Origin of the sequence: Tateyamaria sp. Alg231-49, assembly GCF_900143535.1 — a bacterium.
Lineage (GTDB): Bacteria > Pseudomonadota > Alphaproteobacteria > Rhodobacterales > Rhodobacteraceae > Tateyamaria.
In genome coordinates this window covers 1-89,614 of sequence record NZ_FRFA01000018.1, presented here as the reverse complement: position 1 = coordinate 89,614, position 89,614 = coordinate 1, and the positions used below count along the sequence as shown (strand labels likewise).

General features: G+C 58.4%; 90 protein-coding genes and 1 tRNA gene. 39 read left to right on the top strand and 52 right to left on the bottom strand.

The genetic code is table 11. The annotated features are described in order from the left end of the window. The coding region (locus DHN60_RS19310) for a transposase (RefSeq protein ID WP_159089298.1) at window positions 1-355 on the top strand (355 nt) is incomplete at its 5' end. Between the two features lie 246 nt (window positions 356-601). Here DHN60_RS19310 and DHN60_RS19305 read toward each other — a convergent pair. The 3 genes from DHN60_RS19305 to DHN60_RS19295 form a co-directional block, all read right to left on the bottom strand. Continuing rightward, a complete protein-coding gene (locus DHN60_RS19305) occupies window positions 602-1,117 on the bottom strand; it encodes a fasciclin domain-containing protein (RefSeq protein ID WP_108838959.1) in 516 nt (171 codons plus the stop codon). Between the two features lie 283 nt (window positions 1,118-1,400). Continuing rightward, the gene (locus DHN60_RS19300; RefSeq protein WP_108838947.1) at window positions 1,401-2,438 is read right to left on the bottom strand and encodes a proline racemase family protein; all 1,038 of its coding nucleotides are present in this window, start codon (window positions 2,436-2,438) and stop codon (window positions 1,401-1,403) included. Window positions 2,439-2,453: 15 nt separating this feature from the next. Next, a complete protein-coding gene (locus tag DHN60_RS19295; protein ID WP_199913704.1) occupies window positions 2,454-3,071 on the bottom strand; it encodes a TetR/AcrR family transcriptional regulator in 618 nt (205 codons plus the stop codon). 92 nt (window positions 3,072-3,163) lie between these two features. On the opposite strand from DHN60_RS19295, the gene DHN60_RS19290 reads away from it, so the two are divergent. Further along, window positions 3,164-5,209, top strand: a complete 2,046-nt coding sequence (locus DHN60_RS19290; RefSeq protein WP_108838945.1) for an NADH:flavin oxidoreductase — start codon at window positions 3,164-3,166, stop codon at window positions 5,207-5,209. A gap of 270 nt (window positions 5,210-5,479) precedes the next feature. Here the strand turns inward: DHN60_RS19290 and DHN60_RS19285 are convergent, their stop codons facing one another. Together DHN60_RS19285 and DHN60_RS19280 are read right to left on the bottom strand one after the other, a co-directional pair. Next, window positions 5,480-5,953, bottom strand: a complete 474-nt coding sequence (locus DHN60_RS19285) for a creatininase family protein (protein ID WP_108838944.1) — start codon at window positions 5,951-5,953, stop codon at window positions 5,480-5,482. A gap of 71 nt (window positions 5,954-6,024) precedes the next feature. Next, a tRNA-Leu gene (locus tag DHN60_RS19280) sits at window positions 6,025-6,108 on the bottom strand. A gap of 148 nt (window positions 6,109-6,256) precedes the next feature. Between DHN60_RS19280 and DHN60_RS19275 the strand changes: the two genes are divergently transcribed. Beyond that, the gene (locus tag DHN60_RS19275) at window positions 6,257-6,757 is read left to right on the top strand and encodes a Hint domain-containing protein (RefSeq protein ID WP_234423715.1); all 501 of its coding nucleotides are present in this window, start codon (window positions 6,257-6,259) and stop codon (window positions 6,755-6,757) included. On the opposite strand, the gene DHN60_RS22940 is transcribed toward DHN60_RS19275, so the two are convergent. Continuing rightward, window positions 6,754-7,596, bottom strand: a complete 843-nt coding sequence (locus tag DHN60_RS22940; protein WP_306416021.1) for an NAD(P)H-hydrate dehydratase — start codon at window positions 7,594-7,596, stop codon at window positions 6,754-6,756. The two genes, DHN60_RS19275 and DHN60_RS22940, sit on opposite strands and share 4 nt — an antisense overlap. Before the next feature lie 75 nt (window positions 7,597-7,671). After that, a complete protein-coding gene (locus tag DHN60_RS22935) occupies window positions 7,672-8,355 on the bottom strand; it encodes an NAD(P)H-hydrate epimerase (protein WP_306416020.1) in 684 nt (227 codons plus the stop codon). Between the two features lie 174 nt (window positions 8,356-8,529). Here DHN60_RS22935 and DHN60_RS19265 point away from each other — a divergent pair, with 174 nt between their 5' ends. From DHN60_RS19265 to DHN60_RS19240, 6 genes are all read left to right on the top strand, one after another. Further along, complete coding sequence (locus DHN60_RS19265; RefSeq protein WP_108838957.1) at window positions 8,530-8,868, top strand: P-II family nitrogen regulator; 339 nt, start codon at window positions 8,530-8,532, stop codon at window positions 8,866-8,868. A 33-nt stretch (window positions 8,869-8,901) separates the two neighbouring features. After that, the gene (gene glnA / locus DHN60_RS19260) at window positions 8,902-10,305 is read left to right on the top strand and encodes a type I glutamate--ammonia ligase (RefSeq protein ID WP_108838943.1); all 1,404 of its coding nucleotides are present in this window, start codon (window positions 8,902-8,904) and stop codon (window positions 10,303-10,305) included. 144 nt (window positions 10,306-10,449) lie between these two features. After that, complete coding sequence (locus tag DHN60_RS19255) at window positions 10,450-10,713, top strand: hypothetical protein (RefSeq protein WP_108838942.1); 264 nt, start codon at window positions 10,450-10,452, stop codon at window positions 10,711-10,713. A gap of 151 nt (window positions 10,714-10,864) precedes the next feature. Continuing rightward, entirely contained in the window at window positions 10,865-11,215 is a 351-nt protein-coding gene (locus DHN60_RS19250) for a hypothetical protein (RefSeq protein ID WP_108838941.1), read from the top strand. A gap of 117 nt (window positions 11,216-11,332) precedes the next feature. Next, window positions 11,333-12,130, top strand: a complete 798-nt coding sequence (locus DHN60_RS19245; RefSeq protein WP_199913703.1) for a lytic transglycosylase domain-containing protein — start codon at window positions 11,333-11,335, stop codon at window positions 12,128-12,130. A gap of 241 nt (window positions 12,131-12,371) precedes the next feature. After that, window positions 12,372-12,815: a glyoxalase superfamily protein gene (locus tag DHN60_RS19240; RefSeq protein ID WP_108838940.1), complete on the top strand. Its 444-nt coding sequence runs from the start codon at window positions 12,372-12,374 to the stop codon at window positions 12,813-12,815. A gap of 5 nt (window positions 12,816-12,820) precedes the next feature. On the opposite strand, the gene DHN60_RS19235 is transcribed toward DHN60_RS19240, so the two are convergent. Together DHN60_RS19235 and DHN60_RS19230 are read right to left on the bottom strand one after the other, a co-directional pair. Next, window positions 12,821-13,570, bottom strand: a complete 750-nt coding sequence (locus tag DHN60_RS19235) for a DUF3445 domain-containing protein (RefSeq protein WP_108838939.1) — start codon at window positions 13,568-13,570, stop codon at window positions 12,821-12,823. Window positions 13,571-13,611: 41 nt separating this feature from the next. After that, window positions 13,612-14,730, bottom strand: coding sequence for a hypothetical protein (locus tag DHN60_RS19230; protein WP_108838938.1), 1,119 nt, complete (start codon window positions 14,728-14,730; stop codon window positions 13,612-13,614). A 128-nt stretch (window positions 14,731-14,858) separates the two neighbouring features. Between DHN60_RS19230 and dddP the strand changes: the two genes are divergently transcribed. Next, the gene (gene dddP, locus DHN60_RS19225; protein ID WP_108838955.1) at window positions 14,859-16,196 is read left to right on the top strand and encodes a dimethylsulfonioproprionate lyase DddP; all 1,338 of its coding nucleotides are present in this window, start codon (window positions 14,859-14,861) and stop codon (window positions 16,194-16,196) included. Window positions 16,197-16,463: 267 nt separating this feature from the next. On the opposite strand, the gene DHN60_RS19220 is transcribed toward dddP, so the two are convergent. The 6 genes from DHN60_RS19220 to DHN60_RS19195 all read right to left on the bottom strand — a co-directional run bounded on the left by DHN60_RS19220 (window position 16,464) and on the right by DHN60_RS19195 (window position 22,492). Beyond that, window positions 16,464-17,879 carry an efflux transporter outer membrane subunit gene (locus tag DHN60_RS19220; protein WP_108838937.1) on the bottom strand — a complete coding sequence of 472 codons (1,416 nt, stop codon included), beginning with the start codon at window positions 17,877-17,879 and terminating at the stop codon, window positions 16,464-16,466. A 166-nt stretch (window positions 17,880-18,045) separates the two neighbouring features. Next, on the bottom strand, window positions 18,046-19,305 hold the full coding sequence (locus DHN60_RS19215) for a TRAP transporter large permease (RefSeq protein ID WP_108838936.1): 1,260 nt from the start codon (window positions 19,303-19,305) through the stop codon (window positions 18,046-18,048). Then, entirely contained in the window at window positions 19,302-19,829 is a 528-nt protein-coding gene (locus DHN60_RS19210; RefSeq protein ID WP_108838935.1) for a TRAP transporter small permease, read from the bottom strand. Before DHN60_RS19210 ends, DHN60_RS19215 begins: the two co-directional genes overlap by 4 nt. A gap of 66 nt (window positions 19,830-19,895) precedes the next feature. Continuing rightward, entirely contained in the window at window positions 19,896-20,870 is a 975-nt protein-coding gene (locus DHN60_RS19205) for a TRAP transporter substrate-binding protein (protein ID WP_108838934.1), read from the bottom strand. 17 nt (window positions 20,871-20,887) lie between these two features. Continuing rightward, window positions 20,888-21,430, bottom strand: a complete 543-nt coding sequence (locus DHN60_RS19200) for a 3-hydroxyanthranilate 3,4-dioxygenase (protein WP_108838933.1) — start codon at window positions 21,428-21,430, stop codon at window positions 20,888-20,890. A 108-nt stretch (window positions 21,431-21,538) separates the two neighbouring features. After that, complete coding sequence (locus tag DHN60_RS19195) at window positions 21,539-22,492, bottom strand: dihydrodipicolinate synthase family protein (RefSeq protein WP_108838932.1); 954 nt, start codon at window positions 22,490-22,492, stop codon at window positions 21,539-21,541. A 144-nt stretch (window positions 22,493-22,636) separates the two neighbouring features. Between DHN60_RS19195 and DHN60_RS19190 the strand changes: the two genes are divergently transcribed. The 5 genes from DHN60_RS19190 (at window position 22,637) to DHN60_RS19170 (ending at window position 29,166) form a co-directional block, all read left to right on the top strand. Further along, the gene (locus DHN60_RS19190; protein WP_108838931.1) at window positions 22,637-23,413 is read left to right on the top strand and encodes an aspartate dehydrogenase; all 777 of its coding nucleotides are present in this window, start codon (window positions 22,637-22,639) and stop codon (window positions 23,411-23,413) included. A gap of 32 nt (window positions 23,414-23,445) precedes the next feature. Then, window positions 23,446-24,354 carry a LysR substrate-binding domain-containing protein gene (locus DHN60_RS19185; protein WP_306416019.1) on the top strand — a complete coding sequence of 303 codons (909 nt, stop codon included), beginning with the start codon at window positions 23,446-23,448 and terminating at the stop codon, window positions 24,352-24,354. 105 nt (window positions 24,355-24,459) lie between these two features. Beyond that, the gene (locus DHN60_RS19180) at window positions 24,460-25,890 is read left to right on the top strand and encodes an NAD-dependent succinate-semialdehyde dehydrogenase (RefSeq protein ID WP_108838929.1); all 1,431 of its coding nucleotides are present in this window, start codon (window positions 24,460-24,462) and stop codon (window positions 25,888-25,890) included. A gap of 239 nt (window positions 25,891-26,129) precedes the next feature. Further along, the gene (locus DHN60_RS19175; protein ID WP_108838928.1) at window positions 26,130-27,785 is read left to right on the top strand and encodes a peptidoglycan-binding protein; all 1,656 of its coding nucleotides are present in this window, start codon (window positions 26,130-26,132) and stop codon (window positions 27,783-27,785) included. A 154-nt stretch (window positions 27,786-27,939) separates the two neighbouring features. Beyond that, window positions 27,940-29,166 (top strand): alpha/beta fold hydrolase, encoded by a 1,227-nt coding sequence (locus DHN60_RS19170; protein ID WP_108838927.1) that lies wholly within the window; start codon window positions 27,940-27,942, stop codon window positions 29,164-29,166. On the opposite strand, the gene DHN60_RS19165 is transcribed toward DHN60_RS19170, so the two are convergent. The 6 genes from DHN60_RS19165 to DHN60_RS19140 form a co-directional block, all read right to left on the bottom strand. After that, window positions 29,163-29,477 (bottom strand): hypothetical protein, encoded by a 315-nt coding sequence (locus tag DHN60_RS19165; RefSeq protein WP_159089296.1) that lies wholly within the window; start codon window positions 29,475-29,477, stop codon window positions 29,163-29,165. The genes DHN60_RS19170 and DHN60_RS19165 overlap by 4 nt on opposite strands. An 11-nt stretch (window positions 29,478-29,488) precedes the next feature. After that, window positions 29,489-30,052, bottom strand: a complete 564-nt coding sequence (locus tag DHN60_RS19160; RefSeq protein ID WP_159089295.1) for a hypothetical protein — start codon at window positions 30,050-30,052, stop codon at window positions 29,489-29,491. A 118-nt stretch (window positions 30,053-30,170) separates the two neighbouring features. Further along, the gene (locus tag DHN60_RS19155; protein ID WP_108838924.1) at window positions 30,171-30,770 is read right to left on the bottom strand and encodes a biotin transporter BioY; all 600 of its coding nucleotides are present in this window, start codon (window positions 30,768-30,770) and stop codon (window positions 30,171-30,173) included. 81 nt (window positions 30,771-30,851) lie between these two features. Beyond that, entirely contained in the window at window positions 30,852-31,265 is a 414-nt protein-coding gene (locus DHN60_RS19150) for a DUF6314 family protein (RefSeq protein WP_108838923.1), read from the bottom strand. Beyond that, on the bottom strand, window positions 31,255-31,623 hold the full coding sequence (locus tag DHN60_RS19145) for a hypothetical protein (RefSeq protein ID WP_108838922.1): 369 nt from the start codon (window positions 31,621-31,623) through the stop codon (window positions 31,255-31,257). The genes DHN60_RS19150 and DHN60_RS19145 overlap by 11 nt, the downstream gene beginning before the upstream one ends. A 108-nt stretch (window positions 31,624-31,731) precedes the next feature. Further along, window positions 31,732-32,991 (bottom strand): hypothetical protein, encoded by a 1,260-nt coding sequence (locus DHN60_RS19140; RefSeq protein ID WP_108838921.1) that lies wholly within the window; start codon window positions 32,989-32,991, stop codon window positions 31,732-31,734. Window positions 32,992-33,158: 167 nt separating this feature from the next. Here DHN60_RS19140 and purB point away from each other — a divergent pair, with 167 nt between their 5' ends. The 6 genes from purB to DHN60_RS19110 all read left to right on the top strand — a co-directional run bounded on the left by purB (window position 33,159) and on the right by DHN60_RS19110 (window position 38,742). Further along, on the top strand, window positions 33,159-34,463 hold the full coding sequence (purB, locus tag DHN60_RS19135) for an adenylosuccinate lyase (RefSeq protein ID WP_108838920.1): 1,305 nt from the start codon (window positions 33,159-33,161) through the stop codon (window positions 34,461-34,463). Window positions 34,464-34,616: 153 nt separating this feature from the next. Further along, on the top strand, window positions 34,617-34,781 hold the full coding sequence (locus tag DHN60_RS19130) for an adenylosuccinate lyase (protein WP_108838919.1): 165 nt from the start codon (window positions 34,617-34,619) through the stop codon (window positions 34,779-34,781). A gap of 105 nt (window positions 34,782-34,886) precedes the next feature. Next, window positions 34,887-35,492: a tetratricopeptide repeat protein gene (locus DHN60_RS19125; RefSeq protein ID WP_108838918.1), complete on the top strand. Its 606-nt coding sequence runs from the start codon at window positions 34,887-34,889 to the stop codon at window positions 35,490-35,492. 75 nt (window positions 35,493-35,567) lie between these two features. Then, complete coding sequence (locus DHN60_RS19120) at window positions 35,568-36,638, top strand: flagellar motor switch protein FliG (protein WP_108838917.1); 1,071 nt, start codon at window positions 35,568-35,570, stop codon at window positions 36,636-36,638. A 319-nt stretch (window positions 36,639-36,957) separates the two neighbouring features. After that, the gene (locus DHN60_RS19115) at window positions 36,958-37,821 is read left to right on the top strand and encodes a DMT family transporter (RefSeq protein WP_108838916.1); all 864 of its coding nucleotides are present in this window, start codon (window positions 36,958-36,960) and stop codon (window positions 37,819-37,821) included. A gap of 27 nt (window positions 37,822-37,848) precedes the next feature. Beyond that, window positions 37,849-38,742, top strand: coding sequence for a lysophospholipid acyltransferase family protein (locus DHN60_RS19110; protein WP_108838915.1), 894 nt, complete (start codon window positions 37,849-37,851; stop codon window positions 38,740-38,742). Window positions 38,743-38,781: 39 nt separating this feature from the next. Here DHN60_RS19110 and DHN60_RS19105 read toward each other — a convergent pair whose 3' ends face one another. Then, window positions 38,782-39,474 carry a thioredoxin family protein gene (locus DHN60_RS19105; RefSeq protein WP_108838954.1) on the bottom strand — a complete coding sequence of 231 codons (693 nt, stop codon included), beginning with the start codon at window positions 39,472-39,474 and terminating at the stop codon, window positions 38,782-38,784. Window positions 39,475-39,724: 250 nt separating this feature from the next. Here DHN60_RS19105 and acnA point away from each other — a divergent pair, with 250 nt between their 5' ends. Both acnA and DHN60_RS19095 read left to right on the top strand, forming a co-directional pair. Further along, complete coding sequence (acnA, locus tag DHN60_RS19100; protein WP_108838914.1) at window positions 39,725-42,412, top strand: aconitate hydratase AcnA; 2,688 nt, start codon at window positions 39,725-39,727, stop codon at window positions 42,410-42,412. 273 nt (window positions 42,413-42,685) lie between these two features. Next, entirely contained in the window at window positions 42,686-43,369 is a 684-nt protein-coding gene (locus DHN60_RS19095) for a VPLPA-CTERM sorting domain-containing protein (RefSeq protein WP_108838913.1), read from the top strand. A 50-nt stretch (window positions 43,370-43,419) separates the two neighbouring features. Here the strand turns inward: DHN60_RS19095 and DHN60_RS19090 are convergent, their stop codons facing one another. The 10 genes from DHN60_RS19090 to yajC all read right to left on the bottom strand — a co-directional run bounded on the left by DHN60_RS19090 (window position 43,420) and on the right by yajC (window position 50,333). Beyond that, window positions 43,420-43,962 carry a DsbE family thiol:disulfide interchange protein gene (locus tag DHN60_RS19090; RefSeq protein WP_108838912.1) on the bottom strand — a complete coding sequence of 181 codons (543 nt, stop codon included), beginning with the start codon at window positions 43,960-43,962 and terminating at the stop codon, window positions 43,420-43,422. Beyond that, window positions 43,955-44,113 (bottom strand): heme exporter protein CcmD, encoded by a 159-nt coding sequence (gene ccmD / locus DHN60_RS19085; RefSeq protein WP_199913702.1) that lies wholly within the window; start codon window positions 44,111-44,113, stop codon window positions 43,955-43,957. The genes DHN60_RS19090 and ccmD overlap by 8 nt, the downstream gene beginning before the upstream one ends. After that, window positions 44,110-44,853 (bottom strand): heme ABC transporter permease, encoded by a 744-nt coding sequence (locus DHN60_RS19080; RefSeq protein ID WP_108838911.1) that lies wholly within the window; start codon window positions 44,851-44,853, stop codon window positions 44,110-44,112. Before DHN60_RS19080 ends, ccmD begins: the two co-directional genes overlap by 4 nt. Before the next feature lie 47 nt (window positions 44,854-44,900). After that, entirely contained in the window at window positions 44,901-45,557 is a 657-nt protein-coding gene (gene ccmB, locus DHN60_RS19075; protein WP_108838910.1) for a heme exporter protein CcmB, read from the bottom strand. Beyond that, window positions 45,554-46,168, bottom strand: coding sequence for a heme ABC exporter ATP-binding protein CcmA (ccmA, locus tag DHN60_RS19070; protein ID WP_108838909.1), 615 nt, complete (start codon window positions 46,166-46,168; stop codon window positions 45,554-45,556). The genes ccmB and ccmA overlap by 4 nt, the downstream gene beginning before the upstream one ends. A gap of 146 nt (window positions 46,169-46,314) precedes the next feature. Further along, a complete protein-coding gene (locus DHN60_RS19065) occupies window positions 46,315-46,668 on the bottom strand; it encodes an Mth938-like domain-containing protein (RefSeq protein ID WP_108838908.1) in 354 nt (117 codons plus the stop codon). 5 nt (window positions 46,669-46,673) lie between these two features. Continuing rightward, entirely contained in the window at window positions 46,674-47,426 is a 753-nt protein-coding gene (locus DHN60_RS19060; RefSeq protein WP_108838907.1) for a TSUP family transporter, read from the bottom strand. Continuing rightward, on the bottom strand, window positions 47,419-48,387 hold the full coding sequence (gene secF, locus DHN60_RS19055; protein WP_108838906.1) for a protein translocase subunit SecF: 969 nt from the start codon (window positions 48,385-48,387) through the stop codon (window positions 47,419-47,421). Before secF ends, DHN60_RS19060 begins: the two co-directional genes overlap by 8 nt. Window positions 48,388-48,390: 3 nt before the next feature. Further along, the gene (gene secD / locus DHN60_RS19050) at window positions 48,391-50,055 is read right to left on the bottom strand and encodes a protein translocase subunit SecD (RefSeq protein ID WP_108838905.1); all 1,665 of its coding nucleotides are present in this window, start codon (window positions 50,053-50,055) and stop codon (window positions 48,391-48,393) included. After that, window positions 50,055-50,333, bottom strand: coding sequence for a preprotein translocase subunit YajC (gene yajC / locus DHN60_RS19045; protein WP_108838952.1), 279 nt, complete (start codon window positions 50,331-50,333; stop codon window positions 50,055-50,057). The genes secD and yajC overlap by 1 nt, the downstream gene beginning before the upstream one ends. Before the next feature lie 231 nt (window positions 50,334-50,564). Here yajC and DHN60_RS19040 point away from each other — a divergent pair, with 231 nt between their 5' ends. Both DHN60_RS19040 and serS read left to right on the top strand, forming a co-directional pair. After that, window positions 50,565-51,260 carry a serine protease gene (locus DHN60_RS19040; protein WP_159089294.1) on the top strand — a complete coding sequence of 232 codons (696 nt, stop codon included), beginning with the start codon at window positions 50,565-50,567 and terminating at the stop codon, window positions 51,258-51,260. A gap of 210 nt (window positions 51,261-51,470) precedes the next feature. Then, complete coding sequence (serS, locus tag DHN60_RS19035; RefSeq protein WP_108838903.1) at window positions 51,471-52,763, top strand: serine--tRNA ligase; 1,293 nt, start codon at window positions 51,471-51,473, stop codon at window positions 52,761-52,763. Here serS and DHN60_RS19030 read toward each other — a convergent pair. Then, window positions 52,760-53,836 carry a DUF2235 domain-containing protein gene (locus DHN60_RS19030; protein WP_108838902.1) on the bottom strand — a complete coding sequence of 359 codons (1,077 nt, stop codon included), beginning with the start codon at window positions 53,834-53,836 and terminating at the stop codon, window positions 52,760-52,762. The two genes, serS and DHN60_RS19030, sit on opposite strands and share 4 nt — an antisense overlap. Before the next feature lie 94 nt (window positions 53,837-53,930). On the opposite strand from DHN60_RS19030, the gene DHN60_RS19025 reads away from it, so the two are divergent. Beyond that, window positions 53,931-54,620, top strand: coding sequence for a tryptophan-rich sensory protein (locus tag DHN60_RS19025; RefSeq protein WP_108838901.1), 690 nt, complete (start codon window positions 53,931-53,933; stop codon window positions 54,618-54,620). Here the strand turns inward: DHN60_RS19025 and der are convergent. The 3 genes from der to DHN60_RS19010 form a co-directional block, all read right to left on the bottom strand. After that, the gene (gene der, locus DHN60_RS19020; RefSeq protein WP_108838900.1) at window positions 54,617-56,074 is read right to left on the bottom strand and encodes a ribosome biogenesis GTPase Der; all 1,458 of its coding nucleotides are present in this window, start codon (window positions 56,072-56,074) and stop codon (window positions 54,617-54,619) included. The genes DHN60_RS19025 and der overlap by 4 nt on opposite strands. A gap of 81 nt (window positions 56,075-56,155) precedes the next feature. Continuing rightward, window positions 56,156-57,517, bottom strand: coding sequence for a PQQ-like beta-propeller repeat protein (locus DHN60_RS19015; protein ID WP_108838951.1), 1,362 nt, complete (start codon window positions 57,515-57,517; stop codon window positions 56,156-56,158). A 10-nt stretch (window positions 57,518-57,527) separates the two neighbouring features. Further along, window positions 57,528-58,202: a hypothetical protein gene (locus tag DHN60_RS19010; protein ID WP_108838899.1), complete on the bottom strand. Its 675-nt coding sequence runs from the start codon at window positions 58,200-58,202 to the stop codon at window positions 57,528-57,530. Window positions 58,203-58,445: 243 nt separating this feature from the next. On the opposite strand from DHN60_RS19010, the gene DHN60_RS19005 reads away from it, so the two are divergent. The 5 genes from DHN60_RS19005 (at window position 58,446) to DHN60_RS18980 (ending at window position 65,916) form a co-directional block, all read left to right on the top strand. After that, window positions 58,446-59,741, top strand: coding sequence for an efflux RND transporter periplasmic adaptor subunit (locus DHN60_RS19005; RefSeq protein WP_108838898.1), 1,296 nt, complete (start codon window positions 58,446-58,448; stop codon window positions 59,739-59,741). Beyond that, window positions 59,738-63,631 carry an efflux RND transporter permease subunit gene (locus DHN60_RS19000; protein ID WP_108838897.1) on the top strand — a complete coding sequence of 1,298 codons (3,894 nt, stop codon included), beginning with the start codon at window positions 59,738-59,740 and terminating at the stop codon, window positions 63,629-63,631. The genes DHN60_RS19005 and DHN60_RS19000 overlap by 4 nt, the downstream gene beginning before the upstream one ends. Before the next feature lie 324 nt (window positions 63,632-63,955). Beyond that, entirely contained in the window at window positions 63,956-64,318 is a 363-nt protein-coding gene (locus DHN60_RS18995) for a hypothetical protein (RefSeq protein WP_108838896.1), read from the top strand. Between the two features lie 448 nt (window positions 64,319-64,766). Next, window positions 64,767-65,249, top strand: a complete 483-nt coding sequence (locus tag DHN60_RS18985; RefSeq protein ID WP_108838894.1) for a hypothetical protein — start codon at window positions 64,767-64,769, stop codon at window positions 65,247-65,249. A 10-nt stretch (window positions 65,250-65,259) separates the two neighbouring features. After that, entirely contained in the window at window positions 65,260-65,916 is a 657-nt protein-coding gene (locus tag DHN60_RS18980; protein WP_108838950.1) for a hypothetical protein, read from the top strand. A gap of 168 nt (window positions 65,917-66,084) precedes the next feature. Here DHN60_RS18980 and DHN60_RS18975 read toward each other — a convergent pair whose 3' ends face one another. Beyond that, window positions 66,085-67,635 carry an arylsulfatase gene (locus tag DHN60_RS18975; protein WP_108838949.1) on the bottom strand — a complete coding sequence of 517 codons (1,551 nt, stop codon included), beginning with the start codon at window positions 67,633-67,635 and terminating at the stop codon, window positions 66,085-66,087. 152 nt (window positions 67,636-67,787) lie between these two features. Between DHN60_RS18975 and DHN60_RS18970 the strand changes: the two genes are divergently transcribed. Beyond that, entirely contained in the window at window positions 67,788-68,783 is a 996-nt protein-coding gene (locus tag DHN60_RS18970; protein ID WP_108838893.1) for an AraC family transcriptional regulator, read from the top strand. A 168-nt stretch (window positions 68,784-68,951) separates the two neighbouring features. Here the strand turns inward: DHN60_RS18970 and DHN60_RS18965 are convergent, their stop codons facing one another. Both DHN60_RS18965 and DHN60_RS22400 read right to left on the bottom strand, forming a co-directional pair. Then, entirely contained in the window at window positions 68,952-70,796 is a 1,845-nt protein-coding gene (locus tag DHN60_RS18965; RefSeq protein WP_108838892.1) for an ABC transporter ATP-binding protein/permease, read from the bottom strand. Window positions 70,797-70,861: 65 nt separating this feature from the next. Continuing rightward, window positions 70,862-72,352, bottom strand: coding sequence for a LysM peptidoglycan-binding domain-containing protein (locus tag DHN60_RS22400; protein WP_159089293.1), 1,491 nt, complete (start codon window positions 72,350-72,352; stop codon window positions 70,862-70,864). 127 nt (window positions 72,353-72,479) lie between these two features. On the opposite strand from DHN60_RS22400, the gene DHN60_RS18955 reads away from it, so the two are divergent. Then, entirely contained in the window at window positions 72,480-73,019 is a 540-nt protein-coding gene (locus DHN60_RS18955; protein ID WP_108838891.1) for a TIGR00730 family Rossman fold protein, read from the top strand. 66 nt (window positions 73,020-73,085) lie between these two features. Here DHN60_RS18955 and DHN60_RS18950 read toward each other — a convergent pair whose 3' ends face one another. From DHN60_RS18950 to DHN60_RS18930, 5 genes are all read right to left on the bottom strand, one after another. Next, window positions 73,086-73,685 (bottom strand): superoxide dismutase, encoded by a 600-nt coding sequence (locus tag DHN60_RS18950; RefSeq protein ID WP_108838890.1) that lies wholly within the window; start codon window positions 73,683-73,685, stop codon window positions 73,086-73,088. 150 nt (window positions 73,686-73,835) lie between these two features. Beyond that, window positions 73,836-74,414: a sarcosine oxidase subunit gamma gene (locus tag DHN60_RS18945; RefSeq protein ID WP_108838889.1), complete on the bottom strand. Its 579-nt coding sequence runs from the start codon at window positions 74,412-74,414 to the stop codon at window positions 73,836-73,838. Next, entirely contained in the window at window positions 74,407-77,421 is a 3,015-nt protein-coding gene (locus DHN60_RS18940; protein ID WP_108838888.1) for a sarcosine oxidase subunit alpha family protein, read from the bottom strand. Before DHN60_RS18940 ends, DHN60_RS18945 begins: the two co-directional genes overlap by 8 nt. Next, window positions 77,418-77,747: a sarcosine oxidase subunit delta gene (locus DHN60_RS18935; protein WP_108838887.1), complete on the bottom strand. Its 330-nt coding sequence runs from the start codon at window positions 77,745-77,747 to the stop codon at window positions 77,418-77,420. Before DHN60_RS18935 ends, DHN60_RS18940 begins: the two co-directional genes overlap by 4 nt. A gap of 87 nt (window positions 77,748-77,834) precedes the next feature. Next, window positions 77,835-78,050: a hypothetical protein gene (locus DHN60_RS18930; RefSeq protein WP_108838886.1), complete on the bottom strand. Its 216-nt coding sequence runs from the start codon at window positions 78,048-78,050 to the stop codon at window positions 77,835-77,837. Between the two features lie 200 nt (window positions 78,051-78,250). On the opposite strand from DHN60_RS18930, the gene DHN60_RS22535 reads away from it, so the two are divergent. Together DHN60_RS22535 and DHN60_RS18925 are read left to right on the top strand one after the other, a co-directional pair. Then, window positions 78,251-78,421: a hypothetical protein gene (locus tag DHN60_RS22535; RefSeq protein WP_199913701.1), complete on the top strand. Its 171-nt coding sequence runs from the start codon at window positions 78,251-78,253 to the stop codon at window positions 78,419-78,421. 3 nt (window positions 78,422-78,424) lie between these two features. After that, window positions 78,425-78,622, top strand: a complete 198-nt coding sequence (locus tag DHN60_RS18925) for a hypothetical protein (RefSeq protein WP_108838885.1) — start codon at window positions 78,425-78,427, stop codon at window positions 78,620-78,622. Here DHN60_RS18925 and DHN60_RS18920 read toward each other — a convergent pair. Further along, window positions 78,616-79,860, bottom strand: coding sequence for a sarcosine oxidase subunit beta family protein (locus DHN60_RS18920; protein WP_108838884.1), 1,245 nt, complete (start codon window positions 79,858-79,860; stop codon window positions 78,616-78,618). The genes DHN60_RS18925 and DHN60_RS18920 overlap by 7 nt on opposite strands. Before the next feature lie 231 nt (window positions 79,861-80,091). On the opposite strand from DHN60_RS18920, the gene ccmI reads away from it, so the two are divergent. From ccmI to DHN60_RS18905, 3 genes are read left to right on the top strand one after another with little or no spacing between them, the layout of a single operon-like run. Beyond that, window positions 80,092-81,309 (top strand): c-type cytochrome biogenesis protein CcmI, encoded by a 1,218-nt coding sequence (ccmI, locus tag DHN60_RS18915; protein WP_108838883.1) that lies wholly within the window; start codon window positions 80,092-80,094, stop codon window positions 81,307-81,309. Further along, window positions 81,306-81,782: a Holliday junction resolvase RuvX gene (ruvX, locus tag DHN60_RS18910; protein WP_108838882.1), complete on the top strand. Its 477-nt coding sequence runs from the start codon at window positions 81,306-81,308 to the stop codon at window positions 81,780-81,782. Before ccmI ends, ruvX begins: the two co-directional genes overlap by 4 nt. After that, a complete protein-coding gene (locus DHN60_RS18905; RefSeq protein ID WP_108838881.1) occupies window positions 81,779-82,042 on the top strand; it encodes a DUF1289 domain-containing protein in 264 nt (87 codons plus the stop codon). The genes ruvX and DHN60_RS18905 overlap by 4 nt, the downstream gene beginning before the upstream one ends. A 102-nt stretch (window positions 82,043-82,144) precedes the next feature. Here the strand turns inward: DHN60_RS18905 and DHN60_RS18900 are convergent, their stop codons facing one another. From DHN60_RS18900 to dusA, 6 genes are all read right to left on the bottom strand, one after another. Beyond that, the gene (locus DHN60_RS18900) at window positions 82,145-83,038 is read right to left on the bottom strand and encodes a fructose bisphosphate aldolase (protein ID WP_108838880.1); all 894 of its coding nucleotides are present in this window, start codon (window positions 83,036-83,038) and stop codon (window positions 82,145-82,147) included. A 78-nt stretch (window positions 83,039-83,116) separates the two neighbouring features. After that, window positions 83,117-84,463 carry a cytochrome P450 gene (locus tag DHN60_RS18895; protein WP_108838879.1) on the bottom strand — a complete coding sequence of 449 codons (1,347 nt, stop codon included), beginning with the start codon at window positions 84,461-84,463 and terminating at the stop codon, window positions 83,117-83,119. Then, entirely contained in the window at window positions 84,460-85,764 is a 1,305-nt protein-coding gene (locus DHN60_RS18890; RefSeq protein WP_108838878.1) for a hypothetical protein, read from the bottom strand. The genes DHN60_RS18895 and DHN60_RS18890 overlap by 4 nt, the downstream gene beginning before the upstream one ends. Before the next feature lie 65 nt (window positions 85,765-85,829). Continuing rightward, window positions 85,830-86,576 (bottom strand): hypothetical protein, encoded by a 747-nt coding sequence (locus DHN60_RS18885; RefSeq protein ID WP_108838877.1) that lies wholly within the window; start codon window positions 86,574-86,576, stop codon window positions 85,830-85,832. After that, entirely contained in the window at window positions 86,573-87,394 is an 822-nt protein-coding gene (locus tag DHN60_RS18880) for a sulfite exporter TauE/SafE family protein (RefSeq protein WP_108838876.1), read from the bottom strand. Before DHN60_RS18880 ends, DHN60_RS18885 begins: the two co-directional genes overlap by 4 nt. Window positions 87,395-87,426: 32 nt before the next feature. Beyond that, window positions 87,427-88,428, bottom strand: a complete 1,002-nt coding sequence (gene dusA / locus DHN60_RS18875; protein ID WP_108838875.1) for a tRNA dihydrouridine(20/20a) synthase DusA — start codon at window positions 88,426-88,428, stop codon at window positions 87,427-87,429. Window positions 88,429-89,038: 610 nt separating this feature from the next. Between dusA and DHN60_RS18870 the strand changes: the two genes are divergently transcribed. Then, window positions 89,039-89,302 carry a transporter substrate-binding protein gene (locus DHN60_RS18870; RefSeq protein WP_234423714.1) on the top strand — a complete coding sequence of 88 codons (264 nt, stop codon included), beginning with the start codon at window positions 89,039-89,041 and terminating at the stop codon, window positions 89,300-89,302. A gap of 35 nt (window positions 89,303-89,337) precedes the next feature. On the opposite strand, the gene DHN60_RS18865 is transcribed toward DHN60_RS18870, so the two are convergent. Further along, window positions 89,338-89,614 (bottom strand): integrase core domain-containing protein (locus DHN60_RS18865; protein WP_159089292.1); only part of this gene is annotated, 277 nt, incomplete at its 5' end.

The following is an 89,614-nucleotide window of genomic DNA, read 5'->3' as shown; positions in this document are numbered from 1 at the left end:
CCCGGGCATAGGCGAAGTGGCCGCAGCAACCATTCTGATTGAGATGCCTGAGGTCGGTACTCTTGATAAGAAGAAAGCTGCAAGCCTGACCGGGCTGGCTCCGATGACCCAACAGTCGGGAAAGTGGCGTGGCAAAGCCAGCATTCAAGGGGGCCGAAAGCAGTTGCGCGACGCGCTCTACATGCCTGCTCTCGTCGCTGTAAAACACAACCCCGATATGTGCAAAAAATACCAGAGAATGATCAAACAGGGAAAACCGCAAAAGGTCGCTCTCACAGCAATCATGCGGAAACTCATTGAGCTCGCCAACACATTGGTCAAAGCAGATCGAGAGTGGGTTCAAAACCACGCTTGACCAAGACGGATACTCGAAGCGGTCACGCGGCGGCGTAGCGGATCGAGCTTAAACCGCACCCCGATAGAGGACACTGTCCAATCGTGAATATTCAAATCTTTTCAAAAACGTGGCTCGATGTCGGGACATTGGGCCTCTCGAAGCGGTCACTTTACTAACTTGCGCCGAACGACGGCTTTGAGCACAAAGCGGAAGTGAAAAAGGCCCCAGTGTCACCGGGGCCTTTATTCCATTTTGGGGCTTTCTTCAGTGGCAGGCTGGGCGGGTGCCGGGCAGCAGAACCTTGTCGATCACATGGATCACACCATTGTCGGCCTCGATATTTGCGATAATCACGTTGGCGCTTTCGCCGGTGCCGTCGGCGATCGACACGCCAGACGAGCCTTTGGTGATGCACAACCGCTCCGAAGCCAAGACCGGCTTGAAGTAGTTCGAACCGTTCGGGATCATTTCGGCGGTCAGTTTGCGGTCATCGACGTGGTAAAGGAGGACATCGGTCAGCTGGCCTTTGTTCTCTGGCTTTAAGAGCGTTTCCACAGTGCCCTCCGGCAGCGCAGCAAAAGCATCGTTCACTGGCGCATAGACAGTGAACGGACCAGCGCCCTGCAGTGTCTCAACCAAGCCTGCAGCGCTGACTGCGGCCACTAGGGTCGAGAAACGCTCGTCGCCCGATGCGATTTCGACGATGTCGGCCGCGCTCGCGGCGGAACCCAGTGTCATTGCGGTTGCCGCTGCTGCGGCGAATTTGCGAATAGTTGTCATGTGAGTGCCTTCCATTTATATTTCCCACGCTCTTTGCATGTGAACGGGTTACGTACTCATGGCCGAACTCAGATTTGCCGATCACGCTATCGTGAGAAATCCACCTTAGATGCACTGATTTGCGCCAATAATCCGCGTATTCTGAAACTTTCTGTGGAAGTGTTACGGACTCGTTCACCGAAGAACCAGTGATATCCAACAGCAGCGAACGGGCATATGTTGCTTTAGAAGTCCAGGTTTTTTGCGTGGTCTAGACCATGTCGCGACAAGTCCAACGGTCCCTTCAGTCGGCTCTATGATCGGGCCAGGTGTCACTTAGCCGGTATCCTTCTGGCCAAGGATCATCGGGATCGAGCATGTGTTGATGGGTGCCCGTGATCCACGCTCGGCCGGTGATTTCTGGGATGATCGCGGGTGTTTCTTCTAACGTCGTTGTCTCAGCGATCTGTCCAGAAAACTCGGAATTAATGATAGAACAGGCGGTTAAGGTTTCACCTTCCTGCATCAAACCATCTGCGTGTAACAAAGCGATACGCGCAGAAAGGGCGGTGCCGGTCGGTGATCTATCAATTTTACCCGGTTGAATTGCTACAGCGGCTCTTGTCTTCAGATCCTTGCCCTCTCGGACAAGTCGACCAGCAAATAGACAGAACGAAAAGTGGTTCCACTCAGGAATGGTGGGGTGCTGAAATTTCATTTGCTCGTTTGCGGCGTTGGTGATTACGACGCCAAGCTTTGCTAACTCATCAGCCTCCGAAGCTATCAATTCAAAACCTAAGGCAGCAGCGTCGACGACGACAAAACTGTCGCCACCAAATGCCGTGTCAACGTTGATCACCCCAAGCCCAGGGACATTCAGTGGCACTGATCGCTCGCCAGCAAACGACGGCAGGTTTCGAACGGAGATCCGTTCCGCCTTGCCATTTTTACAATCGGCCCTGACACGGACCAAACCACCAGGCGCTTCAAGCACCATTTCTGTGACTGGTTCGACCATCGGGATGATCCCGTTGTCCAATAGCACCGTTGCCACGCAGATCGAATTCGACCCGGACATCGGCGGCGTGTATTCGGGTTCCATGATGATCCAACCCATTTGCGCATCGGGGTGTTTGGCCGGGACCAAAAGATTGACATGCCGGAACACTCCGCCACGGGGTTCATTAAGCATAAAATTGCGAAGGGTTTCGTCTTTGGCTATCCAGTTCCGTTGTTCCCAAAGGGTATCCCCCGGTGGCGGAGCCACACCACCAACGATCACATCGCCGACCTCGCCTTCGGCATGACAGGACACAACGTGTATGGTCTTGGTGCTTCGCATTTCGGTTACCTTACTTCAGTTGGCTACATGGCGGTTCAAGAATACCTTCACGTCCTTCTCTGATGGTGGAGCGCTCGCAAAAAGTTCAACGTAGTGCTGAACCCGCGCCAACCTCTGCGAAGCGTTTTCTGTGACTTGCATCGAGATGTAGCCGATCTGGGTATAGATGACGGTTAGGCCACGTACCTCCGCTTGTTGGTACGAAAAACCGTGCCGTTCGAATATGCGTGTTACCGCTGCGATGCGCTGTTTGTCGGCTTCTCGAATGCGCTGTTCAAGGTCCTCATCAACGCGCGCCCAATTACGGATAGCAAGATCAAGCGGTGCATCAAAAAGTGTGGGGTCAAGCCAGCAATCCATAAGGTTGAAAAGTGCTTCGCAGATGTTGGCCGCTTCAAGATCGCATTGCTGGACGAGGTTCCCTGTGTTCTTGCTTTCCCAGCGAAGGACCATTGCGCCGTGAAGCTCAGCGATGTCCTCAAAAAACCAATAGAACCCTGTGCGCGACAGATTGAGAACTTTTGCCAGAGGCATGATTTTGACCGCGTCGACACCCTCCGCAATGAGCAATTCATAAGCGGCATCAAGCCAGAGTTCTTTTGATCCACGTTGGCGTGAGGCAGTTGCGTTCATATCGCTCACCATAGAAAACTTGACACATATGTCAATTGAGCGACAAAGTGCCATCAAGACACACGTGTCAAGTTAGCCAGAGAGACATTCAGATGACCAAAGACCCGCTACTTCAACCTTACCAGTTGAAACATCTGACTTTGAAAAACCGGATAATGACGACGAGTCATGAACCTGCCTATCCAGAAGATGGGATGCCAAAAGAACGCTATCGTGCCTATCACGAAGAACGGGCGAAAGCGGGTGTCGCGTTAACCATGACAGCGGGATCAGCGACGGTGTCAAAGGACAGCCCGCCAGTTTTCAACAATGTATTGGCCTACAAAGACGAAGTTGTGCCGTGGATTCAAAATCTGACTGATGGCTGCCATGAACACGGGTGTGCGGTAATGATCCAACTGACGCACCTTGGCCGACGGACAACATGGAACAAGGGCAATTGGTTGCCTTCTGTGTCCTCATCCAAGCACCGTGAACCATCACATAAGGCATTTCCCAAGTTGATCGAAGATTGGGATATCGAGCGGATCATCAACGACTTTGCGGACGCGGCCGAACGCATGCAGGCCGGTGGCATGGACGGTATCGAATTACTGGTTAATGGGCACCTTCTTGATCAATTTTGGTCACCGCTGACAAACGATTTAGTTGGCCCATATGGGGCGGATACACTTGAAAACCGAATGCGTTTTCCGCTGGATGTTCTGTCCGCAGTCCGCAAACGCATCGGACAAGAATTTATCGTTGGTTTCCGGTTCACTGCAGATGAGATGCAAAAAGGTGGCATAACCGCAGACGATGGTTTGGTGATAGCAAATAAATTGGCGGCGACAGGTCAACTGGATTTTCTCAACGTCAACCGTGGGCGCATCCATACTGACCCTGCAATGACAGACATGATTCCGATCCAAGGCGCGCCTGCTGCACCGCATCTATCCTATGCCGCACAAGTCAAAAAAGTCACGGGCATACCGACATTCCACGCCGCACGGATACCAGATGTTGCGACTGCACGTCACGCCATCGAGGCCGGTTTGCTGGACATGGTGGGCATGACGCGCGCGCATATGGCAGACCCCCATATCGTCCAGAAAATCGTGGAAGGCCGCGAAGAAGATATTCGCCCATGTGTCGGCGCAACCTACTGCCTTGATCGAATCTATCAAGCTGGTGAGGCACTATGTATCCACAACGCTGCGACCGGTCGCGAGTTGACGATGCCACACATAATTCAACCAGCTGAAACCAAGCGAAAGGTCGTTGTCATCGGCGCTGGTCCTGCGGGTCTTGAAGCTGCGCGCGTTGCGGCCGAGCGCGGTCACGATGTTGTGGTGTTTGAGGCGCAACCTGATCCGGGCGGCCAAGTGCGCCTCGCAGCACAAAGCCCACGTCGACGGGAGATGATTTCAATCATTGATTGGCGCATGTCCCAATGTGCTGCGCGTGATGTCGTCTTTCACTTCAACACTTGGGCAGAGGTGGGAGATGTAACCGCGCTTAACCCTGATATCGTAATCGTCGCGACAGGAGGGATGCCGAACGTCGAACTATTTGAAACAGGCCAAGACGCGTCAAACGTTGTCACGTCGTGGGATATTATTGCAGGCGATGTGAAGCCAGCGCAGAACGTTTTGATTTATGACGAGAGCGGTGATCACCCTGCGTTGCAAGCTGCAGAATTAGCCGCAGCGGCGGGATCAACGGTTGAAATCATGACCCCCGACCGCACGTTCTCGCCTGATATCATGGCGATGAACTTGGTGCCCTATATGCGGTCGCTGCAAGACAAAGACGTGACCTTTACGGTGACCCGCCGTTTGCTGGGTGTTGAGCGCAGTGGCAACATGCTAACCGCGACCATTGGCACGGATTATAGCGCCTTCATAAGCACGAAAGAATACGATCAAGTCGTGGTGAACTACGGAACACTGCCTCTGGACGAATTATACTTCGATCTTAAGCCGCTCAGCACCAATGGAGGCGCAGTGGACCATGACGCACTCATCAGCGGGACCGCTCAAACCCTAGTGCGTAATGAAGCCGGTACGTTCCAACTCTTCCGGATTGGTGATGCCGTATCAGCCCGCAACACACACGCCGCGATCTACGATGCTCTTAGACTTGTTAAGGACCTGTAGCGCTTGACGTCGAAACCAGACGTTCGCGGCATCGCGGAAATGCGGCGCATTGGGTTCGGAGCCATCGTTCGGCGCAAGTAGAACTCGCGACTTCTTTGAACAGCCCAATGTCCTAACACCGAGCCATCCAGTTCAAACGGGTGATGTTTCCACAATTGAGGAAATGTACGCTTCCTAGCGGCGGTTCAAACTCGACCTGCTGCGCCACCGCAAGTCGGCTCTCTGCCCAACACAAACACAGGTGCGCGCATTCATGCGGCATGTTTCTTTTCAGCGGTTTGTGTTTCTATCCCTAAATGGCACACCCCCTGTACCGTCCAAACGCAGGTCATTGGGCAAAGCCCACGTCTCTGGACCACAAATCAAACGCGCCACCGCTTCCGCCGCGGCTTCCAGCATTTTTTCACCCTTGACCACATTTGACCGCGCTGGGTTTCCCGCTAGACCATTCTCGGTCACGTGCGCGAATGGCCTCCAGCGATACGATCCTTCTCCAGCTTGCAGAAACTTTTTGCCGTCCATGGGGCTGGCCAGCCCACCAAGATCACTATCGTCAACCAGTCCTGGTTCGCACACCATCATCATGGAAGTTTCCGCCTCGCCTGCGTGCATGACACCCGGTTGGTCCTCAAGATGTTGAGACAGCTCGCGAAAGCAGCAAATACAATAGAACCGTCGCCACCATTCAGAGTGCCCATTCCTAGGATTCGACAATCGCTGAAACAAAACCTTTTTGCGACCCACATGTGACCCAGACGATCAGAAACGTGATGAAGCACTAAGGCGGCGAGGGAAAATTTTTAACCATTTCAAGGTGGTGCGGGTGAAGGGACTCGAACCCCCACGCCAAAGGCGCCAGAACCTAAATCTGGTGCGTCTACCAATTCCGCCACACCCGCATGAGCGCTGCCTTAGCAAAGCCTGCCAGAAGAGGCGAGAGGTATTCGCGCACCAGTGCCATAGAAACTGCAAGATGTTGCGCGACATTAAACCCATCTTGAGCTATCTTTTCCTGACATAGAGGCAGGTTGCAAAAAGAGAGACGCCATGAAACCGAATACGGTCGGGCGCGAATTGAGCGGGCAAATGCCCCCGTTGCGCAAAGAGATATCCCATGTCGGGCTTGTGTCCGGCACAATCATTTTGACATCTGACGGAGAAATTCCGGTCGAGTATCTTTCACCCGGCGACAGGATCGTGACCCGAAATGCCGGGCTGGTTCCTCTTGCCGCGATGCAAACCGTGCGCGTATGCGAAGAGGCGGTCAAGGTTGCCGCTGGATCGCTTGGAGATAGCAAGCCGACCCATCACGCCATGCTTCCTGCGGCCCAAATGGTGCTGGTACGCGACTGGCGTGCAAAAGCCCTGCGCGGAGCGACCCAAGCGGTGATGCCAGCGGGATGCCTGATCGACGACGAATACATCACGGGCCTCGGGGTGCGTGAAATGACGTTGGTCCGACTGGGTTTTGATGCGCCCTACGTCGTCTACGCAGACGGTCTGGAACTGTCGGTTCCAGCCATGAGCACACCACGCATACCGGCCTAGGCTTCGAGGGCTCGCAACACCGGCGGCAAAACCTCAGGCAGGTCCTCAGCGATCAGACCGGCGCCAAAGACGCGTGCGCACTCGACGTGCAACCATGTGGCCGCTTCTGCGGCCAACATGGGGGCAAATCCGCGTGCCAGAAGGCCCGTGATAAAACCCGCCAACACATCCCCTGCCCCGGCAGTGGCAAGCCAGGGTGCGGCGCGGTCATGCATTGCCGCATGGAAAGATGCGCGCCCATCGGGATGAGCGATTACCGTTTGTGCCCCCTTGAATAGCACAATTGCGCCACTGCGCGCCGCCGCATCGCGCGTGGCGGACACTTTGTCATATGTCGACATCTGGCCCGCGGCCAGCCTGTCTGCAATGTCCGGAAACAGGCGGGCAAATTCGCCGCCGTGTGGCGTGAGGATGGCGTTTTCATTCAACGCAGTCATCCGTGCGCCGCCCTGCGCAATCAGCGTCAATGCATCCGCATCAAAGACAATGCGACGCCTCAGGTTCAGGTGTCCTTCGCCCAGCACTGCATCCACAAGACCCGCAGCATCATCACCCAACCCAAGACCGGGCCCAAGGCACAGCGCGTTGATACGAGCATCTTCCAGAACGGCGATCAGCGCGTCACAATCCGCAACGCGCCTCAGCATGAGGGCTGTGATTTGCGTGGCCACCTCCATCTGCGCAGAGGGTGGTACGCCAAGCGTCACCAGACCAGCGCCGATGCGCAGCGCACCGCGCGCAGCCAAACGCGCCGCCCCCGTGCGTCCGGCTCCACCGGACAGCACAAATGCATGCCCATGATCAAACTTTTGACCACCAACCTTGGCAAGATCGGGCAGCGTGTCGCGCGTGATTTCTGTCAGCTCAGGGATTTTGTGGCTCCTGCGGCAGTTTAAACAGCAAAGTGAAACGCATCACAGTCCGATATCAACCACCGCGCATCTTGTGTCCAGAAAATGAGGCATTTTGTGTATCGGCTTTTTGCAGTGAAATGTGACCACCAGTTCCGATGGCAGGGGGCGGCGCGCCAACGCTTCTCCAGTATCGGCGTCATATCCTGTTGGGATATCTACGGAAATGAAGAGGGGCGCACTGGCCCCGGCTTGCCCCTCAGACCATGCGTCGATCATGGCGTTCACCGGCGCGATCACATCGTCCAACGGTGCCCGCTGTCCGATCCCAAACAGGGCATCGATGACCGGAACGAGAGCGTGCGGGTCTGAGGCCAGCCGCTCCAAGGCGCCCATCAGATGCGCTTGTGTCAACGCGACGACATCTCCGATAAAGCACCAGCGTTCATAATTTCTGCGCGCGTCCGGAGGCAAGTTTTCTGGAGTCCCGCACATGAACACCTCAACCGCCCAACCGGCTTTAGCCAGCAAACGGGCCACAACAAACCCGTCGCCCCCGTTGTTACCCGGCCCGCACAACACAAGGGCGCGGTGAGACCCCGCCGCAAAATCTGGCCATTCCTCGAACACGGCTTGGACCAGACCTCTCCCTGCCCGCTCCATCAATTCCAGCCCTGTAACCTCGCCCGTTTCGATCGCGGCGTGTTCCAGTTTTCTCATCTGCGCAGCCGTCAGCGCTTCCGTCATGGCCAAACCTCTTCGCGATTCACTTTCGCACATTTTTTAGGCGAACCGCCCACAAACCGAGCGTCACTGCAAAATTCCTGTGCACACATTAGCATATCATGCCCCCTCCCATGGACGCCCTACAAGACAGATGGTCCACCCAGATCACATGATATGGCAATGGGAGGCCACCGCGTGAAAAAGATCGAAGCGATCATCAAGCCATTCAAGCTTGATGAAGTCAAAGAGGCTCTGCAAGAGGTCGGCGTACAGGGGCTATCTGTCATCGAAGTCAAAGGGTTTGGGCGTCAAAAAGGGCACACGGAATTGTACCGTGGCGCCGAATACGTGGTCGATTTTCTTCCCAAGGTGAAAGTCGAAGTTGTTCTGGATGATGATCAGGTCGATGCCGCCATCTCCGCCATCGTAGATGCCGCCAAAACCGAAAAGATCGGCGACGGCAAGATTTTCGTCACCCCCGTTGAACAAACCATCCGCATCCGCACCGGTGAAACCGGTTCGGACGCTCTCTAATTATACATCCAAGACAAGAAGGATTTTCCGCACATGGCAAACCCCGTTCTCGACATGATCAAGGCAGAAGATGCCGAATACGTCGACATCCGTTTCACAGACCCACGTGGCAAACTGCAGCACGTGACCGTCATGGCCGATCAGGTCGATGAGGATTTCCTCGAAGAAGGCTTTATGTTTGACGGCTCCTCCATCGCGGGCTGGAAATCGATCGAAGCCTCCGACATGAAGCTGATGCCAGACCAAGGCAGCGCCTATGTTGACCCGTTCTATGCGGAAAAGACGATCTGCGTTCACTGCTCGATCGTTGAGCCCGATACAGGCGAAGCCTATGACCGCGACCCACGGGGCACAGCCGAAAAAGCCGAGGCCTACCTTAAGTCAACCGGTATCGGTGACGTGGCCTACATGGGCCCAGAAGCGGAATTCTTCCTCTTTGACGATGTGCGTTTTTCCAACAGCATCAACAAGGTATCCTACGAAGTTGATGCCACGGACGCGTCCTGGAACACCGACACAGAATACGAAATGGGCAACATGGGCCACCGTCCCGGCGTCAAGGGCGGCTATTTCCCTGTGAACCCAACGGACGAAGCGCAAGACCTGCGCTCCGAGATGCTCTCTACCATGAAGCGCCTCGGCATGAAGGTCGACAAGCACCACCACGAAGTGGCGTCGTGTCAGCACGAACTGGGCCTGATCTTTGGCTCTGTCACCGAGCAAGGCGATGAGCTGCAGAAATACAAATACGTCATCCACAACGTTGCCGCCGCCTATGGCAAATCGGCGACGTTCATGCCCAAGCCCATCGCGGGCGACAACGGGACTGGTATGCACGTGAACATGTCGATCTGGAAAGACGGCAAACCTTTGTTTGCAGGCGACAAATACGCCGACCTGTCTGATGAGGCCCTGTGGTTCATCGGTGGCATCCTGACACACGCAAAGGCGCTGAACGCTTTCACAAACCCATCGACCAACAGCTACAAGCGTCTGATCCCAGGTTTCGAAGCACCCGTTCTGCGCGCCTACTCGGCCCGCAACCGTTCGGGTTGTGTACGTATCCCATGGACAGACTCGCCCAAGGCCAAGCGCGTCGAAGCTCGTTTCCCTGATCCATCTGCCAACCCTTACCTGTGCTTTGCCGCGCTGTTGATGGCCGGCCTTGACGGGATCAAGAACAAGATCGATCCCGGCGAACCATCCGACAAGGACCTTTACGATCTGCCGCCAGAAGAGCTGGCCGGCATCCCAACGGTCTGCGGTTCCCTGCGCGAAGCGATGGAAGAGCTCGAAAAAGACATGGACTTCCTGCTGGCCGGTGACGTGTTCACCAAAGACCAGATCGAGGGCTACATCGAGCTCAAGATGGAAGAGATCACGACTTACGAACACACACCTCACCCGGTTGAGTTCGGCATGTACTACAGCTGCTGATCCTCCTTGGCAGCTAAACTTGAAAGGGCACCTCCAACGGGGTGCCCTTTTTTTATTGCCCTGCATTGTCCAAGCGGCGCCAAAATCCGGCCATGATCCGCTGATACAAATTGTACTCAGATTGGTCATAAAGGATCGGTTCAGATGGAATCGATGAGCGAATTCGAAGCACGCCTCAAGCGTACCCAGTCCCGCGCGCGGGTCCGGACGCAACGCGGTTACGCGCCCGAAAACGACGCTCAGGACAAAGCGCCGCGTTCGTCCACGTCCAGTCGGTCAAAGTCGGTCACGGTCGTGCTGGTCGGATGTGTGTTGGTGGCGAGCGCCTTTGCTTTTGCCCGCGAAGACATTGCGCGGGTCCTGAGCAGTGCAGATGATGTCCAGCGCATCAGCTCCTTGGGCTCATAGTTTCCAAAGGAAGACATCGGCAATCGCGCGCTGTTTTTTACATGGCCCATATCGGGCGGCACCTGCACGCAAACGGCATCTGATCGCCCTAATCTGAGCATGATCCATTGGTATCCAGTCAAGACCCGAAGAAACCAACCGACCGGCGCACATGACTAAGAATTCTGAATTTGAACAACGCCTTGCGCGTATCAACGCGAAGCGACCCGCGGCACAGCAGTCCGAAATGCCAGCCGCACCGACCCTGTATCCGGCACCCAAGGCAACCTTGCCTCTGCCTATCCTTGGTACAGCTTTGGGCCTCGTACTGATGGCTGGTGTTGTGGGCTACGCTTGGGACGATATTGCGATCATGTTTCCCAAACCCGAAGAGGGCCGGAAGGTTACATATCTGGAATCTTCATTGCGCGACTCTATGAGCGCAGAAGAAATCAAGCGTATGAACAACAACCCGGAACTCGAGGGGATGACCCAAATGCAAAAGATGATCCTTAGCCACTAAAGCCTCGCTCACTGTGGCCCGGGTCGAGCCGATTGCCATCGAGCAGTGCGCTCTATTTTCCAATCCATCTCAATTCAGCTAGGCTACATCCGAAGAGGCGCGAGACGGAGTATCGGTATGCTGTTGAAACCCCTGAGATTGGCGTGCGCTATGTTTGCATTCTCAAGCGCGGTACATGCCGCCAATTGTGGCAACACCAGTGCCGGGTTTGACGCTTGGAAGGCAAGCTTTGCCACCGACGCCAAACGCGCTGGGGTCAAGGCACGCGGCCTCGACGCGCTTGCGCAGGCTCGCTACGCCACCGGCACCATTGCCGCGGACCGCAACCAAAAATCCTTTCGCTACAGTCTGCCCAAGTTCATGCAAATCCGCGGGGCAGACACCATTGTGGCCCAAGGGCGCAAGCGCAAGGCGCGCAGCCCCGACTTTTATGCGACCCTTGAACGTCAGTACGGCGTGCCCGCTGGTGTAATCATCGCCATTCATGGGATGGAAACGGCCTTTGGCGGGTTCATGGGTGACAGCCCGGTTGTGTCAGCCATTGTCACCCTCACCTATGATTGCCGCCGCTCGGATTTCTTCAGACCACATGCGATTGGCGCCCTGAAACTCGTCGATCAGGGCGCGATCACCGGGGCCACCAAAGGGGCCAAGCATGGCGAATTGGGCCATACCCAATTCTTACCGGGCAACGCCTTGGAATATGGCGTCGATGCAAATGGTGACGGACGGGTGGATTTCTATAACCAAACAGATGCGCTTGCCTCGACGGCGAACTTCTTGCGCAAAAAGGGATGGAAACGCGGCAAGGGCTATCAGGAAGGCCAGCCCAATTTTGCGGTGATCAAGCAATGGAATGCGGCGACCGTCTATCAGCAGGCCATCGCGATCATGGGCGCGCGCATCGACGGCTAGGTAGCGCACCTCTTAAACACCGACGCCCAAGATTGCCCGCAGCAATCCAGAAACGACTTGTCCGTCAAAGCAAGACCACCCTTGCCCCTAACGGCAACACCGCCTAAAGGACGCCGCATAGGGTTCAGGCCCCTGCCCTGCGCATATGGTAAAGCCTGACACTCCGATCCTTGATTGGTCGCAGCCCCGGCAATGCGCAGACCCGAACGGCACGTCTCGCGACCATAGACAGGAGACGGATATGGATATCCCCCTTCCATCACGGGCTGCGCTGAAAGCGCAAGCCAAGCGGTTGCGCGCGGCTCTGAACGATGCAGGCACGCCCTGCACACATGCCCAAGCGCTCGAATCCATCGCCCACCAATGGGGCGCGCGCGATTGGAATACGCTCAGCGCACGGGCCAAGGACGCCCCCCAACCGGGTTATCACCCCGGACAAAAGATCAGCGGACGCTATCTTGGGCAGCCGTTTGCCGGGCAAATCAAAGCGGCCAGCCGCGTCGGGTCTGCACGGCATCGGCTGACCTTGCGATTTGATGCGCCGGTCGATGTTGTACGCTCTGCGCTGTTTTCATCGTGGCGTCAGCAAGTGAACTGCGTGGTCGACGCGACCGGGCGCAGTCTGCGCAAAACCTCGGATGGCGTGCCTCACGTTGTGCTTGACGACGCCTGGGCCGGTGGCTGACAGTTTTAGGTCAGCGCAGGCACATCGGCGCGCGCAAGCACGTAGGTGTGAATGGCAAATACCACCGCTTTGCTGTGCGGCAGGCGCAAAAGCGTCTGCCGTTCAGTGCGGTAGTATGGCCCTTCTTTCAGGCCAGACCCCACTCGGCGTGGTTCTGCCGCCGAACGCGGTTGATAGAGTTCGGGATCCTGATACCAAAGCTGATTAAAGCGCCACAGCGGGCGGCCCACTTGAATGCCGTCAAACAGCCGCTGCACGCGCCGGGCCAGATCATCTGTGTATTCTTCGACCGGGATATGAATGTCTGTCAGCGGTCGCCCCGCCTTTTCGCTCAAGCGCCATGAGGCCGGAAAACACAAAACCGCACCTGTCAGCACATGCTGATCACCACGCCGTTCCATCAATACAAAATCGTTCTGAAATATGCGCCCCAAGGCCTCTAGTGGCGGGATGGACGATACGTCAACCTTACGACCGTCCGGACAGGTTACGACATCACCGCCCCGTGTAAATCCCAGATCAAGCGAGGCCTCCAGCGCAGCTTCGAGCAGCTCTTGCGCGGCCGGTAATGCTTTAGGGTCGAGATATAGAACATCGTCCGCCCGTCCCTCAAGCAATGCAATCCGGCGCGCCATCTGCGCTGCATAGGCATCATCTACGCGCAACCACGGCCCGCCTTCGGGCTGAATACCGGGCAGACCGCGCGATCGGCGCATGTCGTCGGGCAGGTTCTTTTGTAAAACGGGCAAGCTCATACATGGTATCTGGCATGAGCGCCCAAATGGTTCCAGCCAGCTCAGCCCTCTCGCACAAAGGTTAGCGCCGCCTGTTCCTGTTTTGCACGCATAGTTTGCATTACGTGTAGTGGGCCAGCAGCAACCATGTGATCTGCAATCTCGGGAGGCGTGCTGGTGGCAACCTGCCCGGTCTCCCAATCATGGTGGGCCGTTGAGTGCCGCAGATGCGCCCCGGTATCTTGCAGAACAATCGTGCCCCCCTCTGCAAAGAACGCCAAGTCATCCCCCATGTCTGACCCAATCAACTGTGCCCGTGATCCCAAGTGGCAGGTCAACAAAGCCGCAGTCACAATCGATGCAGAAAATGTGTAGGCGTTGACCAACACGGCGCACCGCGTGCCGCGCCATTGTGTGCGCAACCAGTCGATCAAAGGAATTGCTTTCAAAAAGCTGCCACCCGGATTGCCACGCAAATCAATGACAACATTTGCACCCGGTTGCTCTGACATCTGCGAGACGCCCCTCGTGACTTGCTCAACGTCAAGAGCCTTCAAATCAGCGATGCGCCACCACCACGCTGCGAACCGCATTTCGACGATGGATCCACCAGGCAAGCCGTGGTCATCCAAACGCGGGTCCACTGCCCCGGTTTCCGCCACCGGATAAAGCGGCAGCGCAGGCACGACGTCTTGCAACGAAAACGAACGCTCTGCCCCTGTTTCCAAATGGTATCGAATGCTTTCGCCATGCCCAACTCCAGCCCATTGCAATGCAGCAGGCCACGCCAACATGATGCCAGACAAGACCTGGCACCGCGCAACGTTACCTGCCAGCAACCCGCTCCATGCCGACAAAAGCTGTTCATATGGAGCACCATCCACCGCAAGAATGCGGTGCGCGCGCCCGTCTTCGACCCATACAGGTTGACCATCTCGGACCACGATGCGGCGCGGTACGACCGAAATGGCCGCATTCGGGATCAATCGGCTGTGGCCATTTCCAGCGAGCGCCACAACCTTCATCGCGGTCAGCAAAAATCCGTCTTTGTCCGTGTCATTGGCGCAGGATTTCAATGCCACTAGGGCCTGATCCAATCTCGATTTGGGCACACGTTCAAAGGCTGGATCACCTTTGCAAACCACACTCTCGATCGTCTCAATGTCGCGCGAAAAACCCATAGATGCACATTGCCCTACAGAGCGAGCAACGTCCAACACGCATGAAAAACGACGCAAGATCACGTCGCAAATTGGCAAACACTGCGGAAAAAACGCGCCCAATCTGGGTCCAACAGTGGAGAGCGACCATGAACCAACATTACCGCGACACCCGCAAGATCGACCCGACCCGTGGTTCGGTCCTAGGCGATGGCACCCCAAACGATGCCGACCGGATAGAGATTGGGCCGACGCAACTTGCATTTGCTGAATGGGAGGCCGCCGGCCTCACTCTCCCCAACCTCGAAGCGATGCGCGCGTATCGATTGCAGCGCCTGACCCAGCAGGTCGTGGATCGCGGCTATGGTGGGGTGCTGATGTTTGACCCGCTCAATATTCGATACGCCACTGACAGCACCAACATGCAGCTATGGAATGCCCACAATCCGTTCCGCGCCGTGTTGGTCTGTGCAGACGGGTACATGGTGATCTGGGATTATAAGAACGCGCCCTTCCTGACCTCGTTCAACCCACTGGTGCGCGAGGTCCGTTCCGGGGCTTCGATGTTCTATTTCTCGGCTGGGGACAGGCCCGATCTGGTCGCCGATCCTTTGTCTGTCGAGGTGCGCGATCTGATCGTGGAACATGGAGGCGGCAATATGCGGTTGGCCGTGGACAAGATCATGCTGCACGGCGCCCACGCTCTTGAGGCGCAAGGTTTTGAGATCATGGACGGCGAACAAGTCACCGAACATGCCCGTTCAATCAAAGGCGCGGACGAGATTTTGGCGATGCGCTGCGCCAACCACGCGTGCGAGACCACGGTGCGCAAGATGGAGGATTTCGCGCGCGCCAATGTCGGCGATGGCGTCACATGTGAAGACGACGTTTGGGCCGTCATGCATGCCGAGAATATCAAACGCGGCGGCGAGTGGATCGAAACCCGCCTCCTTGCGTCTGGCCCGCGCACCAACCCGTGGTTTCAGGAATGTGGGCCGCGGATCTGTCAGAATAACGAGATCATCTCTTTTGATACCGACCTCATTGGCTCTTACGGCATCTGCATCGATATCTCGCGCAGCTGGTGGATCGGCGATCAAAAACCGCCCGCTGAAATGGTCTATGCGATGCGGCACGCTGTCGAGCATATTCAGACCAACATGCAGATGATCAAACCCGGCGTGATGATCCCTGAGTTGACGGCGAATGGTCACCGGCTGGATGACAAGTATCAGGCGCTGAAATATGGCTGCATGATGCATGGGGTCGGTTTGTGTGATGAATGGCCCCTTGTGGCCTACCCGGACAAGGCCGTGCCGGGGGCCTTTGACTACCCGCTGCAGGCGGGGATGGTTTTGTGTGTGGAGGCGTCGGTTGGCGAGGTTGGGGGAGAGTTCTCGATCAAGCTGGAGGATCAGGTTCTGGTCACAGAAGATGGGTTTGAGAACCTGACCACCTACCCCTTTGATGCGGCCTTGATGGGGTAATAGGTATTGGGGTGTCCCAGCGTGGGACACCTTTCCGTCTTATATTTTTCAATGGGTTACAGAGGCGGGTTTACCTCGCATTAACAAATAACTGCGTGCGGCGCGCATCAGAACGCGCCCTCACTTCGCATCAAATCATCATGCGGATACCGCGACCCTTCAGTTTGTATGGTGCCCGTTTTCGTTTGGACCCGAGAGCCCGGATCAGCCTCAAACCGACGGCGCCGACGGGGCGCGATAACGGCCCACCGGGGCCATTGCCCTACTTCACCCGTAATTTCCGCCCAGAGCGACGTTCAGATTCACGAAATCGACAGCAAAATTTCGTTTGTCTAACGCCAGAGCATTTTCTGTCGCAAGCAGTCCGCGTTCGGCATCCAGCACCTGCAAAAAGCTTACACGGCCTGAGATGTAACCTTGCCGTGCCAAACGCAGAACTTCCTTTAGCTCTTCGATGGCTTGCGACGTAAATTGTACTGCTTCGCGGTGATTGACGAGGCTGACCAATGCGTCTTGAACCTCTTCGACTGCCGTTACGACTTCTTCTTCCCATGCAAAAATCAGTTCTTTGGCGCGTTCCTTTTGAAATGCAACCTTTGCCCGGCGTTCAGGCAAATCGAACAAGGGGATATCAATTCCGGCGCGCCCGAACCCTGCAAGTGGTGCTAAGTCGCCGCCTGAATAGCTTAGGTTAATGTTCCCCGTCAGCCTGAGTTCAGGATACAATTCTGCCTCGGCAACGCCCGCCAACGCGACAGCTTCTGCCAGCCTGTTTTCTGCCAGAATGACATCTGGGCGGTTCCTGACCAGATCGGCGGGCACGCCCGTAGAAAGAGAGTTCAACTGCGGCACGGGCTGAGGTGCTTCTTTGTCCAGCCCCTCTTTTGGTCGGTCCCATGCCTGGCCCAAGAGCATACCGATACGCGACACCGACTTGAAAAAGAGAATTTTTGTTTCAGGCAATTCGGCCCGAGCGTTGGCCACAAGCGAGCGCGCCTGCGCGACGTCCAGTTCCGTGACCGCAACGACTGGAATGTCGCCATTGTCGTTTTCTGGCAAGCGTTCGATGGACCGCATTGATTCACGCGCCGAAATGGTTGCAGCGAGCGTTTCTTCTCGGGATTCTAGAACCCGTTGGTTGATGCGTATGAGTTCCTGAAAAAACCGTGCGTCGATGTAAGCTGTTGTGAGTTCGCTCAAAAGGGTTGTGCGCGCGACACTGACGTCAGCGAAAGCCGCTTCAAGCCGGTAAAGAGTTGCCTCTCTTTCTCGCGTCAGGCGTCCGGCCAAATCGGCTTGCCATGTTGCCTCTGCGCGCACAAAGCCGCTTTGTACGCCGCCCTCATTGCCTCCGCCGTTTGCTCGAAACTCTCCTACTCTGGCGACCCCGGACCATGCGTATCCGGATCCTTCAAACAGCGCCTTGGACTGTTCGACGCGTGCCTGGGCACGGCGCACATCAAGGTTTTCTTTGAGGCCGAATTCGACCAGACGGTTGAGTTTGGGATCATCGTACGCCGTCCACCAACGCTCGTAGCCCCGTGCGACCGGACGCGTCGACCGGCTGGTAAAGAACTGTTCCGGAACTTCTTTTTCTGGGCTGACAAAGTCTTCGCCCACAGTGCAGCCGGTCAGCCCCGCGACAAGGCAGGTTGAAGTCTTTAAAAATGAACGCCTGTCCATGTATTCGTCTGCTCAGGGTCTGTTTTTTTGCAAACCCTAGCATTTCGCCCAACAAGCCCAAAAGAAAGTCTGCAGCCAAATGCAACAAAGTTGGGGATAGTTGCAGAAAGATGCGCAATACGCGCGCCGTTCAGACGGTTGCGGTCATCCCAGACTGCCCTGCCCCTTAGATCAGCGCCGTCGACAGGATCGGGAAGTAGCTGAGCAGTACCAACACCACCGCCACCGCGATCAGGAAGGGCCAGAGAGACCGCAGGATGGACCCCGGTGTGGCGCCGCTCATTGATGAGGCGATGTATAGCCCAATGCCCACAGGTGGCGTCAGCAGCCCCAGCACAAGGTTCAGGCACGCCACGATGCCGAATTGGTAGGGGCTGATGTCGTAAGACCCCGTCGCGATGGGCAGCAGGATCGGTGTGATCAGGATGATCGCCGCGATCCCGTCGATCACCATGCCCACCAACAACAGGCATAGGTTCACGATCAGCAGGAACATGAACGGATCAGAAGTGATGGTTGTCAGCAGCGCGGCCAGCCTTTGGGGCAGTTCTTCGTAGATGATCACCCAGCCGAACACGCTGGCGGCGGCGATCATGAACAGGATCATCGAGGCGTTGGCGGCTGTCCGGATAAACATCGCGCCGAGGGCGGCGGGTTTGAGGTCTCGGTAGACCAGCCAGCCCACCAGAAAGGCGATGAGAGAGGCGATGGCGGCGGATTCAGTTGGAGTGGCGATGCCAAAGAGGATGCCGCCGATGATCGCCAAAGGCACCAGCATGGCAGGCAAGGCGGCGATGAGCGCGCGGATGGCCTCGCCCCGTGTCATCCATTTCCCTTTCGGGAACTGTTGTGACCAGCCGATCAGGGTGATGACCAGTGCAAAGGCAACGGCCAGCAGCAGCCCCGGAATGATCCCGGCCACAAACATCTCTCCAATCGGGACCTGCGCTAGAACGCCAAAGATCACGAACATCATGGACGGTGGGATGACGGGGGCCAACAGCCCACCGGCGGCGGTTGTGGCGGTGGCGAACCCTTTGTCGTAGCCCTCTTCCTCCATCGCGGGGACCATGGCCCGCGACATCACGGCGATCTGCGCTGTGGCCGACCCGATGATGGCCGCCATGAACATGTTGGCCAGAAGGTTGATATACGCCAGCCCCCCGCGAAAGCCGCCCACAAACACACGCGCGAGCGCAATGAGGCGGCGCGTCATGCCCCCTTCGTTCATCAACTCGCCCGTTAGCATGAAGAGTGGAATGGCAAGCAGGCCGTAGTTTTCGAGCCCTGCGAACATCTTTTGCGCGAAACTGTCATAAAGGATCGTGTTGCCGCTGTCCCAGATGTACCAGATCGCGGTGACGCCCAGCACCAGCGCGATGGGAACAGACAGCAGCAGCGTGGCAGCAAAGACGACCGGGCTCATTTTGCAGCCCCAGGCTTGGTCAGCAGGTGCATGGTGGCGTGCAGTGTCGCCCCAAGGGCAAAGACCCACATGACCAGCCAAAACAGGTATTTGGGCAAGCCCAGTGTCAGCGTCGGTTCGGCGTAGATAAAGTTGAACGTCGCCCCCTGAAAGGCGGTCCGGTCAAACCCCGCACGCGCGATATCGAGCGGCAAGAACCAGCGCCAGCAGAGCCACAGCATGGCGAGTGCAAAGGCGAAAACGATGATATCGACGATCTTGTCGATGATCCGGCGAACGGAGTCCGGCACGGCATCTGTCAGCAGTGTGATGGACACCGAATTGCGGTGGTGGAGTGCTGCGGACGCCCCCAGAAAGGTCATCCAGACCATCGCGTAAATGGCCAGCTCGTCGACCCAGAACAGTGCGTTTCCGGCCGTGCGCGTGATGACGTTGAGCAGGATCAGACCGGTCACACAGACGGCAAGCAGAGCCGCACAAGTCAGTTCTATCCGCGCCCACAGGGCGGAAAGGCGAAACAGCATACCCGGTCCTTTCACGACAAAGGGGCGCAGGTTGCCCCCGCGCCCCCCTTTAGTCGTTTGATATCGTTACCGTGTTTCTGCCGCAGTCGCGCGCAGGGCGTCAAGCGAGGAGGTTTTTTCGGACCAGATTGTGTTCCACTCCTCGATCGCGCCGCCAAAGAAAGATGCGTCCACCTTGGTGTAGGTTTTGCCTGTGCCCGCGATTTGTTCGAGCCAGCCTGCTTCTTTTTCGACATAAGAATCGATGGTGCTGTCCACGTATTTGGCCATCAGATCGCCAACCAGTGCGCGGTCTTCTTCGGACAGACCGGCCCAGACGCGGGCCGACACAAGGCCGACCATGGGGAACATCATGTGATCGGACTGCACAACTGTGTCGGCGTGTTCGTAGTATTTCAGCACCCAGATCAATTCGGCGTCCATATCGATGGCATCCACCTGCCCGTTGGCCAACGCGTCATAGACAGACGGCAGCGGCATGGGCGTCGGGGCGGCCCCGATTGCGTTGTAGAAATCGAGAATGGGGGTGAAGGGGGTAATGCGCAACTTGAGCCCTGCGAGGTCCTCGGCGCTGTTCACGTCGCCCCGCGCAACGATCTGGCGCAGACCGGCCATGCCGTAGCCGACCCCGACGACACCCACTTCTCCAGCGAGGGGTTCGAGAAGTGTCTTGGCCGTGTCCGAGCGCAGGATACGACCCGCGTGCCCGATGTCATCTGCGAGGTAAGGCGCATAGAATGCACCCAATTCAGGTGCCCGGTTGGACACTTCAGCCACTGTCATGAACGCCATATCAAGCGCGCCTGTCTGAAGCTGTTGCAGCATCTCGGCCTCGTTGCCCAATTGGCGGGCCGGGAAAACGGAGACTGAGTGCGCACCGCCCGAGGCTTCGGCCAGTTCTGCACCAAAGGCTTCGGCGGCTTTGGTCCAGATGTGGGGCGGAGGTGTGATCAGGCCCAGACGGAATTCATTGGCTTGCGCGGTGAGTGCCGAGGCCGCGAAGACCGCAGCGCTGGCAATGATATTTGTGAAGTGTTTCATGGTGTTCCCTATTGTTTTTAAAGTTGGACCCAGCCTTCAGGCGGTTCTTTTCCCGGATGCACGGTGTTGCAGTTCGGGCATGTGCGGGCCTCTTCAGAGGCATAGAATTTTTCGTAGACGGGCGGCAGGTCGGTGACGATGGATTTCAGTTGCATTTCAGCGCGGTGGACGCGCGTGCCGCAATTAAAGCAGTACCATTCAATGGCGTCCAGTTGTCCTTCCTGCCGTTTGGGTTCGATCACCAGTCCAACGGAGCCTTCCTGTGGACGTTGGGGCGAGTGGCGCACATGCGGGGGCAGCAAAAACACTTCGCCCTGACGGATCGGGACGTCGTAAAACTCTTCTCCGTCAAAGAGTTTGAGCAGCATGTCCCCTTCGAGTTGGTAAAAGAACTCTTCAACCGGATCGTCGTGATAGTCGGTGCGCTTGTTCGGCCCGCCCACGACGGTGACCATCATGTCGCTGTCTTCAAACACCATCTTGTTGCCAACCGGGGGCTTCAGCAGGTGGCGATGTTCTTCGATCCACTTTTGAAAATTGAACGCTTTGAGCTTTGTCATGGTTCTCTCCCCTTTTTCAAAACCCTTGGCGGTATTGGTGCCTTCCGCAAAGGCAATGTCCGCATGTAGGTATCTGATTTGCTTATATCGCGTCTATTTGAGCCAAGCCTAGCGCATGATCCCGCAGTCTTCAAAGGCTGCGCGTATGGTGTTTTTTTCGGCTTCCGTCAGTTCCAGCATGGGCGCGCGCACCCGTCCGCCCCGTTGACCCAGCAGTTCTTGCCAGTATTTGCCGAAGGCAGTGGGTTTGCCGGGGGGCCGCGTGCGCGCCATTGCGTCGCGCACGGGCGCGAGGCTGTCAAAGACGCGGCGCGCCTCGTCTGCCTGACCGTTGAAGGCAAGCCGCGTGTATTCGTTCATCCGCTGGTCTTGGCTGCTTTGCAGCTGGTAGGGCGGCGAGGAGCACAGGTACAGTTTCCAATCCAGTTCCAGAATATTGTCGAGCCATTCGTGTTCTGCTGACGTGGAGACGTGGATTTTGTCGCCCACCATATGGGTCAGCCGTACATACATTTCACGCGGGACGGAGTATTTGATGGCCACGATATTGGGCAATTCGGCGATGCGTGCGCATTCCTCGGGCTGCATCAGATAGCCGCTGTCGGGATGGCTCCACATCGCGATACCGATATCAAGTTCGTCGCAGAAACGCTTGTAATATTGATATAAAACTTCGCCTCGATCATGCACAAAGCTGAGCACAGGCGCGTGCACGACGATGTAATCCGCACCACAGTTCTGGGCGTGGCGCGCAAGATCCAGCGCTGTGTCCATGTTCTGATCTGATACCGACACGATGACGCCCGCCTTGCCTGCGCATTCATCCACGGCAATCTCGAAATTGCGTTTGCGTTCCTCCAGGCTCATCGAAAAGAATTCGCCCTGTTTCCCGGCGACGAACAGCCCCTGAATGTCCAAATCGTCGATCCAGTGCCGGATGTTTGAGCGCAGCCCTGCCTCATCCAGAGAGAGGTCGTCGTTGAACGGATTGAGGGCGGCGGCCCAGATGCCGGTCATGTTTTCGCGCGCGTAGGCTTTGGCATCGAGTTTGGTGTAATTCATGGCGAGGTTCCATTGGGATTACCCGCCACAAGACGCGAAGTTGCGCCCAAAATCCAAGGTGAAATCTTACAATTGGATATTTCATATGCGAATACCCACGCCTTTTGGGTTTTGATTTTGTGGGTGCTGGCATAGGTTTTGAGCATGAAAATCGGTTTGATCGGTCAGGGCGCCATTGCTCGCTATGTCACAGATGCTCTTAGCCCCAGCTCCCATGAGGTGGTGGCCGTGCTGCTGCGCCCCGAACGCGCCCGTGCCAATGCGCCGTTGGAGTTTGGGTCTGTTGATGCCTTGCCTGCGGATATCGACGTGATGATCGATTGCGCGGGGCACACGGCATTGGCCGCTTATGGCCCACCCTTGCTGGCACGTGGAACGGACGTGATCACCGTTTCGCTTGGGGCGCTGGCGGATCAGGTAACGGCGGGGGCGCTGAAAGACGCTGCCACAGCAGGACAGTCAAAGCTGCATCTGGCGAGCGGTGCGATTGGTGCGCTGGATTGCCTGCGTGCGGCGCGCGTCGGCACGTTGGACACCGTCACCTATACGGGCCGCAAGCCGCCACAGGGTTGGATCGGTTCCCCCGCAGAGGACGTGCTGGACCTTGCCGGGCTGACGCAGGGCGCACACACCCATTTTGAGGGCACCGCCCGGCAAGCCGCCCTTGCCTATCCTAAGAACGCCAATGTCGCTGCTGCTGTGGCGCTGGCAGGATTGGGTTTTGATGACACCCGCGTTCAGTTGATTGCGGACGCCGACATCAGCCACAACATTCACGAGGTCACCGCCGCGGGCGATTTCGGCACATTTCAGTTCCAGATCAGCGGCAAGGCCCTGCCCGACAACCCGCGATCCTCGGCCCTTGCGGCGATGAGCGTGGTGGCCAAGCTGGACCAACTCAGCGCGGCGGTCACGTTGTGATCGGGCGCCATTCGCGCATTGTGGACCGGGCGTTGACTCGCCTGAAGCTGCGCCAGTTGCGCCTGTTGGTGGCTGTGGGCGTGCATGGGAACATCCAGAACGCGGCGCGCGAACTTGGCATCTCGCAACCTGCCGCGACCAAGATGATTCAGGACCTTGAGTTGGATTTCGAGGTGAAGCTGTTCAACCGTACCAATCGCGGCGTGGTGCCGACAGTGTCCGGTGAGAGCCTGATCCGTCATGGCAAGTTGATCTTTGCCCAGATTTCCAATGCAGCCCAAGAGCTTGATGACTTGAACGAAGGCAATGCGGGTCGCGTGGTGGTCGGCACGCTGCTGGCCGCCTCAACAAGCCTGTTGCCGCGCGCCATCGACATTCTGCTGGCCGAGCGCCCCAATGTGGCTGTCAAGATCACCGAAGGCACCAATGAAGTGCTGATGCCCGGCCTACTTTCGGGTGAAATCGACATGGTCGTGGGCCGCCTGCCCGCCCACCGTCACCGCGACAAGATCCGACAGGAAAAGCTGTTTGAGGATCGTATTTTGGCGGTCGTCGGCCCCGATCATCCTCTGGCTGGCCAAAGCGATGTCACCTTTGCGCAGACCAAACCCTATGGCTGGATCGTGCCGCCTTTAGAGACCACGTTGCGCCGTCAGGTCGATCATTTCTTTGTCGGGCAGCAGCAATATGTGCCGCCTGTGAGCATTGAAAGCGTGTCGTACCTTGCCAACCGCGCGCTGTTGCAATCGCGCGATCTGGTCGGGTTGATGCCTGCCGAAGTGGTGGCGCAGGACGTGGCCAACGGGCATCTGGTGGCGCTGGACTGGACGGTGCCCTTTGGTCAGGGGCCGATTGGTGTGTCCTTGCGCGCGGACGATGAACTGTCCCCGGCGGGCCGCGCGTTCCGCGCCGCACTGCACCGCGCGGCAGAGGCGAAATGAGCCCGGGTATGCCCCAAACTGATACCAGTATTCTGACAATCCGCTTGAAGCGCTGTCGGGGCCAGCGTGAGTTAAGAGCATAGGGCGTTGGGAGGCGCGGGTTTCATGTATCCAGAGCTAAAACTCTTTGTTGCAGGCGCGTGGCGGTCAGCGGCGTCAGATATGGCCGTGATCAATCCCGCCACCGAAGAAGAGATCGGGCGGTTGCCCTGTGCCAGCATCAGCGATCTGGATGATGCGCTGGAGGCGGCCGTTGCCGGATTTCGCCTATGGTCCCGCACGTCCCCCCGCCAGCGCGCCGATACGATCCTGCGCGCCGCAGCGTTGATCCGCGAACGGCAAGAGGAGATTGCCCAAGCCATCACCCTTGAGCATGGCAAGCCCCTGCCCCAAGCCCGACTTGAGGTGATCCGCGGTGCCGAATTTTTCGAATGGGACGCGGGCGAAGCGATGCGGGCCTATGGCCGAGTCATTCCAGCCGCTCGCGGGCACAAGTTTTCCGTCCATCATCAACCCATTGGCGTGGTCGCCGCCTTTTCCCCGTGGAATTTCCCGATGAGCCAACCGGCCCGTAAGATCGCCGGTGCATTGGCGTCGGGCTGTTCCATCATTCTTAAGGCAGCAGAGGAAACGCCCGCCGGTGCCGTGCATATCGTCAAGGCGTTTGAGGATGCGGGACTGCCTGCGGGGGTCTTGAACCTTGTCTTTGGCAACCCGGCGGAAATTTCCGGCCATCTGATCCCGCAAGATCCGGTGCGTTTGGTCGCGTTTACAGGTTCGACCGCAGTCGGCCGTCACCTGACCACCCTCGCGGCGGGTCACATGACCTCTGTTCTGATGGAGTTGGGCGGGCATGCCCCTGTCATCGTGTGCGAAGATACGGATGTGCAGACTGCCGCCCAATCCGGTGCGGTGCGCAAGATGCGCAATGCCGGTCAGGTCTGCACCTCGCCCACGCGGTTTTTCGTGAACGAAGACATATTTGATCAGTATTCAGAGGTGTTTGTCGCCCGTGCCGCTGTGACCGTTGTGGGCAACGGAATGGACGCAGGTGTCGAAATGGGCCCGCTGGCCAACGACCGCCGCGTGCCTGCACTGACAGAACTGGTTGAAGACGCCCGCGCCAAGGGCGCGACTGTTGCCACGGGCGGCGCCGCAAGCGGCAATCGCGGATATTTCTTTGAACCCACGGTGTTGCTGAACGTCCCTGATAACGCGCGCATCATGCAGGAAGAGCCCTTTGGCCCCGTGGCGGTTGTGAACCCTGTGGCGTCATTGGACGCGGCCATCGCAGCGGCAAATGCAGTGCCCTTTGGACTTGCAGGGTACGGATTTACGAACCGCGCCGACTATATCGATCGCATGATCGATGAGGTGGAAGTGGGCAACCTCAGCATCAACACGCTTGAGGCCTCGATGCCCGAAACGCCCTTTGGGGGTGTGAAATCCAGCGGTACCGGGCGCGAGGGAGGCACGGAAGGCCTTGAGAATTACATGACGGTCAAGAACGTGTGGCACGCGTCCGAAATCAGTTAAAGCACTGGGAAATTGAAGATTATGGGCGGTACGGCCGTCCCCTGCGCGGCGACGGGGCATGCGAAACGGATACTCCTTTGCTCGGCCACGTCCCGGTCTGCGCCACAGAACCGTCTTGCGCCTAAGGAATTCCTTACTTTGGAAATTGGGCGATTGCCTTTAAGTTGGCATTGGAAACCTTTGATACCATGGTGGCGAAATTTTTAGCGCCAGCGTGCAGATGATTTAGGAGAACCCATTTGAGCCTCGCCATTACAGCACCCGTTGGAGACAAGAACCGCATCACCAAAGCCGACAAGAAGGGCGAAAAATTCAAACCCGTCGCCAACAAGGCAGACGACGTCAAGATGGTGCAACTGTTCCTTATTGCGAACGGGTATAACGTGCCAATCGACGGCAAGGTGAATGCCACGATGATCAAGGCGATCCGAGCCTTTCAGAAATCAGCCTGCGGTTTCAAGAAGCCCGATGGCATTATCGATCCCGGCGGCAAGACGTGGAAGGCGGGTCTTGGCAAGCTCAAGGCCAAGCATGACGCCAACATGAAAGACCTGGCCAACCGGGTCGAGGTCAAAGAAGGCGGCAAGATCAAACACGTCACGATCAAAGAGTTCGAAAAGCGTCAGGCCGCAATGCTGCGCAAGTATCAAGCCCGCGCTGATGGGCTGATTGGACAGGCGGAATGTTGGGAGAATTTTGCCAACGACGCTGAAAAGACAATGCTGGGCGGCGAAGGTTTTATGATGCAGATGACGGAATTCACCGTCCGCTGGGCCAATAACAAGGCCGAACCGCCCTGGAACGCGATCCTGAATGCGCGTTCTGAAGCCAAGTTTCTCAAATCTCTGACCACGCATTCCAAACCCAACTGGGAAAAGATCAGCGCGCAAGAGACCAAAGCCGTCAAGGCGCACAACGCCGGCGCCAAAGCATTCAAAACCTATATCAATGCCCGCATCGGCACGGCCGGTTCTATTGCCGGCACCCTCGAAGTGGTGCGTGATACGTCATTCACGGTGGTTGAGGTCTATGCCACGGCTCAGATCGTCATCCAGTCCAAGGGCAAGATCAAACCTTACGAGGCACAGATCCTTGCGGCGACTTCAGTTGAGGGCGTCAAGTCAAGTGCCGGACAGGTCGGTGAGGTGCTGGCGGGCAACAAGAACGTTACGCTCGACAGTGCTGCCAAGAAGGTGGCCATGGACATGTTCTTTGCCGGAGCAGGCGCGGCCATCACTGGCAAACTCGGCCCCGCAATGGCCAAAAAATTCGCTGGCGACTTTTCTGTCCAGATGTTTTCCAAGCTGGGCACCAACAAAATTCCCAAGGAAGCCATCGACAAACTGATCACCAAGTTCCTGAAATCCGGGGCCGGTCAGGCGTACATGGAAAACATGGCCAAAGAGACGTTCATGCTGCTGAAAACAGGCATCGAAAAAGGCAAGATCACTGGCAAGGACTTCCAGGACGCCTTTTTCAAGGCGGCAACCGCGGGGCTGTTGAAGGGCGGGTTTGGCAAGGCAATTTCCAAGTTCAACGCAGATCGCCCCAACCGCACCTCTCTGGTGGTGGGCAAACTGGTGTATTCCAAGTACCTCAAGGGCGCACCGGACATGTTGCGCAAGCTTTATCCGGACGAGGCCAACCTGACCAAAATTCTGGTCAAGCACGGACCCGATATTGCCCAGAACATGTCAGAAAAGATCAGCGGCAAGGTGACCGAAACTGCTGTTCTGGCCGCAGTCGACAAGGCCAGCGGCACAGAAAACGAAAAGCAGCTGGCCAACCTTTACGAGTCCGAACTGCGCAAGTCCAAGGCGCTGCATGATGAGTTGGACAAGCTCATCAAGGATGAAGTGGGCAAGCATTACAAAAAGCTTGAAAAGGCGAACTGATCCTCCCCACGCCCTGACCTTTCGAAAAAGCGCCCTATATCGGCGGGTGGCGTTCTGAAACGCCCCCAACACAACACCGTCACCCATATTACACCCCCCTTCACAGTTGGCCCTGCATCCCCCACCTTCAGGGCCAACACGAAGGATCACGCCCATGCCAACCGAACGTATTTCATTTCCCGGCCATGCAGGTACGCTGGATGCGCGCCTTGATCTGCCCGACGGCCCGCATCTGGCCACGGCTGTCTTTGCTCACTGTTTTACTTGTGGCAAGGATATCCCCGCAGCCCGTCGCATTGCCGCCCGCCTGACCACGCTGGGCATTGCAGTGTTGCGCTTTGATTTCACCGGGCTCGGTCACAGTGACGGCGAATTTGCCAACACCTCATTCACGTCGAACGTGCAGGACCTTGAGCGCGCTGTTGCCTATCTGGACAGTCGCGGCATGCCCCCGACCCTGATGATTGGCCATTCTCTGGGCGGTGCCGCAGTGCTGAAGGCGACCGCCAATCTGCACCAGATCAAGGCGGTGGCCACCCTTGGCGCGCCCTTTGATCCCGGCCACGTGACCCACAATTTTGCCGCTGCCCTGCCCGAGATTGCCGCCAAGGGCGAGGCTGAGGTGTCTCTTGGGGGCCGTCCGTTTCGCATCGGGCAGGCCTTTGTCGAGGATGTGACTGGCGAGGCGCTGGCCCCGGCCATTGCCCGTCTTCACGCCGCCCTGATGGTCCTGCATGCCCCCGGCGACGCCATCGTGGGGATCGAGAATGCCAGCCAGATTTTTCTGGCCGCCAAACATCCCAAAAGCTTTGTCACGCTTGACGATGCCGACCACCTGATCACCCGCGCCGAACATGCGGAATACGCCGCAGACATCATTGCGACATGGGCCAAAAAGTATCTGGCGTTGAAACCACCTGCCCCGCCCATTGGCGCACCCGAAGGCATTGTGCGCAGTGCAGAAGCGGACCCGCATGGGTTCCTTCAGGATATCACCCACGGCACCCGTCACCACATTCTTGCAGACGAACCGCGCGCCTATGGCGGCACCAATCAGGGCCTGTCGCCGTATGGGCTGCTGAGCGCCGGGCTTGCCGCCTGTACCTCAATGACCATCCGCATGTATGCCCGCCGCAAGGGTTGGCCGCTGGAGCATGTGTCAGTGGATGTGAGCCACGACAAGGTGCATGCACAGGATGCCGACACCGCAAGCGGCGACAAAATCGACACGTGGAAGCGGGTGATTTCGCTGCGCGGTGCGCTCGACGCGGATCAGCGCGCGCGCCTTCTTGAAATCGCCGACAAATGTCCTGTGCACCGGACGCTGGAAAAAAGCTCGACCGTGATCACCGAGCTGGCTGAGGCGCAGGCCGCGACTTAGCGGCGACCGCGCCCCCCACCTCCTGCCGGACGGTGTGCCGGCGGACGGGCCGCTGGCGGGCGGGAGAAGCCGGGGTCAATTCCGCCACCGGGCGGGCGCACGGGTCTGTCCGGGCGGTCCGGTCTGTCAGGTCGGTCTGGCGGTGGGCGATAACCGGGGCGATAGCTGCCGTAGTAGTAATCGTTCCACAGCATCGAGTCGTAATAGACCGCGCCAGAGGTTGAGACACCGGTGCCGTCACAGCCAGCAAGTGCCAGTGAACCGGCAAAGGCCAGCGTCATCAGCTTGGAGAAACTTTTTTTGTGCATCATGCCTGTCACCTTCATCGGATTGACCTGATCGATGCCAACATGCGGTTGATGTCCGCGATGGGCTCCTGATCTACGCCCGCTTCCAGAACAACGACGGCGATGACCATGCGGTTGCTTGGCAAGTCGATGGCAAGTGCGGTGAATGTGACGTTTTTGCCGTCGCGGCGCCCCGTGCCTGCGATGCTACGCGCCGGAAGACCGCCAACCTGGCGAGACTTGGGGGCTTCGGCCTCAGCCTCTTGGACCAGAAAGGGTCCGATGTCCTGCAGGTATTCCCGCGCGTCGTCAAAGTTGGAAACACCATGGGGCGAAATCACCCCGACCCAGACGCCTGGGTGCGCGTCAGCCGTCATGCCAAAAACCCGCGAGACATCGCGGATGTCATCGGCGTCTGGCCCTTCCAGATCGCGCAAACCACCTGTGCGCAGGGTCCAGAAGTCAGGCACTTCCAGTTTGAACAGCGCCCTACCATCGTCTTCATAAACAACCGGAGTCCCGGCTTGGGCCGCTCCGATTGCAAGCTGCGCGGCCAGGCAAATCGCAAGCCCCCCGCGATAGAAAGCGTTTCTCTTCAAAGCGATCACCCCCATACAACTCAGTTCAGCTATTCAGGACCAAAGCACACGAACTGTCCAGCCACAAAAAAAGGGCCAGTGCACCGCACCGGCCCTTTTCGTTTTGAAATCAATAATGTCAGCGACGCGCGTCGCCCACCATCTTCCAGACCGTTGGCAGAACCACTGCCGCCAGCGCCAGTTTGAGCGCATCGCCGATCAGGAACGGAGTGAGCCCCCACTGAAGGATGGGCTTGTCCCAGCCATAAAGCTGACCCAGCCACAGAAGGCCCGGCACATAAATCAGCACGGTGCCGATCAGCATCGCCAGAGCCATCCAGCCCACTGAACGATCCCAACCGCGTTGCGCCAGCGCGCCCAGCGCAAGCGTCGCCAGCACATAGCCGACGAGATAACCGCCAGTGCCGCCCATCATGTATGTCAGCCCCGACGCTTCGGCCGAAGAGCTTGCAAAGATATCAAAGCCCAGCGCGCCGATGATCATGTAGGCAAGGATTGTCACCAACCCCAGACGCGCGCCATAGGCCGCCCCGATGGTCAGCACTGCAAAGGTGCCCATTGTGATCGGCACGGGCCACATTGGCACGTTGATCTTGGCCGCCACGGCCAGAACAAGCACCCCGACCAGCACCAATGCCACCTGTTTGATGCGCAGGCCAAGGCCCTCATCAGCACCAAAAACGTCGCTCAGCACTTTGTTATTCCACGTTTGCTCCATGAACTCTCGCCTTGTCATATGAATTTGCTGACGGTGTTGTGCCAAGACGGTCACTTTTCTGCAAGTGCAAAGGACATGCGCTCAGCGTGCATCGGTGCGTTGATACCTACTTATCATCACATAATCCTTGCGTGGTCCCGTCACATCATAGCGCACGGTGAATGCGGGCCAGTCGCTGAAATCGTAAGAAACAAGATAAGTGTCGGGATCACAGAAATGCGTGGCCTGCCCCCCACGGGCGGGCACGGTATGAAAGGGGCGCCCATCCTCAAACTGCACCGACAGGTCATCGTTCCAGAGGTATTTGCGCTCTGCGGTCATTGGGGCTGCGCCCTGAAGTTGCAGCACGCCGGTTTCGGTGTAGATCGCCCCACCCGCCTCGGCCTGCCATGTTCCATGGCCGCTGAATGCGGCAGGCGGTCCGTCTGCCGGTGTGATCTGGCGCACGATCTCCCACCGCCCCAGAAAGTCGGCCAGTACCCGTTCAGTCGGCATATTGGGCCACCGTTATATCGTCATGCTCTCCGACAAAGCGCACTGTCTCGCCATCCCGTTCCAGACCGTAGCAGGCCCAAAGGTCATTAGGGGGCCATTGGCTGCAATACTGATCGTTTTCGACCCGCCAGTATCCCCAGCTTTCGCGTCCTTTAAAGGTGTAGAGCGTCGCGCCCGAAGCGCGGAAGTCTTGAATGGTATCCACACTCTGTGTCGGGTCGTCTTTGTCGAGGTACACCAACGTGCGCCCGGTCAGGGCCGTGCGGATTTCGGCACCCGTCAATGGGGTCCAGCCGGGGTCAGCCAGTCCAAGCGTGGGCAAGGTGGCTGTCACGGCGCACAAGACAAGGCGGATCATCAAAACCACTCCGGGGCATCAAACTCGGTTGGCATTGGCACAGAACGCAACGGCGCGCGCAAACAGAAAGTTGCGCGCGCCGTCGGTCTTGCCCTTGGAGGGGGTGGCTCAGCTTTCTTCGATAGTATCTGTTTCCGCTGTGTCGACCTGCGCCTCATCGATCACCGGTTCGTCGATCACCGGCTCTTCGGTTGCCGGCTGCTGTGCGATGTAGTCGTCGATCAAGCCGTCCTGATCTTCACCAACGCCCATTTTGTCGCTGACCCAATCAAACACCTCTGGCGTAACGTCCTCTTCGGTGGTCGGGCCTGCACCTGTTGCATTCCACCCGTCGACGATTGCCTGTGTCAGAGCTTCGTCCGACGTGGCTATCAATCCCTCATCGACGGCTTCCTGCGCCTCTTCCACAGCCTCGAACGCATCTGACACCTCGTCATAGCCTTCAAGCGCCGCCTCGGCTGAAACCTTGTCCGTGCTCCACTCGGTCACGGCCATGTCATAGGCGTCCTGATCAACGAAGTCGTCGATTACAGGTTCATCCCCGATGTTGTTATTATCATTCCAATCGTCGAGAGCCTTTTGATATGCCTCTTGATCAGTAAAGTCTGCGATAGATGGCTGCGAAGCAGTCGCCTGTTCATTCAACAGGTCGGAAAGCGCCTCGAGTTCCATTAGGTTTGCCGGAACGTCATATCCCAGACCGTCCAATAGCGCACCGTACTCCTCCAGAGTTGGCCCAAATGTCTCGAGCGCAGCAGCCAGTGCCTCCTGATCCTCGACAAGCATTGCGCTTGCCTCAACATAGGCGCGGAACCCGACCATCTTTGGATCGTTCGAATTCATCAACCCGTTGATGTTCCGGTTGAGCGAATTCAGTCCCTTAAGTTGCGCCTGTACCGGCTTTTGTTTGGGCGGGCGGATCGACGCGGTCACTGTGGGTCCTGTTGCGGGTCGTGACTTGGCTTTTGCAGGCTTACTGGCCGTCCTGCTCGCCTTACCGCTGCTTCTGTTTTGTTTGTTCGATTTTGGTTTCAGCCCCAGCATTTCACCAAGGCTCTTGCGGTTGCCGCGTGTGGCCGAACTGCCTTTGCCGCCTCCGTTGCCCTTGCTGGCGCTTTTGGACTCGTTTTTGGACCCTTTGTCGCTGCTTTTGCCTTTGCCGCCTCCATCACCCTTGCCGCCGCTATTGCCGGCATCGTTGCCGCCGCTATTGCCGCCACCGTTGCCGCCGCCATTACCTCCACCATTGCCGCCACCATTGCCGTTCTTGGCGTAGGCCGACGCACTATCCGTCAAGCCGATGGAATCTGTCAGAACGGGTGCGCCTAACGCCAACGCCGAAACTGCGACTATTTTGATCAGTTGCATGATGTCCCCTTGGGCAGAATTTTGTTTCTGCCTCAATCTTAGGCGCAATATGGGCAGAATTGTGTTTCATTCCCAGACCGGCGAAAAGTCGCCCAAGGCGGTCGGCCTTGTATACGTCTCAGGCCCATTCTAAGAGGCGGGCAAAGCTAATACGAAAGGCATATCCTATGATCCCACGTTATTCCCGTCCCGACATGGTTGCGATCTGGGAGCCTGCCACAAAATTTAAAATCTGGTACGAGATTGAGGCACACGCCTGTGACGCGATGGCCGATCTCGGAGTGATCCCGCGCGAGAATGCGGAGGCGGTCTGGAAAGCCAAGGATGTCGAATTCGATGTGGCCCGCATTGACGAGATCGAGGCCGTCACCAAACATGACGTGATCGCATTCCTCACGCACCTTGCCGAACACGTCGGCAGTGACGAGGCACGCTTTGTGCATCAGGGCATGACCAGCTCGGACGTCCTGGACACCTGCTTCAACGTTCAGCTGACCCGCGCCGCCGATCTGCTGATCACGGATATCGAAGGGCTGCTTGCCGCCCTGAAACGCCGCGCGATCGAGCACAAAGACACCGTGCGCATCGGGCGCAGCCACGGCATTCACGCCGAACCCACGACCATGGGCCTGACATTCGCCCGCTTTTACGCCGAAATGGACCGCAACCTGTCCCGCGTGCGTGATGCGCGCGCCGAAGTGGCCACGGGAGCGATCAGCGGTGCGGTTGGTACGTTCGCCAATATCGACCCAGCCGTCGAAGAACATGTTTGTGACAAGCTTGGCCTCGTGCCAGAACCGATCAGCACCCAAGTCATCCCCCGCGACCGTCATGCGGCGTTCTTTGCCACTCTTGGCGTTGTCGCCTCGTCAATCGAAAACATCGCCACAGAAATTCGCCACATGCAGCGCACCGAGGTGCTGGAAGGGGCGGAATTCTTCTCCATGGGTCAAAAAGGCTCGTCCGCGATGCCTCACAAAAAGAACCCGGTGCTGACCGAAAACCTGACCGGTCTGGCGCGCATGGTGCGCAGTGCAGTGATTCCCGCGATGGAGAATGTGGCCCTTTGGCATGAGCGGGATATCTCGCATTCGAGCGTGGAGCGGATGATTGGCCCTGATGCCACCATCACCCTCGATTTCGCCCTGTCCCGCCTGACCGGTGTGATCGACAAAATGCTGATCTTCCCTGACAACATGCTCGACAACATGAACAAGTTCCCCGGTCTCGTGATGAGCCAACGGGTTCTCTTGGCCCTGACCCAAGCCGGTGTGAGCCGCGAGGATGCCTATTCTTATGTGCAACGAAATGCGCTGAAGGTTTGGGAACACCGGACTGACTTCAAACAAGAGCTTTTGGCGGATGCGGATGTTGTGGCGGCTCTAAGTGCCGAAGAGATCGAAGAAAAATTCGACCTTGGATACCACACCAAACATGTGGATACGATTTTCGCCCGCGTGTTTGGCGAGTAAATCAGCCGGGCAGAGGACACCTCTGCCCATCAAACAAGGGCGCGGAAATTGGGCAGCAAGGTGCATCTTGATGTGCCCGAGGCAATAATTTGTTTTGAACCCAGCCCAATCTGCCCTACCCTAACGTCACCTCTAACCAAAAGGAGACGACTGATGACAACCAAGACGCTCGCTGTGGCCCTGGCGCTCACCCTCGCCCCTGCATTGGCGCTGGCAGAAGGCTGTAATTACGGCAAGATTGAACAGCAGGCCATGTCCTGCGCTGCTGGTACCACCTATGACGCCAGCACCAAAACCTGCCTGCCGACCACCGGCTAAATCATCTTCGGCAAAAATAACGGTTTCGTGATCGCATAAAACCGGGACGTGCGGGGTCATCCTTTTATCTTACGCCCAAGCGCGTCCAACACCGGAGAGATTTTTATGCTACGCACCTTGATCCTGACATCCGCCCTTGCTCTGCCCCTCGCATTGCCCACGGCTGCGTTCGCAGCAGGCGGCGAAAGCGAATCCAAACCAGAGAAAACCGAGACCACCCAAGACTGCCTGAAGGCAGAACAGTGGGATCCGGAAATCAAGAAATACGTACGTTTTTCTCAGCCGGTGAACGGCGTGTGGGATGCAGATATCAAAAAATGTGTGCGCCCCGACAAAACGTCTCATCTGGACAGCGACACCCTTTACAAGGCTGTGCGTGAACTTGCCTATGCAGGCCGCTATGGCGAAGCCATCGACGTTCTCGATCAGATGCCCGACCAGTTGGATGATCGCGTGCTGACGTATCGCGGGTTCACAGCGCGTAAATTGGGCAATCTGGAACAGGCGAACCTTTATTATGAGCAGGCCCTGACCGTGAACCCAGACAACATTCTGGCCCGATCTTACATGGGTCAGGGCAATGTTGCCGCCGGGGACAAGGTTGCGGCAATGACGCAACTGCGTGAAATCCAGGCGCGCGGCGGTGCTGGCACATGGGCCGAGGCCTCTTTGCGCAACGCAATTCAGTCAGGCACCACCTACAATTATTGATCCTGCCCGGTCGCGGTTGAGAGTTTTTCAACCATTGCCTGCCAGAACTGTCTGGAAACAGATTCAAGGCAGGACATGACCGATCTGGTACCCGTGTCCGCCGCCCGTGCCATCGTGCAGTCGGGCGGCGGTTCTTCTTTGCCCCCCATGCGTCTCAGCCAGCGGGCCAAGGCCGCGATTGTTGTGCGCTTGATATTGAACGAAGGCGCGGACATCCCGCTTGAGGAGTTGCCCGAAGAATTGCAGGCCCACCTGACCAAGGCGATGGGGTCGATGCGCGTGGTGGATCGCGATACGCTGTCTTCTGTGGTGTCCGAATTTGCCGCCGAAGTTGAACGCATCGGCCTGCGCTTTCCCGGTGGAATGGCCGGTGCGCTGACGGCTTTGGACGGTAAGATCAGCCCGCAAACCGCCGCCCGCATACGCAAAGAGACCGGTGTGCGCGATAACGGCAACCCGTGGGACCGGATTCGCGAAATGGACGACGACCTGCTGCTGCCCGTTCTGCAGGACGAAAGCATCGAGGTGGCCGCAGTGGCGCTGTCCAAGTTTGACGTGAAAAAGGCCGCTGCCCTGCTTGGTCAGTTGCCGGGGCCACGTGCGCGCCAGATTACCTATGCCGTGTCCAAGACTGGCGCCATCAGCCCCGACGCCGTGGAACGCATTGGCCTGTCGCTCGCCGCCCAACTGGACGCGCGCCCGGTAAGCGCCTTTGAGGATGGTCCGGTCGAACGTGTGGGCGCGATCCTGAATTCCTCCACGTCCATGACACGCGATGATGTACTGGAGGGCCTTGATGAGACGGATGAGGGGTTCGCCAATGCCGTGCGCAAGGCGATTTTCACCTTTGGCAACATCCCCGAACGCATCGCGCCCCGCGACATCCCCCGTATTGTGCGCGATGTCGATCAGGCCGATCTTGTCACCGCCCTTGCCGGCGCTGGATTGATGGGGATGAAGGCCAGCGTTGAATACGTCCTTGAAAACATGTCCGCCCGTCTAGCCGATCAGCTGCGCGAGGAAGTGAGCGAGGCTGGCACTCCGGCCCCCGCCGACACAGACGCTGCAATGGCCATGATCGTGACGGTCATCCGGGATATGGAGAATGCGGGCGATCTGGTGCTGCTGAGCGCCGATGAGGAGTGATGCTGTACGCTATCCAAAAGGGTCCGCGTGACGCGCGTGTCCCAAAGGGATAGGCGCATCCCTGTCGTCTAAGCAGGCCGCTTTGGTGGCCGTGATAGGCCTGAGTGTCCTTTGCGGCCGCGCTCTGCTTTCACCCTGGTTGGCACAAAAGCGGCAGAGACTTGGAATGTTCTATGCAAGGGGCGCGACCTTGTTTGGTCAGCTCAGGTGTGATGCGTTTCATGCGGCAAGGCCTCATAAAATGTTCCGGTTTTCAAATAGTTTGCACTGAACTGCGCACCGCGTTCCCTTCTTTGTAAAAACCCACTAAGCCACCAAGATGACAAACAAGACGCCTCCACCGAAACGTGCCATTCTGCTGGCGGTGGCGGCCATTTTTTGTTTTGGAATTATGGACGTCGCAGTCAAAGCCGTCAGCCCGATGACAGGGACCCTTCCCGCCCTTTGGGCCCGCTATGCCGGGCAAATGTTCATCGTTCTGGTTCTGGTCGCACCGCACCTGCGCAAGGTGGCCCATAGTGCCTACCCAAAACTGCAAATCACCCGGTCCCTCTTGCTTATGATGGCCACATTTTTCTTCTTTCTGGCATTGGGTCAAATTGGCCTTGCGGAAGCCACTGCGGTGATGGCGATGAACCCGCTGCTTATCACTTTGGGCGCGGCGCTCTTTCTGGGCGAAGCGCTTGGGCCGCGGCGGATCGGTGCGATTGCGGTTGCGCTTGTCGGCGCACTTATCGTGATCCGGCCCGGGACGGACGTGTTCCAACCTGCCGGGTTGCTGCCGCTGGTCGCCGCGTTCTGCTTTGCCAGCTACACCCTGATCACCCGCCGCCTTGGTCCCGACGAAGACGTATGGACATCGCTGTTCTACACAGGGTTGGTTGGTGCCGTGATCCTGACCCTGATCCTGCCCTTTCACATGCCCACCTTTAATCTGACCAGCATTGCCTTGCTGTGTCTGATCGGAGCGGTCGGCACCGCAGGACAGTTGATGCTGATCCGCGCGCTGAGCATGGCCGAAGCAGGGTTGCTTGCGCCATTCAACTACACTGGTCTGATCTTTGCTGTGATCTGGGGGCTTGTTCTGTTTGGCGAGGTCCCCGATGCCTTCACCATGCTGGGCGCGCTTGTGATCGCAGGGGCAGGGATTTATGTCTGGCATAGAGAAACACGTGTTGCCTGAGCGCCAAACCAAAAAGCAAAGAAGTCTATGGCCCAAGACCCTGCCGACATAGCGCCCAAGAAGCGCGTAGAGTATTACGCGGTGAACCTGCTTGCGCGGGTCTTTATCGGAACGGCCTTCGCGATGCCCTATCGTTGGCGCGTGCCGTTCATGGGCAAGGTTCTGTCTCGTTTCATAGCGCCCGTGTCCGGGTACATGCGCCGTGCACAAAAGAACCTCGAATTCGTCCTGCCCCACCTGCCCCATGCCGAACACCGACGCATCGCGCATGCCAGCCTCGACAATGCAGGCCGGACTTTGATCGAAAACTATTCGACAAAACAACTCCTTGCCCGCCAGAACGGGGCCGAGATCAAAGGCGAAGGGTTTGACCATCTGCAACAGGCGGTGGCACGGGGTCAGCCCGTGGTTCTGGTCACCGGGCACTTTGGAAATTACGAAGCCGTACGGGCGACGCTGGTGTCGCGTGGGTTTGATGTGGGCGGGCTTTATCGCGATATGGCGAATCCCTATTTCAACGCCCATTACGTGCGCACCATGCAGGCCTTTGGTGGCCCTGTGTTTCCCAAAGGGCGCAAGGGAACAGCCGGTTTCGTGCGCCACCTCAAGGCTGGCGGGCAGCTGGTGCTGCTCTTTGACCAACACGTGCACGGCGCGCCAGTTCTGGATTTCATGGGCAAACCGGCACACACTGCGGTCTCCGCCGCGGAATTGGCTCTGCGCTATAATGCATTGCTGATTCCATTCTATGGACTGCGGGGCGCGGACGGGCTGTCATTTGAATGTGTGATGGAGGCTCCGATCGAACATTCGGACCCGATCACGATGACCCAAGCCATGAATGACAGCATCAGCGCGCGCATCCGTGCGAACCCGGAACAATGGCTGTGGGTGGCTCGGCGCTGGCGCGGCACGGTCTGATCTGCGGCCAGAGAACGCCCGCAACAAACCGAGCCGTGCCTATTGTATCTGTGCTGCTGCCAGAATGGGGCCATGGCGGCCCACTTGAACAATGACAACGACAGGCGCGTCGCCACTGGCTTGCGCCTCAAGGTCCAGATCAGTCACCCCGTCCCACTCGCGCAGGATTTTCCAGTCTTCGGTGACGTTGGCATAGGTCAGTGTGTGGCCCGCGTTTTCGCCCCGTGTGATGCGGGCCGTCCGCTCGGGTTCAATGCGCAACATATGGACCAGCATACCTGTGTTACGCGCCGCAGTGGTGGCCCTAATCCGCACCACGTCGCCGTCCCGCTTGGCGTTGAGCGTCACAGGAGAGGTCAGAGCGCTGTGATCCGCAATCGCCTTGGACAGTTCCATCGGCCGCGCACCCACAATGTCGGTGGTCCCGTTGATGATCATTTGCGGCGTGTAAACAGACCGCCGTCCCGCCTCCATCGCATAGCCACGCTGGCGATCGGCATTGGCCGGGTGCGCAAACTCGTCCTTCCAGCCGATGTAATCCCAATAATCCACGTGCAGGGCCAACGCGATCACGTCGTCCCGCTTGGCCAATTCATGCATCAGCTTGTCCGCAGGCGGGCAAGATGAACACCCTTGCGAGGTGAATAGTTCCACGACCACCGGGGATTGGGCCGAAACCGGCGCGCTGAGCGCGGCAAAGGCAGCCATGACCAGAGGAATCAGATGTTTCATAAGCGCAGCTCGATCGTGTTTTGATGTGTTTTGTTTGGCGATACGGGACAGACATACGCCGCCTATTTCGGTTTCGCCAATCAAGGTTTGTTGAGGTTGTGTGACAGTGACATTCATGTTTTGACCTAAAATTGTACACCATGGTATACAAAATCGTCGCAGGGGTCTGAATTTCTGTTGAACCACGCCGGTCCTTGGGGCATGACACCCTCGAAACAGCCCCCCGCCGCCGCAAGGAAAGGATTTCCCAATGCCCATTACAGTTGGCCACGACAGTGCAAAGACACGCAAGACGCTTAGCGTCGGAACCCAGTCCATTGACTACTACTCCATTCCCGCCGCGACCGAGGCCGGGCTTGGTGATTTTTCGAAGTTGCCCGCCGCACTGAAAGTGGTGCTGGAAAACATGCTGCGCTTTGAAGATGGCAAGACAGTCAGCGTCGATGACATCAAAGCATTTGCCGAATGGGGCACCAATGGTGGCCAGAACCCGCGCGAGATTGCCTACCGCCCTGCCCGCGTGCTGCTCCAGGATTTCACCGGTGTTCCTGCTGTTGTGGACCTTGCGGCCATGCGCGACGCTATCGTGTCTCTTGGCGGCGACGCCGAACAGATCAATCCTCTGAACCCCGTCGATCTGGTAATCGACCACTCGGTCATGATTGATGAATTCGGCAACCCGCGCGCCTTTCAGATGAACGTGGACCGCGAATACGAGCGGAATATGGAGCGTTATACCTTCCTCAAATGGGGCCAGTCCGCCTTTAACAACTTCCGCGTTGTGCCCCCCGGAACCGGCATCTGCCACCAGGTGAACCTTGAGTATCTATCGCAAACCGTCTGGACGGACACCGACCAGAATGGCGCCGAAGTCGCCTATCCCGACACGCTCGTCGGTACAGACAGCCACACCACCATGGTCAACGGCGCCGCCGTACTGGGCTGGGGTGTTGGCGGGATCGAAGCCGAAGCCGCGATGCTGGGCCAGCCGATCTCCATGCTCATCCCCGAAGTCATCGGCTTTGAGCTGACAGGTTCGATGATGGAAGGCACAACGGGCACCGACCTCGTGCTGAAAGTGGTCGAGATGCTGCGCGAAAAGGGCGTTGTTTCCAAATTCGTCGAATTCTATGGCGAAGGCCTGAACCGCCTGCCACTGGCCGACCGCGCCACCATCGCCAACATGGCCCCCGAATATGGCGCCACCTGCGGCTTCTTCCCCATCGACAACGAAACCCTGCGCTACCTGCGCAACACGGGCCGGGACGAAGACCGCATCGCGCTGGTCGAAGCCTATGCCAAGGAAAACGGGTTCTGGCGCGGCGACGACTACGCCCCGATCTACACAGACACCCTGCATCTGGACATGGGCACCATCGTGCCGGCGATCTCGGGCCCCAAACGCCCGCAGGATTTCGTCGCGCTTACCGACGCCCAAGCCGCGTTCAAGCGCGAGATGGAAGAGACGTTCAAGCGCCCCATGGGCAAGGAAATCACCGTCGAGGGCGAAGACTACACCATGGAAAGCGGCAAGGTCGTGATCGCCTCGATCACGTCGTGCACGAACACATCCAACCCTTACGTGATGATCGGTGCGGGCCTCGTGGCGCGCAAAGCGGCCGCACTCGGGCTAGATCGCAAGCCTTGGGTCAAAACATCGCTCGCTCCGGGCTCTCAAGTTGTCTCTGCCTATCTTGAGGCGGCTGAGTTGCAGGACGATCTGGACAAGATCGGCTTCAACCTCGTCGGTTACGGCTGCACCACCTGCATCGGCAACTCCGGCCCGCTGCAACCCGAAATCTCGAAATCCATTGCGGACGGTGATCTCGTCGCAACGGCCGTTCTGTCGGGCAACCGCAACTTTGAAGGGCGGATCAGCCCGGACGTGCGCGCCAACTACCTCGCCTCGCCCCCCCTCGTGGTGGCCTATGCGCTGGCAGGCACGCTCGATATCGATCTGTCCAAAGACGCGATTGGTCAGGACAAGGATGGCAATGACGTCTTCCTGAAAGACATCTGGCCAACGTCGCAAGAGGTCGCAGAACTGGTTGAGGCCACCGTGACGCGCGAAGCGTTCCAGACAAAGTATGCGGACGTCTTCAAAGGCGACGAGAAATGGCAAGGCGTGGAAACCACAGACGCGCTGACCTACGACTGGCCGCCAACCTCGACCTACGTGCAAAACCCACCCTACTTTCAGGGCATGGGCGCCGAGCCGGGTACGATTTCCAACATCGACGGTGCCAAAGTACTGGCGATCCTCGGGGATATGATCACGACCGACCACATCTCCCCCGCCGGGTCGTTCAAGGAAAGCACACCTGCAGGCCAATACCTGATGGATCGTCAGGTCGCCCCGCGTGAATTCAACTCCTACGGCTCGCGACGCGGCAACCACGAGATCATGATGCGCGGCACTTTCGCCAACATTCGCATCAAGAACGAGATGCTGGATGGGGTCGAAGGTGGCTACACCAAGGGCCCTGATGGCGCGCAGACGTCGATCTATGACGCAGCTATGGCGCATCAGGACGCAGGCACACCGCTGGTCATCTTTGGTGGCGAGCAATATGGTGCCGGGTCGTCCCGTGACTGGGCGGCCAAGGGCACGGCCCTGCTGGGCGTCAAAGCGGTCATCGCCGAGTCTTTCGAGCGCATCCACCGCTCGAACCTCGTTGGAATGGGCGTGATCCCGTTTGAATTCACCGGCGGCGATAGCCGCAAATCACTGGGTCTGACCGGCGAAGAGACGGTTTCGATCTCTGGTCTGGATACAATCCAACCGCTGCAAGAGGTGCCCTGCACCATCACGATGGCAGACGGAACCGTCAAAGAGATCATGCTGAAGTGCCGGATCGATACCGCGATTGAGATTGAATACATCGAGCACGGCGGCGTGCTGCACTACGTGCTGCGCAACCTCGCTCAGGCGGCATAAACCCCCTCAAGGCACCTGAAAAAACTCAAGAGAAACCCGCTTTGGCGGGTTTTTTTGTGGCCTCTCACTATTTATCACCGCCCAATTCACGCCAGATTATTTGGCAAACAGCCGTGAATAGGATGTTTTTTTAGCGACAAGGCATTTAAAAGTACGCGTATCAAAAACGCACTCATAAATGCTTGATACGCATACCTGATTGTAACCACAACGACCCAACAGACGTCGTCAGTGACGACTTTTCTGTCTAGTTGGTCATAGGAGTGGTTTACGATGAAGTATCTTTCAAGCGCATCAATCGGTGCGATAATGATGAGCGCAGCGACAATGAGCAGCGCGGCGACTGTCGATTTTGAAGGGTTTAGTTCAGGCGATGTGCTCGCAAAGGACGTAAACTTGGGCGGTGGCATTGTCGCAGACATCTCTGCATTCGGCGGCACCAATCAGGCAGTCATTTTTGACACCGACGCGGTAACTGGTGGCGACGTCGATCTGGCGTCTCCGTTCGCAAATTCCGTATCAGGTGCGCTAAGAGGCTTTGGCAACATTCTTATCGTTCAGGAAAACGCGCCCGCCCCCGGGGATCCCATCGTTCCGGATGATGCGGTCGGTGGCACCCTAATATTCGACTTTGCGACGCTCATCTCGTTGACCGAGGTGTTCCTGATTGATACGGCGCAAGGCTCGTTTGTGAGCCTGTTGTTGGACGGTGCCCCTGTTCAGACACAGGCCGTGGTGGATCTAAATGTATCCGACACTTCTAACGTTCAGACCCCAAACGAATTTACTCTGTTCGACTTTGGAGGCGCCGTTGGCGACATGCTGATCGTAAGCTATTCCGAGTCCGGTGCTGTGGGTGAATTCAAGGTAAGTGTCGTTCCAGTACCAGCCAGCCTACTCCTCCTGATCGGCGGGTTCGGCCTGATGGCTCTCATGCGGAGCCGCAGCAACGCATAATTAAAGACTTATCAGCACGTATTTCGCTCGCATACCTCGGTGTGCGGGCGCTATTTTTTTGCGAGCGCCTCTTCAAATGCTGGCACAAACCGGTTTTCGTAATCCGACCCCACAAGCGGGCCGATATAGCGGAACAGGACGGTCCCGTCGCGCCCCAGAATGAATGTCTCTGGTGGGGCCGTGACCCCCCAGTCGATAGCGGATCGGCCTGCGGGGTCAAAGGCCACGCCGACAAACGGGTTCCCGTCATCGTCGAGATAGCCGCGCGCTGCGCTTTCTGTGTCTCGGAAATTGACACCAACGATCGGAATGCCCGCGGCGGCCATCTCTAGCAATTTGGGGTGTTCGGCCCGACACGGCGGACACCATGATGCCCAGAAGTTGACCAGCGTCACCTCACCACTCGCCAGCATCTCACGGGTGACGCCCGGCAAATCGCCAAGCGTCTCTTCGGTCAGTTCGGGCGCGGGTTGGCCCAACCGGGTTGAGGGCAATTCACGAGGGTTGTCACGAAACATCCCCACAGCCGCAAGCGCCACGAATCCGGCAAAGATACCGATGGGCGCCAACATCAAAGGCGACAGCTTAGCCATTGTTTTTGGTCCGATTTTCAACGTCTCGCATGGCTGCGCGCACGCGCTTTCCGCGCCACAGGCTCACGCCGACAATCGCGACCAACAGCACAATAGACACCGCATAGGCCGACAGAACCGCATCCGCGTATTTGCCAAGGTCCGGCATCATGCCCCCTGCTCCAGATTGCGCCCTTCGCGGGCGATCAGCGCCCGCGTCCGACGCACTCGAATTTCGGTGCCTGTCCGGTACAACACCAGCGCCAGGAACAGCAGAACAAAGCCTGCGATACACACCAGCAGCGGCTGATAGAACACATCTGCCACGTTCTCTTCCTTGTCGAGGCTCAACGACGCCCCCTGATGCAACCCCTGATTCCAGAAGTTGACTGCGTAACGCGACAGCACTGCAAACACCGTGCCCACAAGACACAGGATCGACGTCAGATCAGCACCCGTATCCGGGTCCTCAATGGCCTCCCACAGGGCGATGTAGCCCAGATAGAACAGGAACAGGATCAGGAACGATGTCAGGCGCGGATCCCAGGCCCACCATGTCCCCCACATCGGTTGGCCCCAGATCGCCCCGGTGAACAGCGCGATCAACGTCATCACAACGCCCACTGGCGCCGCCGCACGCGCCGCAAGTGCTGACACATGATGCCGCCGCACGATCCAGATCAGCGAGGCCACCAGCATCATGAACCACGCATTGATCGCCATTAAAGCAGCGGGCACATGCAGATAGATGATCTTGACGGTAGACCCTTGGCGGAAATCATCCGGAGTGAAGAAAAAGCCCCAGATCAGCCCCACAGCAAGGCAAATGCCCGACGACACCCAAAGCCACGGCATGACCCGTTCGCTTAAGGCCAAGAACTTGACCGGATTGGCATATTCCCAAAGTGACATATGTCTTACCTAAATCTTCGCCGCGGCCATCTCAATCAAAATGCGCGTTATCTGAGGTTCACGCGCAACACAGCCCCTGCGGCAAAGGGCATCAGGGCCAGAACCCCCGCCGTGATCCCCGCCACGAACAGTAACGGGGTGGTCGCATTAAGGCCCTCAGCTGCACGGCGCGCCGCCTCGGCCCCAAAGATTAACGTGGGAACATAAAGCGGCAGAACCAGCAAGGACATCAGCAAACCGCCGCGCTTGATCCCGACGGTCAGTGCCGCACCAAAGGCCCCGATCATCGACAAAGCAGGCGTGCCAAGCGCAAGGCTGATCACCAGCACGCGGTATCCTTCGGGCGCAAGGTTGAGCAGAACGCCCAAAACCGGCGCCGCCAGCACCAGCGGCAGGCCCGTTGTCACCCAATGGGCGGCCGCCTTGACCGCCACAACGCCTTCCAGTGGCAAGGGCGAGGTTGCGAGCAAATCTAACGCGCCATCCTCAAAATCCACGGCCAGCAGCCGGTCCAGCGACAGCAGGCACGCCAGCAGTGCTCCCAGCCACAACACCCCCGGCGCGATACGCGCCAACAGGTCCGGCGCCGGGCCAACCGAAAACGGCACCAGCACAACCACAATCAGGAAAAACGCAAGCCCAAGGCCAAATCCCCCCCCGGCGCGCAAGGCCAGCGTCAGGTCGCGGACAAACAGCGCTCTCACAAGAACGCCTCATCCGCATGGGCCATCGTTTCGGCTGCAGCACGAAATGGGGTGACGTCCAGCACATCGCCATCAAGGCCCAGATCGATGTGGGTGGCAATCAACGCCGATCCACCACCAGCCAAATGCGCGCGCACCGCATCCGCAAACAACCCGACAGAGGCCGCATCCAGTGACACCGTCGGCTCGTCCAGTACCCAGACCGGGCGCCCCGTGACAACCATTCGCGCCAGTCCCAGACGTCGCTTTTGCCCAGCCGACAAAGATGCAGCCCGCCGGTCCGCAAGGGCCTCTAAATCGAAGGCACGCAAAGCGCCCTCGATGTCGCGCTGGCCAAAGACGGCCCCCCAGAAACGCAGGTTCTCAGTAACAGTCAGTGCGGCCTTCAAACCGTCCGCATGGGCTCCGTAGGCAACGCGATCCTCCGCCCCCACCAACTCACCAGCCATCGGCGGCTGTAAGCCCGCAACAGTGCGCAACAACGTGGTCTTGCCCGACCCGTTGGGACCGCGCAGCACCAGCGCACGGCCCGGAGACAGGGTAAAATTCAACCCCGCCAACACAGGCAAGCCCGCGCGTCCCACCGCCAGATCAGAAAAAATCAGGTCCATGACACCAGACCTAACCCACACAAGACGAACATGAAACGCCAACACGCGCCCATTTTCTCTGATTTAAAAAAATCCCGGGGGGAGGCGCGCATCGCGCCGGGGGGCTGGCCCCCCCACGCATTTTTTCTTCAAAAATGCGTCTCGCTTCAAACAGGCAACATCGCAAGGGCAACACGGCGCCCTTCACTCAAGAGCACATTGTACGTGCGCGCAGCGGAAGGCGACGACATCACTTCGACCCCAATGCCAGCGCCGTCCAGTTGTGCGCGCAAACTGGCCGGGATATGCGCAATCTCTGCGCCCGTGCCCAGAAACAGCACGTCCACGACGCCCGCAAGGTCCAGCAAAGCCTCAGAGGCATCCAACCCACCCCATGGCCCAGTGCCCGTGGGGCCAGTCAGCACCGCACCCTGGATCACCTCTCCGCCAATGCGGAAGAAACCGGGGCCATAGCCCTCGACAGGTTTGGCATCAGTATAGGTGATCTCATTCAGACGCATATCGCTCAACTCCAGACGGGCAGGCCCACAATAGCTGACAGTGCAATCACGATATAGGCCAAGCTGCGGAAAAGTCGCTCGGCAGATGGGTCAAACAGCCATGCGCCCAACAAGTTGGCACACATGTACACCGGGACACAGATCAACCCTACCGTCACCGCCAACGGATCAAGCAGATCGGTCACGATAAAGACCGCTATCATCAGCAGATCAATACCCAGCAGGTACAACAGAAAATTGGCGCGGATCGCGGCGATGGGCAACGCGCTGGCCATGTAAAGCATGATCACAGGTGGCCCCGGCACACCCACCAGACCGCCCAGGAATCCGCCGACACCGCCGACACCAAGAACGCTTGGACGGCTAAGGCGCCCGGAATAGCGCCAGCCGCTCATCACCAGCACAAGCAGCACCAGCACAACCACAGAAACGGCCCAGCCAAAGACCGCAGGTTCAAGCTGCGACAGCGACCACAGACCCAGCGGCAAAGTCAGCGCAGCGCCCCCCAGCAACAACGCCACCTCGCGCGCATCTCCCGTTCGCCACGCCGCGCGCAGATTGGGCAAAGGCCCCCAGAATTCCACAACAGTAAGAAAGGCAAGCGCTGCAAACGGGCCCAGCACCGAACTGGCCACAGGCATGATGATCATGGCCGACCCAAAGCCGGTGAACCCACGCACAAGGCCTGCCATCACAATCGCACCCAACAACCACCACAGCCCCGGCAACGCCAGGGCAGCAGTGATCAGATCAGGCATCTATGTTGGCGTATTGATTGCCTGCATTGGCATCCGGCTTGTCCCAGTTTCGCTTGACGCCCAACCACAACAGGATGGTCGAGGCGACAAAAACAGAACTGTACGTCCCCACGATCACGCCCCAGATCATCGCAAACACGAACCCACGGATCACGTCGCCGCCCAGCACATAAAGCGAGATCAGCGCCAGCAGTGTGGTGACAGAGGTCATCAACGTCCGGCTCAGCGTCTCGTTGATCGAGATATTGAGCACTTCGTTGAGGGGGCGTTTCTTGTACTTGCGCAGGTTCTCACGCACCCGGTCAAACACAACCACGGTATCGTTAAGGCTGTAGCCCACAATCGTCAGAAGGGCAGCAATGATCGCCAGATCAAACTTGATCTGCAGTTCGGAAAAAACGCCAATTGTCAGGATCACGTCATGCACAAGCGCCGCCACGGCCCCCAGCGCAAACTGCCATTCAAAGCGTAACCAGATGTAGATCAGGACCGCCGCAATGGCGAGAATCACAGCCAACGCCGCCGTTTGGATCAACTCGCCCGACACTTTGGGGCCAACGGATTCGACAGACACAAACTTGATGTCCGGCACAGAGGCTTGCAAGGCCGCCTCAACCGCAAGGATCGTCTCGGGCGTCACCGCCTCTTGTCCGTCCTGCGCCTGAATGCGAACCATGGCCACGTTCTGATCATCATCAAAAGTCGGGTCAAACACCTCGGTGATCGAGATATCGCCCAATTCCAGCGGCGTCATCGCATCGCGGTAAACCCCGATATCGACGGCTTGCGTGCTTTCGGTCCGGATCGTGGTTCCGCCCCGGAAATCGATACCAAAGTTCAGACCCTGAATGGCGAAAGACACAAAACCAAGGATGACCAGCAGTGCTGATATCCCCAGCCAGATCTTCCAGCGGGAAAAGAAGTCATAGGTCGTACCCTGTTTGATCAGTTTCAAACGCATCGCTCAGACCTCAATCGTTTTCGGGCGGCGGCGTTCAAACCACATGACCAGCAAAAGGCGGGTCACAAAGATCGCCGTAAACACCGACGTCATGATCCCCAGACCCAAGGTTATCGCAAATCCACGCACTGGGCCCGAGCCCATGGCAAACAGGATCACGGCCGTAATGAAGGTTGTGATGTTGGCATCCAGAATCGCCGACAACGCCTTTTCATAGCCAAGCTCAATGGCGCGCGCCGGACCACGGGCTGATTTCAACTCTTCGCGAATACGCTCAAAGATCAGCACGTTGGCATCCACCGCCATCCCGACCGTCAACACGATCCCGGCGATCCCCGGCAACGTCAGCGTCGCCCCGATCAGGGACAAAAGGCCAAAGATCAGCCCGATATTCACGATCAGCGCGATATTGGCAAAGACGCCAAACAGCCCGTAACTCAGGAACATGAACACCAGCACAGCAGCAAAGGCGACCATGGTCGCAACCTTGCCCGCATCAATGCTGTCTTGGCCCAGCTCCGGCCCAATCGTGCGTTCTTCGAGGAAAGTCAGTTTCGCAGGCAAGGCCCCTGCCCGCAGCAAAACGGCGAGATTGGTGGACTCTTCGACATCAAAGTTGCCAGTAATGATCCCCGACCCGCCCGGAATATGGCTCTGGATCACAGGGGCACTCACCACCTCATCATCCAGCACAATGGCAAAGGGCGATCCGATATTTTCGGCGGTGTAGTCCCCAAACGACCGCGCCCCAGACGTGTTGAACCGGAAGTTCACCGCCGGATTGCCGTTCTGATCAAACGCAGGCTGGGCATCAACCAGATCTTCGCCCGTCACCACTGGCGCACTCTCGATCACGTAAAACTGGCCGGGTTCGTCCAACGACGGGACCAACTTGTTGCCGATTCCGGGCGTCTGATCCGGATCGGCAGTCCGTGAGACCACCGGATTAAAGGTCAACTGCGCCGTGGTGCCGATGATCGCCTTCAACTCTGCGGCCGACCCAATGCCCGGCACCTGAATCAATATGCGATCGGCGCCCTGACGTTGGATCGTGGGTTCGCGCGTGCCAACCTCGTCAATACGACGGCGTACGATCTCAAGGGATTGCTGGACGGTGCGTTCATCACTGGCAAGCTTTTCGGCATCGCTGAGCGTGATCACGATGACGTTGGTGCCGTCTGCGCGCACCTCGATGTCATTTGCCCCGACGCCTGTCAGGGTCTGCACTGGCACTGCCAGAGAACGCACAATCTGCACAGCGCGCTGCATGCCGCTCTCTTCGGAAATGCGCACACGCAGTTCATCCGGAGGAGACTGCTGAAGCCGGATGGTGCCAACCGTGGCCCGTTCCTCGCGCAGGGCGTTGCGAACCTCAGGCCAACTGGCCTCCATCCGGGATGCATAAACATCTGCAACCTGCACTTCGGCCAGCAAATGCGCGCCGCCGCGCAGATCAAGGCCGAGGTTCACAAGGCTCGATGGCATCCATGTGGGCCATTGCGCCAAAGCGGTCTGATTTTCTGGCGTGTTCGCGCCCAACTCGATGGCCTGTGCGGCGTCATTGTGCCCTTCAACCCGGGTGTAAAACCCGTTTGGCAGCGCCAACAACAGACCAACGGCGACGGTCGCCCAGATCAGAACCCGTTTCCACCCTTCGATCTGCAGCATTACTTGGCAGGCTCGGTCTTGCTCAGGACTTGCGCGATAGTCGATTGAACCACACGCACCTTGACGCCGTCTGCGACCTCAACTTCGATCTCGTTGTCGTCTTTGACCTTGGTCACTTTGCCGATCAGGCCGCCTTGGGTCACCACCTGATCACCCCGGCGCAACGCACCAACCATTGCGGCGTGTTCTTTGACCTTCTTTTGCTGTGGGCGGATCAGCAAGAAATACATGATCCCGAAGATGAGGATCAGGGGTACAAACTGAGCAAAGGCTTCCATGTATGTCGCGTCCTTTTTGTCTTGGGGCACACACGCCCATCGCAAGATTTGGCATTACCTATTGTTGGTGCGCGCGCGGTGCAAGGCGGAAAGGCGTTCGTGATGACGGATTGCCACTGCAATGACGCATTGAGGAACCAATCAGCCCTGTTTTGCGAGCAGGATGCCCCCCGATCCGGCAACACAATGGCGCAATAGACGTCCCCGATCATGGTCGCTAGTGTGCGGCTCATGATCTTGCGTGTCCTGCTTTTCATCTGCGTCGCCCTGCCGGCCCTAGGCGAAAGCCACCTGACACCCATGCTCCCCTTGCCCGAGACCGAAGCCGCCAACTGGCCCGCCATCGGGCGCGTCTTTGACCCCAATGATCCCGGCCGTGGCTTTTGCTCGGGCGCACTGGTGGCCCCGAACCTCGTGCTGACGGCAGGCCATTGTTCGGGGGGAACGGCCTCTGACGACCCCGACGCCCAAACTGTGTTTCTCGCCGGGGCCTTTAACAGCACGGTCATCGCCCGGCGTCGCATTGTTGAACGGATCAGGCATCCCGACTACCGCCGCAGCGGACAACACTCGCCCCAAGCGGATATCGGTCTGTGGAAACTCGATTCCCCGATCACGGACATCGCCACGTTCCCCTTGGGTCGCCCACAGCAAGACACCCTCGCCCTGTTGGGATACCACCGCCTTGCCCCCTTCCTCCTGTCCGGCAGCACAGACTGTGCGGTGCGCGATGCCACGCCGGATCTCTTTGTCCTGGGATGTCGGGTCATCTCTGGCAATTCCGGCAGTCCGGTCCTGCAACTGGGCCCGGATGGTGCGGAACTGGTCGGTGTCGTGTCGTCGCAAAGCGGCGGAGACGCCATTGCGGTGAGCATTGGACCATGGAGCCGCACCAACATCGCGATCCACCGCTCGGATGCGCCCTAAGGCTGGCCCTGCCCAAGATGCCATATACCCGGATTGGCTGCTGGGCCGAAAGCTCCGACAGAAACCTTAACGCGGCCTTAGCCAAAAACATGCACCAAGCCGTGCATACCCCGCCCACCCTCCGTGCATCGCCATTCCGCCCCTTTTCCACGCCCCAACAATCGGGCATATGACCCCAACACATTCACCCTGACCAGAGGTTAGAGACCCATGCACGACATCCGGATCATCCGCGAAAACCCCGCAGCCTTCGACGCCGCCCTTGCGCGCCGTGGGGACGCACCGGTGTCGTCTGAATTGCTGGCACTGGATGAAGCACGACGTGCCAAGATCCTAGCCGCCGAAACTGCACAGGCCGAACAGAACAAGGCCAGCAAAGAAGTCAGCGCGGCCAAAGGCCGTGGCGATGAGGCAGAGTTCGAAAGGCTGCGCACACTCATCGCAGAAAAGAAAAAAGAAATCAGTGTGATGCAGGAAGAAGCGAAGGCTTTGGATGCACAACTGACCGATCGCCTTGGCTACATCCCAAATCTGCCTGCCGATGATGTGCCAGACGGCGCAGACGAGGATGACAATGTCGAAGTCAACCGCTGGGGCACCCCGCGTGCCTTTGATTTCACACCCCGTGAACACTTCGAAATTACAGGCGTCGCCCCCTATTTGGACTTCGAGACTGCGGCCAAAATCTCGGGTAGCCGTTTTGTATTCGGCAAGGGTGCTGTGGCACGCGTCCATCGTGCATTGTCGCAATTCATGCTCGACACCCATGTCGACAAAAATGGCCTGACCGAAATCTACACCCCCGTCTTGGTGCGGGACGAAGCCATGTATGGCACTGATAAATTGCCCAAATTCGGCGAAGACAGCTATCGCACCGAAGATGGAATGTGGCTGATTCCGACCTCCGAAGTACCGCTGACCTATTCCGTAGCAGGAGATGTGATGGACGCAAGTACGCTGCCCATCCGCATGACATGCCACTCAGTGTGCTTCCGCTCCGAAGCAGGTAGCGCCGGTCGAGACACATCAGGCATGCTGCGACAGCACCAGTTCGAGAAAGTCGAGATGGTATCGATCACACATCCCGACGATAGCGAAGCAGAGCAGAAGCGCATGCTACGCTGCGCCGAAGGGATTCTGGAGGCTCTTGATATCCCGTACAGAACGGTTGTGCTGTGCACCGGGGACATGGGTTTCGGTGCGCGTCGCACCTATGACATCGAGGCGTGGTTGCCCGGTCAGAACAAATACCGCGAAATCAGCTCTGTCTCCACCACTGGCGACTTTCAGGCCCGGCGCATGAATGCGCGTTTCAAACCGGCAGATGGCGGCAAACCACAATTCGTCCACACGCTGAACGGCTCCGGCCTCGCCTTAGGGCGTTGTCTGATTGCCGTACTGGAAAACGGGCAGCAGGCGGATGGGTCGGTTAATCTACCCGCAGCACTTGCCCCCTATTTGGGTGGCAAAACGGTGCTGGGTACGGACGGAACGCTCGGCTAAATGCGCAAGGACTTGGGGCGGTAGTCACTTCGCCCCTTCCATCTGTCGCGTACCGAGACATGGGTTTCCCATTCCTGCAACGGACCTTGGCGCCATTTTTGCAAGAAAGATCGCTTGGGCGTGATCGCAGGCGCTTCCACCAATGGGTCCGGATCGCAGGGCGGGAATTTGGCGCCCTGCTCAAGCGTCAGGCGGCCCGCCCCCTGAACCACCCAGTCCAACGGGATCATCGACAGGGGTTGCTCGGCCCCGGACCCGCCGACAATGCTGTGATTGCCCACAAACCACATCTGCTGATAGGCGCGCAGAGGGCCGGTGTCACCTTCGTTAAGCCCGGTTTCACCGTCCAGATTATCCCACTTGGCGGGTTTATAGAACACACGGCGCTCATCCAGCGCGAGGGCGTGGCGGGCCGATTGCACAAGGCTCGACAGGTTCATGTCGTGAAACTTGTACTGCCGGTTCCAAAGCGAGGCGACGGGTCCAAGCAATGAGGGCGGGATGCCGCGCGCACCGACAGTGTCCCAAACGCCAATGTAGGCAATGGCCACCAATCGCGACGTATCGTTGCGCCAGGCCATATCGCTTACCGAGGTCGCAAAGCGCAGCGACATCTTGCGCCGTGCCTCGCGGATATGGGGCGCGTCAGGCATGTTGCGCTGGCCCTTTTTGCGGTACAGATCAAAGGCCGCGTTGATCCCATCCGTGCTCGTGTCTTCAATGATCCCGCATTTGCGGATCATTCCCGCAACAGATCGCGCCGTATACGCCCCGCGTGAAAAGCCGAACAAATAGATCTCGTCCCCCGCCTCATAGGCCTGCGCGATGAACTGATAGGCTTGCTTGACCTTGGCATCGAGCCCCCAGCCAAACGCGCCCCCACCATATCTGTTGAGGAACTTTTTCACCGGCCCATCAAAACGCTCATCTGTGCCAATCCCCTGAAAATAGGCGGCAACCTGCCCGCGGGCCGGGTCGCTCACCAGCGCCTGTTTTAGTTTGTGCACGCTGGTGGGTTCCTGGATCTTGGGAGAATTCCACGTTCCATCACAAAAAATCGCAATCCGGGTCATGTGTGGTCAAGTCCTTGAAATACATATGAAAGCAATAGAGAATACCCGAACGCAGCGTCGCTGAACTACTTTAAATTGTAAACGGTGGAATACCATGCCCCTGATTGTCTTGTTGTTGGCGGTTGCCTTTGCGGCCTCTCCATTGTGGGTGCCCGGGTTTGGCGGCTTTGATGCGGACCAGTTTCCGGTGCCCCAGATTGACCCGCCCGTGCAGCCCAAAGGCTATGCGTTCGCCATTTGGGGCGTGATCTATCTGTGGCTGATTGTGGGGGCCGGTTTTGGGCTGTGGAAGCGCAGAACTGCGCCAGAGTGGACGGCCATGCGCCTGCCCTTGGCGCTGTCCTTGGCGGGCGGTGCGGTTTGGTTGCCTGTGGCTGTGCGCAGCCCGGTTTGGGCGACAGTGTTGATCTGGGTAATGCTGATCACGGCACTTTGGGCACTATGGCGCGCACCGCGCACGGATGCATGGGCGGCGGCATGGCCGGTTGGCCTTTATGCGGGATGGTTAAGTGCCGCGAGTTGCGTGGCCATTGGCTTGCTTCTGGCGGGCTACGGGGTTCTGGAACAAGGCCCGGCAGCTTGGATCATGGTCAGCGTTGCGATCGCGCTGGCATGGGCTGTCCAATGGAGTTTGGGCCATGCTCCCACCTATGGCATCGCAGTGATCTGGGCGCTGGTCGCCATAGCGTTTCAGAACAGCTTTGCCGGTGTGGGGTTGCTGGCACTGGCCGGTGGCGCCGCCCTGATTTCACCCACCCTCAGGGCCGCGCGGGCGTCCAGTTAACTGCGTCGCCCGTTCGTATGTTTGCGCAATTTGCTGGGCGGTGCTTTTTTGCGGCCCTTGTAAGGGTTGGCGTCATTCTGGCCGCGCATAAAGATGCGGATGGGCGTGCCCGGCATGTCAAAGTCCAACCGTAAGCCGTTGACAAGATAGCGGTTATAGCTCTCGGGCACCTTGTCAGGATGACTGCACATCACAACAAACCCCGGCGGGCGGGTTTTGGCTTGGGTCATGTAGCGCAGCTTGATCCGCTTGCCTTGCGGCGCTGGCGGCGGGTGCGCCTCGAGCATACCGGTCAGCCAACGGTTCAGTTGCGCGGTGCTTACGCGGCGGTTCCAAACCTCATAGGCGCGCAGGATTGCGTCATGCAAACGGTCCATGCCGCGGCCCGTCTTGGCAGACACGGTGATCAATGGAGCACCTTTCAGCTGCGGCAGCAAACGCTCAAAGCTTTCCTTGAGATCGCGCAGTTTGGCCTGCTTGTCCTCTTCCACGTCCCATTTGTTGATGGCAACGACGACAGCGCGCCCTTCCCGTTCGGCCAGATCTGCGATGCGCAGGTCTTGCTGTTCAAACGGAATGGCAGCATCCAGCAGCACCACGACCACTTCGGCGAATTTGACCGCCCGCAGACCGTCGCCCACGCTCAGCTTTTCCAGCTTTTCCTGTACCTTGGCCTTTTTGCGCATGCCAGCCGTGTCAAAGATACGCATCGGCGTGCCGTTCCAGTCGGTGCGCAGCGAAATCGCATCACGGGTGATCCCGGCCTCTGGCCCCGTCAACAGGCGATCTTCCCCGACGATCTGGTTGATCAACGTGGATTTACCCGCATTGGGGCGCCCAACCACGGCCACCTGCAAGGGCTTGGCGTTTGTGGGTTGTGGGATTGCATCGGGATCGTCGTCTTCTTCATCAAGGTCTACATCGACCTCAGGAGCCTCCGACCGCTCGTTTTCGGCATGCAGGTCGGCTAAAGGTTGCAACTGTGTATACAGGTCGTTCAGACCCTCACCATGCTCAGCTGACAAACGGATCGGCTCACCCAGACCCAGATTGTACGCCTCAAGAACACCTGCATCCGCAGCAGCGCCTTCGGCCTTGTTCGCGGCCAGCAAAACATGCGCCGAGCGTTTGCGCAGGATGTCGGCAAATATCTCGTCCGTCGGGGTAATTCCGGTGCGTGCATCGATCATGAACAGGCAGACATCAGCCATGTCCACGGCCCGCTCGGTCAGGCGGCGCATGCGCCCCTGCAGGCTGTCATCGGTCACTTCTTCCAATCCAGCCGTGTCAATCACGGTAAAACGGAGATCAGCCAGACGCGCAGCACCTTCACGCAAATCACGTGTCACACCCGGTTGATCATCGACAAGCGCAAGGCGCTTGCCCACAAGGCGGTTGAACAGGGTCGATTTGCCCACATTGGGGCGGCCGACAATGGCGAGGGTCAGGGTCATGGGTCTGGTCCGAACGGATAGGAGTCGCGCACATAGACCAAATGCGCGCCCGCGAAAAGCACCTAAAGTTTTGGTCGCCTCTTAGCGGTAGGCAACCAGTTGCCCCTTGCGGTCGACAAGGTACAACGTCTGACCGGCCACGACCGGCGCTGTAGACGCCCCATTTGGCACCTCAGTCGCCTCAACCAAAGTACCAGATACAGGGTCAAAGCTGCGCATTAGTCCGTCAGATGAAGCGACAATCAAACGTCCTCCGGCCAGAATGGGGCCATGTTGGGCATAGACCTCGGCCTGCCGCCCCTGCTTGACGTCCACGAAGCCGGGCAATGACGTTCCCCAGATCCGCGCGCCATTGCTTGCATCAAGGCGCAGCAATTCGTTGCGATCACTGACCAAAAAGACGCTGCCGCCGACAGGAAGAACAGTGTCGACCGCCCCCTCGTTCGCTGTCCAAATGCGTGCACCGCTGCGCGCATTTACAGCCACAGTGCGTCCTGACTGGTTTCCGGCATAGATCACATTGCCCACCGCAATGGGCCGCCCGGTCACATCATCATACTTGGACAGAGCCCGCCCCTTGCGTTCGCCCAGCACAGAGGCATCCCAGCGGCGCAACCCACCCTTGCTGAACACCGCCTGCATCTCGCCAGAGCCGAATGAAAAGACGGTCAGCCCGGCCACAACAACCGGTGCAGGCGCGCCAAGCACATTTGTCGGGCTGTCTGATCCGGTGACTTGCCAGGCCAAGCGACCGTCTGATTTGTTCAGCGCCCAGCCAGTGTCGTCCCCGGCCATAATATAGATCAGATCACCAAACACCGTGGGCCGGCCCGATCCCGTCGCCTCAAGGTCTTGGACCCAGATGATATTCCCGGTGGTGGCATCAAGTGCGGTCAGGGCACCAAAGCCGGTGGAGACATAAACAACATTGCCATCAGCGGCGAGGCCACCGCCAGTCGCATCCCCTTCTTCGGCACCGTCAGGCAACACATTGCGTTGCCACAAAACCGCTCCTGACGTCGACACGGCAGTTACCGTGGTTTGCGCATCCAGCGTAAAGATGCGCCCCCCAGACACCACAGGATCCGCAACAATGCGGTGCTTGCGGCTGTCGCCTTCACCTATGTCTACGGCAAAAATCTGGCGCAGCGGTTTCCCAAGGCTTGGATGATCCGTGCGGAACGCTTGGGTGCCAAAGCTCTGGGCGGCATCTGCATTTGCCACCTGCCCCGGCAGTTGAATGCCGCGCGCTTCGTCCGCCGTAGCCTCAGGCGCGTCCGTGTCTGACTGTGTCAGGACCGAGCTTACATCTTCGCGCGGGCCAGGCAGGATAAATTCTCTTTCTTCACAGGCCGCCAGCAGTGTCAGTGAAACGACGCCCAAGCCCAGAACGAATTGCTTGCGCGCAAAAGATCGCCCTTTGGTCGCGCCATGCTCTGTCATGCCAGTGCCCTCACCCATCCTCGGCGGTCTCGGTGGCCTGCGGCGCGCCGCCCAAAGCCACCATCGCTTGTAGGGCACGGCGTTGCAAGCCTGAGGTCACCTCGGCATCGTCCATGATTGTCTGAAACCGCTCCAGTGCCGCATCAGTGTCGCCTGCTTCGACATCCAGCAAAGCCAGTTGCTCTTCGGCCAGCAAACGCAGGCGCACACCGGGGACGGCCAAAGCCTCAAATCCGGCACGGCGCAATTCTGCATCCATACTGTTAGATTGCAGGATCAGCGATTTGAACGATGCCACCTGACGGTAGATCAGCGGCACTTCGGCGTTGCCCGCCACAGACTGCAACGTCTGCACAGCCTCTTCGGTCTGCCCCGCCTCGGCCTGTGCGCCCGCCGTCATAAAGGCAAGAACAGCCGCTCCCTGTTCCGTCTCGCTGGTAACATCCGCCAATGCGCCCGCACGGGCCACATCGTCATTGCTCGACAAAGCGGCCAGCATGGCATCCCCAAGAGCCTGCGCCTTGGCGGTCTCCTGATCCTTGCGGTATTCGTTGTAAGCAGCCGCTGCCACGATCGATATGATGGCAAGGGCTGCAATCCAGCCATACTTTCGCAAGTAGCCATAGAGGCGGTCACGCCGCACTTCTTCGTTGACTTCTTCGATAAAACTGTCGGTGTCGCTCACGCCCGGCGCTCCCCAGATTTTCGGCGCGTTGTGCCCACGCCCGCTCAGATTTCGCGCTCCTCTTAACCCGCCCGTGCGCCCAAGCCAAGAGCGACAAAGACACGCCTGATGCCCGGCATTTGATCACCATTGCGAAAAATGCGTAAAAAAAGTAATCTGAACTGGTTAGTTCAGTCGTAAAGTCCCATATAGCACAACAATCGCGCAGTGATGCGTGCACAATTATGCTGACGGAGAGCGAAAATGCGGGTTGTTTCGGTTATTTTGGCCGTATTGGTGGCCACAGGGCTTTACCTTGTTGTGATTGAACGCGAATGGACCATGGCCAGACTGGCCGGGATGTCAGAGGGCGACGCTCCCCAAACCACTGAGGAAACGGCCGATGCAGAGGCTGTAGAAGCTGATCCTGTGGACGCAAGTGCCCTGATCAAGGTCGTTGCACGCAAATCTATCGCCCGCGAAATCGACAGCGCCGTCATCCTGCGTGGCCAGACCGAAGCGATGCGCGAAGTCATGGTGCGGGCCGAGACATCTTCTACTGTGGTGTCCCCGCCCTTGCGCAAGGGCGAGTTCATCGAAGAAAACCAGTTGATGTGCGAACTGTCTCCCGGCACGCGCGACTCAGCTCTGGAAGAGGCGCGTGCGCGTCTGGCCGAAGCCATCGCCGGCAAGACCGAAGCCGAAAGCCGTGTGCCCGAGGCGCAATCCCGCGTGGTCGAGGCTCAGGCCCGCATCGACGAAGCACTTGTAAACCAAAACGCCGCCCGCCGCCTGAGCGAAGGCGGCTTTGCCGCAGAAACCCGCGTGAAATCGGCTGATGCCAGCCTTGCCGCCGCGCAGGCCGCGCTTGAAGCTGCGAAAGCCGGTGTAATCGGAGCCACCTCGGGCCTGCAATCCGCCGATGCACGTATTGAAAGCGCCGAAGCTGCCATCGCCACGGCAGAAAAGGAATTGGAGCGCATCGAAATCCGCGCGCCTTTTGCCGGTCTGCTCGAAAGTGACACAGCCGAACTGGGCAGCCTGCTTCAGCCGGGTGATCTTTGCGCGACGGTGATCCAGCTTGATCCCATTAAATTGGTGGCATTTGTTCCCGAAACCGAAGTTCAACGCGTGATCGTAGGCGCGCCTTCGCGCGCCGAACTGGCCGCAGGTGGCGCGCCGATCACCGGCATCGTCAAGTTCCTGTCGCGCTCTTCTGATCCCACAACCCGCACCTTCCGCGTTGAGATCGACGTGCCCAACCCCGAACTAGCGATCCGCGACGGGCAAACGGCAGAGATTTACATTTCGGCTCCCGGTTCCAAAGCCCACTTGTTGCCGCCCTCTGCGTTGACCCTCAACGCCGAAGGTCAGTTGGGTCTGCGCACACTGGACAGCGACAGCCTTGTTGTCTTTGTGCCGGTTCAGGTTCTGCGCGACACGACCAACGGTGTCTGGCTGACCGGCCTGCCGGATGAGGCAGACGTGATCGTCGTCGGACAAGAGTTCGTGACCGCAGGCGTCAAAGTCGCCCCAACCTTTCAGGAGCAAACCCAATGACAGGTATTGTTGACTGGGCCGCGTCTCGTGCGCGGATGGTGCTTGCCTTTATTATCCTGTCTCTGGCGGTCGGGACCTTTGCCTATGTCAGCCTGCCCAAAGAGGGTGAGCCGGACATCGAGATCCCAACGCTTGTCATCTCGGTTCCCTTCCCCGGCATTTCAGCATCTGATTCCGAAACGCTGCTGGTGCAGCCGATGGAAACTGAACTTGCCGATCTCGACGGGCTTGACCGAATGACCTCCACCGCGGCCGAAGGGTATGCCAACGTGGTGCTGGAATTCGAATTCGGCTGGGACAAGACCCAAGTTATGGCTGACGTGCGCGACGCCATGGATGGCGCCGAGGCCGATTTCCCCGACGGGTTCGAACAATATACACTGGACGAGTTCAACTTTTCCGAATTCCCGATCATCATCGTGAATCTGTCTGGCCCCGTGCCTGAACGCACGATCACCCGCTTTGCCAAAGACTTGCAGGACGACATCGAGGTAATGGATGCGGTGCTCGAAGCGTCCATCGTGGGCAGCCGCGATGAGATGGTCGAGGTCATTATCGACCCCCTGCGCCTTGAGGCCTATAACGTCACCGCCGCCGAACTGATCAACGTTGTGCGCAACAACAACCAACTGATCGCGGCCGGTGAAATCGAAACCGCACAGGGCGCATTCGCGGTCAAAATCCCATCGTCGTTCAACGAAGTCAGCGACATTTACGATCTGCCCGTCAAAACCAATGGCGACCGCGTTGTGACCCTTGGGGACCTCGCCCAGATCAACCTCACGTTTGAAGACCGCCTGTCCACCGCCCGCTTCAACGGCAACGACACGGTCGCGCTGCAAGTGGTCAAACGCAAGGGCTACAACCTGATCGACACCGCCACGGCCGTCAAAACAATGGTGCACGAGCGCGTCGATGAATGGCCCGACGGCCTCAAGGTCGCGGTAGACGTCGGCACGTCCAACGACCAAAGCCGCGAAGTGGCAGGCATGGTCAGCCAGCTTCAGGGCTCTGTCTTTACGGCCATCGCGCTGGTTATGATCGTCTCGCTGGCGGCTCTTGGTCCGCGCGCGTCGTTGCTCGTCGGCTTTGCCATTCCGACATCGTTCCTGCTCTGTTTCGTGCTGCTGGCGATCATGGGTATCTCCATCTCGAACATCGTGATGTTTGGCCTGATCCTGTCCGTTGGGATGCTGGTGGATGGCGCAATCGTGGTTGTTGAATACGCCGACAAGCGCCAGCAAGAAGGCGCCGGGCCTATGCAATCCTACGTGGATGCGGCCAAGCGGATGTTCTGGCCTGTGGTCTCTTCCACGGCCACAACCCTCTGTGCCTTCCTGCCGATGCTGTTCTGGCCCGGTGTGCCCGGTGAATTCATGGGCATGCTACCTGTGACTCTGATCTTCGTTCTGTCAGCCTCGCTGATCGTGGCCTTGATCTACCTGCCCGTGATGGGCGGGGTTCTGGGGCGGCTGACCACGTGGATTTCGGCCAAAAGCGGCAACATCGCCCATCTGCCGATGCTGGCGCACCTCTTCCTGTTCCCGCTCGCGTTCTTGCTGCTTGCAGGCCTCGGCGTGATCCCGGTCCTGCAAGGCTTCGTGTCGGCTGAATTCGCGGCTATGGATCAGCAAAACACCACCGGCTCTGTGCTTCCAACTTTCCTAACAGTGTTTGGCTATGCGCTTGCCATGGTCACACTCGTGGGCCTCGCGCTCAGCGGCATTGTGTTGGCTTTCCTCGCTGCGGGGGCGCTGTTCGTGCGCCTTGGCTGGGCCAGCCAGTGGGCCGGGCGCAAGATGTTCGGACAAAGCAACCGCAAGGTGCGCTCCGGGTACCAACGCTCGGGCTTTGGCTATGTGATCCAAGGGATCGTCGGCAACCCGTTGATGCCGCTTGTGATGGTCGCCGCTGTTTTCGTCTTCGTTGGCACCACGCTTATCTACTTCATCAACAACAACCGCGGTGTCGAATTCTTTGTCGAGACAGAGGCCGAACAGGCCATCGTCTACGTGCTGGCACGCGGGAACTTGTCGCTGGATGAAAAAGACGCCCTGCTGCGTCAGGCCGAAGAGGTTGTGATCAACCACCCCGGTATCCGCAGCGCCTTTTCCTTCGCCGGCAACGGCGGCCTCAACGCCAATACAGGCGGGGCCGGCGCGCCCAAAGATGCCATCGGACAAATCCAGCTCGAAACCATTCCATGGGAGGAAAGGCCTGAAGCGACGGAACCTTGGTTCACCATCCCCCTGCTCGGCTACGCCGTCACGCGCGAGATCAAGGCGCACGAATATGACGGTGACTCGATCATGGAAGAGATCGGCGACCAGCTGGCTGAAATCCCTGGCATCCGGACCGAAGCCCTCGCCCTCGCCCAAGGCCCAGCAACCGGCAAGCCGGTTCATCTGCGCCTGAAGGGCAACAACTGGGACGACCTGATGGCCGCCACCGCGCAAACCCGCGCGCAGTTCGAGGCCACGGATGGTCTCATCACAATCGAAGACACGCGTCCCCTGCCCGGCATTGACTGGCAGATCGATGTGGACGTGGAAAAAGCAGGGCGTTACGGCGCGGACGTGGCCACAGTGGGCGCGATGGTGCAACTGGTCACACGCGGTCTATGGCTCGACAACATGCGCGTCGACACCTCGGATGAGGAAATCGAAATCCGCGTGCGCTTGCCCGAAGAAGACAGGGTGCTGTCCACCCTCGACACGCTCAAGGTGCGCACCGGCGACGGCCTCGTGCCCTTGGCCAACTTCATCACCCGCACGCCTGTGGCTGAACTCGCGCAAATCAATCGCGTCGATCAGGTACGCTATTTCGACGTAAAGGCCGACGTGCTGGCCGGTTTGCAAAAACTAGTCACCACCCAAGAGGTCGAAGGAGCGGACGTCGAGGTGGTTTCTGCCATCCTGCGCCCCTCCCCGAGTGGTGAGATCACCTTTGAAGATGGTACAACCTTCACTGTCTTTACGGTGAACGAGAGCGGGCGCGACGTTGATCTGCAAGCGGCCATCGACTCAGGCGACCTGCGCGTGGTCCCGATCAATGCAAACGAACGGGTTCAAGAGATCAGCAAATGGCTGGAAACCGATCCACTCCCTGCCGGACTGGACTATGAATGGACAGGCGATCAGCAGGAACAAGAGGAATCAGGCGCCTTCCTGATGAAGGCCTTTGCGGGCGCGCTGTTTTTGATGTTCATCATCCTGCTGGCGCAGTTCAACAGCTTTTATAATGCGATCCTCGTGTTGCTGGCCGTTGTGCTTTCGACAGCCGGGGTGCTGTGGGGGATGCTGATCATGGATCAGACATTCTCGATCATCATGACGGGCACAGGGATTGTGGCCCTTGCCGGGATCGTGGTGAACAACAACATCGTGCTGATCGACACCTATCAGGAATACGAACGTTATATGCCCCGGATCGAAGCGATCATTCGCACCGCTCAGGATCGTATCCGCCCCGTGTTGCTGACAACGATTACGACAATGGCGGGTCTGGCCCCGATGATGTTCGGGCTTAGCCTCGATTTTGGCGGCGGTGGCTATACCGTGGACAGCCCCACAGCCCTGTGGTGGAAACAGCTGGCAACCGCCGTGGTCTTCGGTCTTGGGATCGCCACGGTCCTGACGCTGATGATCACCCCGTCCCTGCTGGCCATGCGGGTCTGGGTTGTGACCTATGCCGAATGGTTCAGCCAGCTTTTGGCCAAAATGTCTCTGGGCCGTGCCAGCGTCGCAGCGCGTGACTGGTCGCTGTCACGCCAGACCAGCAAGATGACAAGCCGTGAACTGGTCTGGGATTTTGATGACGAACCCCAAAGCAGGGCATCGAAGTCAGATTTGCCATTCGCGAATGCGGCATCCCTTAAGGCGGCTGAGTAAGCAAAGCGTAGGATAGGCAGCCGTGCCTATCCTTTCCGGCAGGTGAAACCACGTGGCTCCGTTACAGGCGTGCGCCCTCTTGCAGGGCACGAAATCGCAAATCCTGATGCATCCAGCGTGCGCCAAACCCGTGCCATGCGGCCCCAAGAACAACGACGCATTTTCGGGCCAACACGCGCCACCCTACTCGGTTTAACCCGGGTCAGGGCGAACCTTGATCTGCACGTTCAGCCCACACAGATCGCTGGGCGGAGGACCGACGCAATTTGCATCCCAACCAGAGAACTGCCAAGATTGTCGTGAAATAAATGAAGAAAGCGCGTTATGAAAATATTGACCACAACCGTTGCGACCTTGGCTTTGGCTTTGAGCTTTGGCACTGCAGAATTGGCATCGGCAAAAGACAAAGGTGGCTCCGGTAAAGGAGCCAAGAAGGTTCAGGTCGACAAAAAGCCCGGAAAAGGCGCCAAGAAAATCCCTCCGGGACAGGTCAAACGCTACACACGCGGAGCCAAGCTGCCTTCTGATCTTGGGTTTGAGGACATTGGTGATTTGTCAAAATGGAACCTCAAGGCGCCCGGAAAAGGGAACAAATACATACGCGTAGATGACGAAATCCTTGAGGTCACCGAAGATCTTTCGACGGTCGTTGATGCCGTCGGTATCGTAGGCGATTTGCTGAAGTAAAAGACGGGCCTGCCCTTAGGTCTCTAAACGGGTTGAATTGTGCCAAGGCACTGTTCACCCGACGCGAAAATGTCGGGGCATTGTCGATCGAGACGGGCACTGCGGTGCCGTCTCGATTTGGCGGGGTCCCCTCTGCCCGCTTGATGCGGTTTTCACGACAACTCTGTGATCATCCACCTCTCTGTCAGGCCTTACGCCAGCGGCCCAGAGCAAACGCAATCACGCCGCCCTCTGTAGAACACAAGACCGGTTGAGCGCGCATCACAAAGCGCCAGATCACCCGTTTCCGCTGTGCGACCACGCACGACAACCGCCCATAAAACCGCCAAACCACGCAATCGCGTTGCCGGATCGCGTTTCTCATTGGCCGAAACCCCGTGAACAGCTATGGTGGGATAATTCCAGACACGATCCGATTTACGACCACACCACATGATTTGAGAACGCAATGAGCCAGATGTTTCAGATTGCGGCCATCGCCATTGCCACGCTCGGCACCGGCGCGGCAACCATGACCGTCATGCAGAGCGACATACCGGACTTTGCCGTGCCACAGGGCGACTGGGCCGCTGGCAACGCATTGGACGGCAAATCCTTTCAGGTGGTGGGCAAAGACCTCAAATCAGGAGAGATCCTGGAAGATGAATTTACCTTCGTCGACGGCGCTTTCAAATCCATCAATTGCCAAGCCTATTGCGACTTTGGCTGGACCACCTACCAGACCAGAACCGACGGGGACATGATCCACTTTGTGTCTCGCCCCGTGTGCCCCGACGCGCCGCATCAAATTGTGTTCTACGGCACGATCACCGGCGAAGATGTCCAGTTCGAAGGCAGCTGGACCACCCGGCGCTGGTACTGGACCCACCAGATCACATTTGCCGGATCGGGTGCGCAGATGCCGGCCTCAGACACCAGTGTCTCGGGGTGAGGCAGCACGCTTGACCCCATCGCCACCCAGCCTGCGCGCCCTTATCTTTCGCGTGGCACTTTTGATCGCCATTCTGCTGCTTGCCACGTGGGGGGCGCATATGGTGCGCGATGCACTCAGCATCGAAATCAGACCCGAAAACGAACAGCAGGTGCACCGCGGCATCATGTTTGGGACGGTTGCCTACGTGGTATTGCTGGCGCTACCGTTTGTACCGGGGGCAGAAATCGGGATGGCACTGCTCGCGGCATTCGGCCCAAGCATCGTGCCCCTGATCTACGTGGCGACGATCACTTCGATGATGCTCGCCTATGCAATCGGGCGGTTCCTGCCCATCGGCATGCTTGAAAGCACTCTAACCACACTCAGGATGCAGCGGGCCGCAGATCTGGTGGCCCGGGCCGCACCGCTGTCGCAAGAGGAACGGCTATCGATGCTGCTCGAGGGACAGCCCACACGCATTCTGCGCTTTGCCCTGCGCTATCGCTATATTGCCGTGGCGATGGCGGTGAATACACCGGGAAATTCCATCATAGGCGGGGGCGGCGGCATCATGATGATGGCGGGGCTAAGCGGTCTGTTTTCGCCTGTGGCGACCCTCCTGACGATCATGATCGCGGTGGCTCCGGTGCCATTGGCGGTGTTCTTCTTTGGGCTGCATATCTGAACCCAAACACCTCTGGCAGTTCAGCCGCCAAAAAACACATCGAACACAAACGCACCGTCAAACCTGAACGCCCGGACCGGGATCAAGCCAAAGGCAGCAATCCAAAAAGGAAAGGCGGCCCATCAAACTGGCCGCCTTTCATCCGGATTTCACGTCAAAAAATACCAGTTACTGGTTCGACCCTGACATCACCATTTCCATCACATTCTCAAGATTGAAGCTGCCGGGTGTCTGGCGTGGCGGATACTCCTTAAAACTCTGCAACCACTGCGCCACATAAGCAGACGCCGGAGCGATCACATACATGCGCTCGGCGGCCCAACGGACATAGCCCATGGCCTCCTCTTCCTTTGCCCGCTCAAATGGATCCATCCGCAAGTTTGTCAGCTCAGGAAAACGCAAAACCTTGAACGGCTCAGACCAGACGTCAAACCCATGCGCTTCCTGAATGAGAAAGTTCAGCTTCCAATCATTGTAGCGCAAGGCAGCAACCGACCCATCATCGGTCCAGTACAAGAACTCTTTGCGGGGCCATTCTTCTTCGCCGCGCAAAGCGGGACCAAGATCATAACCGTCCAGATGCACCTTGTACTCGGTGTCGCCAATGGCCAGCCCATCAAGCAGTTGCTCTTTGATATCCGTTTGACCCACGGCACCGGCAATGGTGGTGAACATATCGTTGTGTGCACCGATTTCATTGATGACGGTCCCGGGCTTGGTCACACCGGGCCAGCGGATCATGGTCGGCACACGAAAACCGCCTTCCCATTGGGTGTTCTTTTCACCGCGAAACATCGTCGTGCCGCCATCGGGCCAGGTAAAGGTCTCGGCCCCGTTGTCTGTGGAATACATCACGATGGTGTTGTCCGAGATGCCCAGCGCGTCCAGCTTGTCGAGCAATTGGCCCACATGGCCATCGTGTTCCACCATACCATCGGCATAGATGCCCTGCCCCGTGACGCCTTCACTTTCATCCTTAAGGTGCGTGAACACGTGCATACGGGTTGAATTCCACCACACAAAGAATGGTTTGTCCTGTTCTGTGGCAGTGTCCATAAACTCAAGGGCTGCAACGAGGGTCTCGTCATCGACGGTTTCCATCCGCTTGCGCGTCAATGGACCTGTGTCTTCGATTTCGCCATCAGATGAAGATCGGATCACACCGCGCGGGCCAAAGGCATCGCGGAAGCTGCGCCCGTCAGACAAAACCAGATCATTTGGATAATCCACGTTCTCCGGCTCTTCTTCGGCATTCAGATGATACAGATTGCCGAAAAACACATCAAACCCATGATTGGTCGGCAAATGTTCGTCCCTGTCGCCCAGATGGTTTTTCCCGAATTGACCGGTGGCATAACCTTGGGCACTCAGCATTGTGGCGATGGTCGGATCACGTTCGTCCATCCCCTCTGGTGCGCCGGGCAAACCCACCTTGGTCAGTCCCGACCGGATCGGAGACTGGCCCGTAATAAAAGCGGCACGACCGGCGGTGCAGCTTTGCTCGCCATACCAGTCGGTGAACATCACGCCTTCATCGGCCAGACGATCAATATTCGGTGTCCGATATCCCATTATGCCATTGTTGTAGGCGCTGACATTGAACTGGCCGATGTCATCGCCCCAGATCACCAGAATATTCGGTTGCTCTTGCGCATCCGCCTGCATGGTCAGCGCGACCAGCGCCAAACTCGATACGGCGACCCCGCGCAACTTTCTCATGTTTCCCATCAAATTCATTTGTTCTTCCCTGAAAGATAATCTGTCGTAGGATGGTAGGCGCAGCTTGTGTCGCGCGCTTACCATTTCCGGCCAGACGCCGCCCTTAACCTGTGCTTTGACGTTGCTGCTATTTTTTTATGTGAGTTTTCAAAATGACACGATTTGCATCTGTTCAAGCCTTTGTTGCGCAACCTTTTTTTGACGCGGCACCCTTGGCCCTGACCAAACTGGAAAGGCTGGCGGAACAGGCCGGGCTGGCTGGCGGCGTGGTATCGCACCCCTCTGGCGTCATGTCTTTGCGCGCGGCTGAATTGTTCATGGTGCGGCTGGATCAGTACATAAAACACCCGACATATTTCATCGACGCCTTGAATGGTGCGACAGGATCATCCGATGACTCGGTGGCCAACATAGCCCTGCCACGCACCCAAACAGGGGTCGAAGCGGTCGACGCCATCGCACAACAAATATCGTCCATCCTCTATGGCGCCGCGTTTTTGACCCAGCGGCAGGGCAATCGATTGTGGCTCTTGCGCACGGCGGGCACCACCGACTTTACCAATCATTGGCCGGTGCAGCAGTATAACATCGCCGTCGCCGTGCAATCGGTGCAAAAGGTTATCGGACGCGCCGTTTTGCCATGTGCGCTGCGTCTGTCTCACCATGTGCCCAAGGCGTTCATGCCCGAAGACTGGCGTGATCTTCCTGTGGATCTAAGCACCCGCACGATGGGCGTGGCCTTTCACCTCGACGATCTGATGCCCCACAAGGACAGCTACGTGATCAACGACCCGACCCAAGGCCCAAGCTCCAGCGTACAAGACACAGATGTCCCGGCGTTGCGGGCCTGTCTTGAAACCTATCTCGGCACCACAAACCCGGAATGTTTGTCTGACAAAATGGCCCGCGCCTTCGGGATGAGCACGCGATCGTATCGACGCCATCTGACCGGCCTCGGCCTCACCCACCGCCAGATGGTGTCAGACGCACGCCTGTCCAAGGCCCAAGAGTTGCTGGTTGACCCATCGATAACGATCACCGAAATCGCCTTCGAACTGGGCTATGTCCACTCCTCTGCCTTCACCCGCTTTTTCAAGGCGCGCACATGCAGAACCCCGCAGGAATTCCGGCTCAGTGTTTTGAATTAGGGCTGGGGTGACGGGGTTGATCGGCGCAGTGGATGTTATGTTGCGGTGTCAGTGGCCATAGGCAAATCGTGGCCACCCTTGAGCGGAAAGCCTGAACAATACGTTAATTCGCCTCTGTAACCCATTGAAAAGACTTGGCCAGAAAGATGTCCCAGCGTGGGACATCCCTTAGGCCTCTTCGTCCGCCTGCTGGCGCTGCCACAGCTGAGCATACCGCCCGTCCCGGCCCAAAAGCTCTTCATGGGTGCCGGTCTCGACCACCTTGCCGTCCTCCAGAACCACAATCCGATCCGCCTCCGCCACAGTGGAAAGCCGGTGGGCAATGGTCAGGACAGTCCGCCCCTCCCCAGCCGCATTGAGCGCGTCCTTGATGTCCTGCTCCGTCTCGGTATCGAGCGCGCTGGTCGCCTCGTCCAGCAACAGGATCGGTGGGTTCTTGAGCAAGGTGCGCGCGATACCGACCCGCTGTTTCTCCCCACCCGACAACTTGAGCCCCCGCTCGCCCACGGTGGTCTCATACCCATCCGGCAGGCGCGTGATAAAGTCGTGGATCTGCGCGGCCCTCGCCGCATCCTCAATCTCAGACTGGCTGGCCCCGTCCCGCCCATAGGCGATGTTGTAGCGGATCGTGTCGTTAAACAGCACCGTATCCTGCGGCACCACCCCGATCGCCGCATGCAGGCTGTCTTGGGTCACCTCACGCACATCCTGCCCATCGATGCGCAAAGCGCCCCCGCCCACATCGTAAAAGCGAAACAAGAGCCGCCCGATGGTCGACTTGCCCGATCCGGTAGAGCCGACGATGGCGACCTGTTGGCCCGGTTCAGCCACAAGGCTCACCCCTTTGAGGATCGCGCGATTGGGGTCATAGCCGAACGCGACATTATCCAGTTCAACCCGGCCGCCGGTAACATCCAGAACCTTCGCGTCCGGTGCATCCTTCACCTCGGCGGGTTGCTCGAGCAGGTCAAACATCTCGCCCATATCAACAAGCGCCTGCCGGATCTCGCGGTAGACAGTGCCGAGGAAGTTCAGGGGCATCGTGATCTGGATCATGTAGGCGTTGACCATCACAAAATCGCCCACGGTGAGCGAGCCGTTTTGCACCCCCACAGCCGCCATGATCATCACCCCGACAAGGCCACCAGTGATGATCACTGACTGGCCAAAGTTCAGAAAGGCGAGCGAATAGCTCGTTTTGAGCGCGGCAGCCTCGTATTTCTCCATAGCGCTGTCATAGCGGGTCGCCTCGCGTTTTTCGGCGCCGAAATACTTGACCGTTTCATAGTTCAGCAGGCTGTCGATGGCCTTTTGGTTGGCGTCGGTGTCCTGATCGTTCATGACCTTGCGCTGTTTCACGCGCCATTCGGTCACCGTGAAGGTAAACCAGACATAAAGGGCGATGGTGACCGCGACGACCAGCAGATACCACGCATCAAACAGGATCGTCAGCACAACCCCGATCATCAGCAATTCCAGCACCAGTGGACCGATCGAAAACAGCAAAAAGCGCAAAAGGAATTCGACACCTTTGACGCCCCGTTCGATGATGCGGCTCAGACCTCCGGTCTTGCGCGTGATGTGATAGCGCATAGAGAGCTGGTGGATGTGGTCAAACGTCTGCAACGCGAGCATACGCAGGGCGCGCTGCGCCACGCGGGCAAAGATCGCATCACGCAACTGCTGAAAACCGACTGTCATCAGGCGCGCCATGCCGTAAGCAATGGTCAGCCCCACCGCCCCGAGCGCCAGTGCCGACACCCCATCACCAGCCAACGCGTCTACCGCATCGCGGTAGATGATGGGCGTGTAGACGGACACGACCTTGGACAGAACCAACGCCAGCATGGCCCAGACAACCCGCTTTTTCACCCACGGCATGTCCGCGGGCCACAGGAATGGCGCCACCTTTCGTATCGTGCGCCAACCCGACGCGCGCTCGACCGCTTCGACCGGTTTGTCGGGTCCGGGTTGGTTCGCAGAGTCTGTCGTGGCAGTGGTGTCAGATGGCATAAGGCGTCCTTGTCAGTCAGACGCCTTTATCTAGTCCAGCCGTGGGGGATGTGCCAGTGCCCCGCTCAATTTGGCAGGGCAAAGACCTGACCGGGAAAGATCAGATCGGGGTCGCGGATGCGGTCTCGGTTGGCCTCGAACACCTCCACATAAAGCAAGCCCTCGCCGTAGCGATCCCGCGCGATGGCCCACAGGGTGTTTCCGGTCTGTACCGTAATTTTTGTGGCAGCCGCCGATGTGTCGTTTTGGGCCAGAACAGCTGGATCTTCACGCTGGAACGGAGTTTCGACCCTGCTGGTCACGTCCCCATCTGCGTCCAGTTCATCGACGCGCAACGTGTAGACGCCCGTGTCGATCTGGGGCAACGCGCCGCTCCAATCGCCATCTGCGTTCACGTCCAGGTCGGCAATCGGACGGTTATTGACGTACACGCGCACCACATCTGCCTCGGACTGTGCACGCCCGGCCAGTTGGACGTCGCCCGTGCTCGAATAGCTGATCGTGTCGAGTTCGATGTTGTCCAGCGCCTCTGGTGCTGACGTATTGAGCACTTCGACACCGTCGGGCGTAGATTTGAGAACGGTCACCGCAGGTCTGGTTTCGCTTGCGACGGACGGGGTCGGCTCGTCGGTTGCGTTTTCAGCAACATTGTTCTGATCAACCGAAGGCTTTTCAGCGGAGGCTTCCGGTTTAGCCGCGGAAACAACGATATCATCGGCCGCATCGCCATCAACCAAAGCTGGGGCCTTGGCGGTTTCTTCAGGTTTGGGTGCCGCCGGGATCTCTTGCCCAGAGGCCACAACCTCAGGCACAGGCGCTGGCGCCTCGGTTTGCGGCGTTGCCGGAGTTGGCACGGGCACTTCGGGCACAGAAGCGGCGGGTGCCTGCGCAATCTCTGGATCTGTCTGAACCGGTGTCTGTGGTTCTGCGCGAACCTCGGTCGAGGGGGCCTCAGGCACATTAGGCGGCGCGACAGCCGCAACTTTTGTGTCTTCGGTGTCTGAGGCATCATCGGTTTCTGCCTCGGCTACCTGAGGGACGTTCTCTTCTGTCACGACAGGGGTTTCTTCTTGTGCGATGGGTTCGGATCGCGCGAGTGGGGCCAGAATAACCTCATCCAGCGACGCTGTTTCGTCCGTCCCGACGCGTTGAACGACGGTCAGCACCTGCGCCTTTTGACTAGAGGGCAGCAGTGTAATCGCAGCGAAACTACCGCCAGGGTCTGTTGTCACGGACGCCTTGCTGTTTCCATCAAGCAACACGGACACTTCGCTTCCCGGTTCAGCACGCCCAGCGATGATGGTCAGCCCGTCCGGTTCCAGCCGCACTTCGTCAATGGATGGGGATGCGATCTGTGCGATTTCGGGTTCGGCGGCAGGCTCTGCTGGCGCTGGCGTAGCGTCGGGGGCGACAGCCGCCTCGACCACCGCTTCGGGCGTGTCACCTGCCGAATTCGAGTTCACCCACAGGGCTGCGCCAATCGCACCGACGGCTACAATAGCCGCCGCGCCGATCAGGATGCCATTTCCCCCGGCAGAACCCGCTTGATTCGACATTTTTCGCAATCCCCAGCGCCCGATACGGGTCGGTTTCGTTGCGCCTCCATATCAGGGCGGATTAGAACGGTCAAAACACAGCCGCATTACGCGCACGTTTTCAACACTGATATTAGGAACTGTTGCCATGGCCCCACTGTCTGTATGCGTTTTTTGTGGCTCGCGCCCCGGAAATGACCCGGAATATGCCGTCGAAGCCACTCGGCTTGGGTCTGGTATCGCTGCCCGCGGGTGGCGGCTGGTTTACGGCGCGGGCGATGTCGGGCTAATGGGCGCTGTCGCCCGCGCCGCTCAGGCGGGCGGTGGCGACACCTTTGGCGTGATCCCCAAACATCTGGTGGATTGGGAAGTCGGCAAAACGGATCTGACCAGTTACGTGGTGACCGAGACCATGCATGAGCGCAAAAAAGTGATGTTCATGAACTGCGACGCGGTCGTTGTGCTTCCCGGCGGCGCGGGGTCACTGGATGAGATGTTCGAAGTGCTCACATGGCGGCAATTAGGACTGCATGAAAAGCCGGTGGTTCTGGTGAACACGCATGGCTATTGGGATCCGCTGATCGCGCTGGTGGACCATGTGATTGAATCCGGGTTCGCCGACGCCGATTTACGCGATTACTTCACCGTGGCTCCGGATGCAGATGCGGCCTTTGCCATCTTGTCCTGAATACAAAACGAAAACAGCGCCTCAAACGAGGCGCTGTTTTTTTGAAATGCGTGATGAACTGCAGCCTTACAGGCGGCTCGCCACGTTTTCCCAATTCACCAGATTGTCGAGGAAGTTGGTGAGGTAAACGGGGCGCTTGTTGCGGAAGTCGATGTAGTAGGAGTGTTCCCACACATCACAACCCAACAGGGCCGTCTGACCAAAGCAAAGCGGGTTTACGCCATTCTCGGTCTTGGTCACCTTCAAACCACCATCGGCGTCCTTGACCAGCCAGCACCAGCCAGATCCAAACTGACCCGCGCCAGCAGCAGAGAACTGCGACTTGAATTCGTCGACAGAGCCAAAGCTCTCGGTGATTGCTTTTTCAAGTTCACCGGGCATTGCGCCGCTGTCAGGGCCCATCATTTCCCAGAATTGGTTGTGGTTCCACAACTGGCTGATGTTGTTGAAGATACCGTTTTGTGCGACGGCCGATGCGTCATAGGTGCCCACGATGATCTCTTCCATGGACTTGTCCGCCCATTCGGTGCCTTCAATCGCCTTGTTGCCGTTTGTGACATAGGCGTTGTGGTGCAGGTCGTGGTGGAATTCCAGCGTTTCGGCAGACATGCCTTTGGACGCCAGCGCATCGTGCGCATACGGAAGATCTGGAAGTTCAAAAGCCATCTGGGCCCCCTTTTTTGGTCATTCACGGTCTGACTGACAGATTGGTCCGTTTACCGCAAGGTCAAGGGATCAAGGGTCAGACAGATGACAGTTTTCCGCGCGAGGCGCGTTTTTCATAGCTACGAGAGCCATTGATCGTCGGGTTAAGCCCTATGACGCTGCGAAATACCCAACTTCACTGCCCGGTTGTGCAGCCGTTTTAAGCAGATCGAACATGTATTGCGCATTAGACCGGAAGCATATGACGTTGAATGCATCTTCTTCCTGCATCCAGAACGCAGCAGGCACTTGTGCCATCCGGGTGCGCCGGAACATGCCGGGTGTGAAGGTCGCTGGATGCAGATCAACCGGCGCAAGCTTTGCCATCACTTCGCGTGCGTTTGGCCCTTGAACAACGAACAGCGCACGCGCGTCCGAAACGTCCACCGCAAGGCTGTGCGTGTCGCCCAAATCCGCCTTTATCTTGGCGAGTGTCTTGTCGATTTCGGCGTAAGGGCACAGCACCAGCACCTCGTCAGGCGACATCCAGCAAACGCCCTTTTCGCCTGCGCACTGCGCCTTACCTTGAGCAGGCATCTCTTGGCCCGTTGCACCGGTCGCGGCCTTGATCACGGCCGCAGCCGTCAGGTCGCCCAGCAGCGTTATCATCCCTTGCTGGGGCGCTTCGCTGATATGTGCGATACCGCCCTCCCATGAGGCTCCGTTCAATGCGGTCACAGTCTTAGACATTCTGTTTCTCCCCTTCGGGGTCGTAGAACACGGGGCTGACGATGCGGGCGCTGTGCGTCTTGCCATCGGTGCCTGGGAATTCGAGCACCTCACCCATCCGGTCCGGTCCGTTCAGGATCAGGCCCATCGCGATCCCTTTGTCGAGGTTGGGTGAGTGGTAGGTCGACGTCACCCGCCCCTGCACATTGCGTTGGCCGTTGTCATTGGTGCCCTCGGCAACCGCATAGGCCCCGTCTGGCAGGACAGACCCGTCTGTCGTTTCCAGCCCCACAAGCTTCCAACGTGTTGGATCGGCCATGTGCGTGCGCAAATGGGCGCGCTTGCCCAGGTAGTCTTCTTTCTTCTTTGACAGGGCCCAGTGGAGTCCAAGATCCTGCGGGATCACGGTCCCGTCTGTCTCGTCCCCGATCATGATGAACCCTTTTTCAGCGCGCAGGATGTGCAGCGCCTCGGTCCCGTAGGGCATAACGTCATGCGCGGCACCGACAGCCATCAGCGCATCCCAGAATGCCTGCCCTTCAGAAGCTTTGACGGCAATCTCATAGCTGAGTTCGCCAGAGAACGAGATCCGGTAGACCCGCACGTCAAAGCCGCCGATGGAGCCATCCGCCCATTCCATAAACCCGAGCTCCTCTTGGGACACGTCCATGCCGCCGAGCGCTTCAAGCGCGGCGCGGGCCTTGGGCCCGACGACAGCGATCTGCGCGTATTGCTCGGTGACGTTGGCGACATAGACTTTCCAATCCCACCACTCGGTTTGCAGCCATTCTTCCATGTGCCCATGGATGTGCTCGGCCCCGCCCGTGGTCGTGTGGCACAAGAACGTGTCTTCATCGATGCGCGCGACCACGCCGTCATCAATGAGGAACCCATTTTCACCGCACATTAGGCCATATCGGCATTTGCCCGGTTTCAACGTGCTCATCATGTTGGTGTAGAGCATGTCTAGGAAGCGGCCCGCGTCCGGCCCTTTCACGATGATCTTGCCCAAGGTCGAGGCATCCAGCAGGCCCAGGTTTTCGCGCACGTTCTTGGTTTCGCGCATCACTGCATCGTGCAGATTTTCGCCCGGCTGGACATAGGCCAACGGACGACGCCACTGGCCGACAGGTTCCCAATCGGCACCGTTTGCCTCGTGCCAGTCGTACATGGCCGTGCGCCGAACGGGTTGAAAGACCTCGCCCCGCGCTTCCCCGCCAATCGCGCCCATAGAAATCGGCGTATAGGGCGGACGAAACGTTGTGGTGCCTGTTTGCGGGATCGGTTGATCCAGTGCATCAGATAGGATCGCAAGGCCGTTGATATTACTCAACTTCCCTTGATCCGTCGCCATGCCGAGCGTGGTATAGCGCTTGGCGTGTTCGACGCTTTCAAACCCTTCCTGCGCGGCCAGTTGCACGTCAGACACTTTGACGTCGTTCTGGTAGTCGAGCCACGCCTTGCCGCGCAGTGTCACACCCGCGCCCTGCGGCATCAGCCAGACGGGGGCCATCGGGGCCTCGTCGACGCTTTCGGCTTTTGGGGCCTTGCGTCTGGATTTGGCGTGACCTGTGGCCTTGGCCGCGGTGCCGCCGCTTGCATGGGCATCACTTAGGACCTCGGACAATCCGAAATGGCCGTTGGCCGCACCTGCCGCACTGACAAATCCACTGCCGTCTTGGCCCGTCGGTGCTTTATCCACATCGGGGCGGAACATGGCAAAATCATTGTCCCAAGAGAGCTTACCACCGCAATGGGACCACAGATGAACGACGGGCGACCAGCCGCCCGACATGGCAACCGTATCGCATTCTATTTCTTCAAGAATTGCGCCCTCGCCTGCTTGCGCACAGACGGCGACGCCAGTGACGCGCTTGCCCCCAAGAACCTTGGCAACGCCGTGCCCCATCAGAACGCGAATGCCCGCATCCTTGGCCGCGGTCATGAGTGGGCTGTCAGTCTCGGGCACGCGCGCATCAAGGATAACCGGAACGCTCAATCCTGCGTGTTTTATGGCCAAAGCGGTGCGGTAGGCATCATCATTGTTGGTCACCACCACAGTCCGATCACCCGGAGAAACCCCGTAATTCACCACGTAATCGCGCACCGCCGAGGCCAACATGACGCCCGGAATGTCATTACCTGCAAAACTCAGAGGGCGCTCCAACGCGCCTGTGGCGGTGATCACATGTCCTGCTCGGATACGCCAAAGTCGATGGCGCGGGCCTTGGGCCTTGGGCGCATGATCGCGCAACTGCTCATATCCCAGCACATAGCCGTGGTCATAAACCCCCGCCCCCATGGTACGCAGACGCATGGTGACATTTGGCATGTCAGAAAGCTCTGACACCAGTTTGTCCACCACTTTATCCACAGGAGTGCCATCTACGATGCCACCATCAACCGGGGCACGGCCGCCCCAATGGGCGGTCTGTTCGAACACCAGCACCTGGGCGCCGGAGGCTGCTGCGGATTTCGCAGCTGTCAGGCCTGCCATGCCCCCGCCAACGACCAGAACGTCGCAAAAGGCATAGAAGTGTTCATAGGTGTCCTCGTCCCGCACCTTGGGGGCTTTCCCCAGTCCGGCAGCCTGCCGGATGAAGGGTTCATAGACGTGTTTCCACAGGGGGCGCGGATGGATGAACATTTTGTAGTAGAAACCGGCAGGCATGAAGCGGGCCAATTTTGCATTGATCGCGCCCACGTCAAACTCAAGGCTGGGCCAGTGGTTTTGACTGGTCGCTTGCAACCCGTCAAACAGCTCTGTCGTGGTGGCGCGCTGGTTGGGCTCAAACGTGCCGCCAGACCCAAGGTTGACCAAAGCGTTAGGTTCTTCGACACCGCTGGCCACGATACCACGCGGGCGGTGGTATTTGAACGACCGCCCCACAAGCATCTGGTCATTGGCCAAAAGCGCGGAGGCAAGCGTATCCCCGGCATAGCCTTTAAGCGTATTGCCGTTGAACGAAAAGTTGATCGGTTGGCCTTGATCGACGAGGCGACCGCCACTGGCGAGACGTGTGCTCATGAAAATGCCCCCCACGACCAGCCGGGTCGTTTCTTACTGATTTTGTCACGCAACTCTTTTGGCGGTTCAGTTGTCTGCGCGGGATACGTGCCGAACACTTCCAGCGTCATGGTGCAGCGCGCCGCGTGGAACCACTTGCCGCAGCCATAGGCGTGCCGCCAACGTTCGAAATGCACGCCCTTGGGGTTTTCGCGCATGAACATATACCCTTCAAAGTCGGCATCGCTGGAGCCAGGCCCAAAGCGTTTGAGGTGCGCCTCACCTCCACCGTGGAATTCGGACTCTTCGCCCGTTTGGCCGCAGCAAGGGCATGTTAGGATCAGCATGAGGGCGCTCCGATCTGTTGGGGCGACGCGAAAAAGGCGGACGTCGCAAGACGCCCGCCAGTTGCGGTTCGATGTGATTGGGTAGGATTATTCGGTTGGCAATGGGACCGGTTCGATTTCGGGCGCAATGACCCCTTCAGCCGCAGGTGTGATCGCGCTTTCACCTGTGCTGCCGTCGCCCGCGAACGAGCTGGCAAACGCGATGAGGAGGATAAAGGCAACGATGAGTCCAAAGGCGATAAGCAGGCCGCGCCCACTGGTGCCGTCACTGCGGTGAAGGTTGGTATGTGAATGGTCTGACATGATGGTGACTCCTGTCTGTGAGCCTCCATCACAGCGGATTTGACGACAGGCGCAACAGACGGGTGCGCGGCCATGCGAAACGGGCCAAGGACGGCCGATTGCGCGCATCCGCGCTGGCTGCGTCCCGCCGGTTTGGTGAATTTACGTGACCCCATGCCGCGATTTGTGTCAGCGTCAGGCAAAGTTGACAGGAGAGTGCCATGAGCGAAGAGATGGGGGGCGTTCTGGTCTTTGGCGCAATTGTGATGTTCGTGGTGGAACAGCGCGGCGTGGCCGAGCGCAAGGTGGCGCGTGGTGGGCGCGAAATTGGCGTGAGCAACCTGATTGCCTTTGGGTCTGCCGCTGGTGAACGCAAGACGAGGATCGAGTAAAGCATGGAATGGCTTTGGTTCGTCGTTGTTGGTCTTTTGATCGTGGGCGTTCTTCTCGCCGTACGCGAGCGGCGCACGGGCCGCGGGCGCATCATTGACGAGCGCGGCACGCCCGGTCCGCAAACCGAGGCTGACCGCGAAGCCATGCGCGCTCAAGAGGCCGCCCATCATCACCGCAACACGCCCCATGACCATCAGTGAGCCACCCCTGCCGCGACACTCTCGTCGATGAACTTGCCCGCCCGGAACCGGTCCAGCGAAAACTCATCCGTCAAAGGCGAGCGGCCCTTGGCCATCAACTCTGCCATGGCCCAACCAGATCCCGGGATAGCCTTAAAGCCGCCCGTGCCCCAACCGCAGTTGATGAACACGCCCTCGACCGGTGTTTTGGACAGGATGGGTGAGCGATCCCCCGTCACATCCACGATCCCACCCCATTGGCGCAACATCTTGAGGCGCGAGATCATCGGGAATGTCTCGATCAGTGCGCGCACGGTTTCCTCGATGTGGTGAAACGATCCGCGCTGGGTGTAGTTGTTGTACCCGTCGGTGCCCCCGCCAATCACCATCTCGCCCTTGTCGGACTGGCTCATGTAGCCGTGGACCGTGTTGGCCATAACAACAACATCCATGCAGGGTTTGATGGGTTCGGAAACGAGGGCCTGCAGCGCGACAGATTCAATTGGCAGACGGAAGCCCGCCATGTTGGCCACATCACCCGAATGGCCCGCCACGACGATGCCCAGTTTGGCGCAGTCGATTGGGCCTTTGGACGTATCAACACCGACCACCTTGTCGCCTTCCCGGCGGATCGCTGTGACCTCACATTTCTGGATCACGTCCATACCCATATCAGAACACGCCCGCGCATAGCCCCACGCAACCGCGTCATGGCGCGCTGTCCCACCGCGCGCTTGCCACAGCGCACCCAAAACAGGATAGCGCGGACCATCGATATCGATGATCGGGCATAGTTCTTTGACGCGTTTGGGACCGATGAATTCAGTTGTCACCCCTTGCAGCGCGTTGGCGTGGGCCGTGCGCTGGTAACCCCGTACTTCGTGCTGGGTCTGGGCCAGCATCATAACACCGCGGGGGCTGAACATGACGTTATAATTCAAATCCTGGCTCATCGTCTCGTAGAGACTGCGGGACTTTTCATAAATCGCCGCCGAGGGGTCCTGCAGGTAGTTCGAGCGGATGATGGTTGTGTTCCGCCCAGTATTGCCGCCACCGAGCCATCCCTTTTCAAGGATTGCCACATTGGTGATCCCGAAATTCTTGCCAAGGTGATAGGCCGTAGCCAGACCGTGGCCCCCTGCCCCAATGATAATCACATCGTATTTTGATTTCGGTTCGGGTGCGCGCCACGCCCGTTCCCAACCGGAATGATACCGTGCGGCTTCGCGTGCGATGGCAAAGGCAGAATATCGTTTCATGAATGCGTACTCCACCGAAGGATTCGGATAGTTGATGTTTCGAAATTGTAATGGCCGCTGTCGGGAAGAAAAAGGCCAGCACGGGCGGCACTTTTTGTCATTTATGCGACACGAGACCGAGCATTCTTGCCGCATATCTGGGCACAAGACCTTTTGCGCGACCTCTTTGCCTCTTTTGCTCGGTGGGGGCAGCGTTTACATGTGGCTGAGTTGCACGGGGAGAGGGCCTGAATGCTGTTCTGGATTGTTGCGGGATGTCTGACGCTGGTGGTGGTGGCAACACTGCTGCGCGCGCAATTCCGTGGTGGCGAACAGGCGCGCCCAGCAGCGGCCTATGATCTGGATGTGTACCGCGATCAGCTGCGCGAAGTTGAACGGGATCTGGAACGTGGCGTACTGTCACCCGCAGACGGAGAACGCGCATCGACCGAAGTGTCACGGCGCATTCTTGCAGCCGACGCTGCCCTGAAGAACGCGACAAATGGAGCGTACAGCGGTCGCAGCGGTCCGCTTCTGGCGGTTGTTACGGCTGTTGTGCTGGTGGGGGGATCATTCGCGATCTACCTTGAACTGGGCGCGCCGGGCTACGGTGATCTGGCATTGGCGGATCGGATCGAAGCGGCGCAGATCAGGCGCGCCGAACGCCCCAGCCAAGAGACCGCCCAAGCCAGTGTACCAGAGAGCCCTGCATTGGATGCGGCCCCCGACTATGTTGCCCTTGTCGAGCGTTTGCGCCAAGCCGTTCAAGCACGCCCTGATGACCTGCAAGGCCTCGTCCTGCTCAGCCAGTCAGAAGCACGTCTTGGCAACTTTGCCGCGGCACATGACGCGAAAGCGCGCGTGATCAGACTGAAAGGCGAAGACGCCACGGCGCAGGACTTCTCCGAATATGCGGATTTGCTGATACTTGCGGCGGGAGGATATGTGTCGCCCGAGGCCGAACAGATGCTGGAACGCACACTTGCAATGGATCCGCGCGATGGGGCCGCACGCTATTACTTCGGTCTGATGATGTCCCAGACCGGTCGTCCGGACACGGCCCTGCGAATCTGGGATCAGTTGCTGCGCGAGGGGCCGGTGGATGCGCCATGGATCGCCCCAATTGACGCACAAATGCAGGACATCGCACTGCGCGCTGGCGTGGACTATTCCCGACCGACCATTGGAACCGGCCGTGGCCCGACCCAAGATCAGATCGACGCCGCATCCGACATGAGCCCGGCCGAACGCATGGAGATGATCCAAGGCATGGTGGCGGGCCTCAGTGACCGGTTGGCCACAGATGGCGGCCCTGTCGAGGACTGGACGCAGCTGATCTCGGCCCTTGGTGTTCTGGGCGATCTTGATCAGGCCCGCGCGGTCTTTGACAACGCGATGGAAGTCTTTGGTGATGATCTGACGGCAATCGACATGCTCAACCGGGCTGCAGATCGTGTCGGCCTGCAATGATCTTTGATGACGTTCACGAATTTGCCGCTGCACTGCCTGACATGCGTGCGCTGATGGGCTTGGATTTAGGCGACAAGACCATTGGGGTGGCGGTGTCTGATACCTTCTTGTCCATAGCGACCCCGCTTGAAACCGTCCGGCGGCGCAAATTCGGACTGGACGCGGCGCGGCTTCAGGAACTGATCGCTGGACGTAATGTGGGTGGCCTGGTGCTCGGACTACCACGCAACATGGACGGGTCCGAAGGCCCCCGCTGCCAGTCCACACGCGCCTTTGCCCGCAATCTGAGCCAGTTATGGGACGGGCCGATCACGTTCTGGGATGAACGCCTGAGCACCGTTGCGGCCGAAAAGGCACTGCTGGAGGCGGATACGACACGCAAACGTCGCGCAGAGGTTATCGATCATGTGGCGGCAGGCTATATCCTGCAGGGGCTGCTGGATCGGCTGGCAGCGATCAAGAGGCAAGCATGAGCAACGGCGATCAAACCGCGCGTTCGGCGCGCGACATCCCCATCTGGACGCGTGACGAGATCGAAAGCCCTTGCGTGCAGATCTGCGTCATCCATCCCGAGACGCGGTTATGTGCTGGATGCGCCCGTTCGATCGATGAAATTGGGGCGTGGAGCCGGATGAGCGCTGACGAGCGCCGCAGCATCATGGCCGAGTTGCCAAACAGGCAGGCCGCGCCAACGACCCGCCGCGGCGGGCGCAATGCACGGCTGAAACGGTAGGCTGAGGCCGACAAGGTCTGCAGTTATTTTCTGGCTCTGATAGCGGCGCAACATGCCAGGACATCGCGTCGATGTCCGGCCGGAATTCGCGCCAACGCTCGTTTATGCGATGGACGCGGAGTGGATGGTGGAGATGTTGCTGCCAAGTGCTGCTTCGAAGTCTGAGTCCGACATATCGCGCTGCAACCCTTCGGTCAGGGCGCGGCTAAAGCTGGCGATCATCTTGTGGTTCTTGGCCAGTCGCGCGCTGGCATCGGCTGTCGAATACCCACCGGACAACGCCACAACCCTCAGGACACGCGGGTGATCCGCCAATGCATCATAAAGCCCCGGCACATCTGGCAAAGTCAGTTTCAGCATCACATCCTGCCCCTCACCCAGCGTCTCGATCTGTGCCATCAACGCATCGGCCAACATGGCCTCGGCCTCACCTTTGGTGGTCGAATGGATGTTCACCTCGGGTTCGATGATCGGAACCATGCCTGCATTGATCACTTCGTGCGCGACGTCCATCTGGTTGGCCACAATGGCCTTGATTCCATCCGCATTGGCCGCGTTGATAACCGAGCGTTCCTTGGTACCGTACACACCCATTTCCTTGGCGGCTGCCAATGTCTCGGACAGTCCCGGAATGGGCTTGAGAAGTTGCACATCGTCCGCTTCGTCTTGCAGGCCCTTGTCGATTTTTAGGAAAGGGACAACGCCGCGGTTTTCCCACAGATAACTGGGCACAGGCTGACCCGAAACCGCCTCGTTCAGCGTCTTTTCAAAAAGGATCGCACCAATCACCTTGGCGCTGTTGAAATCAGATGCTGTCATGATCCGTGCCCGCATCTTCTGGATTTCGGCAAACATCGCCTCTTCGCCGTCATAAGCGCTGGCATCGACGCCATAGAGGGCGAGCGCTTTGGGCGTGGAGCCGCCCGACTGATCAAGCGCCGCAATAAAACCCGCCCCGTGTTCCATCTGGTCGCGCATCTTTGCAAAATCGGGCATCTGTCTCTCCGGGGTCTGGTACATGTCGCCATACTCCTAACTCATTAAAACGCTTGGGTTAATCCCACGTCGGTCATGTTAGCGCTGCCGTTTGCGCAAATTCAGCCATATCCCGTCCCGCGCGCGCACTGTGAGGTGGGCAACGGGCACAGGATCGCGGTTTGGCACTGTTTCAACTTCAAAATCGCGCAGCAGACGGGCGAGAATCAAAACACCTTCCACCATCGCAAAACCAGCGCCGGTGCACACCCGCGCGCCTGCCGAAAACGGGATATAGGCGTCGCGCTGACAGGACTTGCCGTTCTCAGTATGCCACCGAGCGGGATCGAAATCGTCCGGGCGCTCCCACAGCCGTTCGTGACGGTGCAGGTGCCAAGGGCTGATCACCAACTGGCTGCCGCGTGGGGCTGATCGGTCGCGGAATTGTTCGGTTTGTGTGGCCTGCCGCACCATCATCGGAACCGGAGGATAGAGGCGCAGAGTTTCGCGGAAAACATCGCGCGTGATGGGCAGCTTGGACATGACCGAAAAATCGCAGATTTCAAGTGCCTGCGCCTCAGCGGCCACCTTGTCTTGCCAGTCGGGATAAAGCGCCATCAGGTATAGGGCCCAAGCCAAAGCCGAGGCGCTGGTTTCGTGCCCGGCGAGGAAGAAGATGGCAACCTGATCCACCATTTCTTCGGGCGAGAACGTCTCGCCTGTGACCGGGTCGGCAGTGGTCATGATCTTGGTCGCCAGATCCTGCGGCGCTGTGCCCAAAGCTATTTCATCTGCGCGCTGCACCACCAACTGTGTGATCAGCGCCCGGATGCGGGCAGCACTTGCGCGGGTGTCGCCACGGAACAGGCGTGGCATCCAGCGTGGCAAGGGCACAAATGCCGCAAGGTTAAGGATCGGCTGACTGCGCTGATAGGTGCGGAATTCTTCAAACACCGCGGCCGCCAATTCATTTTCAATCGGGATCGAAAAGAGGGTACGAAAAATCACATCCGCCGCCGCATGGCTGGTTTGTGCTTCGATTTCACTTACGCCCTCTTGCAGCCGACCTGCCGCAGCTTCGGACGCATTCCAGATGGCAGGAAACGTCTCGCGCAGACGCCCACCTTCAAAGGCAGGGTCGATAATGCGGCGTTGGCGCTTCCAAACATCACCGTTTGTTAGAAACACGGAATTGCCAAGCAAGGGCCGCAACCCCTCGCCAATGCGGTCTGATTTCGGGAAGTCATCAGGCCGGTCCTTCAGCACCGTTTTGACCAGATCGGGTTGGTTCATCAGAAAACTGCGAAAAAACGGCGTGCGGAATTCGGCCATCCGTGCGCGATAAAGCCGTGCAGGTTGCGCAGACAGAATGTCGGCGCGAAACAGTTGCATATAACGCCACAGCGATACGTGGTCCGGGCGGCTGGGCGGTTTGGGTGGGCTCATGCGGCGATCGAGGTGTACTTGGACACGGGAACGTCGATGCGGGATTTAGACGGCGGGCGATCCGCATAGCGTGCACCCAGCGTCGTAGGGCCGGCGGTGATCTGGAAGTAGTCATAATCCAATGGACGATCAAAAGCGCACAAGTACTGGAAATGCAGCCGGAAAAAACGCCACCGCAGTTCTGCCCAACGTTCAGGGCTGAGGCTTTTGGTAAATTGCGCCGAAAAGACCAGCGGCCAGCGTTTTGGCTCTGGCGCCACGCCGGACACAGCGACAGGATCACATAGCGCAAAAGCGCATCCGTCCCCGGGGGCTGTCACGTCTACCCATGTCAGTTCGTCGCGCATCGAAAGATATTGCAAATCAGCCCGCAGGCGGTGTGCTTCGGGCAGAAACGACACCATTGGCACCACCTGTCCCAAGGACAGGAACGAAAGAACAGGACCGTGTTCGCGGACGCGCCCCGCTCGGATCAAATCGGCAAGGATCGATACCGCCAGATGCGCACCCGAGGAATGGCCGACCACCAAAACCTCGTCCACATCCTCACGCAGCGCTTGGGCGATCCCTGTCTGAAACTCTGACATCCGCACCTCCAGCGGGGCTGGATTGGCCCCACGCAATTGTGCGGAATAAGCGTAGTCGTGCATCAGGTAGTGGGCAAAGAACTTGCTATCCTTGGCCTTGAACCACCGCAGAACAACGTATCCCGCCGCCCCGCCCGCCACCATACAAAGCAACGTGCCAAGGGCGACAGTGATTGCAAAGAACGCCGACATCCCACCCTCTCCCAAGGGCGGCAAGAATGGGCTGACCACCGAGCGCATCACGACCTCAAAAAACGCGCGCGTCGCCGCCATCGCCCCCCACGCAGCGAGCACTGCAATGAACAGCTGAAGCAGCAACATACCAACCGGGTAGAGCGCGGCGATAACTGGCCCCTTGCGCAAACGCATCAAACGGCGCAACGCGCCGGACGCGATGTAGGTCCACGCCGTGCGCACCATTTGCCCATAGGTTGCTGGGATCGAGGTATCCATGCTGTCCCGCACGATATCTGACCAGATCAGCACGCTGACATCGGCCTGCACAGGTTGGCTGTCGATCTTGGCATCCACTTTCCAGCCATAGTGATGCTGGCTGTCCCCCGGCGACAACGCGATCTCATATCCCGAGATGGCGGCCTGCGAGCTGCCTTCCTTGCGATAAAGCTCGCGGTAACGGCGGGGATGAATGGGGTCATAGCCCGGAATGTAGAACACCCGGCGGCGTTTGACGGTTTGTGGATGCGACCTGCTCATATCTGCACCTGTTGCTGGCGCGCAGTCTAGCCGGATTATCGGGCCAAAGTAAGGCGTACACCTCCCTACGTGGCGTCTATGGCCAACCAATCCTTGGGGTCGCTGAATTCGGGGCGGAAAAAGGCGATCATGCGCCCTGCAGTAACGGGTCCGTCCCAAGGCGCGGTTCCGTGCAAGGCAAAGCGGTGAATGAGGAATGATTGCCCAGGTGTGGCCGCGATCGGGACAGGGTCGCAGGTGTCGAACACAGTGCGCCGCGCGGCGTGGTAGACGTCAGTCAGGTCGACCTCGCTGATCACGCCGGTCCCAATCGCTTTGGCAAGTGCAGCCTGCATGATCACGTGACTGCCCGGCCAAACGACCGTGGGTGCCAAGGATACCGCATTCAAAGGTAGCCCAAGGATATAGGCGTGAAATTCGCGCGCATAACGGCGTCTCTCAGGCCCTTCGGGCAACAGCCCATCTACATGCGCCGCCGCGCGGGTGATACGATATTGGTGATTTGCAGCACTCTGGTCCGGATCACGTTGCGGATAACCCGGAAAGATGATGGACAGTTGCCCATTGTGCATGGGAACGTCAGGGACGTGACCCTGCCACGGACCGGCCTGCACAACACCATCCACCTGCCCTTCTGTTCCGTTGGGCAGCGCATCGACGCCGACAAACCATGTTTCGCCATGACGCAGGTTTGCCGCGCGCATTTTCGGATCCTGGGCTATGCGTGTTGCGACGTTCTCTGCCGCGCGCGCCCATTTCGCGACGCGTGGATCTGCGTCAAAGACAACGTATCCATCCCGCCCAAGGTTCACCCCAAGATCGCCTTGCGCAACATGTTGAGCGCGACAAGCACCAGAAACACAGCGAACACCCGCTTGAGCGGCCCGGGATCCATCGCATGGGCCAGCTTCACACCCCAAGGGGCCGTAATCAGGGTCATCGCGATGATGACGGCAAAGGCAATCAGATTGACCGCTCCGACCGTGAAAGGTGGCACAGGGGCGGACATGGACACGAATAGGAACCCGATAACGGCAGGCACTGCGATCAACACCCCAAATCCAGCCGCCGTCGCTACAGCCCGGTGGATGGGCACCCCAAAAAGGCTCATCAGCGGCACACCAAAGCTGCCCCCGCCGATGCCCATAAGGACAGACAGAACCCCCATCACCGGTGACAGCGCTGCGCGCGTCACCCCGGTCGGCATCGCGGGGCCCAAGCGCCAGTCATTGCGTCCAAAGCTCATGTAAAGGCCAACGCTGAGTGCAAGCACACCAAAAATCGCCTGCAATGTGGCCGAGCGCAACTGCGCCACAACCAGCACGCCCAGCACCGCGCCGACTACAATGCCGGGCGCCCATGTGCGCAAGATGTCCCAATCCACGGCACCCTTCTTGTTATGACTGTGCACCGTGCGCAAAGAGGTCACGATGATTGTTGCCAGTGATGTGGCCAGACACATCTGCATCAGGCCTGGCCCATCATAACCAAGCGTCTGAAACGCATAAAAGAACGACGGCACCAGAACGATCCCCCCACCCACGCCCAGCAACCCGGCCAACACGCCCGCAAAGGCACCGATCACGGCCAACAACGCAAGCATCGACAGAACAAGGGACATATCAGGCATCAGGCGCACTCTTTTTGAAGGGTTCGCGCCTGCTACACGGCTTTGGCGGGCTCTTCCAGTGGGGTCACCCGCGCCAGCGCGGCCAGCACCAGTTCAGGGCCAGCACCGGGCTGCGTGGCCCCTTCGCTCAAGGTGCGCCGCCAGCCCCTTGCACCGGGGCGGCCCGCAAACAGGCCGAGCATGTGGCGCGTGATTTGGTGCAGGCGTCCACCCGCACTCAGGTGCGCCTCAATATATGGCAGCATCGCGTACACAGCACCTTCGGCACTGCTGTCTTCGCCTACGCCAAATACCCGACGATCGGCTTGGGCCAAAATGTCGGTCGGTTGGTGATAGGCCGCGCGTCCGATCATGACGCCGTCAAGGCCGGACTCGAGCAGATCAAGGGCCTGATCCAACGTCTCGACCCCACCATTGATCGAGATATGCAGATTGGGGAACAGCCCTTTCATTCGCATGACCAGATCGTAGTCCAGTGGCGGAATATCCCGGTTTTCTTTTGGGCTCAGACCTTGCAACCACGCTTTGCGCGCATGGATCGTGACCCGCTCGCAGCCCGCAGCCACAATGCGGGCCAGAAACTCGGGCAGCACGGTTTCGGGGTCCTGTTCATCTACGCCGATGCGGCATTTGACGGTGACGGGAACATCAACAGCAGTCCGCATGGCCGCCACACAGTCCGCCACCACACCCGCATCACGCATCAACACCGCCCCAAAGGTGCCAGACTGCACGCGATCCGAAGGACACCCGCAATTTAGGTTAATCTCATCATAGCCCGCCTGCGCGCCCAACCGCGCAGCGTGCGCCAGCTCAACCGGGTCGGAGCCCCCAAGCTGCAAGGCCACGGGATGCTCATCCTCGTGATGATCCAGCAGATGCATCGCCCCCCCTCGCACCAAGGCAGGTGCGGTAACCATCTCTGTGTAAAGAAGCCCGTGGCGGCTGAGTTGGCGATGCAGAAACCGACAATGCCGGTCCGTCCAATCCATCATGGGGGCAACGGAAAGTTTAGCGTGTTGATTTATTTGCATATTTCTTGCATCTTCAAACTGTTGCGGGGCAAAGTTTCTAAGTGAGAATACGCCCCAATATCCCCCGATTTGCCCGTTCTTGACGACTCAGCGCACACGATACGGCCACTATAAGCAAGCTTCCCTCCGGTGGATACCGGGTCCGGATCAGGCGCAAGGGCCGCTACGCCAGCGAGCACCTTCACCGTCGTGATCACGCCCAGCGCGCCATCAAAGCCTCTCAAGAAGGTCCAGCATCCCGGTGTGCGCGCTGACTTGGGAGTATTCAACCGCAGTCGTGGCAGTCTTTGCAGTGATTGCATGGCAGAGGCCCTCCCCGTCAACGCGCTTTGTTATGAGTCTTGGGCTGCCCCGAAAGCCCAATGACACACACAGACCAAAAGATGGAAACTCTGTCCAAGACAGAAGTCACAAACGCGAACGGCGCGACATCAGGCAGAATGAACCAATATTGCCCAATAAAGCACCAGCAAGAGAATGGAATGACCACTTAAATTGCGTTGGAGAGTTCAAGCTTGCTGTCGGATCATGCAGCGTCGAAACAGAATGCGCGGCACGCTGTCACGCCCTCTGGTGCTAATGGTGGATGAATTCTTTACGGGAAAAGACCATGGGTCACAAAAATTCGGCGGTCAGGATTGGCCTTCTCTACTCCAATACCGGCGTCACTTCAGTTGTTGAAACCCACCAACGCAATGCCGCTTTGCTTGCAATCGAAGAGATCAATCAAAGCGGCGGGCTGTTAGGACAGGAACTTCTTTTCTCTGGCGAGGACACCTGCTCCAACCCGGTTGCCTTTCGCGCCGAAGCAGAGCGCCTGATCCTGGAAGACAAGTGTCCGTCGTCAGGGTTTTTGGAACCAATGGCGGCTTGAACTAAGAGAGAGTTTGGCTCATCTGGTTGGTTGCATTATGCGGCGCGTTGTCCGTGATGCAAGCGCCGCGCTTCGAGTGTCTTTCGTTTGATCCTTTCTCTTTCCTGTAGAATGGCTTTGTCCCTGCCGAAGTAGACGTTGGCGGGCGTGACGTTGTTCAAGCTTTCATGGTAGCGTTGGTGATTGTAATGATCGACGAAGGTTTCGATCTGGGCTTCGAGATCACCCGGTAAGAAGTAGTTTTCTAGCAGGATGCGGTTCTTCAGGGTCTGATGCCACCTTTCGATCTTGCCTTGGGTTTGAGGATGATAT

What these genes read in the sequence shown, in the direction of transcription:
- DHN60_RS19040 (WP_159089294.1), top strand. Translation starts at nt 50,565, where the DNA reads ATGATCTTGCGTGTCCTGCTTTTCATCTGCGTCGCCCTGCCGGCCCTA.
- DHN60_RS19255 (WP_108838942.1), top strand. Translation starts at nt 10,450, where the DNA reads ATGGAATCGATGAGCGAATTCGAAGCACGCCTCAAGCGTACCCAGTCC.
- secD (WP_108838905.1), bottom strand. Translation starts at nt 50,055, where the DNA reads ATGCTGCAGATCGAAGGGTGGAAACGGGTTCTGATCTGGGCGACCGTC.
- DHN60_RS19275 (WP_234423715.1), top strand. Translation starts at nt 6,257, where the DNA reads ATGAAACCGAATACGGTCGGGCGCGAATTGAGCGGGCAAATGCCCCCG.
- DHN60_RS18950 (WP_108838890.1), bottom strand. Translation starts at nt 73,685, where the DNA reads ATGGCTTTTGAACTTCCAGATCTTCCGTATGCGCACGATGCGCTGGCG.
- DHN60_RS19215 (WP_108838936.1), bottom strand. Translation starts at nt 19,305, where the DNA reads ATGAGCCCGGTCGTCTTTGCTGCCACGCTGCTGCTGTCTGTTCCCATC.
- DHN60_RS18900 (WP_108838880.1), bottom strand. Translation starts at nt 83,038, where the DNA reads ATGCCCGATTTTGCAAAGATGCGCGACCAGATGGAACACGGGGCGGGT.
- DHN60_RS18995 (WP_108838896.1), top strand. Translation starts at nt 63,956, where the DNA reads ATGAAAATATTGACCACAACCGTTGCGACCTTGGCTTTGGCTTTGAGC.
- DHN60_RS19090 (WP_108838912.1), bottom strand. Translation starts at nt 43,962, where the DNA reads ATGGCTAAGCTGTCGCCTTTGATGTTGGCGCCCATCGGTATCTTTGCC.
- DHN60_RS19165 (WP_159089296.1), bottom strand. Translation starts at nt 29,477, where the DNA reads ATGATGCACAAAAAAAGTTTCTCCAAGCTGATGACGCTGGCCTTTGCC.
- DHN60_RS19130 (WP_108838919.1), top strand. Translation starts at nt 34,617, where the DNA reads ATGACAACCAAGACGCTCGCTGTGGCCCTGGCGCTCACCCTCGCCCCT.
- DHN60_RS19155 (WP_108838924.1), bottom strand. Translation starts at nt 30,770, where the DNA reads ATGGAGCAAACGTGGAATAACAAAGTGCTGAGCGACGTTTTTGGTGCT.
- DHN60_RS19030 (WP_108838902.1), bottom strand. Translation starts at nt 53,836, where the DNA reads ATGACCCGGATTGCGATTTTTTGTGATGGAACGTGGAATTCTCCCAAG.
- DHN60_RS18880 (WP_108838876.1), bottom strand. Translation starts at nt 87,394, where the DNA reads ATGCCTGATATGTCCCTTGTTCTGTCGATGCTTGCGTTGTTGGCCGTG.
- DHN60_RS18945 (WP_108838889.1), bottom strand. Translation starts at nt 74,414, where the DNA reads ATGTCTAAGACTGTGACCGCATTGAACGGAGCCTCATGGGAGGGCGGT.
- DHN60_RS18905 (WP_108838881.1), top strand. Translation starts at nt 81,779, where the DNA reads ATGAGCAACGGCGATCAAACCGCGCGTTCGGCGCGCGACATCCCCATC.
- DHN60_RS19240 (WP_108838940.1), top strand. Translation starts at nt 12,372, where the DNA reads ATGGATATCCCCCTTCCATCACGGGCTGCGCTGAAAGCGCAAGCCAAG.
- DHN60_RS19170 (WP_108838927.1), top strand. Translation starts at nt 27,940, where the DNA reads ATGCCAACCGAACGTATTTCATTTCCCGGCCATGCAGGTACGCTGGAT.
- DHN60_RS19190 (WP_108838931.1), top strand. Translation starts at nt 22,637, where the DNA reads ATGAAAATCGGTTTGATCGGTCAGGGCGCCATTGCTCGCTATGTCACA.
- DHN60_RS19290 (WP_108838945.1), top strand. Translation starts at nt 3,164, where the DNA reads ATGACCAAAGACCCGCTACTTCAACCTTACCAGTTGAAACATCTGACT.
- DHN60_RS18985 (WP_108838894.1), top strand. Translation starts at nt 64,767, where the DNA reads ATGAGCCAGATGTTTCAGATTGCGGCCATCGCCATTGCCACGCTCGGC.
- DHN60_RS19025 (WP_108838901.1), top strand. Translation starts at nt 53,931, where the DNA reads ATGCCCCTGATTGTCTTGTTGTTGGCGGTTGCCTTTGCGGCCTCTCCA.
- DHN60_RS18940 (WP_108838888.1), bottom strand. Translation starts at nt 77,421, where the DNA reads ATGAGCACACGTCTCGCCAGTGGCGGTCGCCTCGTCGATCAAGGCCAA.
- DHN60_RS18925 (WP_108838885.1), top strand. Translation starts at nt 78,425, where the DNA reads ATGGAATGGCTTTGGTTCGTCGTTGTTGGTCTTTTGATCGTGGGCGTT.
- DHN60_RS19140 (WP_108838921.1), bottom strand. Translation starts at nt 32,991, where the DNA reads ATGCAACTGATCAAAATAGTCGCAGTTTCGGCGTTGGCGTTAGGCGCA.
- DHN60_RS19195 (WP_108838932.1), bottom strand. Translation starts at nt 22,492, where the DNA reads ATGAATTACACCAAACTCGATGCCAAAGCCTACGCGCGCGAAAACATG.
- DHN60_RS18935 (WP_108838887.1), bottom strand. Translation starts at nt 77,747, where the DNA reads ATGCTGATCCTAACATGCCCTTGCTGCGGCCAAACGGGCGAAGAGTCC.
- DHN60_RS19110 (WP_108838915.1), top strand. Translation starts at nt 37,849, where the DNA reads ATGGCCCAAGACCCTGCCGACATAGCGCCCAAGAAGCGCGTAGAGTAT.
- DHN60_RS19095 (WP_108838913.1), top strand. Translation starts at nt 42,686, where the DNA reads ATGAAGTATCTTTCAAGCGCATCAATCGGTGCGATAATGATGAGCGCA.
- der (WP_108838900.1), bottom strand. Translation starts at nt 56,074, where the DNA reads ATGACCCTGACCCTCGCCATTGTCGGCCGCCCCAATGTGGGCAAATCG.
- DHN60_RS19105 (WP_108838954.1), bottom strand. Translation starts at nt 39,474, where the DNA reads ATGAAACATCTGATTCCTCTGGTCATGGCTGCCTTTGCCGCGCTCAGC.
- DHN60_RS19205 (WP_108838934.1), bottom strand. Translation starts at nt 20,870, where the DNA reads ATGAAACACTTCACAAATATCATTGCCAGCGCTGCGGTCTTCGCGGCC.
- ccmD (WP_199913702.1), bottom strand. Translation starts at nt 44,113, where the DNA reads ATGATGCCGGACCTTGGCAAATACGCGGATGCGGTTCTGTCGGCCTAT.
- DHN60_RS19005 (WP_108838898.1), top strand. Translation starts at nt 58,446, where the DNA reads ATGCGGGTTGTTTCGGTTATTTTGGCCGTATTGGTGGCCACAGGGCTT.
- purB (WP_108838920.1), top strand. Translation starts at nt 33,159, where the DNA reads ATGATCCCACGTTATTCCCGTCCCGACATGGTTGCGATCTGGGAGCCT.
- DHN60_RS19235 (WP_108838939.1), bottom strand. Translation starts at nt 13,570, where the DNA reads ATGAGCTTGCCCGTTTTACAAAAGAACCTGCCCGACGACATGCGCCGA.
- DHN60_RS19230 (WP_108838938.1), bottom strand. Translation starts at nt 14,730, where the DNA reads ATGGGTTTTTCGCGCGACATTGAGACGATCGAGAGTGTGGTTTGCAAA.
- serS (WP_108838903.1), top strand. Translation starts at nt 51,471, where the DNA reads ATGCACGACATCCGGATCATCCGCGAAAACCCCGCAGCCTTCGACGCC.
- DHN60_RS19120 (WP_108838917.1), top strand. Translation starts at nt 35,568, where the DNA reads ATGACCGATCTGGTACCCGTGTCCGCCGCCCGTGCCATCGTGCAGTCG.
- dddP (WP_108838955.1), top strand. Translation starts at nt 14,859, where the DNA reads ATGAACCAACATTACCGCGACACCCGCAAGATCGACCCGACCCGTGGT.
- DHN60_RS19145 (WP_108838922.1), bottom strand. Translation starts at nt 31,623, where the DNA reads ATGATCCGCCTTGTCTTGTGCGCCGTGACAGCCACCTTGCCCACGCTT.
- ccmA (WP_108838909.1), bottom strand. Translation starts at nt 46,168, where the DNA reads ATGGACCTGATTTTTTCTGATCTGGCGGTGGGACGCGCGGGCTTGCCT.
- acnA (WP_108838914.1), top strand. Translation starts at nt 39,725, where the DNA reads ATGCCCATTACAGTTGGCCACGACAGTGCAAAGACACGCAAGACGCTT.
- DHN60_RS18890 (WP_108838878.1), bottom strand. Translation starts at nt 85,764, where the DNA reads ATGAGCAGGTCGCATCCACAAACCGTCAAACGCCGCCGGGTGTTCTAC.
- DHN60_RS18870 (WP_234423714.1), top strand. Translation starts at nt 89,039, where the DNA reads ATGGGTCACAAAAATTCGGCGGTCAGGATTGGCCTTCTCTACTCCAAT.
- DHN60_RS19200 (WP_108838933.1), bottom strand. Translation starts at nt 21,430, where the DNA reads ATGACAAAGCTCAAAGCGTTCAATTTTCAAAAGTGGATCGAAGAACAT.
- glnA (WP_108838943.1), top strand. Translation starts at nt 8,902, where the DNA reads ATGGCAAACCCCGTTCTCGACATGATCAAGGCAGAAGATGCCGAATAC.
- DHN60_RS19250 (WP_108838941.1), top strand. Translation starts at nt 10,865, where the DNA reads ATGACTAAGAATTCTGAATTTGAACAACGCCTTGCGCGTATCAACGCG.
- DHN60_RS19080 (WP_108838911.1), bottom strand. Translation starts at nt 44,853, where the DNA reads ATGTCACTTTGGGAATATGCCAATCCGGTCAAGTTCTTGGCCTTAAGC.
- DHN60_RS18930 (WP_108838886.1), bottom strand. Translation starts at nt 78,050, where the DNA reads ATGTCAGACCATTCACATACCAACCTTCACCGCAGTGACGGCACCAGT.
- DHN60_RS19245 (WP_199913703.1), top strand. Translation starts at nt 11,333, where the DNA reads ATGCTGTTGAAACCCCTGAGATTGGCGTGCGCTATGTTTGCATTCTCA.
- DHN60_RS19305 (WP_108838959.1), bottom strand. Translation starts at nt 1,117, where the DNA reads ATGACAACTATTCGCAAATTCGCCGCAGCAGCGGCAACCGCAATGACA.
- DHN60_RS19220 (WP_108838937.1), bottom strand. Translation starts at nt 17,879, where the DNA reads ATGGACAGGCGTTCATTTTTAAAGACTTCAACCTGCCTTGTCGCGGGG.
- DHN60_RS18975 (WP_108838949.1), bottom strand. Translation starts at nt 67,635, where the DNA reads ATGAGAAAGTTGCGCGGGGTCGCCGTATCGAGTTTGGCGCTGGTCGCG.
- DHN60_RS19150 (WP_108838923.1), bottom strand. Translation starts at nt 31,265, where the DNA reads ATGCCGACTGAACGGGTACTGGCCGACTTTCTGGGGCGGTGGGAGATC.
- DHN60_RS18965 (WP_108838892.1), bottom strand. Translation starts at nt 70,796, where the DNA reads ATGCCATCTGACACCACTGCCACGACAGACTCTGCGAACCAACCCGGA.
- dusA (WP_108838875.1), bottom strand. Translation starts at nt 88,428, where the DNA reads ATGCAAATAAATCAACACGCTAAACTTTCCGTTGCCCCCATGATGGAT.
- DHN60_RS19000 (WP_108838897.1), top strand. Translation starts at nt 59,738, where the DNA reads ATGACAGGTATTGTTGACTGGGCCGCGTCTCGTGCGCGGATGGTGCTT.
- DHN60_RS18955 (WP_108838891.1), top strand. Translation starts at nt 72,480, where the DNA reads ATGGCCCCACTGTCTGTATGCGTTTTTTGTGGCTCGCGCCCCGGAAAT.
- DHN60_RS22535 (WP_199913701.1), top strand. Translation starts at nt 78,251, where the DNA reads ATGAGCGAAGAGATGGGGGGCGTTCTGGTCTTTGGCGCAATTGTGATG.
- DHN60_RS19125 (WP_108838918.1), top strand. Translation starts at nt 34,887, where the DNA reads ATGCTACGCACCTTGATCCTGACATCCGCCCTTGCTCTGCCCCTCGCA.
- ruvX (WP_108838882.1), top strand. Translation starts at nt 81,306, where the DNA reads ATGATCTTTGATGACGTTCACGAATTTGCCGCTGCACTGCCTGACATG.
- DHN60_RS19060 (WP_108838907.1), bottom strand. Translation starts at nt 47,426, where the DNA reads ATGCCTGATCTGATCACTGCTGCCCTGGCGTTGCCGGGGCTGTGGTGG.
- DHN60_RS19115 (WP_108838916.1), top strand. Translation starts at nt 36,958, where the DNA reads ATGACAAACAAGACGCCTCCACCGAAACGTGCCATTCTGCTGGCGGTG.
- DHN60_RS19295 (WP_199913704.1), bottom strand. Translation starts at nt 3,071, where the DNA reads ATGAACGCAACTGCCTCACGCCAACGTGGATCAAAAGAACTCTGGCTT.
- DHN60_RS19300 (WP_108838947.1), bottom strand. Translation starts at nt 2,438, where the DNA reads ATGCGAAGCACCAAGACCATACACGTTGTGTCCTGTCATGCCGAAGGC.
- DHN60_RS19210 (WP_108838935.1), bottom strand. Translation starts at nt 19,829, where the DNA reads ATGCTGTTTCGCCTTTCCGCCCTGTGGGCGCGGATAGAACTGACTTGT.
- DHN60_RS18895 (WP_108838879.1), bottom strand. Translation starts at nt 84,463, where the DNA reads ATGAGCCCACCCAAACCGCCCAGCCGCCCGGACCACGTATCGCTGTGG.
- DHN60_RS19065 (WP_108838908.1), bottom strand. Translation starts at nt 46,668, where the DNA reads ATGCGTCTGAATGAGATCACCTATACTGATGCCAAACCTGTCGAGGGC.
- yajC (WP_108838952.1), bottom strand. Translation starts at nt 50,333, where the DNA reads ATGGAAGCCTTTGCTCAGTTTGTACCCCTGATCCTCATCTTCGGGATC.
- DHN60_RS19015 (WP_108838951.1), bottom strand. Translation starts at nt 57,517, where the DNA reads ATGACAGAGCATGGCGCGACCAAAGGGCGATCTTTTGCGCGCAAGCAA.
- secF (WP_108838906.1), bottom strand. Translation starts at nt 48,387, where the DNA reads ATGCGTTTGAAACTGATCAAACAGGGTACGACCTATGACTTCTTTTCC.
- DHN60_RS18920 (WP_108838884.1), bottom strand. Translation starts at nt 79,860, where the DNA reads ATGAAACGATATTCTGCCTTTGCCATCGCACGCGAAGCCGCACGGTAT.
- DHN60_RS22935 (WP_306416020.1), bottom strand. Translation starts at nt 8,355, where the DNA reads ATGACGGAAGCGCTGACGGCTGCGCAGATGAGAAAACTGGAACACGCC.
- DHN60_RS18970 (WP_108838893.1), top strand. Translation starts at nt 67,788, where the DNA reads ATGACACGATTTGCATCTGTTCAAGCCTTTGTTGCGCAACCTTTTTTT.
- DHN60_RS19180 (WP_108838929.1), top strand. Translation starts at nt 24,460, where the DNA reads ATGTATCCAGAGCTAAAACTCTTTGTTGCAGGCGCGTGGCGGTCAGCG.
- ccmI (WP_108838883.1), top strand. Translation starts at nt 80,092, where the DNA reads ATGCTGTTCTGGATTGTTGCGGGATGTCTGACGCTGGTGGTGGTGGCA.
- DHN60_RS22400 (WP_159089293.1), bottom strand. Translation starts at nt 72,352, where the DNA reads ATGTCGAATCAAGCGGGTTCTGCCGGGGGAAATGGCATCCTGATCGGC.